The sequence below is a fragment of the Streptosporangium sp. NPDC049046 genome, from assembly GCF_040649155.1.
Taxonomy (GTDB): Bacteria; Actinomycetota; Actinomycetes; order Streptosporangiales; family Streptosporangiaceae; genus Streptosporangium.
In genome coordinates this window covers 1-113,880 of sequence record NZ_JBEZEZ010000025.1, presented here as the reverse complement: position 1 = coordinate 113,880, position 113,880 = coordinate 1, and the positions used below count along the sequence as shown (strand labels likewise).

Genomic DNA, 113,880 nt, shown 5'->3' with positions numbered 1-113,880 from the left:
CAGTATCCCTGCTCCCCCTGCCAGGAGAAGGGCACCGTCCATTGCTTGGGCACGTCGACCGTGCCGGCCGAGGTGAGCGTCAGTGAGGTCCACGGGTCGCGGACCCAGGCGTTGTTCGTCTGGGCGCTCTTGCGTGCGTACGCGTAGCGGATGGGACCCGGCCCCAGCGCGGTGATCGAGCCTTTCAGCGTGAAGGTGGCGGGCCGACGCAGCTCGCAGGACTCCTCCTCGCTGGTGAACTCGACCTGGGTCAGGTTCGGTGTCGCGAGGGGGCGGCAGGTCGTGGACCAGGAGGTCAGGCCGATCACGTCCGTACGCAGGTCGGGGAAGACGATTCCCACCTTTCCGCTCCCTGGACGCTGTCTGGGCAGCCGCGGGCCGTCCACGTACCGCGTGCCGCCGTGCTCCGAGATGTTCACGGTTTGCACGCCGGTCCCGGGCAGCGGGGTCGCGTTCTCGTCGACCCACTGGTAGCGCGTCTCCCCCTTGCCGCTGGTGATCATGGCGCGTGTCGGGGTCGAGAAGTCCGGACCACACGGGCCGTCGTAGTTCAACCGGCTCGCGCCGGCGATGTCCACGGGCGGAGTCGCGCAGGTCGTCTGGGTGATCACAGCCTGGCTGGGGTTGGGCGAAGGCTCGATGATGTTGATGTAGTAGCGCCTGGGCCAACCCGACGAAGTGCGCGGCAGGAAGCCGGTGACCTCACGGGCTCCGGGGCTGTCGAAGACGAGCGTCTGGATCTCGTGGCCGGGTACGGGGGAGCCGCCGTACGTGATGGCGTAGTACCACTGGTAGCGGACCGTCTGCGCGATCGGTGAGGTGATCACCCCTTTGATCGGGGTGGTGGCCTCCGATCCGCACAGCCCGGTGTAGTCGCCCACGGGCTCGACGGTCGCCTTCGCGTCCTGGCAGGTTCGGTCGATCGTGACCTGTACCGGTGTGCCGGTCTCGACCGGCTCGCCGCCGTTCCACACCAGGCCGACCATCTTGAGCTGCCTGGTCCCCGACTCGGTCAACGGAATCCGGAACTCGTACGTGCCCGGCCCGTTCTGCTCCTGCTGATGGACATGGTGCACGTATTCGTCGTTGATCCCGCTCAACGTGTAGGACACATAGGCCCGACCCGGACCGGTGTAGGTCAGTTGCACGGTTACCTTGAGATCGTTCTCCCTTCCATGGCACGGCCCGGCGTAGGTGGGCTTGTCGACCTGGACGCTCTGGACGACCGCCTGGCCGTACTCGTGGTCCGCGTGGGCGGTCCCGGGTAACAGCGCGGCGAGCAGGCCGAGGACGAGCAGGGTCGTGACACGTTTCATGAGCACCTTCGTTTCACGATGGGCGCGATGGAATGCCGTGGACGGCGGTGGCCGATGCCCTGAGCGGCACCTCGCCGTCTCACGCTCATGCCACGGTGCCGAACGGTGATGGGAGACGGCTTGCATCCCACTGGTGGAGAAGCCGGCCCGGGATGCGCGGTTCAAGGCGGCCCGGCGCCGTCCGGGCGCACGGCTCGGCGGCCGGGACGTGCGCCTTGGAACCACTCCCCGGGGAGCCCTTTCAGGCCGGTGGCCGGTATGTGACCCGGTGGGCACCTCATGAGTGACGGCACCGGTCAGGACCCGGCTGTGAGGTCCCATTCGCACACAAGTGAGCGGCAACCGGTGGTTGAGATCTTCGGTCTGATCTCAGGTGTTCCCGATGGAGGACCCATGCGTTTACGAAGATCGTTCCTGACCGCCGCGATCACGCTGCTCACCCTGGTCTGCGTGCCCGCCCTACCGGCACAGGCGTACCCGGTGCAGGGTGACCTGCCCTGGTCGGTGCTGCTGTGCAAGTTCGCCGATCATCCGGATACGGAGCCCAGGCCCCCGCAGTTCTTCCGGGAGCTGTTCACCGACGCGGGCAAGGGACTCGGCGGGTTCGCCGACTATCTCGCCGATCAGTCGCACGGGCGCACGAGTGTGTCCGGGTCGGTGGTGAAGGGCTGGTACACGATGCCCGTCACGGTCGCGCAGGCCAAGGCCAAGGACCGGTGGCAGCGGACCGAGGACTGCGTCCGGACGGCCGCAGCCGCGGGCTACACCGTCCCGTCCAACCACCGGGTCGCCGTCATGGTCAACTACGCGTGGGACTCGGGCTCCGCGGGAGGGGGCCGGATACTGCTGGACCCGCTCGCCTGGAACCTCGGCTTCACCACCCACGAGATACTGCACGGCTACGACAGGGACCACTCCTTCTCCGACGACCCCACCTACCGCAACGCCGACTGGGCACAGTTCGGCGAGTACGACGACCAGTGGGACGTCATGAGCGCCATGCACATCCACACGTACGAGACGCAGAGGTTCGGCACCAGCGCGGTCGGCTTCAACGGTCCCAACCGGGACGAGATGGGCTGGCTGGAACCCCACCGGATCGTCACGCTCGGCGCGGACGGCGTGGCCGACCGGACGGTGCGCCTCGCCCCCCTGGACCAGCCCGGCTCGACGGGCACGCTGTTGGTGCGCGTCCCGTTCAACGTCGCCGACCCGTTCAACTACTACACGGTGGAGTTCCGCAAGAAGACCGGCCAGAGCAAGGGAATCCCCGGCGACATCGTGCTCCTGCACGAGGTCAGGGAGGGCAGGTCGTATTTGCTGAGGGACCGCATAACGCGTGATCCCGTGACGTCGCTGAACACCAACGGGGTCAGCGTCTCCATCGACTCCGTGGGCCAGGACGAGGCGGTCGTCACGGTCAGCACCGGCATCACGCAGAAGTGCCTGGCAGGCTACGTCCACCGCAAGGCGACGCCCAACGATCTGGTGTGCGTGACACCGGCCGTCTACGAGGAGACCCAGGCCGACACCGCGGACGCGCCGAACTGGGAGGAGAACGGCAAATGCCTCCTCCAGCGTACGCGGCGGCTGGCCACGCCCTCCGACACCGTGTGCGTGAGCTCCGCCGCGCGCCGGCAGGTGATCGCCGACAACGCCGCCGCCTCCTCGCGGGCCAACCCGGCCAGGTTGGTCCTGGGCCCCAACGCCTGCAAACCGGGCTACGTCTGGCGGGGGGCCGACAGCTTCGATCAGGTCTGCGTCACCCAGGAGATCCGCGACCAGGTGATCGCCGACAACATGATGGGGGCCGGTCGCTGGACGAACGGTCCGGACGGGCCGCGCTCCTGCATCCAGGGCTACGTCTGGCGTGAGGCGTTCGCCGGTGACAACATCTGCGTGACCGTCGACCGGCGCGAACGCGCCCTGCACGACACGCACACCTCCTGGCAGCGGGTCCTGCGCCCGGCGGGTTAGCGCGGCAGGCAGCCGGGCTCGGTGCGAGGCCGGACAAGCGGCGAACCGGCCGGGCCCGGTTCGGGAGGCGGGGCGGGCGTCAGGTGCGCGTCCCCGCCTCGGTGGTGTCGGGAAGGGCGAACCGCTGGGCGAACGCGGACATCTCCTCGCGTTGCCGTTCCGGTTCGGTGGCGGTGGCACTCACGACGATGCGGGTCACGCCTTGCGCGGCGAACGCCTCGACCTGTTCGGCGGTCATGTCGATCGCCCCTGATCGCGTGTACTCCAGCGTTTCCGGGCTGCGGCCCGCCTCGGCGGCGGCGGCCCGGGCGAGGTCCATCTGGAGGGCGCGTTCGTCCGGGGCGAGCGCGCCACCCGGGAAGTAGCCGTCGCCGCGTCGTCCGGCGCGGCGTGCGGCCGCCCGGCTCGATCCGCCGACGTGGATCGGCAGGTGGGTGACCCCGTACGGCTTCGGAAACTGGCACAGCTTGTCGAAGGAGAAAAACTCCCCGTCGAAGTCGACCCCCTCTTCGCCACCGGCCCAGAGCAGCCGCATCACGTCGATCGCCTCGTCGGCGCGACGCCCACGGGTGCCGAAGTCGACGCCCGTCGCCCTGGCCTCACCGGGCAGGGTGCCGAGCCCCACGGTCAGCAGCCGCATCCGCCCCTTGGACAGCACGTCGATGGTCGCCAGGCGCTTGGCGAGGATCACCGGATGGTGGTACGGCAGCAGCAGCACACCCGTCCCGAGCAGGATCCTTCGCGTGGCCGCGGCGACGAAGCTCAGGCAATCGAGCGGATCGAAGTACGGTAGCGACGGCGGGAGCTCGAAGTGCCCGACCGCCGCGCCGGGGTACAGCGCGATGTGCTCGGGCAGATACAGCGCCTCGAAGCCGCAGTCCTCGGCGTGCCGGGCGTAGGCCACGATCGTGTCGGGGTCGACGCCGTGGTAGGGCGTGCTGTAGCTGACTGCGAACTTCATCGTCGTTCCTTCGGTCGGCCGGTCGGTGCGATGGACGGGCGGTCGTAGATCGGCATGGGCCGGTACCGAGGCGGCGTCATGGCCTCACCATGCGTCGACGACGTCCCCACCCGTCTGTCGCGGCCACACTAGAACCCTGTCACCGGCGTCAAGGCAAGGCGGAGCGAGCATGGATGCACCACCGCTCCACCTGACCGACCGGCCACATCGATCGAAGCCGCCACCGGCCTGCCGATCACCACGGCTCGCGCCGATCTGCTCCTGGAGGAACGACCGTGACCGTGGTCGAGCAGTTCACCGCCACGCAGGCCCGTTTCGGGGTCGGCGGGATTCTCGCCTCACTGCCGTGTCAGTACGTCAGCCACCCGTGGGCGATCACGGCGGCTGAGGCGCCCGCAGGTGCTCGACCGAGACGGCCGGAGCATTGGCGAACACGACAGAAGAGCGCATACTGGCCACCACCTCGCCGGCCGGAGTGAACGAGGAAGGCAACTTCGATCCAACCTCCGGCGAGGCCCTTGTCAACGTCTGTCCACTCCGGCGATCTCGCACCCGGTTACGTGCAGAACTTCTGGATAGGCGCTTAGTTCTACACTCGGTACGGCCGGTCCACCGGCCTCGTTCCATCTGGCATGACACGAAAAAGCGGAAGGGAACATGAAAGAAAAAGAGGAGCGCGCCGCGCGGGTTTACGAAAGAACCAGCACCCTCGCGACGGGAAACGTGTTGGCGCAGGGTGCGAGCGGGTTCTTCGGCGGCGGAGCGAACCTGGTCGTCGACGTGATCGCGATTCCGTTCTACATCGACCTGTGGAACGACGTACGGAGCATCTACGGCAGGGGCCACATCACCGGGGAGGCCGCCAAGGAATACCTGAAGCCGAACATTCCCTTCCTCGCCCAGGACCTACTCTGGGACAAGCTCGTCGGCTCCATTCCCATCGTGGGGATTCCGTTCAACATCGCCTTCGCCAAGGCCCTGACGTGGCGCCTCGGCGCATGGTTCGGCATGCTCTCGGCAATCGGCGGGGACAGCACTCCCAACGAGAAGATCACCGCGTCCACGATGGAACTCACGCGCAGAATCTTCCCCTCGCTGGGAGACACCTTCAGCTTCAAGGCCCCCGACAGAGACGTCTTCGTCTCCTTCGTCGCCTCCGTGGACGGCTTGACGCATCAGGAGGCCCAGAATCGGGCCGAGGAGGCACTCCGGGTGCTCCGCGGCGAAAAAGACACCCCGTCGTACTGAACAAGAAAGCCGGGGGTTACCCCTGACTTTCCCGGCTGAGGGCTCAAGGTCTGTGCGGACCGCGCGTCACGCACTCGAACCTCTCGTCAACCTCGCGCGCCTGCACATCCGCGACGGCGACGGTGACGCCACACTGTGATTCATCACCGGCTCGTACGAGGCCGTCACCGGTCGCGCCGACACCGTGCTCTCACGCCTCGCGGTCCTCAGCCGAGGTTTTCGAGCGCGGCGGCGGCACGGCCGCGCTCGTCCTCGTCGCCGGTCTCGGCGGCGATCGCCAGCGCCAGCCGGTGTCGCTGCGCCGCCTCGCCGTCACGGCCCACGGTGTGCAACGCCTCACCGATCGCGTTGAGGACACTCGCCTCGCCGTACCTGTGTCTGGTCGACCGGAAGATCTCGAGCGCCTGCTCCAGGTGCCACAGGGACTCGTCGAATTTCGCCTGACGGCACAGGGCGGTCCCGAGGTTGCTCAGCGCGGTCGCTTCCCCGTCACGGTGCTCGATCTCGCGGAACAGGCTCAGCGCCTCGCGCAGTTTCGCGACGGCAAGCGTGTCTTCGCCCAGCGAACTGTGGATCTGGCCGAGGTTGGACAGGGCGATGGCCTGCCCGGCACGCTCACCGAGCGCGGCGAAGATGTCGTGCGCGGCCAGGAAGTGCCGCGCCGCCTCGGCGTGCTCGCCGATCGACTCCTTGAGATTGCCCAGGTTGGTCAGCGCCGCCGCCTGGCCGAAGGGATCGTCGATCTCGCGGTAGAGCGCGACGGCCTCGCGGTGCCGGGCGGCGGAGGAGGCGAACTCGCCGAGGCGTTCCTCGATGATGCCCAGATTGGACAGCGAGCGGGCCTGGCCGTGGCGGTTGCCGCTGCTCCGGCACAGCTCCAGCGCCTCGCTCAGTTCCTCGACGGCCGAAGCGTACCGGCCGAGCAGCCGCAGGATGACCCCGGCGTTGGTCCGCAGATGCGCCTCGCCCTCCGCGTCTCCCATCCTCCGCGCGGCGTCGACGGCGCACTCGTAGATCGACAGGGCCTCGGTGCCGTGCCCCGCTTCCAGGTAGCGGTGTAACGCGGCGGCAAGGGTGACCGCCCGCTCGGGCCGCCCTTGCCTGACCGCGAACTGGCAGATCGTGCCGAACGACGCCAGCTCGCTGTCCAACCACGACAGTGCCGCGCCCGGCGAGAGAGTGACGCCGCTGGGTTTGAGGGCGAGCCCGGCGTGCCGCCAGCTCCCGCTCCACCCGGGGTAGAGGGTGTCGCTCGCCTCGACGGCGGTCCCGCAGTAGTGCTCCAGCAGCCTGTCCACGGCCGCCTGCCGTTCGGCCTCGCCGTCCAGGGCGAGGCTGATCTCGGCGGCGTACGCACGCAGAAGGTCGTGAAACCCGTAGCGCCCCAAGGTGTCGCATCGCAGCAGGTGCGCCGAGGTGAGCCGGTGCAGGAGCCGGGCCGCGTCGATCTCGTCGACCTCCACCAGTGCCGCCGCGCAGGCCAGTGTGGAGTGCGGCGCCGGGTTCAGGCTCAGCAACCGGAACAGGCGCTGCGCCTCGGCGTCGAGCAGCCGGTACGAGCAGCCGAAGACGTGCCGGATCGCCGCCCCGCCCCAGTCGAGCAGATCCAGCGGTCCGGCCAGGTGCAGCCGCGTCACCACGCCGGCCAGCGGCAGGTGCGCCTGCGCCCCGGCGTACTCGGCGGCCAGGCGCAGCGCCAGTGGCAGGCGGGCGCAGATGGTGGCGAGCGAGTCGACGCTGTCGGGATCGGTGCCCGCCCGCTCGCCCACCAGCCGGCGCAGCAGGTGGACGGCGTCGGTGCGGGGCAGCAGGTCCAGTTCGATGCGGTGCGCGCCGTGCAGGGCGACCAGGTTGGCCAGCCTGTCCCGGCTGGTGATCACCATGAGGGTGTCGTGCGTACCGGGCAGCAGCGGCCGTACCTGCTCGGTCGAGGCCGCGTTGTCGAGCAGCACAAGCAACCTGCGGCCGTCGGTCTCGGTGCGCCAGCGCGCGGCCCGCGACTGGGTGTCGGCCGGAATGTCCTGAGCGGACACGCCGACGGCGGCCAGCATGCGGCCCAGCGCCTCGTGCGGGGGTAACGCATGTTCGGCGTCGTCGCCGCGCAGGTCGAGGTGGATGCGCCCGTCGGGGAACAGTTCGCGGTTGCGGTGAACCCAGTGGACGGCGAGAGCCGTCTTGCCCACGCCCGCGGTGCCGCAGACGACCACGACCCCCGGCGGGCGGCGGGCGCTCGCGGCGTCAAGCAGGGCCAGCTCGTCGACGCGTCCGGTGAAGTCCGGCACCGGCGCCGGGAGCTGACGCGGAATCCTTGGCACACCACGGCTTTCCTGCTCCTCAAGCAGATGCCGGTGCGCCCGTTGGAGCTCCCCGCTCGGCTCCACGCCCAGTTCCTGGGCCAGCACGAGGCGAGTGGTCTCGTACCGCTCGAAGGCGATCGCCCGCTGGCCCGTCGCCTGGTACGCGCGAATCAGTGTGGCCTGCACCGCCTCGTCAAGCGGGCTCACCGCGCCCTGCACCGCCAGCGCGGCGATGACCTCGGCGGCGTTGCCCGCCCGCAGCATCAGGTCCCAGTAGGACAGCTGCGCGCGGCGGCGCTCGGCCTTGAGGCCCCACACCTTGGGGTCGCTTTCGAGCGCCGGCACGTCGCACAGGGGGTCGTCGTCCTCCCACAGCCGCAGCGCCTCGCGGAAGAGCGCGGCTGCTCGCGCCGGGTCGCCGTCGCTTTCCGCCTGCTGCGCGGCTGCCACCGTACGCCGGAAGCGCAGCAGGTCGAGGGCGTCCTCCGGCAGGCGCAGCAGGTAGCCGTCGCCGACGGTGGAGAGCACGCCGCCCTGGCCGCGCGGGCTGTGCCGTGGGTCGAGCAGGCGGCGCAGGTGTTTGGTGTGGGTGTGCAACACGTTGACCGCGCTTGACGGCGGCCGTTCGCCCCACAGCGACTCGATCAGCTCCCGGCGCGTGGTCAGCCGCCCGGCGTTGAGCGCCAGAACCCCCAGCATCAGACGGCGGGCGGGCGGCCCGGCATCGACCTCGCGATCGTCGTGCCACACCCGCAGGCGGCCGAGCACCTGGACGACCAGCACCGCCACAGTGTAGAGGCGATGTTCATCAAACTTCCAGAGCCTGTCCAGAGGCCGGGGTTTCCCTTCGTCCAACGTTCTTCCACGAAGGGAGTAACCCGTGGCCAGATGGAAAGCGGGGATCGCGAGCGTCGCTCTAGCGCTGTTGTCCCTGCTTGTCCCCACTCCTCCGGCGACAGCGGCACCGGACAAGCCCGCACCGGAGCCCACCGTCGTACAGGAGTGCGGCGCCGACCTCAAACAGCACGCGGCGAAGATCGCCGCGACCGAGAAGTCCGAGACCGCCACCTGTATCCGCAAGCAGGCGAGGAAAACCGGCCCGGCCACGACCGACGCCGGCGTCGCCGCCGCCGATATTTGCGGCGGGCGCGCCACGCTGTCCCGGACAGCCGCATGCGTGATAGAGGATGGTCTCCTGCTCATTTTCACGGTGCCCAACGGGGTCGTCATCGGCTCGATACAGTTCACCGTCTCCAGCTTGACGACCCTTGACTACAGCTCGCTGCGGTGGAGCCAGTCGTGGCACTACCAGGCCAACTCCGTCTCCGGCCCGGCGATCCCTGTGGTGCTCGACACCTTCGTCTACGCCGAGCCGCAATGCCTCGCCAGCTGCACGGTGTCCAGCAGCGGACTGGTCGGCGGGTCAGCGCTCCCGGGCCGCGTCCACTCGACCACCACGTACTTCAACAGCCCGCTCAGCGGCTACAAGTGGGGGGCACACGGTGGGATGAGGTACTGGTTCGCCAACGCGGGATGGGTCAACCCGACGACAAACCCCTCGATCACGGCGCCGGCCGTGCACCGCTGCGACGACGCGCTGACCGGTTACCCCTCGGGCTGCGTCTACGACTCGGTCGTCCCGATGCACGACGTCCTGTCGTATCGCTACCCGTCGTATGCTCGCCACCTCCAGCTCGCCATCAACCATTTCAAGATGACGAACCTCCTGACCAGGACCCAGAACGAGACCCTCATGGCCAACAACTACAACAGGGCATGCCCGCCGGGGCGCCCTGACCCTCCGCTTCCGGGAGTCTGGTCCTGTGACGAATACCCCTTCAAGTCCACCTACAACGGTGCGTACTCCCAGCCGTACGGCCGAAACATCTTCATCTTCAACCTGAACACCGCGTATGAGTTCAACTGTCGCGCGACGTGGCTGTCGATGCGCGTCTCCACCGACTCCGGCGGCTACAGCGCCTGCATGATTCCCCTGGCGGAGAACACTCTCGGCGGAGCCGACCTGGGCGCCTTCTACTACAAGTCCCGGGTCCTGGACGGGGACCAGTTCCAGGTCCGCGTCATCTGATCAGGATCGGACAACTTGCCTGGCAACACACCGCTCCACCGGTTGCGGGAGCGCGACTTGCCAGGCAAGTCACACGACCATGCCGACCACCGCAGCCGTGCGGCGGGTGGCGAGGAGCACAGGGTGGCCGTACTGACGTGTGGAGACAGGTCGGCGGGTCTAGAGGCTCCGCGGGTCGCGCACCCGCAGGCCGAAGGCCGACAAGCCCTGCTCGTGGTGCTCGATCAGGTCGAGGCGGCGGTAGAAGGCGTGGTTCGCGGGGCCTGCCGGGGTGGACTCGTGATCGGTGGTGAGGACGAAGTAGCGGCAGTGCGCGTAACGGTCCTTGAGGTGCTCCAGCAGTCGGCGGCCGACGCCCTTGCCGTGGTGTCGGGCGTTGACCAGCAACTCCTGCACGTAGCAGACGATCTCGTCGTCGGATACCGTCCGCGCCAGGCCGAGCAGCTTGCCCGACTCGTCCCTGGCGGTGATGACCAGGTGCGAGTTGGCCAGGCTCCGGCATACCCGGGTGACGTCGTGCGTCCACGGGCCCCAGCCGACCGAGTCGTAGAGCTCGAACATCTCGGCCTCGTCGAACGACGTCTCCTGAGCGATGATCACCACTTATGGGGCTCCCTGATGTGCTCGGAATGAAGTGACGCGCCTGAGCTTATTCGGCCCTTGAGCGGCCACCAATCGGCCGGTGGCGCCAGGTCTCCGCTGAAGATCGGTCACGTGTGGAAAACGGGGCCGGCGGGTCTGGCGCACTCCGCGACGCCGGATCTCGGCGATGGAAACGTCACCCCAGAAACCGCCGCGCGCCACGCAGCCTGGTCCGAAGTCGCCGCTGAGTCATCTCGCACTCCAAGCGCACATCCAGCGGGCCGGGCACGTTGGTGTCCGCTTTCAGGCCTGAAGGCAATCGGTCCGCGTCGAGCCCATCGCGTCGGGCGATGAGCAGCCCCAGTTCGTACCGGCTGATCGCATCGGTGCCGGCGACGTGGTGGACGCCGTGATACTCGGACACGGCGAGTTCGAGGAGCGCCGCGGCGAGATCGGCGACATGCACGGGACATCGCACGTCGTCGGTGAACAGCACTCCGCTCGCCCTGCCGGTGGCGAGCGAACGCACCAGCGCCTCGTGCGGAGAACCGCCGTCGCCGATGATCAGGGACGTCCGGGCTATCACCGAGGTCGGCGCGATCGCGCTCACCGCCGTCTCGGCGGCGGCCTTGGCCGCACCGTACGGGGAGATCGGGTCGGGCAGGCACGTCTCGTCATAGCGAATCGCGGCACCGGAGAAGACCGTGTCGCTGGACACATGGACCAGGCGCCCGCCTGCCGCAGCGGCGGCGAGAGCCACGTTCACGGCTCCGGTCGCCGTGGTCGCCCAGTCCGACTGCAGGTACGCGGCGTTGACGACCACCTCCGGCCGGAACGCGCCGATCAGCGCGTCGACGTCGTCTCGTCGGCGTACATCGAGCGGCGACCACTCGACACCCGTGGCCTCTCCCGGTCGGGTCAAGTAGGTCGCGGCCACCTCATGTCCGGCCACCAGACACTGCCGGACGAGTTCGCCGCCGAGAAACCCACTGCCGCCGACGACAAGGAATCTCATTGGCCGGTCCGAGCCGGATGCGCTGGAGGAAGTGCTCACCGGCTCATCATGCATTCATTCTCGGTGTCGTGTCCGCGGAGTCGAGGACCGGATCCCCGTGTGTCCCGCTTGAGCTTGACACGCAGCACCGCGGCGGAGGTTCAGGCGATCAGCAGGCGAAGGCCGAGCTCTGCCGCGTCGAGATCGACGAGGTCTCGGTTGCGTTCGGCCCACCGGCCGGACGCGAGGTCGTCACGGAGACTGCGTACCGCGCGCTGCTCGACGTCCGGCCCGACTCTGGTCCAGACCGACCCTCCGCGACGGACGTTCTCGTCGAGGTATGCCTCCGGCCGACGCCAGTGGGCTTCGAGGAAGCCGTCGGCGCAGTCCCACGGGATGAGCACCGGTTCCATCCGGGCTCCGATCGCATCGGCCTGCTCGGTCACCGAAGGCCGGCCGACCAGGAGGTCCGCGACCTCGGGCAGGTAGTCGCGAGTGAGCCAGAACCGATGACGCCATCCGGTGTCAGTGGTGTCGTGCGTGAACACCACCACGCGGCGAGCGACCCGCCGCATCTCGCACAGGCCGGCGATCGGGTCCGGCCAGTGATGGATGGAGGAAACCGTCATCGCGGCGTCGAAGGACTCGTCGTCGAACGGCAGGTTCTCGGCGGATCCGATCAGGCACGGCGCCGCGTCCGGAGGACGCTGCGAACGCATGAGTGCCGACGGTTCCACCGCGAGGACGTGGCGGTCGGTGGGCTCGTAGGAGCCGGTGCCCGCCCCGACGTTCAGTACGGTCCGGGCGTCGCCGAGCGCGGCCCAGATCTGCGCGGCGATGCGCGGTTCGGTGCGCCGTGTCACGGTGTAGGTGCTTCCGATGGTGTCGTACAACTGCGTGCTGGACATAGACACCGCCTTTCCGGCTGTCGTCATCGTCGTACCGGCACCGTGCCCGCGGCCTGGGTGGCGTGGCGCCGTACGGGATGTCGCTTGATCGCTGTTTCAGTATCGCTCCTGCTGACCTGCCTCTGAAGGACAGGCCGTATCGGGCTGCTCGTAGCCTCGGCCCGGAGCGGTGGGCGTCGCGGAAATACGGGGTCACAGGCCGGAGATGACGCGCGGCATCCGGCGAGGGGGGCGGTCACGGGGTGCCCGTGCTTGGTGTAGGTGACCTCGGGGAAACGTGATGTCGGCCCGTCGAGCAGCGGGGACTTCCTGCCGCGCAGGAACCGGTCGAAGAAGGCGAGCGGGTAGGCGCGCTGGAAGGCCAGCGCCCGCTTCTCGGTGATCGTCCCGACGGATTCCACCAGTTCCTCTACCGGCAGCCCGGCCTTGCGGATGAGCCGGACGTCGTCGCCGAAGGAGTTGTGCGCAGCGCCCCTGACGGTCAGGTGGAGCCGCCATCCGCGCAGGTTCTTCCAGAACGTCCGCAGCGCAGGGTTGCTGACCATCCCTCCCTTGCCGGGCGTGTCGACCACCAAGTACGGCCGGTCCAGCCCGGCGTTGGCGACGGGGCCGAGCACCGCGCCGTCGAGGCTGAGCCCGGCCTTGATACGCCTGTCGGCGTACATGGCCGAGGAGGTGGTGGCGCCACCGAGGGAGTGGCCGAACATCGCGATGCGCTTCAGATCCAGCACCCCCCTCAGCCCCGCGGGCAGGGCGCCGGGCAACTGGTCGAGCACGAACCTGGTGTCGTCGGCGCGTACCTTGGCCGCCTTGACGAAGTCGGTGATCTCGCCCTTCGGGTTCGTGACGACCCGGCCGCCGGGAAACTCGACCACGGCCGCGTCGTAGGTGTGGTCGATCGTCACGACCGCGTAGCCACGGCTGGCCAGCTCCTGCGCCACCCCGGTGCCGAAGGAGCGTGAGGCATTGGCACCGGGCGAGTACAGCACCACGGGCAGCCGCCCGAGCCGCCGGTCGGCCGGAGCGCCCTGATGGCCGTCGGTGTCACCCAGGACCAGTTTGCCCGGCGGCAGCCCCATGTCGCGCAGGTAGCGGTCGGCCGCCGCCTTCGGCATCCAGGGCACGAGCGGGTATCCGGCCGTCTTGCGCGCCGGGTACCAGATGCTGATCATCAGTTCGCGTTTGCGGTCGGTCACCCATGGGTCGGTCCTGGACTGGTCGACCAGGTGCAGCGCGACTGTGCCGATCTTGTGTGGGCCCGTGGGAGAGGGCGGTTCGAACCGCGCCGGGGCTGTGGTCGCGCCCGCCGGGGACGCGACCGTTACCAGGAGCGCGGCAGCGGCGATCACGAGAGGTGTTGTCTTCATGCCTCCACGCTGTCGCCAGGACCGAACGGTGGCATCGCCCTGCCGGACGAAGCCCACATCAGCCCAGGACGCTACGCCAGACAGGCGTTCCTCCTTGCGGACGATGTCGCGCAGGTGACCTGCGCGGATACTGTCGGCTGATGAGAGAGAGCCTGGTGGTGCACAGGCTGCGCCACGGCCACTGGGTGGCCGTGGACGTGGTGGTCGCGCTCCTGCTGGCCGCCGCCTTCGCGGCGGCGGCGCAGCTGCGGACCGGCGTGATCGCGGCGGTCGTCGCGGCCGCCCTGGCCGCGCTGCCCGTCGCGACGCGGCGACGGTGGCCGCTGCCCTCGCTGGTCGTCTCGCTCGCCGCCGCCGCCGCTGCGCTGCTCATGGGCGTGGAGGCGGCTTACCTGCCGGTCGCCGTGGTGCTCTACTCGGTCGGCGTGCAGGAGCCGCGCGGACCGGCCATCGCCGGCCTGTCCGCGTCGCTGGGCTGTGTGGCCGCCGCCCTGCTCGCCGCCGCCTGGCCGTCCTGGACGCAGGCGCTCGGCGACGCCGGGTTCGGGCTGACCGTGATCGGCTTGTCCTGGACGGCGGGCCTGGCCGTCGGTGAACAGCGTCTGCACGCGGCCCGTACGGCGGAGCGGGCAGCCCTTGAGGAACGGCTGCGCATCGCCAGGGATCTGCATGACGTCGTCGCGCACAGCATGAGCCTGATCACGATGAAGGCCGGGGTCGCCGGGCTCGTCGCCGAGACCCGTCCGCAGGAGGCGCGCGAGGCGCTGCGGCTGATCGAGACCATCGGCCGGGAGGGGATGCTGGAGATGCGCGCCATGCTCGGCATGCTGCGCTCGGAGTCCGGCCTCCAGGGCACCGCGCCCGTGCCACGGCTGCAGGACCTGCACGCCCTGGCCGCGCACGCGGGGGTCGAGGTGGACCTGCGCGTCGAGGCCGGGGACTTGCCCGATGGGGTGGCGCTGGCCGTGTACCGGATCGTCCAGGAGGCGCTGACCAACGTGGGCAAGCATGCCGGGACCGGCTGCCGGGTGCGGGTCACGGTACCTGAGGCCGGGGTGGTGGAGGTGGAGGTGACCGACGACGGCCGGTGCCCACCGGGTGACGGAGGTGGGCACGGGTTGCGCGGCATGCGCGAGCGCTGCCTCATGTACGGTGGGCGGCTCATCGCAGGCCCGGTCCCGGGCGGCGGCTTCCGCGTGCTGGCTCACCTCCCCTACGCCTCGCAGGAGGCGCTGTGATCAGGGTGGCGATCGCGGACGATCAGCCGCTGCTGCGTGCCACGCTCACGATGCTCGTCGGCACAGCGGCAGACCTGGTCGCCGTCGGCGAGGCGGGCACCGGCGCGCAGGCCGTCGAGCTGGCCGCGCGCACCCGGCCCGACGTCGTCCTCATGGACGTGCGCATGCCGGACATGGACGGACTGGAGGCCACCCGCCATATCCTGTCCGACCCGTCATGGGCCGGGGCCCGGGTCGTCATCCTGACCACCTTCGACCTGGACGAGTATGTCTACGCGGCACTGCGTGCCGGGGCGAGCGGGTTCCTGCTCAAGGACATCCCGCCGGCCGACCTACTGGCCGCGATCCGCGTGGTCGCCTCCGGCGAGGCGCTGCTCGCACCAACGGTCACGCGGCGGCTCATCTCCGAGTTCACCCGCAGGGCCGCCGCCGACGCCCTGAGCGCGCGCGAGCTGACGGCGGTGACCGGCCGCGAGCGCGAGGTGCTGACGCTCGTCGCCCGCGGTCTGACCAATCCCCAGATCGCCGCCCACCTGCGCCTCAGCATCTCCACCGTCAAGACCCACGTGCGCAGCCTGCTGTCGAAGCTGGATGTGCACGACCGTGCCCAGCTCGTCATCATCGCCTACGAGAGCGGCCTCGTCAGTGCCGCCAAGGCGTGATGCCCTTGGCAGGAGGAGGAATTGCCGGCAGGTCCATGCCGTCCAGCGCGGTCCGCGCATCACCGTCCGGGTCGGCGGCCGTATCTCGCATAACACGATCGCGGCGCTGTCCAGGTCCTTGAGCGTGCGCAGCCGCTTTCCGTAGAAGTACCGCCTGTCCGCTGAGCAGCCGGTGTTTTATCGTGAACCGATGCTCACGGTTGGTGTTGACCTGGCGACGGAAGCGAAAGAGACGGCGGTGGCCTGGCTTGATTGGTCTGCCGACGGGGCCCGTGTCCGCAGGCTTGAGACTGTGGCCGACGATGATCTGATCGTCGAAGCGATCAAAGGCGCGGACAAGGCCGGTATCGACTGTCCGCTCGGCTGGCCGGACAAGTTCGTTGATTTCATCACGGCTCACCGCACGGGACATGTCGCCGTGCCCGAGGGCAGCACGGACGTCGCCTGGCGCAGGCAGTTCACCATGCGGGTCACCGACTACGAGGTGAAGGAAGTCCTCGACTTCTATCCTCTGAGTGTTTCCGCGAATCTCATCGGCAGCACGGCCCTGCGTTGCGCGGCCCTGCTCGCCGAGCTTGCCCGGCAGGGGCAGCCGGTCGACCGTAGCGGCACCGGTGTCGTGGCGGAGGTCTACCCCGCGGCCTCGCTCAGATGCTGGGGCCTGCCCCACGGCCGCTATAAAAGCCCGGCGAACCGTGGCGGACTCGCGGGGTTGGTCGATGAACTCCAGGAAGCGGCGCCATGGCTGGACCTGGGGGAACACGAACAGATCTGCCGGACGTCCGACCACGCGACGGACGCCGTCATCGCCGCGCTCACCGCCCGCGCCGCGGCTCAGGGTCTCGCGACCGTTCCGGCACAGGACCAAGCTCACTCGGCGCGCTCCGAGGGATGGATCGCGCTCCCCACCGGACCTCTGAGTGAGCTGTGCCCGGCCGGCTGAGGAGAACGTGTAGCCGGGCACCCTGGTCGTCCTGAACGAGGCGCCCACCCCCGATGTCGTCTCACCTCCTCGGGATCGGGATCGGGATCGGGGACGGCAGGGCGAGCCGGGTGGATCCGCGTGTCCTGGACGATCCGGCCGGGTTGTTCGCGGGACAGCCGCGAGTCGCCGGGCGGTTCGTTAAATCCGTGGCCGGGACGCTTGAACGTGGATACGGTCGCCGGGTGCCTGATGCGATTTTCGCGCACCCTCGTCTCGCACCCGTCTATGACGCCTTCGACGGCGACCGCGACGACCTGGCCGCTTACCTCGACCTCGCCGACGAGTTGGGGGCGGACCGCGTACTCGACGTCGGCTGCGGGACGGGATCCCTCGCGGTCCTGCTCGCCGCAACCGGCCGTACCGTTGTGGGGGTCGATCCGGCGGAGGCGTCGCTTGAGGTCGCGAAGTCGAAGGACGCGACCGCAACGGTCACCTGGGTTCATGGCGATGTCAGGACGGTGCCGCCGTTCGGCGCCGATCTCGCGGTGATGACGGGAAACGTGGCGCAGGTGTTCCTCACCGACGACGACTGGGCTGAGACTCTGCGGGGCGTCCACGCCGTTCTTCGTCGAGGCGGATATCTCGTGTTCGAGACCAGGAGACCCGAGTATCGGGCCTGGGAGGAGTGGGCCGCCGACGATGATCACCTGATCCTCGACATCCCCGGGAAAGGACAGGTGGAGCGGCGCCGTGAGGTCACCGAAGTAAGCCTGCCGTTCGTCTCCTTCCGCTACACCTACAGGTTTCCGGTGGACGGTGCGACGGTCGTCTCCGACTCGACCCTGCGGTTCCGCAGCCGCGAGGAGGTCGAATCGAGCTTGGTCACCCACGGCTACCGGGTGCTCGATGTGCGAGAGGCCCCTGATCGCCCGGGGCGCGAGTTCGTGTTCATCGCCCAGCCCACGACCTGAGAACACGGGGCGGTTCAGCCGCGCCCATGGCCTGACCGGTGAGCCTCCGGACAGCCGGCCTATCCCGACGCCAACGACGAACAGGGCATCAGCTCGCGGAACGCACTTTCAGGACGGTGGGGGTACCCGCACCATCAAGCGTCGACCGCGAGGAGGTACGTCGAAACGCGTACGCGCGTCGGGCTTTCAGGCCGACGACGGGGCGAGGGGCGGACTCGTAGCGTGACCGGGTCCGAGCTTCCCATCCGTTAGGTGAGCCTGCTGATGCGACATCGACTTTCTCTTGCCGTCCTTACCGCGTACGTCTGGATCGCCATGGTGGCGTTCGGGGGTATCGCGGTAGAGACGATCGTCATCTACCCCAACGTGTTCCACGACGTGCCGGCCTCCCTGGCCGAGTCGGTGGAGTTCTTCGTGGTGAGCGGTCCCGCCGACTTCTTCCCACCGATGGGCGCGGTGACCGTGATCGCCTCCGTGGCGACCCTGATCCTGGTGTGGCCCATCCGGGACACGCGGTTGTGGGCCGGCGGCAGCCTGCTGTCACTGCTGCTGGGCGAGTTCCTGTTCTCGGTCCTGTACTTCTGGCCGCGCAACGACATCATGTTCGAGCAGGGCGCCGCCGTTCATTCCGTGGAGGTGCTGCGCCAGACCGCGTTCGAGTTCGAGACCGGTCACTGGGGGCGGCTCGGGATGAGCGCGGTGACGGCCACGCTGGCCTTCGCCGGCCTGTGGCGACTGCTCCGCGCCGGCGCCCTCGCGCGAGATGACGTGTGAGGCGGCTCCTCGGCCTGCCCGCGGCGGTGATCCGAGGGCCGGCGCCGCTGGGCGTGCCGCGCGTGGTCGCGCACGACAGCCTGCGCGACGACCCCGGGGTCCTCGAGTGATCGCCGGTCGCGGCCCGTGCCGCGTGCGGCAAGGAGGCAGTGGAAGGGTTGCTTGATCTGGGCGGCGGCGCTCGCGGTGGATCGGCTCAGGTCGCTCCTGGCGCGGCGAGCAGTGGATTCTCTCCCCTGACGGATGCCCGTTCAGTGGCAGTGCGGTTGGTGATGATCACCGGATGAGGCGCCGAGGTCGTCGTCGTATCCGGCCTTGATCCGTGACCACTGGGCGGTCGGGCGGCCGTCCAGCAGAAACTGGTCGCCTCGGGTGTCCCAACGCTGAGGCCAGCCCTCCGGCGAGTCCTCCCAGAACTCCTGCCGACCGTAGACGGTCAGATCCAGCAGTCCGTACGACGGTGCCATCAGTTCGTTGCCGCGGCCGGTGGTCCAGTAGGTCTCGTAGACCTTGTCGTCGTCGCGGAGATAGGTGACCAGGATGCCGAAGTGCCGGTCCGCGACCAACCGGTCCACGGCGTCCTGCGGCACCGAGTACCAGGGAATCGTCCAGCCCATGAAGTCGCGATAGCGCGAGCTCTCCTCGTACGGCCCCTGGCAGAAGGTCGCGTAGCCGACGTCCCGCGAGTGCAGGTAGGACAACTCGTTGATGTGGGACGTGGAGAAGGTGCAGCCCATGCACTGCCCCGCCGCGGGCTTACCGGTGTGCCACATCTGGAAGTAGGCGATCAATTGGGACCGGCCGCCGAAGATGTCGATCAACGGCACCGGACCGTCGGCTCCGATCAGCGGAGTCCGCGGATCGACTTCGACCATCGGCAGCCGACGGCGTTCGGCGGCGAGTGCGTCTCCGGCCCTGGTGTGGGCCTTCTCCTTGGCCCGGAGTTCGTCGATCTGTTTCTGCCAGGTCCGCCGATCGGCGATCGGCGGCCGTGGAAGGGGGCGTCCGGCTGCTGGTGTCTCTGTCATGTGAACCTGTTTAGCCCGGTTGGAGAGGGCGGAACAACACCTTCGACCGATCGTCGTCAAATTCTGATCTTGGGAATGGCCGCCGGTTTCGCCCGTGACGTCGATGGTCTTCCGGTGGCGCCGACGACGCCGTCCGGGCGCGTGGGTGGTTCGTCGGTACGGTCCGCCACGGCTGCGGGACGCCGTCGTGGTCCGGCAGCGGCGACCGGTCGAACGCGGGTGACCGTGTCGCCGCTGTCGCCGCTGCCGCCGCGCTCTCAGCCGACGCCCTGGTCGAGTCCCCAGCGACGCCGCAGGGCGTTGTCCGCCGCGCCGAAGCACATGTCCACCACGATGCCGATGACCAGAATCACGATCATCGTGGCGAGGAGGCCGGGGGCGTCGGAGAGTTCCCTGGCGTTGTCGAGCTGCTCGCCGATCGACGCCTGATGGGCGATGATCACGAGCAGCTCGCCGGCCATCAGGGAGCGCCACGCGAACGCCCAGCCCTGCTTGAGTCCCGACAGGAACGACGGCAGTGACGCGGGCAGGATGACGTGCCGGTAGAGCGCGAGGCGCCGCAGGCCGAGGATGTGCCCGGCGCGGAGCAGGATCGGCGGGGTGTAGTCCACGCCGGCGATCAGCCCGTTCGCGATCGACGGTGCCGCCCCGAGGACGACCACGAACAGGATCGCGCTCTCGCTGAGCTTGAAGAACAGGATCGCGAGCGGGAACCACGCGATGGAGGGCATGGTCTGCAGGCCGGTGATGAGGGAGCCGAGCGCGGCCCGCAGCGGCTTGACCCGTGACACGGCCGCGCCGACCACGAGCCCGACCAGCACCGCGACCGCGAACCCGGTGACCGCTCGGCGCATCGTCACGGCCACGGCCTGGTAGAACTCGGCCTCACCGAGGCGGTTCCACAGATCCGCCAGGACGGTAAAGGGGCCGGGCAGGACGTACTCCGGGCGCCAGCCGCTGAGCACGACCAGTTCCCAGACGGCGAGGACGAGGGCGATCGCCGAGAGCATCGGCCAGGTTCTGGCCCAGATCCTGGAGGCGAGGCTCTGTCGTTCCCGGTGGGACAGTTCCAGCGCGTCCAGGCCGGCGATGTGCTGGGAGAGATCAGCAGTCATTGGTCACCCGCTACTTCTCGATCCCGGTGCCGGCGGGCCGCTGCGCCGCCGGCTGGGCGTGGCGCAACACCTCCTGGCGCAACCGGTCGGTGATGGTGGAGGCGAGTTCGGCCACTTCGGCGGAGTCGGTACGGCGGGGCCGCGGCAGCGTCACGGGGAAGTCCTCGATCACCGTGCCGGGCCTGCTGCTCAGCAGGACGACCCGGTCGCCGAGCCGTACGGCCTCGCGCACGTTGTGGGTGACGAACAGGACAGCCAGTTCCCGCTCCCGCCAGATCCGCTCCAGCTCGTCGTGGAGCAGGTCGCGGGTCATGGCGTCGAGGGCGCCGAAGGGCTCGTCCATGAGGAGTACGTCGGCCTCCTGGGCGAGGGCCCTGGCGAGCGCGACCCGCTGGCGCATGCCGCCGGAGAGCTCGTGCGGGCGCTTGTGGCCGAAGTCGGCGAGGTGGACGATCTCCAGGAGTTCCTTCGCCCGCGCCTGGCGCTCCTTCTTCGTGGTCTTGCCCGAACTCGTCACCCGGAGCGCCAGCTCGATGTTCCCCGAGACCGTGAGCCAGGGGAACAGGGCGGGCTCCTGGAACATCATCGCGATTCGGGCTTCCCTGGTGTCGATCTCCCCGGCGGTGGGACGGTCGAGACCCGCGACGAGATTGAGCAGCGTGCTCTTGCCGCAGCCGGACGCTCCCAGCAGGCAGACGAACTCGCCCCTGTCCACCGAGAGCGTCACCTGGTCCAGGGCCAGGAGCTCTCTGCCGTACACCTTGGAAACCGCGTCCAGCCGGACCGCGGGCTCGTGCCCGTCGGTCCGGCCGGGGCGCAGCTCCTGGATCGGAGCTGTCACTTCGCCTCCCTGACCAGCGGCTCGCCGGATGGTGACCGGGGGTGCCGCCTCGACTCTTCTGTTCTGTGGTGCTCGCTCTGGCCGGTCACTTGTCGCTCACGGCAGGCTGGTTCTTGGTCTTCAGGACCTCGTTGAGGATCGTGAGGTCGTAGATGCCGTTCAGGTCCACCGGGTCGAGCAGGCCGACCTTCTGGGCGTGGTCGGCGCTGCCGACGAGGGAGGACGCGATCGGGTCGTTGGTGAAGGTGATGTTGCCGAAGGCGCTGTCCAGGACCTCCTGGGCGATCGGCTTGCCGCTCAGCTCCTTCAGCTCCGCGTTGATCGACTCCTTGGCGCCCGCCGGGTCGGACTTGATGAACTCGTTGGCCTCGACGTGCGCCTCGACGAGCTTCTTCACCAGGTCGGGGTGCTCCTTGAGGAACTGCTGCCGCACGATCAGGTGCGTGATCACGAACTGCTTGTTCGGCCAGAGTTCGGTCTCGTCGAGGAGGATCTTGCCCTTGCTCTCCTGGACCAGACGGCTCGCGAAGGGCTCGGGCACCCAGGCGCCGTCGATGTCGCCGGTGGCGAAGGTCTGCAGGGTCTGGGCGTTCTCCTGGGGGAGGATGGAGACCTCGCCGCCGCCCTTGGTGTCGGTCTTGATCCCCTTCTCCTGGAGCCAGTAGCGCAGCGCGACGTCCTGGGTGTTGCCGAGCTGAGGTGTGGCGATCTTCTTGCCCTTGAGGTCTTCGACGCCGTTGATCTCGGGCTTGACCACGAGGAACACGCCGCCGGACGCCGCGCCTGCGACGATCTTGATCGCCTCGCCCTTGGACTTCGACCAGGCGTTGATGGCCGGGTTCGGCCCGATGTAGGTGGCGTCGATGGCGTCGGAGAAGATCGCCTCGGTCGCGGCCGGGCCGGCGTTGAAGGTCGAGATCTTCAGCGTCGCGTCGTTGCCGAGCGCCTTGGCGAACAGCCCCTTCTGCACCCCGACCAGGGCCGTGGAGTGCGTGATGTTGGGGAAGAAGCCGAGGCGGACCTCTGTCTTCGCCGTGGCACTGTCACTGCCGGAGGACCCCCCGCCTCCTCCGCAGGCCGCCGCGAGGGCTGTCACCGTGACCGCAGCCAGTGCCACTGCCGTCCCCCGGAGCCTGCGAGCCTTCATGGATTACTCCTTAATTCCTACTTAATAAGTCGGTTAAGTGCATAACATTGCAAACGAGCCCTCCTGTCAAGCGTTGTGATCGCACGGGCACGAGCCGTTACCGGTTTGTGTTCCTGGACGCCTCGGCGTCGTTCCGTATGTCCGCTTATTGGGTTCTATGTCGCATTAGGGCGTCGATGTGTCTGGCGGGGAGGTCTCGACGGGACGATGATCCTGGTCAAATTCTGATCTTGGAGATGGTCGCCGTACGGGGCCGGTTCGTCGATCAGCCGACCCGGGCGGCGATGATCCGCGCGCACGCCAGGGACTCGGTATGCGTGGTGTCCACCTCCACGTCATAGATCACGCCGTCGTGAACCACCTCCGCCTGCGACGCGGCCATCCCCTGGACCCGATCACCGCGTGCGATCTCACGGCCCGCGGCGACCGCACCCTCACACCTCACACCGACCCACAGCACGTCCATCTCGCCCAGAAGCCTCTGCCACCGCTGCTGGGTGGCGGCTCCACCGAGGAAGACGTCATCGACGATGACCCTGGCGCCGGCGTGGGCCATGGCCACGACACCCCGCATCCAGGCCGTCTGCAGCTCCATGAAGTCCGCCCCGACGCTCACCCCGCCGTCCGCGGTGATCTCGAGCCCTTCGGTCGACGCCCGCATCCTCGCGGGCATCGCGTCGATGAACGAATCAACGCCGAACGCCGGCCACGGATCCGGAAGAACGGCCTGCAGGCACCGTACGATCCCGGACTTCCCCGAGCTGGAACCACCGTTGATGATGATCATCTGAGTCGCCACCCGGCCACAGTAGAGCCTCTCCCGCACGACACGAAGCGAATTTCGCGGCCCCTTGGAGGCTCGGAACGCGGTCGAAGATCGTGGTGAGTGCCGCAGCCTTCGACGGATGCGCCGCCGCTCCCGTCGAAGTCGGAGGATTCGAGGCTCGGTGCCGGAGATGTCCTTCTGTAGGCTGCCGCGATGAACCGTACACACCGTGCCATCGGTGCCGTCGTGGGCTCGGCGGTGGGCGACGCGCTGGGCGCTCCCTTCGAATTCGGTCCTGCCGGGGCGTTCTCCGCCCGGTTTCCCGTTCCAGACGGCGTTCCAGGCAGTGCTCCCGGCGACGTTCCAGGCGGCGTTCCCGGCAACACTCCCGGCGACGTTCCCGGCAGGGAGAACGAGATGTGCGGGGGCGGCGGCTGGGACGTCGGGGAGGCGACCGACGACACGCAGATGGCCCTGCACCTGGCCGAGTCGCTGCTGGAGCGCGAAGGGCTGGACCTGCCGGATGTCTTCGCCAGGTTTCAGCGCTGGGCGGCCTCCGATCCCAAGGACATCGGGCTGCAGACCGAGGATGTCCTGACCAACGGCATGCCCTGGGACCGCGCGGCCGCGACCCACTTCCAGATCAACCACCGCGCCGCGGGAAACGGCTCGCTGATGCGGGCCACCACCTCGGCGGTCTACTTCGCCCGGCACGGGCAGGCCGCCACCATGGACGCCGCCCGCCGCATCGCCGCGCTCACCCACGGCGACCCCGCGGCGTGGGAGGGAACGGCCATCTTCCACGATCTGCTGCGCGTGGCGCTGGAGGGCGGCGACCCCGTCGCCGCGCTGCCGGACAGCCTCGCCCTCGTCGATCCCGACCAGCGCGAGCGATACTCCGTCGTTCTCGCGTCACACTGGCACCCCGACGACGCCACCGAGCCCAACGGCGCCGTCTGGCCCTGCCTCGGCTCGGCGCTCTGGGCACTGCGTACCACCTCCGGCTACGCGGACGCGGTACGCGCCGCGATCGACCTGGGCGGTGACACCGACACCGTCGCCGCGGTCACCGGCGGTCTCGCGGGTGCCGTCTACGGAGCCGACGCGATCCCCGTACGCTGGACCGAACCCCTGCACGTCCCGCTGCCCGGGGCCGGTGAGCGGGTGCTGCGCCTGCCCGAGCTGGTCGATCTCGCACAGCGTCTGGTGAGATGAGGTCACGGCTTCGGGGAGCAGGCGCGTCGCCGCTGTCCGGGACGTTCTCCTGACGGGCGGAATCCTCGTCACGGGAGGGCGGTCGCGTTGGCGAAGCGGTGGGACAGTTCGCGGAGATGCCGGGCGAGTTCCGGGGGAGATTCGACCTCGAAGTCGACGCCGAGCATGCCTACGGTGAACGCGACGAGATCGAACGAGTCCGTGGCGATTTCCAGCAGGCAGGTGTGGTCGTCGACGGGGGTCACGATTCCGCTGACGCGCCCGGCGATGTCCGCCGCGGAGGCGTGCATCCGCAGCCGGGCGCGGAGCGGCCACATCTCGAAGCCCATCTTTCTGCACAGGTAGGTCGTGACGTCGCCGTCGGGTGGTTCTCGGTGGGTGAACCGAGGGCCGTTGGGCGTTCGCAGCGAGATCCGGTCGACCCGGAAGGTGCGCCAGTCGGCCCGTTCGACGTCCCAGCCGACCAGATACCACTTCCGTCCCCAGCAGACGAGGCGATGTGGCTCGACGCCGCGGCGGGACTCGGCCCCGTGATGGCTGACGTAGTCGAAACGCAGCCCCTCGGAAGCATGGATCGCGGCCGAGATCGCGGTGAGCACCGCCGCCTTCACCGGCGGGCCGCTCTCGGGAGACATCGCGACCACCGCGCTTCTCAGCGCGATGACCTGGTGTCGCAACCGGGACGGCAGCATCTGCTCGATCTTGGTCAGGGCACGCAGCGAAGCCTCTTCGACCTCTGCCACGCTGTGCAGGCCGACCGTGACCGCGACCGCCTCCTCGTCGTCCAGCAACAGCGGGGGTAGCGAGGAACCGGCTCCGAGCCGGTAACCGCCGACCGGGCCCATCGAGGCGCGAATCGAGTAGCCCAGCTCACGAAGCCTGTCGACATCGCGCCGTACCGTCCTGGTGGTGACTCCCAGCCGCTCGGCGAGTTCCGTACCGGACCAGTCGCGGTGCGTCTGCAGCAACGACAGTAGTCGCAGCAGTCGAGCGGGTGTTTCCAACATTCCTCCACTATCGCCCCTGTATAGGAACGGAGCTGTCCTACACGGGGCACAGGGTGGGCGGCATGAGCACAGAAACGCCCTTCCGTATCGACATTCCGCAGACCGAACTCGACGACCTGCGAGACCGCCTCGCCCGTACCCGCTGGCCGGACGAACTTCCCGGCGTCGGCTGGTCCTACGGCGTGAACAAGGACTACCTCGTCGAACTGGTCGAGCACTGGCGTACCGGCTACGACTGGCGGGAGCACGAGGCCCGCCTCAACAAGGTCCCGCAGTTCACCACGACGATCGACGGGCAGAACATCCATTTCCTGCACGTACGCTCGCCCGAGCCCGACGCCACTCCGCTGATCATCACCCACGGGTGGCCGAGCACGGTGTACGACTTCCTGGACCTCATCGGGCCGTTGACCGACCCGCGGTCACACGGCGGGGACCCGGCGGACGCCTTCCACGTCGTCATCCCGTCGCTGCCGGGCTTCGCGTTCTCCGGGCCGACGCGGGAGACCGGCTGGGGGGTCACCCGCGTCGCGCGGGCCTGGGCCGAGCTGATGCGACGCCTGGGATACCGGCGCTACGGCGCCCAGGGCGGCGACTGGGGCAGCGTCGTCTCCCCGGAGATCGGCCGGGTGGACTCCGAGCGCGTCATCGGCATCCACGTGAACGCGCTGGCCAACGCCGCGACCCCGGCCGATCCCGGCATGCTGGACACGCTCTCGGAGGCGGAGAGGGAACAGGCCGAGCAGAACGAGATGTGGTGGTACGGCCGCTCCGGCTACGCCACGCAGATGGGTACTCGGCCGCAGACCCTGGCGTACGCGCTCAACGACTCCCCGGCGGGTCAGCTCGCCTGGAACCTGGAGTGGTTCGTGGACTGGGACCCCGCCGGAACCGAGCAGACCTCCGTCGACCGTGACACCATCCTGACCAATGTCACGATCTTCTGGCTGACCGCGACCGCCGGATCAGCGGCCCGGCTCTACCTGGAAGCCGGGGAGACGTGGGGCCGGTCTCCCGAGCGTTCACCGGTCCCGACGGGTGTGGCGAACTTTCCCGGCGATCGGGCGATCCGCGGGCTGGCGGAGCGGTCGAACACGATCACCCACTGGTCCCATCACCCCCGAGGTGGCCACTTCGCCTCGCTGCAGGCCCCGGACCTGCTGATCTCCGACATTCGGCACTTCTTCCGGATCGTACGACCGCGGTAACCGAGCGCGACGGCGGAACGGCGCGGACCGGTCATTCCCTCATGGGGAAACCGTCTGCTCCCGCCCTCACCCGGTGAGAAGGTGACGAGCGGGAAGAAGAACAGCATGGCTGCCACGAGTGTCGACCATCCGCTCTTCGCCCGCTGTTATGCCCGCATCAGCCGGGTCGTGGAGAAGCGAGGGCTGGCCGGACATCGCCAGGCGCTGCTGGAGGGCCTGTCCGGTCAGGTGATCGAGGTGGGTGCGGGAAACGGGCTGAACTTCGCCCACTACCCGTCCACCGTCACGCGCGTGCTCGCGATCGAGCCGGAGCCGCGGCTGCGTCACCTGGCCCGTGCCGCGGCTGTACGGGCACCGGTCCCTGTCGAGGGCCGCGAGGGCCTGGCCGAGCACCTTCCGGCCGCCGATGGCACTTTCGACGCCGCGGTGGCCTCACTGGTGCTGTGCTCGCTGCCCGACCCGCACGCGGCGCTGAGCCAGATGCGCCGGGTGCTGGCTCCGGGTGGGCAGCTGCGGTTCCTGGAGCACGTACGCGCCGACTCGGCAGGGATGAGGTGGGTGCAGGACCTGCTGGACGCCACCGTCTGGCCGCGCCTGGCCGGTGGCTGTCACACCGGTCGCGACAGCGCGCTGGTGATCCAGCAGGCCGGGTTCACCATCACCGCTCTGGAGCGCTTCTTGCTGCCCGCGGTGCGTACACCGATGTCCTTCCTCATCCGGGGAACGGCCTACCCGACCGCATGAGTGCCTGGTAATCCGACGACGGGCGGCACATCGAGTCGGAGGCCGGGCATTTTCCCGGACCACGGAGTGGCTTCCCCAAGGATCGTCGTGCTGTCACGATACGGTCCGCTATCAACAAGGAGGACGGCACGATGAAGTATCTGATGCTGATCTACGGCAACGAGGAGATCTGGAACGCTCTCGCGCCGGAGGACATGGCGAGTCTGATCGCCAAGGTCGACGGGTTCAACGAGACGCTGCGTGAGTCGGGGGAGCTCCTTGAGTCCGAAGGGCTGATGCCCAGGCCGCGGTCGGTTCGGTGGGTGGGTGGTGACGCGGTCGTCACCGACGGCCCGTACGTCGAGGCGAAGGAGTTCGTCGGCTCCTACTTCGTGGTCGAGGTGGACGACGAGGAGCGGGCGATGGAGATCGCGCGGGCCTATCCGGGGACGTTGTACGGCGGTGGCCTGGAAGTGTGGCCGCTGATGGGACGTGACTGGGCGAGTGGCGAGGTCTGACGAGCCTTTCGAGCCGGTCAAGCCGGTCAAGCCGGATGAGCCGGTTCAGCCGATCGAAGCGGACGAGGCGGTCGAAGCGGTCAAGCCGGCTGGGCTGATCGAGCCGGTTGAAGCGGACGAGGCGGCTGAGTCGGTTGGGGCGGCTGAGCCGGTCGACTCGGTCGAGCCGGTCGACTCGGTTGAGTCGGTCGAGGAGCTGCTGAGGTCGTCGGCGTCCCGGGTGCTCGGTTCGCTGGTGCGTCGGTACGGGGACTTCGACCGTTGCGAGGATGCCGTGCAGGAGGCGCTGATCACCGCGGCGGACGCCTGGTCGCGTGACGGTGTCCCGGCCCGCCCGCTGGGCTGGCTCAACAAGGTCGCGGCGAATCGGTACATCGACCGGGTCCGGGCCGACAGCGCCCGGGAGCGCCGGGAGAAAGCCGCTCTCGACGCCACGCCGCGCGACGCGCTGGTCGCGCCGCCGCCGGACGCCGAGGTGGTCCGTGACGACCTGCTGGAGCTGCTGTTCCTGTGCTGTCACCCGGCGCTGACCGTCTCGTCGCAGCTGGCGCTCACGCTGCGGGCGGTCGCCGGGCTGACCACCGGCGAGATAGCGGCGGCCTTCCTGGTGCCGGAGAAGACGATGGGGCAGCGCGTCTCGCGGGCCAAGCAGCGCCTGCGGGAGGCCGGGGCGCGGTTCGAGCTGCCCCCGGATCCCGAGCACGGGCCTCGGCTGCGGGTCGTGCTGCACGTGCTGTACCTGATGTTCAACGAGGGCTACAGCGCCAGCTCCGGCTCGGACCTGCGCCGGCCCGACCTCACCGGACAGGCCGTCCACCTGGTACGGCGGCTGTACGCGCGGCTGCCCGACTCCGGCGAGGTCGCGGGCCTGCTGGCGTTGATGCTGCTCACCGAGGCGCGCGGCGCGGCGCGTACGGGCCCAGACGGGGTGCTCGTGCCGCTGGAGGAGCAGGACCGGTCCCGCTGGGACGCCGAGGCGATCGCGGAGGGGACCGAGATCCTCACCCGTACGCTCGCGACCCGCCGGCTCGGCCCGTACCAGGTCCAGGCCGCGATCGCGGCGATACACGACGAGGCGCCGTCGGCCGAGGCGACGGACTGGAAGCAGATCCTGGAGCTGTACGAGATCCTGGAGCGCCTGCAGCCCAACCCCGTCACCACCCTCAACCGGGCGGTCGCGCTGGGGATGGCACGCGGACCGCGTGCCGGGCTGGCGCTGCTGGACGAGCTGGAATCCGGGATGCTCGCCGGTCATCACCGGCTGCTCGCCGTCCGCGCCTACCTGCTCGACCGGGCGGGGGAGACCGCCGCCGCGTCCTCGGCGTATCGGGAGGCCGCGCGTCTGGCCGGTAGTCGTCCTGAACAGCGGTTCCTCCTGCTGCGTGCCGCCCGCTGCGCGCGCTGAGCCGACCGGACGCGAGGTCGTGTCGTCCGTTGTGAGAGTCGGACCGGACGCGAGATCGCGTCGTCCGGTGGCGTGAACCGGTGACCGGCCTGAGTAGCGATCGCGCCGCCCGCCGCGCGAGCCGGGCCGACCGGCCGCGAGATCGCGTCGTCCGCTGTGAGAGCCGAGCCGAGGCCGCGCAAAAAATATTCGCGCGGGCAGGTAGAAATCCGGTTCGCGGCTCCGATCCTCCACCGAGCGGGCCCCGGAAGGGGGGCCGCCGGAACAGGAGCGAAGCGATATGACAAAGGTGACGGCACAGATGTCGGTGTCCCTCGACGGCTACTACGCCGGTCCGCGACACACCGGCGAGCGGTCGGGCTGGTTGCAGTCTGAGGAAGCCGCGGGCTTCTTCCGGGTCACCCGGTGGGTGATCGACGCCATGGCCTGGCGTGAGCGGCAGGGCTTCGCGGGCGGTGAGAAGGACGTCAACTCCGACATCATCGCCGAGTCGTTCGAGGCCGCGGGGGCCTACGTCATGGGACGGAACATGGCGGACGGAGGCGAGGTGCCCTGGGGCGACGAGCCGCCGTTCCGCGCGCCGGTGTTCGTCGTGACCCACCGCCCCCGCGAGACCCTGGTGCGTCAGGGCGGGACGAGCTTCACGTACGTGACCGACGGCGTCGCCAGTGCCGTGGAGCAGGCACGCGCCGTCGCGGGGGGTAAGAACGTGGCGATCGCCGGAGGCGGCACCCTGCTGCGCCAGGTGTTCCAGGCCGGTCTGCTGGACGAACTGGAGCTGCACATCGTCCCGGTGGTGCTCGGCAGGGGGATGAGCCTGTTCGGCGCCGACATCGGCGCGGGCCTGGGCGCGGGTCCGGGGGCCGACCTGGACGCGGGGCTGGGCGCGGGCGCGAGGCCGGGTGCCGACCTCGGCCTCGGCCTCGCGGATAAGGAGGCGATCGAGCTCATTCCCACCAGGGTGATCCACACCCCCGAGACCACGCACATCCGCTACACGGTCAACGGGCGGTCCGCCCTCGTTCTCGACGACCGAGGCAGCGGGAGTTCAGATCTCCTGAGCTGAGACGGACTCTTCGCCGGCTTCCCTTGGCGCGGTGGATCCCTCGGTCGCTCCGGCGACCGAGGAGACCCTCACCCCTTCTCCGCCGCGCCGAAGGGGTTGTCGATGGCGTACCTCCAGTACCCGTCCTGTCCCCGTCGGGCGACGTCGGTGGCGGTGCCCTGGAGGTGCACGGGCCGGCCCCCGCGGTCCGTGCCGTCGATCACCCAGTCGACGATCAGCAGGGCGAGGTCGCCCGTGGTGTGGACGTGTCGCGGACGGACGGTGATCGGCAGTCCCAGATCCATGAAACGGCCGTTGGCGGCGTTGATCTGCTCTCCGGTCAGCGGCGCGCCGGATTCCGAGACGAACACGGCGTCGCTCTCGTAGATCTCCGCCACCGCCTCGGCGTCACCGGCGTTGAACCGCTCGGCGAAGACGGTGGGCACATCCTCCGGACGTTCGGCAAGCTGTCGCATCATCGCTCCGTTTCGGTAGAAACAACTCGGACGCGGCAACGCTAGGAGGCGCCTTCGTGGCTCACCAAACGGTTGGTTGTTCGGGCCTGCCCGACCATCCCCATGCGAACGTCACAGAACCCACCCCGTCATGTCCGGTGGAGATCACCCTGGCGGCCCTGCACGGACGCTGGACGACCCTGATCATCCGTGAACTGCTGCGGGGCGACCGTACGTTCAGCGAGCTTCGCCAGGCGCTGCCCGCGCTGTCGGACAAGGTGCTGTCCGACCGGCTCGCGCACCTGGCCGAGGCCGGTGTGCTGGATCGCCACCGCCGCCCCGACTGGCCGCCCCGGGTGCGCTACAGCCTCACCTCCCGCGGGCGCGATCTCGGCCCCGTCCTCCAGGCACTGTGGGACTGGGGTGTGCCGCACCGGCCGTCGGACACATGAATCACTCGGCGGGCACCCGTCTCCGGTGGCGGGTGCGTGTCACCGTGAACCGCCGCCACGGTGCCGGACGTTCGCAGCGGTTTGTGTCGGTCGCCGTCGCTACAGTCGCCGCACCGTTGACCTTCCGCCGAGGAGACCACATGACCGAGCCCGATGTGACACCCGATGTGATGATGGCCAGGATCGGCCATGCCGCCGATCTGGGCAGGCGGGGTGAGCGGGAGGCCGCTCGGAAGTTGTTCTCCGAGCTGTGGGAGGAGATGGGGGAGACGGGTGACCCTCTGCACCGGTGCGCTCTCGCTCACTGGATGGCCGATGTGCAGGACGAGGTGAAGGAGGAGTTGCTCTGGGACCTGCGCGCCCTGGAGGCGGCCGACCTGGTCACCGACGAGCGGGCCCGGCAGGTGGGTGTCGCCGGTTCGGTGAGCGGCTTCTACCCATCCCTGCACCTCAACCTGGGTGACGCCTACCGCAGGCTCGGCGATCTCGACCGGGCACGCGACCACCTCGAACGCGGACGCGCCGCCGTCGGCGCACTTGATGACGACGGGTACGGACAGATGATCAGGCAGGGCCTGGACCGGCTCGCCGGACGCCTCACAGCCGACTAGATGTCCGTTTTGCGATAGGAGGCCCGGCCGGGTCGCGATGATCGTACGGTCGGACGTATGAGCATCGAAGATCGAAAGATCGGCGGCGGGGAGGACGGGGAGAAGCACACCCGCCGGGCCGGGCTCCGGGCGTGGGGACGGAGACGAACGCGGGGGCGGGACGCGCCGGACGGAGCATCCGGGGAGCCCTCGGGTTCCTGGGGTTCCTCGGGGTCTTCAAGGTCCTCAGAGTCTTCGGGGTCCTCGGGGCTTTCAGGGTCCTCGGGGCTTTCAGGGTCCTCGGGAACGCGGTCGCGGGGGTGGGTTCTCGCGTCGGTCGCCGTGCTGGTGGCGGTGCTGCTCGCGTTCCCCGCCGTCGTGCCCAACGGCGTGGGCAATCTCGGCAGCCTGCTGGAGACCTTCCTGCCGTGGGCGGGCCTGGCCGTTCCCGCGCTGCTCTGTCTGGCGCTGCTGCGCCGCTCGGTCCTCGCGACGGTGTCCCTGGTGCTGCCCGCGGCGGTGTGGGGCGTGGTCTTCGGCGGGCGGGTGCTGCCCGCCGACCGGGAGGCGGCGGGTGACCTGACCGTGCTCCAGCACAACGTGGGCGAGGAGAATCCCGACCACGAGGGGACGGCGCTCGCCCTGGCGGGGGCCGGGGCCGACCTCATCGCCCTGGAGGAGTTGACGCCTGTCGTCCGGCCCTTCTACGAGGACGTTCTCGCCTCCGGCCACCCTCACCGTGCGGTCGTGGGCACCGTCGGCCTGTGGTCCAGGTTCCCGCTGGCGGACGCGCGGCCGGTGGACATCAGGCCCGCGGACGTCGGACCCGACTGGAACCGCGGGATGCGGGTCACCGCGCGGACGCCACAGGGGGACGTGGCCGTGTACGTCGCGCATCTTCCCTCGATCCGTATCCGGCCGTCGGACGGTTTCGGGTCCGGCCGCAGGGACGAGAGCGCCGCCGCGCTGGGTGCGGCCGTCGCCTCGGAGACGCTGGACAGGGTCGTTCTGCTGGGCGACCTCAACGGCACCCTCGACGACCGTGGCCTGGCCCCGCTCACCTCGCGGCTGGTCTCGGCGCGGAGGGGGTTCGGTTTCAGCTGGCCCGCGGCCCTCCCCCTCGCCGGGATCGACCACGTCATGACCCGTACGGCGGTCCCCGTCGCCGCCTGGACCCTGCCCGCCACCGGCAGCGACCACCTGCCGCTCCTGGCCCGCGTCGACCTCTGACACCCGGCCGCGGAGCCCTTCCGAAAGGCCGGGGGATCCGGGCTTCGTTATGCTCGGGCGGTGAGCTCCCCGAGAACGCTCGTACTGTGGGACATCGACCACACGCTGATCGACGCCGGCGGTGTCACCGCCGACACCTACGACCACGCGCTGCACGCCACCACCGGCCGCAGGATGGAACACCCGGTGAGCGTGGCGGGGCGGACCGAGCGGGCGATCATCTCCGAGATCCTCCAGGCGCACGGCGTCGAGGTGTCGGACGAGCTCCTCGACTCCTTCTACGTCGCCCTCGCCGAGGCGTTCGTCGTGCGCGAGGCCGTCATGCGGGAGCGTGGCCGGGCCCTGTCGGGGGCACGCGAGGTGCTCGCGGCGCTGGCGGAACGCGAGGACGTGGTGCAGTCGGTGCTCACCGGCAACACCGAGGCGGTCTCGATCGGCAAGCTCACCGTCTTCGGACTGGACGGTTTCGTGGACTTCGAGGTGGGCGCGTACGGCACCGACCACGAGGACCGCGCCGCGCTGGTGGCCGGCGCGCAGCGACGCGCCGCCGACAAGTACGGGGACTTCTTCACCGTGCGCAACACCGTGCTGATCGGTGACACGCCGAACGACGTCCGCGCGGGTCATGAGGGTGGAGCGAGGGTGATCGCGGTCGCCACCGGCTTCAACGACGTGAACGTCCTGAGCGAGGCGGGGCCTGAGCTGGTGCTGGAGGACCTCGCCGACACCGACGCCGTCGTACGGGCCGTGCTGGGCGTGTCGGACCGGACGGGCGGATCAGCGGGGTGAGCCGGTGGGCACCGTCTGGGTGTCGATCTCGGCCTCGACGAGGCGGACCAGCTCGGGAAGGACCGTGCCCAAAGGGCCGTCGACGGTGAGTGCCGCGTAGCCGTCGCCCCTGGTCGGGCCCTGATTGACGATCGCGACGGAGATGCCGAGCTTCGCGGCGTGCAGCACGAACCGGCGGCCCGACATCACCGTGAGGGACGACCCGAGGACCAGGAGCAGCCGTGCCCCCTCCACGAGGGCGAAGCACGCGCGAACCCGCTCCGCCGGAACGGTCTCCCCGAAGAAGACGACGTCGGGCTTGAGCATCCCTCCGTCGCACGCCCGGCATCCGACCACCTGGAAACCGTCGATCTCCTCGTCGGGCAGTTCGACGTCGCCGTCCGGGTTGATCGCGGTGGGCAGGGCGCCGAAGCGCGGGTTCGCCTCGGTCAGGCGGTGGTCCAGCTCCTCGCGGGGGCTGGAGTGGCCGCATTCCAGGCAGACCACCTCCCGCAGGTTGCCGTGCAGTTCGATGACGGACCGGGCGCCGCCCGCCTGGTGCAGGCCGTCGACGTTCTGCGTCACGATGCCGGAGACCAGGCCCCGCCGCTGGAGGGACGCGACCGCGCGGTGGCCGTTGTTCGGAGCGGCCCGGGTCATCGCCCGCCACCCGAGGTAGCTGCGGGCCCAGTAGCGCCGCCTGGCCACCGGGTCGCCGGTGAACGTCTGGTAGGTCATGGGGGTGTGCCGGTTCAGGGTCCCGCCAGGTCCCCGGTAGTCGGGGATCCCCGACTCCGTCGAGATGCCGGCCCCGCTCAGCACCAGGACGCCGCCCCCGGTCAGCAGTCTCGCCAGTGTGCTCGTACCCTCGCTCACCCCTCCATGCTGCCCCATCCGTACGGGTGGAGCGGCCTCGGGGCCCGCCCGCGGGCCTGGCCGGAAGTTCCGCCGTGTCCGGTCATGCCCGCCGCGTCTTCCCGGGTGATCTCGTCCAGGCGGCCGGCGAGGGCGGGACCGCCTCAAGCTCGCTGCGTCTCAAGGTCGCCGGCAGAAGTCACCACGGGTGTGGTGGTAATGTCGGCGAGATGAATCGGGAGCGGCGAGACCGTCTGCGGGACGCGGCCATCGAGGTGCTCGCGGAGAGCGGGGGGCGCGGCCTCACCCACCGGGCCGTCGACGCCGCCGCGGCCACCCCGCCGGGCACCGCGAAAAACTACTTCCCGACCAGAGACTCCATGCTGCGGGCGATCGCCGAGCGCTGCGTCGAGTTGTACCACCAGGTGCCGGGAGGGGAGCCTGTCGATCGGGACGGGCTGGTGGCCATGTTCCGCGGGCTTCTGGAGAACGTCGCGGGTCCCGGCCGTTCTCGCCTGCTCGCCTACCTGGAACTCCAGGCGGAGGCGGCGCGCAGGCCGTGGCTGGCGACCATACTCGACGCGATCGCGGCCACCGACTTCACCGACTTCGAGCGGGCCCAGCGCGCCGCCGGGTTGCCCGTCACCCCGCGTCGCGCCGCCGCCGTCACGCTGGCCCTGCACGCCGCCGTCTCGCACCTGCTGGCGGACGGTCACGACACCCTGGCCGCCGCCGGGTTGAACGATCTCGATCGGTTCGTCCGCGATCTCCTGGACACGGTCTACGGACGGGAGTCGGAGCCGCCGGAGGCGACGTAGGCGGCGTTGAGTCGCTCGAACGCGCCCGGGCCTTCGTGCGGCTTCGGCGGGGCGTCGAGGTGGCGGACGCGGAGCTCGTCCATGAGTTCCTCGACGAACGCCGGCCCCTCGTCGCGCATGAGCTGCTGGCGGCTGCGCAGCTCGGCGCTGCCGGAGGTCCAGTCGAGGCCCCAGTTGCCGAGGGCGTAGATGATCGGCAGGGTCTGGATGCCGGATTCGGTGAGGCTGAAGCGCGCGCGCTGCCCGCGGCCCGCGGCGCCGCGGGTGAGGATCCCCGCGTCGATGAGCCGCTTGAGACGGTCGGCGAGGATGTTCGAGGCGATGCCCTCGATCGACCCGGTGAGCAGCGCGCGGAAGTATCGGCGGTCGCCGAAGATGATGTCGCGCAGCACGAGCAACGACCAGCGATCTCCGAGCAACTCGACGCCTGCGTTGATCGGACAGCCGGACCGTGGTTCCACGACTCCTCCTTGACGGTTGTTTCGTTGCCAATATAGTAGTTGCAAAATGCAAGCACTATGGGAAGGAGGAGCTGATGGGTCGCTTCCTCTATTGGATGAACGTGTCCCTCGACCTGCGGATCGAGCAGGTTCCCGGGGACAACGGCGCCGGCGAGTGGCTGCGCATCGGCGAGGAGCTGCACCGCGAGTTCAACGCGCGGGCGCGGGAGCTCGCGGTGATGGTCCAGGGCCGGGTCATGTACGAGACGATGGAGGAGTTCTGGCCGCGGGCGCGCGAGGACGCGTCGCTGCCGGACTTCCTGCGTGAATACGGCGAGATCTGGACGGCGGCCCCCAAGGTGCTCGTCTCCCGTACCCGCCACAGCGCCGATCACGACACCCGGATCATCGGTGGGGACGACGCGATCGAGCAGCTCGCCGCCCTCCGTGACCAGACCGACGGCACCATCGGTGTGGGCGGCGCGGCGCTCGCCACGCAGCTGCTCCGGGCGGGGCTGCTCGACGAGTTGCTGCTCTTCACCCATCCGGCGATCCTCGGCTTCGGCAGGCCGCTGTTCGACGACTACGACCTGCCGATCGATCTCGACCTGCTGGAGCAGCGATCGTTCGACCAGGGCGTCACGATGCATCACTACGCCATCCGGGACGCGAAGGAGACGGGCTCGTGCTGAAGCAGGTCGCGGAGGGGGTGTGGGTCCACGAGAGCGAGTTCGTGCAGACCAACACCGTTGTGGTGCGGGGCAGGGCCGGTGTGCTGCTCATCGACCCCGGCGTGACCGGCTCCGAGCTCGACTGCCTCGCGAACGACCTTCGCGAGGCGGGCCGGCCCGTGGTGGCGGGGTTTTCCACGCATCCGGACTGGGACCACCTGCTCTGGCACGCCGGGCTCGGCGAGGCGCCCCGTTACGGCACGGCGCGCTGCGCGGCCACGATCCGGGAGCAGCTGTCGGAGGCGGGTGCGAAGGACCGCATCGCCGACCACCTGCTCGAGACGGAGATCGCCGGGCAGGTGCCGATGGACCTGCTCGGCCTCATCACCGGACTGCCCGCGGAAACCACGCGGATCCCCTGGGACGGCCCCGAGATCCGGATCATCGAGCACCGGGCGCACGCCCCGGGCCACGCGGCGCTGCTGATCGAGGAACGCGGGGTTCTCGTCGCCGGCGACATGCTGTCCGACGTCCTGGTCCCGATGCTCGACATGGAGGGCACCGCCGACCCGATCGAGGAATACCTCACCGCGCTGGACCTGATCGAGGGCGTGGCGGACGGCGTAGACGTCGTCGTCCCCGGCCACGGGTCCGTCGGCGGATCCGACCAGGTGCGGGCGCGGATCGACCTGGATCGGGCGTACGTACTCGCGCTGCGGGACGGCCACGTCTCCACCGACCCACGGGTCGGTCCGTCGGCGAAGCCCGGCTGGGAGTGGGTGAGCGACGTGCACGAAGGACAACTCGAACGCCTCGCCCGACGAGGCGAGCGCGAAGGAACGCCCCGCTAGCGACCGGTGTGCGGCACGACGCCAAGGTGGCGAACTTCGCGTCAGTCGCGCACGTCGCGACCGCAAACACGATCGGGGCGAGCTCCAACTGCTGCTGTATCCGTATTCGCACCGGACGCGAGCGGACGGCACCCCGGACGCGTGAACAGCGCCGGATGCCGTCTGCAGGTCACCGCCACCGGGGATCTCGACATTCGCGGAACACGTCGTTCTCTTCGTCGGCTCACCTCTTTCTCGGTGTTGCCGGGAATCGACGACGAATAGCCGGTCGAGGCGCGTCAGCGGAAGTCGTCGGCGTGGTCGGCGGCCCACTGCCGGAACGGGGTGCCCGGCCTCCCGGTGAGTTCCTCCACGGTGGAGGTGACCGACTCGGGGAACATCGCCATCTGGGCGTGCCCGTCGATCAGTCCCTTCGCCGCCGCGGGCGGCCAGCCCCGGCCGACCAGCTCGCGCAGCGCCTCCTCGGGCGGGAGTTCCTCCCAGCGGACCGCCCGGCCGACGGCCTCGCCGATGGCGGTCACCTGCTCGATCTGGGTGAGGGTCTCGGGGCCGCTCAGCACGTACCTCGCTCCGGCGTGGCCCGTGCCGGTGAGCACGCTCACCCCGGCGGCGGCGATGTCCCGCTCGTGGATGAGTGCCCTGGTGGCCCCTCCGTACACCCAGCGGACGGTGCCGGTGTCGCGGATCTGCGAGGCCCACATCAGGGTGTTGGCGGCGAACCCGCCGGGCCGCAGGAACGTCCACTCGGGCCCGGACCGCTCGATCAGCCGCTCGATGCGGGCATGGGAGCCGAGGATCGAGTTCGGGTCCGGCTCGGGCGTGCCCGGTGCGGGGTCGGGGACACCGCGTGCGGAGAGGTAGACGACGTGGCGGGCGTGCTTGGCGATCTTCTCGATGGTCGAGGGTGCCGCGTGGTCGGCCGAGAGGGTGGGCCAGACGAGGAACACCGACTCGACCCCGTCCAGGGCGTCGTCCAGCGTGGCGGGGTCGGCCAGATCACCGCGTACGACCTCGGCGCCCTTCGGGAGGGCGGCGGAGGTGGGGTCACGGGTGAGCGCGCGTACGGGGAGGCCCGCGTCGAGGAGTTGGGTGACGGTCTGCCCGCCGACCTTGCCGGTCGCTCCGGTGACCAGAATCATGCGGATCTCCTTCGTGGGTGAGGATGTCCCGACCAGCTTGCGACCTCATCTTTGGTTGAGGTCAAGCGGTAGGGGGTGCATGAGCGCGTTGCCGCTCTGGCCGAGGTCGGGCGGGGGAAGGCGTGTGAGGGTGTCGCGTCTTCGGCTGCGGTCAGCGGAAAGTCCTGGCCGTGGTCGGGCGGAAAGTTCTGGTCGTGGTCGGGTGGAAAGACGTGGCCGTGGCCGGGCGGGAGGTCTTGGCCGTGGTCAGGCGGGGAGGAGGCGCAGGAGGGCGTTGCGCGGTCCCGTCAGGGGGTGGTTCGAGAAGCGGGCCATATGCCGCGACATCGTCACGAGACGCTGAGCGGGCTTTCTGCGCCTGGCGTCGTACGCGCGCAACGCGGTCTCGACGTCGTCCGCGGTGCGGAGGCAGTCGGTGAGAGCCACGGCGTCCAGCAGGGCCTGGCACGCGCCCTGCCCGAGGGCCGGTGACATGGCGTGCGCCGCGTCGCCGACCAGGGCGACGTTGCCCGTCACGAAGGATCTCAGGTGCGAGGACAGCTCGTGGATCTCGTGCCGCAGAACGGTCTTCTCGTCGGCTTCGGCGAGGATCTTCGGGATCGGGTCGTGCCAGCCGGTGAAGCGGGCACGCAACTCGTCAAGGGTCTCCCGGTGGCCCTCCGGTGTCGCCACGGCGGCGTACCAGTTGGTGGACCCGGGTTCCTGGGGAGTGATGCCGAACACCTGGCCGGGCCCCCAGGTCTCACCGCGTAGGTCCGGCTCGAACCCCACGACGCCCCGCCAGGCCACGATCCCGGTGTAGCGCGGCCGGACGGCGGTGCCGAAATACGCCGTGCGGACCGTGCTGCGCAACCCGTCGGCCCCCACCACCAGGTCGTACTCTCCGCGTAGCGCCTCCGGATCGGTGATCTCCGTGCCGGTCGTGATCGAGGCGTCTCCCGCGGCGTCGAGCAGCATGTCCATCAGGGAGATCCTGGACAGCATCAGGACCGGCGCGCCGCCCTTGCGCTCGATGCGCTCCAGCGGGAGGTCGGCGATCCTGCGGCCGCCCGGCGTGCGGATCTGGGCCCGCCGATAGGGGACCGTACGGCGACGGAGCTCCTCGTCCAGTCCCAGCCGCGCGAGCGCGGCCTGCGCGTCGGGCCGCACCCCGAGGGCCGTGCCCTGAGAGTTGATCTTCGGCCAGCGTTCGAGCACGCGCACCTCCCACCCGATGCCGCGCAGCCCGATGGCGGTCGTCAGGCCGCTGATCCCGGCCCCCACGATGGCGGCTCTTCCCCTCATGCCCTGCTCCCCTCTAATCACCACAGCGGTGGTGCCACGTCTGTGGTACCACCGCTGTGGTGAATCAGGCAAGTGGGGGCGAGCGGAGTGAGGCGTCGGGATCGACCGCGGCCGGTTCCCGGTTCACCGGCCGCGGTCGGTCTCTCGTCGTGATCACCGCTTTCCCGCTGTGATCATCCGCTCCTCGTGGTCATCGCTCCGGTCGCGGTCGACCTCTTGTCGCGATCATCCTCTTGTCGTGGCCACCGCCTCCCCGGCGGGCTCGTCGCCCTCGAGGACCACGGCACCGCTGAACTGCGCCGAGTACAGGCGGTGGTAGGCGCCCCGCGCGGCGAGCAGCTCGTCGTGGGTGCCCTGCTCGACGATGCGGCCCGCGTCCATCACCAGGATGAGGTCCGCGTCGCGGATGGTGGACAGCCGGTGGGCGATGACGAAGCTGGTGCGGTCCGAACGGAGCGCGGCCATCGCGTGCTGCACCAGGACCTCGGTGCGGGTGTCGACCGAGCTGGTGGCCTCGTCCAGGATGAGCAGCGACGGGTCGGCGAGGAAGGCGCGGGCGATGGTGATCAGCTGCTTCTCCCCGGCGCTGACGTTGCCCCCCTCGTCGTCGATCACGGTGTCGTAGCCGTCGGGCAGGGAACGGACGAACCGGTCGACGAACGTGGCCCGTGCGGCGGCCTGGATCTGCTCCTCGGTGGCGAGCGGATTGCCGTAGGCGATGTTCTCGCGGATGGTCCCGCCGAACAGCCAGGCGTCCTGGAGCACCATGCCGACGTGCGAGCGCAGGTCGTCGCGGCGCATCGCGGTGACGTCCACGCCGTCGAGGGTGATCCGTCCGGAGTTCAACTCGTAGAAGCGCATGACGAGGTTGACCAGGGTGGTCTTGCCCGCGCCGGTCGGACCGACGATCGCGACCGTGTGCCCGGGGTCGGCCACCAGGGACAGATCCTCGATGAGCGGCTGCTCGGGGTCGTAGCTGAAGGACACGTGCTCGAACTCGACGCGGCCCCGCCTGACGGTGGGAGGCACCGGGGCTGCGGGATCCGGTGCCTGCTCCTCGGCGTCGAGCAGCTCGAAGACCCGCTCGGCCGAGGCGACCCCCGACTGCATCAGGTTCGCCATCGAGGCCACCTGGGTCAGCGGCTGGGTGAACTGCCGCGAGTACTGGATGAACGCCTGCACGTCACCCAGGCTCATCGACCCGGTGGCGACCCGCAGGCCGCCGACGACGGCGATGGCGACGTAGTTGAGGTTCCCGATGAACATCGTCATCGGCATGATGATCCCCGACACGAACTGGGCGCCGAAGCCGGCCTTGAACAGCTCCTCGTTCCGCTGCCTGAACACCTCCTCGACCTCGGGACGGCGTCCGAACACCTTCACCAGCTCGTGACCGGTGAACGCCTCCTCGATGTGGGCGTTCAGACTGCCGGTGTGGGCCCACTGCGCGACGAAGTGCTTCTGCGAGCGCTTCGCGATCAGCGCGGTGACGAACATCGTCAGCGGGATGGTGATCAGGGCGATCAGCGCGAGCAGCGGCGAGATCACGAACATCATCGTCAGCACGCCGATCACGGTCAGCAGTGAGACCAGTAGCTGGCTCATCGTCTGCTGCAGGCTCTGGGAGACGTTGTCGATGTCGTTGGTGACCCGGCTGAGCAGCTCGCCGCGCGGCTGGCCGTCGAAGAACCGCAGCGGGAGCCGGTTCAGCTTCTCCTCGACCTCCTCGCGCAGCCGGAACACGGTGCGCTGCACCACGTCGTTGAGCAGGTAACCCTGGAGCCAGCCGAAGGCCGACGCGGCGAGATAGACCCCCAGGACCCACAGCAGGACCGTGCCCAGCGCGCCGAAGTCGATGCCCCGGCCGGGTACGAAGTCCATTCCCGAGAGCAGGCCGGCGAAGTTGTCGTTGCCCGCGGCGCGGGCGGCGGCGATCGCCTGTTCAGGGGTCGTCCCGGCGGGCAGCTGCCTGCCGATCACCCCGGTGAAGATCAGGTCGGTCGCGTGGCCGAGGATCTTCGGTCCGAGGACGTTCAGCACCACGCTGGTCACGGCGAGGGCGATCACGACCAGCAGCTTCGGGCGGTCGGGGGCCAGGCGCCGTAAGAGCCGGCGCGCCGACGGCCCGAAGGTCATCGATTTCTCCGCGGGCATCCCGGCGGCCCCCCCGAAGGGGCCGCGCCCGAAGCCTCCGACGGGCATCGGGGGACGCGGTCGCGTGGTCGTCATGGGCCGGTCGCTGCTCATGCTGCGGCCTCCGAGGCCAGTTGGGATTCGACGATCTCCAGGTACGTGGGGCAGGACTCGATCAGCTCGTCATGAGTCCCCAGGCCGACGACGACACCGTCGTCCAGCACGATGATCTGGTCGGCGTCGGCGATGGTGGAGATCCGCTGGCCGACGATGACGACGGTGGCATCGGCGGTGTGCGGGCGCAGGGCCGCGCGCAGTCGCGCGTCGGTGGCGAGGTCGAGAGCCGAGAACGAGTCGTCGAACAGATAGATCTCGGGCTTGCTGACCAGCGCCCTCGCGATGGCGAGCCGCTGCCGCTGCCCGCCCGACACGTTCGTGCCGCCCTGCGCGATGGGTGCCTCCAGGCCCTCCGGCATCGCCTCGACGAAGTCACGGGCCTGGGCGACCTCCAGCGCCTCCCACAGCTCCGCGTCGCTCGCGTCCGGGTCGCCGTAGCGCAGGTTGCTCGCGACGGTGCCGCTGAACAGGTACGGCTTCTGCGGCACCAGGCCGATGCGCGTCCAGAGCATCTGGGGGTCCAGGTCGCGGATGTCGACGCCGTCGACCGACACCGTGCCGGAGGTGGCGTCGAACAGCCGGGGGATCAGCGAGATCAGCGTCGTCTTGCCGGAGCCCGTACTGCCGATGACGGCGGTGGTCTGTCCCGCGCTCGCGCGGAAGGAGACGCCGGACAGCACCGGTGCCGCCGCGCCCGGATATCGGAACTCGACGTCACGCATCTCCAGCTCGGCGCGCCCGCTCACCTGCCGTACGGGGTCGTCGGGCGGTGTCACCGACGAGTCGGTGTCGAGCACCTCGACGATGCGCTCGGCGCAGACCGCGGCGCGCGGGATCATCATCGAGATGAAGGTGGCCATCATCATCGACATGAGAATCTGCATCAGGTACATGAGGAACGCGGTGAGGGCGCCGACCTGCATCTCCCCGCTGTCCACCCGCGCGGCGCCGAACCAGAGGACCGCGATGCTGGAGATGTTGAGGATCAGCATGATGGTGGGGAAGATGAGCGCGGTCAGCCGCCCGACGCGCAGCGACGTCTCGGTCAGCGCGGTGTTGGCGTCGGCGAACCTGCGGGTCTCCTCGCGCTCGCGAACGAAGGCGCGCACCACGCGGATGCCGGTGAGCTGCTCGCGCAGCACCCGGTTGACCTGGTCGATGCGATCCTGCATCGCGCGGAACTGGGGGACCATGCGGACGCTGATCAGGCCGATCGACACCAGCATCGCGGGGACGCAGACCAGCATGAGCCAGGACAGGCCGAGGTCCTGACGCAGGGCCATGACGATGCCGCCGACGCCCATGATCGGCGCGGCGATCAGCATCGTGCAGGTCATCACGACGAGCATCTGGACCTGCTGCACGTCGTTGGTACCGCGGGTGATCAGCGAGGGGGCTCCGAACTTGGAGACCTCCCTCGCCGAGAACCCCCCCACCCGGTGGAAGACGGCCGCGCGCACGTCACGCCCGAATCCCGTGGCCGTGAGGGAGCCGTAGTAGACCGCCGCGATCGAGCAGGCGATCTGCACGAGGGAGACGAGCAGCATCCAGCCCCCGGCGGACAGGATGTAGCCGGTGTCGCCGGTGGCGACGCCCCGGTCGATGATGTCGGCGTTCAGGCTGGGCAGGTACAGCAAGGCGATGGTGCCGACGAGTTGCAGCACCACCACGGCTGTCAGCGCCCACGAGTAGGGGCGCAGGTATGTGCGGAGCAGCCGGGTCAGCATGAGGGCTCCTCGCGTGGGGTGGCCGGGCGAGGAGCGTCGTGCCGGGGATCCGGCCGTCGTCGGCCGGTCGCGCTCGTCGCCCCGGTAACCGGGATCATGAGGGATCTCCTTCAGGGGAATGGTGGGAATCAGCCTGCGAGGTGAAGCTCGGTTGAGGTCAAGCCGAGGAGGACGTCGAGGCAGGAGGAAAGGGTCGAGGTAGGACGGAAGGACGGGAGGTCGCGTTCCCGGCTCGTCGGAGCCGCCAGGGCCGGGGCCGCCGAGGTCGGGGCGGTTGGGGGCGGGTGCCGGGAGCGTCGGAGTGCCGGGGGCGCCGTGGGCAGGGTCGGGGAAGCGGCTCCGGTGGGTGGGCGGGAGGTCGGGAAGAGGTTCCGGGGGAAGGCGGGAGGTCAGGGAAGCGGTTCTGGGGGAGCGGCTGTGAGGCGTACTCCGTCGAGCAGCATGGAGACGACCTCCGAGGCGGCCAGCGGATCGCTCTCGACGAGCCGGGGATGGGTGCACGCGATGACCAGCAACTGCAGCCGGCGGGCGGCCTCGCCCGGTTCGCAGCGCAGCCGTTCCCTGGCGGGTTCGATCAGGCCGGTGAGCGCCTCCCTGATCAGCGCGCTCTCCTCGGAGAGATCTCGGTGTTCGTGACCGGCCTCGATGGCCTTCATCCCTATCGCGTCCACCAGGCGGAAGATTCGCGCGGTGCGCCGCTGCAGGATCTCGACCGCCTCGACGAGCCGAACGTCCAGGGGGGCCGTACGGTCGATCGTCTTCAGCTCGCCCAGTAGCGAGGAGGAGTCGAAGGCGCTCGCGATCGCCACGCTCACGAGCTCGTCCTTGGTGGCGAAGACCCGGAAGATCGTTCCCTCCGCCACCCCCGCCGCCTGCGCGATCCGCCGGGTGCTCACGTCCGGCCCCTCGGCGAGCACGAGCGACAGGGTGGAGGCGATGAGAGCCGCGCGCCGCTCGTCGGGGGGGAGGGGGGTGGCACGCTGGGAGGTCGATGTCACGTCGGCATCCTAGCGAATGAATGAGTGAGTCGCTCACTCATTTAAAGCGGTCCGGCTGTGAGGCCCCGGCACGACTCGCTCCAGGTGGTCCGGCCGTGAGGTGTCGGCTTGTGCGTTCGGGGTGGCGGGGCTTCGGTGTGGCTCGTTCGAGGTGGTCCGGCTGTGAGGTGTCGGCGTGTGCTCGTTCGGGGTGGCGGGGTGGCGGGGTGTCGGTGCGACGTGCGGAAGGTGCGGTGGGGGCTTCGGTGCGGTGCGGACGCCGGGGCCTGTGGGGGTGCCGGTTCGGGGATGCGGAAGGTGTGAAGTGGGGCCCGTGTGAAAGAAGTGATCTTTTCTGCAGAAGTTGGCCGTATTTTTCCGGCAAATGTAGGAAAAAGCAGCTAGAAAGCCCGTCTTTCACCCGATGCGCTGGTCGTCGCCTGCGTTCTAACGTCGTCTGGCAGACATCCTGACATCCCCGCGACAGCCGTCTGCCTGTCGGCCAGGAGAACACCCGATGCCCCGTGCCCTCGCCCACCGCCCGTGGGTGCCCGCCACCACCGAGGATCGCGTCCAGTCCGTCCTGAAGGCCGTGACGGACCAGACGGCGTCCTCGGTCCAGAGTGAGATCGAGCGGCTGGTGGCCGAGAACCACCGCATCCACGACGTGGAGTCGATCAACCTCAACCCGGCGACGAACATCATGAACCCGAGGGCCGAGGCCCTGCTCTCGGCCAACCTCGGGTCGCGGGCGTCGCTGGGGTACCCGGGCGACAAGTACGAGATGGGCCTGGAGGCGATCGAACAGATCGAGATCGTCGCCGCCGAGCTGGCCGCGGAGGTCTTCGGCGCGGGCTACGCCGAGGTGCGCGTCGGCTCCGGAGCACTCGCGAACCTCTACACGTTCATGGCCGTCTGCGAACCCGGCGACACGATCATCGCCCCGCCGGCGAGCATCGGCGGTCACGTCACCCACCACCAGCCCGGCGCGGCCGGCCTGTACGGGCTGAAGACCGTTCCCGCCCCCGTCACGTCCGACGGCTACACGGTGGACGTCGACGCCCTGCGCGAGCTCGCCGTACGGGTACGGCCGAAGCTGATCACCATCGGCGGCAGCCTCAACCTGTTCCACCACCCCGTGGCGCGCATCCGCGAGATCGCCGACTCGGTCGGTGCCCGCGTGCTCTTCGACGCCGCCCACCTGTGCGGGATGATCGCGGGAAAGACCTGGCCGCAGCCGCTCGAAGAGGGCGCCCACCTGATCACCATGAGCACGTACAAGAGCCTGGGCGGTCCCGCGGGCGGGCTCATCGTGACCGACGACGCCGAGCTGGCCCAGCGGCTCGACGCGATCGCCTACCCCGGGCTCACCGCGAACTTCGACGCGGGAAAGACCGCGGCGCTCGCCATGACGATGCTCGACTGGAAGGCCGCGGGCCCCGCCTACGCGCAGGCGATGGTCGCGACCGCGCGAAGGCTCGCCGACGAACTGATCGCCCTCGGGGTCCCGGTCTTCGCCGCCGAGCGCGGGTGCACCCGTTCCCACCAGTTCGCCGTCCTCGCCCACCGCTACGGCGGTGGTCAGCGGGCCGCCCGGCGGCTGCGCGAGGCGAACCTCCTCGCCTGCGGCATCGGCCTGCCGTTGGAAGCGGTCGAGGGGGACGTGAACGGCCTGCGCATCGGTACGCCGGAGATCGTCAGGCTCGGGATGACCGAGGCGGACATGCCGGAGCTGGCGTCGTTCATCGCCCGGGGCCTGGACGAGAACGTCGACCCGGGAACCGTGGCGCCGGAGGTCACCCAGTGGCGGAGCCGCTTCTCGGGAGTGCGCTTCACGGTGGACGACCCCGCCTGAGGAGGGCTTGACCGGCCGTCCGGGGCCTTTCCGTAACGGCCGGGAACACCGCCGTCCGGGAGGCTCGGCTCACTTGATCATCAGGGCTCTTTTCCCGCCCGTACCCCGGCCCGCGTGTTAACGGGACGGAAGCCGGGGTAGGGCGGGCCGTGCGCCCGTCACCGCGCGCCTTCCCCCGTGGGAGGTCCGATCCGCGCCGGTGGCCGGTTCGTGTCCGGGGCGTGGCCTTACCGGCCCGGCATGAGAGGAGAGCACGGTGGCCGAAGAGTCGGATCTGATCCTCGACCTGGTGTGGCAGGAGTTCCACGAGGTCGTGAACATGACATCGGAGGAGCTGAGGGCCTTCCTGCTCGCGTCGGCCTCGGCCTCACAGGACGCGGCCGCCGTGAGCCCCGAGGCGGCCATGCCGCCGCTCGGGCGCCAGGTGCTCCAGGTTCTCGGCAAGCGGAAGGCCGACCTGACCACCGACGACATCGAGACGATGCGCAAGGCCGTCGACCGCGTCGAGGACACGCTGGCCGAGGGTACGGTCGACGAGGACGACGACGACCGGCGACGGGCGCTGCTGGAGGTGGGCCACAACCCGCTCAGACCGTCACGACTGGGAGGCTGACGCATCGGCAGGAAGCCGGAGGCTGGCAAGGCGGGAGGAAGCCGGAGGCTGACAAAGCAACAGGAAGCCTCCGAACCCTCCTTGATCGAAATGGAGACGCCGTGAACGCGCCGACGACCGCAAGGGTGGAGCTGTTCGCCCATCCGGCACTCTTCTACCGGGGCTTCCGGCAGTATCTGGACGGTACGGTGCCCTTCGTCCCCGAGGGCGTCGAGGCCGGAGAGCCGGTCGCGGTCGCCGTGCCGGGACAGAACCTGAAACTCATCCGGGCGGAGCTGGGCGAGGCGGCCGACGAGGTGCACTTCCTCGACATGGAGGAGGTCGGCCGTAACCCCGGGCGCATCATCCCCGCCGTCCTCTGGGCCTTCGCCGACCTCCACCCGGGCCGCCGGGTCCGCATCGTCGGCGAACCGGTCTGGCCGGACCGGCCGCGGACGGAGCACGACGCGTGCCTGTTGCACGAGGCGCTGATCAACCTCGCCTTCTCGGGGCGGGACGCCGTCATCCTGTGCCCGTACGACCTGGACGGGCTGGACGCCGAGATCATCGAGCTCGCCGAGGCGGCCCATCCCGTTCTCGTGGACGGCTCGGGACCGCGTACCAGCACCGGTTACGCGCCGGAACGCGTCATCCGCAAGTGCGGCGGGCCGTTGCCGGAACCGGAGGACGCCGACGTTCTCCCCTTCGGCGGCGAGGACCTGTGGCGGGTGCGCGCCTTCGCCGTCCGGTACGCCGAGCGGGCGGGCCTGTCGGGGGTGCGCCTGGAGGATCTGCGGCTGATCGCCAGTGAGCTGGCCGCCAACAGCATCGAACACGGGGGCGGCTCCGGGATCCTGCGGATCTGGACGGAAGACCGCCGGATCGTCCTCGACGTCAGCGACGCGGGCCACATCGTCGACCCCCTCGCGGGACGCCGCCCGGCCGACTCCCGGCAGCGGGGCTCGCGGGGACTGCTCGTGACCAACCTCCTCGGAGACCTGGTCCGCGTGCACACAGGGGAGGGCGGGACCACCGTCCGCGTCTGTTTCGACACCCCCTGAGCCGCCTGTTTCGACGTCCCCTGAATCGGCGTCCGCGCCTGTTCCGGCATGCCTTGAACCGGTGTCCGCGCGTGTCCGGCATTCCGAAACCGCCGTCCGCGAGCAGTCGCCTCCCTGGAACCGGCCGGAACCGGCCTCGCGCGGTCCCGCTGCCCGTCGCTCCCGTGAACGTTCAGTGGCCGCCGAACCAGCCGGGAACGTCGAGGCGGAAGACCTCCTCCGGGGTCACGGCGCGCAGGTCGGACTCCAGGGCACGCAGCCGGTCCTCGCCGATGGTCCTCGCCCAGCTCGCGCGCAGGTCCTCGAAGATGCGCGCCGACCGGACGAGGCTGTCGACGCCCCGCTCTGTGAGCCGTACGATCTTGCGGCGGGCGTCGCCGGGGTCGGAGCCGCGCTCGACGTAACCCAGCTGCTCCAGGGTGTCGACCGTCTTGCCCGCCGCCTGCTTGGAGACGCCGAGCCGTCGGCCGAGTTCCACCGCGGTGGTGCCCTCGGGGCCGATCGCCTGCAGAACGAAGCCGTGCATCGGTCGCATGTCGGGATGCCCCTGGCGGGCGAGCTCCGCGTGGAGTTCGTCGATGAGCACCCGGAAGCCGAGAAAGAGCCGGAGGGGGAGCTCGAAGCCCGGAGGGTCGGTCGCCACGTTCTCCTCCTGGCCTCGACGTTTCGACAATGGTGTTGTCGAGCTTAGGGACTGCCGCCGTACCTTGTCATCCTCGGCTCATCCGCAGCGCGCTCACCTGCGGTGCGGCGGGAGGGCTTTCACGGTGCGCGTCCGTCGGGGCGGCGCCGGTCCTGGAGCCACTTGTCGGTCTGGCGGGTCGCGTTGGGCGCGCTGGGAGTGCCGGGAGAGCGTCGGGTGGCACGGGTCTCGGTCACGGTGAAGTCGGACACCACGTGCCGGTTGTGCATCAGGAAGCCGACGACGCCCGCGATCGCCTGCACGCTGTCGCTCGCGCGGGCACGTCCCGTCAGGAGGTAGACCAGCGGGGTGGACGGCTGGTCGAGGGCGAAATGACGATCGTGATGATGCGCGTCCTGGAGCGTTTTGATCGGGAGCGGCCGTGAGGTGGTGAACCACGCGGCGACCTCCCAGAAGGGGTGCGAGGTGTCGGGATCGATGGACTCCTCGTAGCAGGTCGTGCAACCCCGGCGAGCGTCCTGCCCGTGGGGGCACGCCCAGGCGGCGAGGTCATGCGGCATGCTGCGCTCGGACATGAGCCGACCGTACCTTCCCGTACCGAGAGACCGACGCTTCCACCGTTCCCACGCGCCGGGACACCATGTTCTCACCGGCGTTTTCACCGGTTCTCGGTGAGGATCATCACTTCTTCTCCGCCGCCGGAAACGGCCGAAGACGCCGCACCGTCCTCAGGGCAGGGCTTCGCACCCGGAGACGCGCGAGGAGGCCATCGCCGTGGGGCACCGCCCTCACGGGCAGGGCTTCGCACGCAACATCGTGGAACATCCCGGCCGCCTCCGCCGACCGGTACGGAACCGGTGGCTCCACCGGTCGCCGCCCGCTCGATCCGCTGCTCGTCCTCGGTGGACCTCCTGGCGGCAGGAGTACCTCAGGGCTACGGAATAGCTGAGTATTTCGCTGTTTCCGCAGCTCATCGAGGGGAAAGAATGATCTTGGCGGCGTTTCGCCGGTTCCGGGTCGGGCAGCGGATCGCTCTGGGTATCGAACGGGGGACGCATGGCGCGTGAGTTCGACGCGTCCGCTCACTACGGGCGGCGCATCGCCGACGTCCACGACGACGGCATCGCGGTGAAGGATCAACTCCCCGGCAGGGCTCCGGCGCTGCCCGCCGTGCGGGGCCCGATCACCTCCATGCTCTTCGAGAGGCTGGTACGACCACCACACCGCTTCGGCCTCCTCTCGCTCCCACTCCTGTCGTTCCCCGCCCGGTTCGCGGGCCCCGTCCTCATGGACGAGGACGTGCAACTGGCGCTCTTCGTCTGTTACGAGCTGCACTACCGGGGCTTCGCGGGGGTGGACGACCGGTGGGAGTGGAGCCCTTCCCTCCTGGAGGTGCGGGAGATCCTGGAGGCGCGGTTAGAGGAAGGACTGGCGCGGGCGATACCGTACCCACCCGCCTCGCGGCCCGAGCAGACCCGCCAGGCCCTCGCCGAACTCGTGGGCACGGCCGTCGACGGGCCCGACCTCGCGGGGTTCCTCCAGGGGCAGGCCGACCTGGAGCAGTTCCGCGAGTTCGTCGCGCACCGGTCGATCCACCACCTCAGGGAGGCCGACCCGCACACCTGGGCGATCCCCGGGCTGGACGGCCGCCCCAAGGCGGCGCTGCCGGCGATCCAGGCGGACGAGTACGGCGGGGGGAGCGCGAGGCGGACGCGCTCGGAGCTGTTTCGGGTCACCATGCGCGGCCTGGGCCTGGACGACTCCTACGGCGCCTACCTCGACCGGGTTCCGGCGATCACGCTGGCGATCTCCAACACCACGTCACTGTTCGGTCTGCACCGACGTCATCTCGGGGCGCTGCTCGGTCACCTGGCGGCGTTCGAGACGATCTCCTCGATCTCCAACCGTCGTTACTCCACGGGACTGGGCAGGCTGGGCGGCGACGAGGCCGCGAGGCGTTTCTACGACGAGCACGCACGCGCCGACGCCGTCCACGAGCAGGCCGCCGCGCACGACATGTGCGGCGAGTTCGTGACGCGGCACCCCACCCGGGTCGGTGACGTCCTGTACGGAGCGGCCTGCGCCCTCACCCTGGACCGGCTCTTCGCCGAGCACGTCATGAGCCGCTGGCGTCGCGGCGCCTCGTCGCTGCGAGAGGCCGGCGCGGCGGCGAAGTTGTGAGCACTCCTGTCGCGAGAGGTGGGTGTGGCGCCGAGGTCGTGACCACTCCCGCCGTGAGAGGCGGGTGCCGCGCCGAGGACGTGAGCGCTCCTGTCGCGAAAGGCGGGCGCGGCACCGAGGTCGTGACCGCCCCTGCTCAGCCGCCCGAGCCGCGCATGGCCTGGCGGATCACGTCGCGGGTCCGGTCCACGATCGCGAGAGGCGGCCCGAACAGCAGGTTCATCATCATCGACTCCGTACCGGGGTGCGGATGGGTCGGTGCCAGAGCCTCGGCCGCCTTCACCCCGGCCGCCATGGCCCGGCGCTCGGCCACGCTCGTGCGGGCGCGCAGCTGGGCGAACTCGTGGCTCTCCTCGGCGTGGGCGTGGGCGAGCACCGCCGCACGCAACACCTGGAGACGCGCGGAGAACTCGGGGTGCCCGGGACCCAGCTCCTCCAGGTCGACGAGTAACTGCTTCGCCTCCCTCTCCTCCGCGAGACGCTCGTCGACCACCTCGCCCCCGTCCTTGATCTTGAGACGCGCGTAGGGGTGCACGATCTCCTCTTCGGCGGTCTCGTGCACGGCGAGCATCCGTACGAGACGCCGGAAGGCATCGGCCCGCCGCGCCCCGGTGGGGGCCTCCTCGACCTCGTCGAACAGATTTCTGATCATCGCGTGCTGGCGCACCAGCAGGTCCACGACATCGTTCTCGCTCATCAGCTCGGGCATGGTCCGGCGGTCGTTCATGGGTCCCCCTTCGACTACCAGGTCGATTACCCGCACCCGGGCACCGAAACCCGGGGGACCGGCACCGCGAAGGCGGCGGCACGCGCAGGCGTACGCGGGGAACCTCGCCTCGCCACCCGGCGGGGTGAGCCGCCGTCAGACGGTGATCCACTCGGTGACGACCGTCGCGTCGCCGAGACGGCAGCGGAGGCTGAACGGCCCGGCGGGAACGTCGTCGTAGATGAACCTGCCCAGGTCGTCGGCCGTCAGCGTGACCGGACGACCTCCGAGGACCTCGACCTCAAGGGGACGCGGCGGCATCAGCTGGCCCACCACCCGGCCGCCGGCGGCGGTCACGGTGATCTCCAGGTCGACGGTGAGCCCCACGCCCTGGAAGGTGAGCATGCGCGGCTGCCGCTCCCCCCGCACCCGCGAGGATCCGCTCAGGGAGTCGAAGACCAGCTCGGCCAGCTCGGCGTCGAGCGTGCGCAGCGTGTACGCCTCGACCGCGATCTGCAGGAGCTGTGAGGGAACGGGGTCGAACAGCTCGATGGCTCGGCGCAGCTCCGCCTCCAGCTCGTCGTCACTCATCGGAAACCCCGTCCGCCCGGGAGGTCCACCCGGAAACCTCGCCTGCCGAGGAGGTCCACTCGGAAGGCACACCTGACAAGGTCCGCTCGGAAGGCACGCCCGAAGAGATTCCCCCGGAAAGCACACCTGAGGAGGTCCACGCGGACATCCCGTCCGCTCGGGAGGTTCACTGGAAACCCCTCCTGCCCAGAAGGACGCGCAGCCGTCGCAGGCAGCGCTGCCTGATCGGCCCGACGCTCCCGACGGCGATGCCGAGCGTCGCCGACACCTCCTGGTAGCTGAACGGCGGAGAGGCCGTGAGCAGCCGCAGCAACCGCTGGCAGCTCTCACCGAGCTCCTGGAAGGCCTGCCAGGCCGCCCGTGCCCGCTCCCGCTCCCGGGCGGCGTCCTCGGAGTCGATCAGCGCCTGCTCCGGCGTACGGTCGTCGGCGACGCGATCGAACATCTCCCGGTCGTCGCTCGGGGAGACCCGCCGGGCGGCCCTGATCACCTTGACGCACTCGTTGCGCGCCGTGCTGGCCAGCCACGCGCCGACCTTGTCCGGTTCGCGGATCCGGGTGAGATTCTGGGCGAGCCGGAACCAGGTCGTCTGGTAGACCTCCTGCGCGTCCGCGTCCCTCAGCCCGTGAGCGCGCACGACGGACCACACGAGCGGGCTGAGGCCCTCCACCAGGGATTTCCACGCGGCGGCGTCGTCTGAGTCCACCGCGGCGCGGAAGAGGATGCCGATCGAGTCTCGATCCACGGTGACGTCCCCTTGCTTTCTGGACTGTCATCGTACGTCGCAGGACCGATCCGCCCGCACTGGTTTTCAGGGCGTGGCCGGGACACTTTGTACGCTCCGTGGCGTCCAGGTGGCGGGGATGAGGGCCGGGGTGGTGATGCCGGACAGCCTGCCGACGGGGATTTCCTGCAGAAGCCTTCCCGCGGCCTCCCGGGAGCCGACCCCCGGGTTCCGCGCCATGTAATTGGCGATCATTGCGACCACGAGGGGAGCAGAGAAGGAGGTGCCGCTCCACTCCGCCAGGCCGTCGAACTCGACGCGCTCGCGGATGGCGTTCGGCGACGACGCCATCTTCTCGGTGAGCTCGCCCCGGTGCGGGGGGAACTGGCAGGTGCAGTCGTACAGGTGGCCGTACCTGCAGGCGGGGAAGGTGGAGTGCTGGTAGTCGTACGCCGCGGGAGTGGGGTCCACCGCGGTGAAGGCGCTCACCAGACGCTCACCGGGCGCGTACGTCGTCACCCACGGCCCGTGGTTGCTGAAGCAGGCGCGGGCCGTGCCGTCCTTCCTCAGGGCGCCCACCGACACGACGGCACCCGCGTAGTCGGGGTGGTCGGCGTAGGCGGCGGGCCAGAACCTCACGTCGTTGCCGTTGTTGCCCGCGGCCGCCACGAGCAGCGTCTCGGGGTGACCCAGCAGCGCGTCCATGAAGCGTTCGAGCCCGAGGAGCGCTTCCGCCCCGGTGCTCGGCGTCCCCGCCGACAGGTTGACGATGTCGGGCCACCTCTCCTCGGGCAGCATCCCCCCGAGCAGCTTGTCACCCAGCTCCTTCTCGCTGATCGCGCCCGCGTTGACGAGCGTCGCGTGCACCGTGACGTCGGTGTTGGGTGCGACGGCGCTGACCAGCCCGGCGATGAAGGTGCCGTGCCCGACGTACTGCTTGAGGATGCCCTCGTCGTCGAGCTCGATCTCCTTGCCCTCGCCCACGACGCGGTGCATCCACGGGTGCGAGCGGTAGTTCTCCACCAGCCCGGTGTCGACCACCAGGACCGACACCGGCGCGCCCCCCTCGCCGGCGAGTTCGGCCACCGCCGGGTTGGGCGACTCGCACCGGGAGATCGGCACCGGCTCGTCGCCGGGGCAGCAGTTCACCGCGATGGAGACGATGTGGTTCCTGGACACCATGGGGCGCCTGTTCTCGCGCTCCAGGTCCTCGACGGCCCTCAGCGCGTCCGACACGTCCCGGTCGGCGAAGCGCTCACTCCTGTCGGGCTCCCCGACCCGGATCCTGAGCACGCCGCCGGGACTCTCCTCCCGCTCCACCCGCACGCCCGCGTCCCGGTCGCCGCGATCCCTGGCGAACGCTCTCCTCACCGTCGAGGCGACCTCGTCGGCGTCCTCCACGCGGGCGAGGACGTAGCCCTTCTCGTAGAGGAACATGGGCTGTGACCCCTCGAAACCCGCCGCGAGCACCACCTCTCCCATGGCGTCCTGGATCTGGTCGAACTGTTCCTGGAACCTGTCTGGTGCCATACTCGCCATCCTGTTTCGCAGATGTCCTGACGTCGCCATGGGTTAAGAGCCACCGGATGCCTCACTGATACACCTTCCGAGCGATCGGCTCGATACGAACCGGGGGAGTCACCCGGCACGGACGAGCGAATTGCCCGGTAAGGAGAGGGGAGTCCGGAGCTGGACGGGGGGTGTTCTCGGGGAGGGCTCCGCGGCATGGACGCCCTGAACACACCACGTCTAACATCGATCCGTGACCGGGGGAAGCTCGCGGATCCCGCGGCCCGCGGGAGACCCTCTCGATCTGCTGCCCCTGGTGTTCGCCCGCCCGGCGGACGCGCTGGCCGGAGCGCGGGCCGTGCTCTCCGACTCCCCCTCCCCGCACGACGCCTCCGTCGCCCACCAGGTGATCGGCATCTGGCAACGCGACTTCGGCGACCTCACGGCGGCGATCGGCCACCTGAGGAAGGCCCGTGCCCTCGCCGCCAGGTCGGGCTCCGCCAACCGCGAGGCGGACGTGCTCGCCACCCTGGGAGCCGCCCTCATCCACGCGGGCCGCACCCGGCAGGGGCTGGCGGCGCTGGAGACGGCCGTCGAGAGGGGCAGCGGGATCACCGGCGCCCGCGTGCTTTTTCGCCGGGGCTACGTCTGGTGGGTGCTCGGCGGGCACCGCGAGGCGCTCGACGACCTGCGCAGGGCCATTCCCGCCCTGCGCAGGGCACAGGACACGATCTGGACCGCGCGGGCGCTCACGCTCAGGGCGACCGTCCACCTCGCGATGGGATCCGTCGAGCGGGCCGAGGCCGACTTCGTCGCCGCCGAGCGGTTGTGGGAGACCACCGACCAGGAGCACGACAAGGCCGACGCGGTGGAGAGCCGGGGGCTGGCGGCGTTCAGGTCCGGCGACCTGCCGGCGGCGCTGCGTCTCTTCGACGAGGCCGCGCGCCGCTACGAGGCCCTCGGCACGCCGATGTTCGTCCTGCACATCCGCCGGTGCGGGGTGCTGCTGGCGGCGGGGCTCGCCCGCGAGGCGCTGGAGGAGGCCGACACCGCCACCGAAGAGCTGAACCGGATGGGAGGTCAGACGACCCGCAGCGCCGAACTCCTCCTCATCGCCGCGCGGGCCGCGATCGCGGCGGGCGAGCCGCACGCGGCGATCGCCCGCGCGAGCGCGGCCATCCGGCTGTTCTCCAGCCAGCGCCGCGACTGGTGGCAGGCCCACGCCAGGCTCGTGCTCGTCCAGGCCAGGTTCGCGGCGGGAAAGGTCTCCGGCCGCTCGGTGCGCGACGCCGCCGAGGTCGCCCTGCGGCTGGCGGAGCTGCGTTCCCCCGAGGCGGTCCAGGCCTCGCTGCTCGCCGGACGCACCGCCCTCGCGCTCGGCTGGGAGGCCGACGCCGAACGGCACCTCGCCGCCGCCGCCAGGACCAGGGCGCGCGGCCCCGCCTTCGCCCGGGTGGACGGCTGGGTGGCCCAGGCGCTCAGAGCCGCCGCGGCGGGACGTACGCGCGGCGTGCTGGACGCCTGCCGCCGAGGGCTCGACCTGCTGGACGAGCACAGGATGACCCTGGGCGCCTCGGAACTGCGGGCGCGGGCGACCGCGCAGGGGGCGGAGCTGGCCGTACTCGCGCAGCGGGCGACCCTCGCGCGGGGCGGCCCCCGCCGCTTCCTCGACTGGAGCGAACGCTGGCGCGCCACCGTGCTCGCGGTCCCGCCCACCCGTCCCCCCGACGATCCCGAGCTGCTGCGCGACGTGACGGCCTTCCGGGAGATCAGCAGCCGGATCGACACGGCGAGGCCGGGCGGCGTGCCGGCCCCCGCGCTGGAACGCGAACAGCGGAGGCTGGAAAAGGAGATCCGCGCCCGGACGCTCCGCACCCGCAGCGCGGGCGGCTTCGACGGGCACCGCTTCGACGCGGGCCCGCTGCTCGACGGGCTCGGCGACGGATGGCTGATCGAGATCGTCGCCGTCGACGGCGAGCTGCACGTCCTGCTCTGCGGCAGGGGCCGGGTGCGCAGGTTCGCCGCGGGGCGGCTCGCCGACGCGGCGATCGACGCCGACCACGCCCGCGCCGGTCTCAGACGGATCGCGTACGGGGGCTCGGAGGACAGGCTGCCCGTCCTCGAAGCGGGCGGACGCCGCCTCCAGGAGTCGCTGCTCGGCCCCGCCGTACGCCACCTCGGGGACGGCCCCGTGGTCGTCGTCCCGCCGGGCAGGCTGCACGGCGTCCCCTGGGCGCTGCTGCCGGCGCTGGGCGAGCGGGTGCTGAGCGTCTCGCCCTCCGCGAACGCCTGGCTCCGCGCCCGGCGGATCGAACCGTCGCCGTCCAGGGAGCGGGTCGTGCTGGTGAGGGGGCCGGGGCTCGCGACGGGCGGCGCCGAGGTCCCGCTGCTGGCCGCGCGCTACGGGGAGGCGACCGTGCTGGAGGAGGGCACCGCGCTCGCCCCCGCCGTACTCGCGGCGCTCGACGGCAGCAGGCTCGCCCACATCGCCGCGCACGGCACCTTCCGCTCCGACAGCCCGATGTTCTCCTCCCTGAGGATGGACGACGGCCCGCTCACCGTGCACGACTTCGAACGGCTGCACAGCGCCCCGTACCGGATCGTCCTGTCCAGCTGCGACTCCGGCAGGCTGCAGCCGGTCGGCGCGAACGAGCTGCTCGGCCTCGCCACGGCGCTGCTGCCGCTGGGCACGGCCGGGATCGTGGCGAGCTCGGTGCCCGTCGACGACGAGGCCGTGGTTCCGCTGATGCTCGCCCTGCACGAAGGGCTGCGGCGCGGCCTGAGCATGGCCGAGGCCCTGCGCGACGCGCGGCTCGCGATGCCCGGCGACGCGCTCAACCGGGCGACCGGCTGGTCCTTCTCCGCCATCGGCGCGGCCTGAAGGCCCCGGCCGGGCGGGCTCCGGACCCTCACCCGACAGGCGCGTCTCGGCGTCCGGTCGCCCGGTCGGGCTTTCACCGGACGGGTACGTCTCGGCGCCCGGTCGGCCGGGTCGCCCGGCGTGCTCGGTCTTCGCGTCAGCCAACGGTGAAGAGCCTTCCCAGGTCGGCGCGGTCGCTGCTGCCGAGCCGCGCGTAGGCGTCGCACAGGTGGTTGGCCACCGTACGGATCGACACGGTGAGCTGCTCGGCGATCTGCCGGTTGGTCAGACCCGCCGCGGCGAGGCTCACGATCTGCCGCTGGCGTGCGGTCAGCTTCGGCAGCGCGAGGTTGACCAGGGCGGAGCTGCGCGCCCCCTGGCACGTTCCCGCCAGCGCGGCTGCCCGGTTCCTGGAGGACTGTGAGGCGCGCCGGTCGTCGTGGACGAGGGCCGCGTGCGCGAACGCCTCCGCCGCGTACAGTGCCAGGCCGAGATCGGCGAGACCCCGCGCCACCTTGTCCAGCGCCTCCCCGTCGCGCCCGGCGAGCGCGCGGGCGTGCCGGGCCAGCAGGGGGGCGAGGTCTCCCTCGGCGCGGTCGGCGAGGTCTGCGAGCCGGTCGACGACCAGTTCGGGCGTGCCGAGTCGAGCCACGTCGTGCAGGGCGAACATGTCGTCTTCGAGTGGGTCGTCCCCGGCGGCGCGCAGCGCGGACCGCAGGGCACCGTCGAGGTCTCCCTCGGCGGCGAGCGTCCAGGTCCGTGCCCGCTCGGTGGCGAGCCACATACGTGTCCGCACGTCTCCGCCGATGCCCGTCCGCGGGTCTTCACCCATGCGCGTCCGCAGGTCTTCGCTCGTGCGCGTCCGCGCGTCTTTGCTTGTGCGCCTCCGCGCGTCTCCTCTGGGGGCCGGACCGCGCGACAGGGCCTGCCGCGCCGTCGTCAGGTCGCCGATGTAGGCGGAGGCGTGTGCGAGTTCGGCCAGGCAGGCGCGGTGGTGGGGGGAGCGGCGCAGCCCTTCGCGGCTCCAGGCGATGGCCTCGCGGGTCTCCCCGCGCAGCCGGGCGACGCGGGCCCGCCGCGCGCAGAACTCCGGCATCGCGGGCTCGTCCCAGCCGGTGTCGTCCTCGGCCATCCGCTCGCCGGCGCCCCGGGGGATCCCGGAGAGCCTTCCCGAGTACGCGCGTACGGCGAGTTCCTCGCACTCGGCCTCCAGCGTCGTGGCCGGGGTGGGGAGGAGCCGTCGCGTGCCGGACGGGTCGCCCGCCCCGCGGCGTTCCGCGGCGGCTCGGAGCACCGGGCCGTGCAGCGGGTGGACGAGCCGTATCGAGAGCCGGTCGTCCATGGTGACCAGCCCTCTCGCCCGTAGGCGTTCGAGGACGCCGCAGGTCACCCCGGCGCCGGGTGTGACGAGTTTCAGCGGCCTGCCCGATGCGATGAGCTCAAGCACCTCCCGTTCGTCCCCGCCGACGTCGCGGATGGTCTCCTCCACCAACTCCCTGGCGCGCGCCGTCATCGGAGGAACTCCGCGCCAGGTCCACGTGCCAGACACGTGGCTCAGATCCCCTCCAGCGTGGACGGCGACGACCAGCTCGCGTAGAAGTCGCAGGTCGCCACGGCTCGCCCGGTGCAGGCGCCTGACGGTGAGGGCGTCCACGTAGCCGCCCACCGCACGGGAGAGCAGTTCCCCGCACTCGCTCTCCGTCAGGGGGGCGAGTGTCATGCGCGGCAGGAGGCCCTCCTCCCAGAGCCGGGAGACGTCCCGCGGTACGGGTTCCCCCTCCCTGACCGTGACGAGCAGGCGGGTACGCCCTTTGAGCGCGAGGCGGAGAACGAGCGCGGCCGAGGATTCGTCGAGGAGGTGGGCGTCGTCCACGACGAGCACACGCACCCCGTCCAGCGCCTCGACGGGGTCCGGCGGGCAGAGAAGTCCCGCGAGACGCGGGGAGGGTTTCGTGAGGTGCGGCGCCGCCCTATGAGAGGCGGAGAACTCCGTGAGACGCGAGGGGTGGGAAAGGAGAGACGCGAAGGCGGCGAGCGGGGTGTTCCGGGTGTCGTGCGTTCCGGTGATCCGTACGTGGAGAGGAGCGCGAACGGAGGCGTGGGCGTGAACAGGAGGGTGGACGGGGGCGGCCACAGTGTCGCTCACGGGGGTGCTCACGGGGTTGCTTATGGGGGCGGTCACAGCCTCGGGGACGGCCTCGGCGGTGAGACGGCTCCTGCCGCTCCCCGCCGCGCCGGTCACGACGACGCCCCGGCGGCCGGCCGCCAGGTTTCGCCGTACGAGATCGAGTTCCTCAGTCCTGGCCGTGAACGGCCAGGGGGACCGTGGGTTTCTCACAGCTGTATGAGCCGGGTTCCCCGTCCGTGATACACGTCGAATTGAGTACCCCCTACTCATGCGCGTCAGGGGTTCCGTCTTCAGTCTCGTGGCATGTGGACACGGTTTCCTTGATCTCCTCCTCACGTCCGGGGGCCGGGGCCTCCACGCCACGGGAACGCCGATGAGGGCGGGCGCCGGCGAGCGCGTCCGGCACTGCTCGCTTCCCGCGTACCCTGCCCCCGCGGCGCCGGAAGGGCTCCACGGGAGGCGACGCGCGGCCCTGCTCTCGGGGCGGCGGGTGTGGCTGAACGGTACGGTCCTGCACTACTGCTTCCTGGACGGGAGACACGACGGCGGGCGTTCCGGCGGCGAGCAGCGTGACGCCGTGCGCCGAGGTTTCCAGGAGTGGAAGGACCTCGGCATCGGGCTGGAGTTCGCCGAGGTCGCCGACCGTAGCGAGGCGGAGCTGCGGATCGGGTTCCGGTGGGACGCCGGATCGTGGTCGGCGGTGGGACGCGAGGCGCTCCGCGTCGGCACCGCCTCCCGCACGACGAACTTCGGCTGGGACCTCACCGGGGCGTCGGGCCGGGGCACCGTGCTGCACCAGATCGGCCACGTCATCGGCATGGTCCACGAGCACCAGAGCCCGTACTCGGGCATCCTGTGGGACGAGGAGGCCGTCTACGAGGACTTCGCGGGACCGCCGAACCTCTGGCCCAGGTCGCGGACGTTCCACAACGTCATCCGCAGGCTCGACGAGAGCGAGGCGAACGGCCCGGTGTGGGATCCGCTGTCCGTGATGGGATACCGGTTCGGCCCGGGGCTCATCCTGGAGCCGCCGTGCTACCGGGCGGGGGTCGCGCCACCGGGCACCGTCTCCGCACTCGACGCCGCGTTCGCCCGCCGCTGGTATCCGCCCCCGGGCGCCGAGCCGCCGCCCGAACTGCCGCCGTTCCGCTCCGCCCCGCTCGGCGCCGGGGCGGGAGAACAGCGCGACTTCACGATCGTCCCCCGCGCGACCCGTGACTACGCCGTCGGTGTCTTCGGCGAGTGCGACACGGTGCTGGTGCTGTTCGAGGAGGTCGGCGGTGACCTGCGCTACCTGGCGGGTGACGATGACGGAGGCCGTCCGCGCAACGCGTCCCTGCGCGTCCACCTGCGCAGGGACCGCCGCTACGTCCTTCGCGTCCGCATCCACTCCTGCTGGGGCCCCGGCCAGGCGGCCGTCATGTGCTGGTGAGCGCCAGGCGAGGAGAGAGCGGAAGCCGCGCGTGCGCGGTCAGCCGTGCTCCATGACACCCTGCCCCCGTGGACCGGTGCCGCAGGAGTCGTGCGCGCGCGGTCAGCCGCTCACCGGCGCCGCTTCCGGGGATTCGGCGCTCGGGGCGAGCCAGATCGAGCGCCAGTCGCTCAGCTCGTGGAAGCGGCGCAGCTCGGCGAGGCCGCTGAGCCAGCCCATCCACCCGGCGTACGGGGGTTTCCTCTCGTTGAAGCTGCTCTGCATGAAGGTGAGGCGCGTCGCGCCGCCCGAGCCCTCCAGCTCCCAGGTGACAAGACCGAGACCCGGCCACTCCAGGGTGAGATTGCGGCCCGGCTCCAGCTCGACGATCTTCGCGGGCTGTCCGTCGGCCTCGAAGCCGCCCATCGCGAACCGCCCGCCGACGTACGGCTCGATGTCGATCCTGTAGCCGAACCACGTGCTGAACTTCTCCGAGTCGACGAGCGAGTCGAACACCGCCTCCGGCGAGTCGTCGACGACGAGCCGCTCCCGCATGACCGGGGAGGTGAAGTCGGTCTTCGGCGTGAGGTCGCGACCCTCCAGGTGGTCGACCAGGTTCGCGATCGACAGGCACCAGAACGTCTGCAGCATCCCCAGGACGCCGCTTTCCGCCAGCGCGGTCTCCCAGTCGAAGTGGGTCTGCGTCAGCGACACGACGGTCGACTCCGCGCTCTCCTCCTCCAGGGTGATCTCGACGGTCGTCTCCTCGCCGCCGAGCAGCCAGGAGAAGCGCAGCGTGTGGTCGTCGACGTGCAGCGGGCGCTGGTGGGGCGCGTCTCCTTCCGGGGTGTGACGCCCCCAGAACTCGTACCGGTGCGGCAGCTCGACCTCGGCGTGCTCGGCCAGCCAGACGCGCAGCTCGCCCGGGTCGGTCAGGGCGTGGTGGACTTCCTTGAGCGGTGCGGCCACCCGCGCGCTCAGCTTCATCGGATCACTCACGGGGTTCTCCCTTGGGGTAGCAGGCGACGGCGAGCTTGAAGGCGTCCCCCTCGGCGCCGCCGTAACGGGTGAAAAGGTCTTGCAGTGTCGTCTGGAGCTCGTTCAGGAACTCCTGACGCCGCTCGGGAAGCACGCGGATCTCGCCGGACACGCCGACGGACGGCAGCTCGGACGCGGTCCTGTCGAGCGCGCCGATGTCGGCCTGGACCTCCTCCATGAGGTCCAGCAGGTAGCCCAGACCCAGCTCGTTCCCGGTCGGGCGCAGGCCGATCCGGCCGACGAGCCGGGGCGAGAGCCAGTAGGAGCGGGCGCTCGCCTGGTAGACGCCCTCGTGGATGCCGCGCACCCTGCGCTCGGTCACCTGGGTCACCAGACCCGCCTCGACCAGGCGTTTGACGTGGTAGTAGACCCGCTGCGGGGTCTGGTCGAGCAGGGCCGCGACCTCGGTGCACGAGCGCGGCTCGGCGAGCTGCCGCAGCACCTCGATGCGCTGCGGCTTGAGCAGGGCCTCGGCCTGCTCGATCTGTTCCAGGTACAGGACGTCTCTCATGACACAACAAATTTTGTACGTAAAAACAGTTTTTGGCAATAGCTCGCGAGACGTCTTCCGCGAACCGGTGCGGCATCCTCCGCGAACCGGTGCGGCATCCTCCGCGAACCGGTGCCGTCCTCGCGTGCCGGGTCGCCGAACGGGTCGGCTCGTCCTCGGTGAGCGCGGGACCGTACGGCGCGTCCACCGGCCGATCATCCATCCATCCGCCGGTGGCCAAAGGCCGGCCTCACCCGAAGCACCTCTGTCCTCTCAGGGCAGAGGGTCGAGCTTTTCGGTCCGGCGCTCGCCCAACCCCCGCCCTTCGCCCGGGACCAGGGCGGAAACGCCGACGGAGGAGATCAGCCCTCGGCGCGGTGCGTTCTTTCGCGCGTTGTCGTTATCGGTGGATAAACCCCGGAGTTGGATTTCGTGCACCACCACCCTCTCTCCGTGCCGTGACAGGGCGATCGCCATCCAATTCGGTGTGATTCACGCACCGAGAAGGGCGGAGAAATGGTGTACACCGCTACCGTACGGGCGCCTTCCGCTCGGTGGACGCCGCCTCGGTCGCGGGGACCGCGGACGCCGGACACCCCGTGAGCGTGCGTGTTCGGGGCGCGAGCGGCCCGTACGTGCGCGTTCGGGATGCGAGCGGCCCGTAGGACGATGTCGCGGACGCCCAGGTCCGCACACTTTGAAATGCCTCGCCCGATCGCCGACTTGGTGACCGAAAATGCATGACAAATGGTTTGTTCTGCCCTGTCATTAAGCGGCCATTGGGCATTGAATCGTTGATTCTCGTGGAAATTTTCCGCCAACCGCGATCTCATATTCCAGCCAGTTCTTTCGGGATCATTTCTGGGAAGAGGAGAGTCATATGGCCAATTCGCGAAGAATCACGGCACTCGCGGCCGCGCTCGCGACGGCGGTCAGCCTCGGGGCCGTCGGCGCGCAGGCGTCGGCGGCGGTCGCGCACCCCTCGACAGTGGCCGCACAGCCCGCTGCGGAGGTCGCCGCTCCGCCGCAGGGGCTCCGGATCACCCGCTTCCTCGGCGAGCAGCGCCTGCCGCACAAGATGCGCTTCCGTGGAACCACCGTCGGCGGCCTTTCCGGTCTCGACCGTGACCCGCGCACCGGCACCTGGTACTTCGTCTCCGACGACCGGGGGCGCTACAACCCGGCGCGCTTTTACACCGGCCGTCTTGACATCCACCCGGTCACCGGAGCGTTCACCCGGGTGAACCTCACCGGGGTCACCACCCTGCGGCGCCCCGGCGGGAGCCCCTACCCGGCCGCCGGCCGGCCCAGGTCCGCAGATCCCGAGGCGATCCGTTACGACCGGTGGAGCCGCAAGCTGCTGTGGGCCAACGAGGGCGACCGGCCCGACGCGGAAAATCCCAACATCCCGGTGACCGACATGTCCGTCCGCTGGAGCGGCGCCGACGGCCGCTACCTCGGGGAGCTGGCGATTCCCCGCAACCTGAAGATGACCTCCACCGAGAACGGCCCCCGGCGCGACCTCGGGTTCGAGGGGCTCACCTTCACCGAGCGGGGCATCGCGGCCATCACGGAGGGGCCGAGGTACGAGGACGGCCCGCTGCCGGCCGTCGACAAGGGCGCCACGGCCCGCATCACCGTGTGGGGCCGCGACGGCCGGCCGCGCGGCCAGTACGCCTACCCGATCGACAAGCTCCCGGCGGCACCGGTCCCGGCGAACGGCAAGTCGGACAGCGGGGTCTCGGAGATCCTGGCGATCGACGAGAACCGCTACCTCGCCCTTGAGCGCTCCTGGATCGAGGGTGTCAACTACAAGGCCAAGCTGTACGAGATCGACCTGCGCGGTGCCACGAACGTGCTGACCCGCGACAGCCTGGTCGGCGGACAGCCGTACCGCCCCGTTTCGAAGCGTCTCGTCTCCGACCTCAGCACGGTGCGGCCGCCGGTGCAGAACCTGGAGAGCCTCGCCTGGGGGCCGCGCCTGCGCAACGGCGAGTGCACGCTGGTGATCGGTTCCGACGACAACTTCGACAGCAACGAGGTCACCAAGTTCCTCGCCTTCGCGGCCCGGGGTTGCTGAAAGCGCCACCTTGAAGCCGCCCGGAAAGTGCGGCACTGAAACGGTTCAGCCCGTCGACACCACGTGCGAACGGTGGTGTCGGCGGGCTGAACGCGTGAAACGGTGAGGTGGCCGCGCACGGTTTCGGACTCGGCGCGGATGCGTACGCCGCCCGATACCACTGCCGTGTGGGTGGTGGAAGCCGGGACGGCATTACGTCGGTCCCAAACTTCGAAAAACGCCCGCATCAAACCCCGCGATGATTCGCGGGGATTCACCGGGATTTACAAGATCGCGCTTTCTTGAGCCTGCTGAGCAGGGCATTCTCCGGCTTCGGGGCCTCGGAGCCCGCTGCCTCCCTGTCGCCGTCTCCGGTGACCAAAAATATGTAAATTCTTGGATTCGTCCGTTCTTTCGATACACCCCTTGGTGTAGCTGGGGGTTGTTGGTCATATGTCCGTTTCTTTAGTTTTTGCCGATCCGATCCGTGTCGGGTGCCAGAACCTTGTTCACGTAATGACAAATTTAACGATTTACCTATACGATCGCCGTTCGTGGTTGGAGTGGATCTTTCAGGAACCCGATTGGGCAACGACCTGTTCTTTGTCATGCATGACAACGCGACCGGCCGGATGCGGCTTCATGCCCGCCTGACCGATTTAGGACTGGCCGCAGCCATTCTGGGAGAACTGATGCTCGCCGGACGGATAACCGTGGGACTGGTGGCGGGACAGGTACAACTCGTCGTCCTCGACGAGGCGCCGCCCGGAGACCGGGTCGCCGGGACCGCCCTGGAGCACATCGTCGCCGAACCCTCGCATCGCTTCCGTACCTGGTTGCACTTCCTCGCCCGTACGGCACTCGCCGACGTGGCGGCCCGGATGGTCGACGACGGCCTGCTGCGCCCGCCCGGCAGACGCCCGTCGCGGAAGCGGGTGCCGGTCGACGTGAACGTCGCGGGATGGCCGGCGGGACGCGTCAACCTCGCGATCCAGCGCCGCGAGCCACTCAACGTCCAGGACAGTGTCCTGCTGGGACTGCTCGTCGCGACCGGCGGCAACCGGCTCGTCCTGTGGGAGCAGAACCCCGGCTACCTCTCCGACGCGATCGCCGCCCTCCCGGCGCCGCTCCAGGAACTGATCGCCCAGACCGAGGCTGCCGTAGGTGACGCCGTCATCAGCCGCCGCTGAACCCCCACCCCCCTCACCGCAAGGAATCCCCCCATGTCCGTGACAGAACGCAGGGTGAGCGCCGTTTCCGAGGCGCTCGCCCAGGACCGCCTCGGCGTACCCTCCGTGGTGTTCTTCGTCATCTCGGCGGCGGCGCCGCTGACCGTCATCGGCGGCTCGGTGACCGCCGCCTACGCCGCGACCGGCGTGATCGGCGTCCCGCTCGCCTTCATCCTGCTCGGAGCCATCCTGGGCCTGTTCGCCGTCGGGTACGTGACGATGGCCCGATACGTCGTCAACGCCGGGGCGTTCTACGCGTACACCGCGAAAGGACTCGGCCGGCCGCTGGGAGTGGCGACCGCCTGGGTCGCGCTGCTCGCCTACAACGCGCTCCAGGTCGGCCTCTACGGCATGATCGGCGCGGCGGGCGAACCGCTGATCGCCGACTGGTTCGGCAGCTCCCCGCCCTGGTGGGTCATCGGGCTGGTCGCCTGGGTGCTGACCGGGGTGCTCGGGCTGATGCGGGTCGACGTGAACGGAAAGGTGCTCTCGGTCCTGCTGCTGACGGAGATCGCCATCGTCGTGCTGTTCGACATCGCCGACCTGATCAACCCGGCGGCCTCCGGCTACAGCCTCGACGTCTTCAACCCGGCGAACCTCTTCGTCCCCGGCATCGGAGCGGTGGTCGCGATCTGCATCGCCTCCTTCGCGGGCTTCGAGTCGTCGGTGGTGTTCTCCGAGGAGACCAAGGACCCGAGGCGCACGGTGCCGATCGCGACCTACATCGCGCTCGCCGTCATCTCCGGCCTCTACGCCCTGTCGTCGTGGGCGATGACCGTGCCGGTCGGCTCGGACAAGATCGTCGAGGCCACCCGCGAGCAGAGTTCGAACCTCCTGTTCAACCTGGCCGGGCAGCACCTCGGGGCGACCATCGCCACCCTCGGCGGCCTCCTGTTCGTGACGAGCCTCTTCGCCGCGCTGATCGCCTTCCACAACACGATCTCCCGCTACATCTTCGCCCTCGGCAGGGAGCGGGTCCTGCCCGCGGCCTTCGGCCGCACCTCCCCGCGGACCGGTGCCCCGGTCAACGGCTCGGTGGCGCAGAGCATCATCGGACTGGCCACGATCGTCATCTACGCGTTCTTCGGCCTGGACCCGGTCATCCAGCTGTTCTTCACCGTCGGATCGTTCGGCGGCCTGGGACTGCTCATGATGCTGGCGGCCACCTCGGTCTCGGTATTCGCCTACTTCGCCAGGAATCCCGCCCCGGAGAACGCCTGGCGGACCCGGATCGCCCCGGTCATCTCCTCCGTCCTGCTGTTCGTCGTCATCGTGCTCGTCATGCTCAACTTCGACACCGTGCTCGGCGTGGCCTCCGACTCCCCGCTCCGCTGGATCATGCCCGCCATCTACTTCGTCGCCGCGGGATTCGGCGTCATGTGGGGGCTCGCCCTGCGGTCCAGCAAGCCGAACGTGTACGCCAACATCGGGCTCGGCGCCCAGGCGGCCGTGAAGGGCAACGAATGACCGAGATCATTCGCGTCCCGAACACGCCGGGAGCCGCGGAGACCATCGGCGCGATCATCGCCACCTCCTTCCACGAGCAGGAGATCTCCGCCTGGATGATCCCGTCGGACGACGACCGCCGCCGGGTGATGCCCCCCTTCTTCGCCATGACCAGCGAGAGCGCCCTCGCCCACGGCGAGGTCCTCGCGACGGCCGACATGTCCGCCGTCGCCGTGTGGTTCCACAAGGGGGTCGAGCCGCTCCCGGAGATCCCCGACCGGGCCGCCCGGGTCGAGTCGTTCGCCGGTCCCCACGCCGAGCGCATCGAACTGATGGGGGAGGAGATGGACAAACGCCACCCCCACGACCCGCACCACTATCTGGCGTTCCTCGCCGTGCTCCCCGGACACCAGAGGCGGAAGACCGGGACCCGGCTGCTCGAGGAGTACCACCGAGGGCTCGACGAGGAGGGGACACCGGCGTACCTGGAGGCGAGCAGCCTCGACAGCCGCAGGCTCTATCTGCGCCACGGCTACCAGGACCTCGGCGACCCGATCCTCATGCCCGGCGGCCCGCCGATGTATCCGATGTGGCGCCCGCCGAACCCCTGACCGTGGGACCCCCGCGGGTTTGAAACCGTGGTGGAGGGTATCGCCGCTGTTGATCGGGGTATCGCGGGGGTCCACCAACGGTACGGGGTCAGGGAGGGCTGAGTGGATCACCACGGTCAGGCACTGTGGGTACGGGCGACCCATCGGGGGCACTGCAGCGTGCTGGAGGTCGGCGGGCACCTGGACTTCATCACCGCGTCCACGCTCGCCCAACACGTCGGCGAGGTCTGGGCGATGAGCGACGGCCCCCGCCTCGTGCTGGAGCTGTCGCAGCTGGCCTTCTACGACTCCACCGCCCTGGGGGTGCTGGCTCAGACCCGGCAGCGCGTCCAGGACACCGCCACCGGCCGGCTCGTCCTGGTGGGCCTCCCCGACGGGCTGGCGCACCTGCTGCTGCGTACCGGCCTGCTGTCCCACTTCGAGGTGCGCGACGACATCGAACAGGCCGTCGCCGACCTGCTCCCCCAGGAGTGATTCACTCTTCGCTCCGCCGGGGCTCGAAGATCCGCACCGGTACGCGGCGCGGGGCACGGTCCGTGAAGGACAGAGGTCTCCACGGACGGTCACCGTGAAGACCCGCGTCCTGCACGGGCATATGGCGCGGGGTGCGCGGCGCGGGGGCGAGGTCAGGGGCCGGTGAGGCGGCGATCTCCACGGGTGGTCACCACGAACACCTGCCAGTTGTAGTAGGCGTAGTAGTTTCTGATGTCCTGCTTGATCTGGCGCGCGTGCAGCAGCACCGCGTTGACGTACGCCTGGGAGTGGTTGTAGGCGTACAGCGCGCGCCGGTAGTCGCGCGGTGCCCCCGACGCGCGAAGATAGTTCGCCGCGGCGAGCAGGGAGTCGCGGGTGTCCTGGATGTCACCGCCCATCCCGTAGGCGTCCCACGTTCTCGGCATGAACTGCATGGGGCCCTTGGCGCCCGTGTGGCTCGGTGACCGTACGCGGCCGAACTTGGTCTCGACGAACATCACCGCCGCCAGCACCTCCCACTCCACGCTGAACCGCTTCTCGGCGTACCGGAAGTGACCGAGCAGGAAGTCGGCGGGCTTGGGCGGCTGGACACGGAACTTCACCGCCCCGCTGATGGGCCGGACGAGGGAGCGCAGATCCCGGCCGGCCGTCACGTTGTCCTTCGCCTGCCCGGCCAGGGCCTTCGGCAACTTGGCGTAGGTGCGGGCGGCGACCTGCGGGTTGAGGACGAGGTAGCGGTAGATCCGCTGCTGGTGCAGGGCGAGCAGCACCACCGGCTCGGGGGGTTCTCCCTTGCCGGGATCGCCGTCGCGCCGCCAGGCGTCGATGGCGCGCCGGAGCTCCGCGGTGGTCGTGGTCAGGGAACGGGCCAGTCGCGCCGGGTCGGTGGGGATCGCCGCCTTCGGGGAGGGCGGAGTGGGCACCTGACCCGCGGGCGGCGTCTGCTGCGAGGACTCCTCCGCCGGTGACGCCGTCTCCTGGCCGGGAGCGGCCGGTGGGGCGGTGCTCCCCGAGGGGGCGCCCTGGGAGGCGGTGTTCGGGGAGGTCCCCTGGGAGGTGGAGCCCTGTGCGGCGGCATCCTGTGAGGCGGCGCTCTGCGAGGTGGCGCAGCCGGAGATCGCGAGGACCAGACCGACGAGAGAGGCGACCACCGGCTTCCCACGCGACCGGTCCGCGTGCTGATCGTTCACCGGCCCCAACGTACCCGAGCGACGACCTCCCGTCCTCCCGATGCGGCCCGCGACGGTCGGCGGACGCGGCCATCACGTCACGATCACCTTTCTGACCTGCGCCGGAGGACTTTGGTCCTGATCCGGTAAGCCGAACAGCCCTATTTTCACGAACCATGTCCGAATAATCCTGATATGTGAGGGAAGCAGCACATATGGCTTGTTGGGGGAGACATGGGGCCGGTGCTGGGAGGAATCTTGTTCGGATCAGTCTTAGCGATCATGACGTTGGTCGGCGTCGTCGCGGCAACCGTGATTGAAGATCGACTTTTGCCACCCGGACCGATCGAGCTGATCAAGCCGTCCGAGCCATCCGAGTCACCGGAGTCGCCCGAGCCGATCAAGCCGACCGAGCGGTCCGACGCTCCGGCTACTCCGGACAACACCGACCGGTAAGGCGACGAACCGCGCGTCTCGTCAGGTCGTTCCGCACGGCACCTCGACCCTTCCCCGTCTCGCCGAAGCAGGATGAAGCGAGAACCGGCCCGCGAAATCGAACGATCACTACTTGAACACGCATCCGGTTAGATCTGGGTTCTTTCCTGGCGTTATCCCGAGATGTGAGTGATCATTGGACCCACCCCGCACCGTGCCCCCTGTCCGTACCGTCTCCGCGGGAGTGGGCGCGGTCACCTTCCCCGATCTTCCGTGACATCGCGGACGCCGCGCAGGCGTCGCCCGCGATGACCGGATCCCGCCACGCCGACTCCGCCCCGCCCCGCCCCGAGGAGACGTCCCAGGAAATCCGAGGAAAAAAAGAGGAAAGAGGACCACCCCCCATGGCCCTTGCCGGTGTCTTCCTGCCCATCGCCCTCGCGATCATCATGTTCGGTCTCGGTCTGAGCCTCACGATCGCCGACTTCCGCCGTGTCGCCGCCTATCCCAAGGCCACCGTGGTCGCGCTCGTCTGCCAGGTCCTGCTGCTGCCGGTGATCTGCTTCGGCCTGGTGCTCGCCTTCGACCTGCCGCCCGCGCTCGCCGTGGGCATGATGCTTCTGGCCGCCTCTCCCGGCGGGACCACGGCGAATCTCTACAGTCACCTGTTCGGCGGCGACGTCGCGCTCAACGTCACGCTCACCGCGATCAACTCCGTGCTCGCCGTCGTCACGCTGCCGCTGGTCACCAACCTGTCGCTGAACTACTTCGCCGCCGACTCCGCCGCGCTGGGCCTGCAGTTCGACAAGACCGTCCAGGTGGTCGCGATCGTGCTCGTCCCCGTCGCGATCGGCATGGCGGTCCGGGCGTGGGTGCCGCGCTTCGCCGAGCGGATGAACACCCCCGTGAAGATCGCCTCCGCCGTCATCCTGGTCCTGGTGATCCTCGGCGCCCTGCTGCAGGAGCTGGACAACCTCGGCGACTACATCCGTTCGGTCGGCCTGATCACACTGCTGTTCAGCGTGATCAGCCTGGCCATCGGCTACTGGGTGCCGCGCCTGGCCAGGATCGAGCGCAGCCAGGCCGTCGCCTCCTGCATGGAGATCGGCATCCACAACGCCACGCTGTCCATCGCGGTCGCGCTCACGCTGCTGAACAACACCCAGATGGCGATCCCCGCCGCCACCTACGGCGTGCTGATGTTCTTCACCGCCGCCGCGGCCGGATTCCTCCTCAGGTCGTCCCGTACCACCCAGGTTCCGTACGACGAGGCACGCCCCTGACGCGGCCGGCTCGGTGAAGGCGGCGCCGGTTCGGTACGCCACCGGTGCGCCGGGGCGTAGGAGTGACGACCCGATCGACGGGAGCCGATCCGGCAGGAGGAGCGGGACGGCCGGACCACGTTGTGGGGCACCTACCTGGTGCTGAGCGGCATCGAGACCGGCCGCCTTACTTCCCCCGTCGCCGTGGGGTCAAGCTTGAGTAAACACCGTGGGCGCTGTTAGCTTCACTCCGGTGGATGACATGCCTGCACGGGTGAAGGCGATCGAGGGCTTCGCGACGGCTCTGCGAGAACTTCGCAAATCTGTCGGCAACCCACCTTTTCGGGAGATGTCCGGTCGGTCGGGGGCGATCTCACACACGACACTGCACGAAGCCACGAAAGGCAACCGGCTCCCGAGCTGGGAGACCACCGTCGAGTTCGTCAAGGCGTGCGGCGCGGACCCGGCCGCGTACCGCGAACGCTGGGAGAGGGCGAACCTGGCGGTCAGGTCGGTGAGCGCCGGAGATCCTGCGAACCGCGTCGGCCCCCCGGTGGCCGGTCCGCCCGGTGGGCTCGCGGTCCCCGCCCCGGAGGGCGGGGAAGCCGCGGCGACCCCTGAAACCGCGGCAGCCGCGGAAGATCGCTCCATGCGCATCGTCGTCGGGTCGTACGTTCCACCGGCGGCCGGTGAGACTCAGGCACCCGTACCCACGACGACTCCGCCGCCACCGCCCGGCGAGATCGTGGGCGACGCCCGGCAGGTCTCCCACACTCCCCGAGGCCGAGGGCGATTCCGGCTGCCCCGCCCGGCAGCGGCGGCGCTCGCGACGGCGGCCGTCGGTGTGGGGACGGCGGTTCTCATCGCGGTGGCCGTCAACCGTGACTCCGGGAACGACGATCGCGGCCCGGCCCCGTCGGGCAGCCCGTCGAGGGCATTGCTGGCGGCGACCGACTGCCCGGTGGTCCCGACCAACCCGCCGTACGATCCGCCCGCGAACGAGGGGGATTCCGCGGTGTTCATCGGGGACATCACGCTCCCCGACTGCACGAGCGTCGGCCCCGGCCGGACCAGGACCAAGGTGTGGCGGATCAAGAACGCCGGGACCGTGCCATGGAAGGGATACACGCTGCGCCGCCTCGACCTCCCGCAGCAGCCCGATCAATGCCAGACCATCTCCGACGTGCCGATCAAGGACACCCGACCCGGAGAGATCGTCGACATCCGGACCGAGATCACCACGCCGAGAAACCCGGGCCTGTGCTACGTGCGGTTCAAGATGATGGACGGTTCCGGACGGGTCGCGTTCCCCGGAGGCCGGCCGCTCAACTTCCAGATCATCGTCGACTGACGGAGACGATGGAGGTGAGCACCTCCCACCGGGGCCGATCCGTCGATCGACCGGCCTCCAAGCCCGCTGGCCGCATCGGGACGACGCCCTGGACGCCCAGGACCGAACGCCCGTTCCCCGCCGTGCGACGCACGGCGGGGAACGCGGGGGAGGTCTTCGAAAGAGGTCAAGAACCGAGAACGATCCCCCTGTAGTAGGACTTGAGGATCCTGGAGTGGCTCCAGCCCGCCTTGCTCTTGTCGCGGGAGCCGGTCTGTGACATCCAGTCACCGGTGACCCAGTGGCCGCACGCCGTCGTCGTCGCGCAGTACTGGGCCCTGAAGATCTTCCCGTTGCGCGTCAACCGGGTGCCCCACGTCGCGTCCACCGCGGCGTTCGTCGCCGCCGTCGCGGAGCCGGGCTTGTACACCTGGCTGGACGTGTGGTCGGAGACGTCGTAGCACTCGCCGCTCGGCGTCCTGCTCGCCGAGTTCAGCGCCCAGTACCAGCCGAAGTTCTTGACGGCGATCGCCCCGGCCCTGAGAGACTCCTTCGGCCAGTACGACGGCCACTCGTTGGGCAGGACGTTCTTGATGTAGGTCTTGAACGGCACCCGGTCCACGCGGTTGAGGGACTTGCGGTAGACGAGGATCGTCGTGGGCATCCTGCTGTGCGTGCCGTCGGTCTTGCAGTGGTTCGGCGACGAGGAGCCCATCAGCCGGTGCGAGGCGTTCTGGTTCTTGAGCGCGGGCTTGAGGTTGCCCTTCGCGCCGGGCTTGAAGTCCTGGTAGGTGCTACCGGCGTGGTTGCTGTTGTAGTGGACCCGGACGGTTTTGGAGGTGCGGTTCCAGACGGAGGCGGCGGCGTTCTTGATGCACTTGCCCTTGCCGTTTCCGGGTCCCTTGTAGTCGAAGCAGGAGGGTTGCTTGGTGCCGTAGTCACCGATGGATCCGGTGAAGTCGGAGACCGACCCCTGGTTGTTGCTGTTGAAGTAGTAACAGAACTCGCCGCTCTCGCAGACACCGTTACGGCCGGCGGCCGAGGCGGGCGGTGCGACGGCGAGCACCGTTCCGCCGAGCACCATCGCGGAGGCCACGGCGGCGAGTCGCGAGATCGGCCGTGCGGTTCGTGCGGACACGGTCGCCTTCCTCTTCTTCATCGTCGTCTTCATCGAAAATCGAGAGCCGTGCCGCGCTCAGCGGAGGTTGTAGCCCTGGGAGACCCAGAACGAGGTCGGGTTCGGGTTGCTCAGGACCGGGTCGCCGACGCTCTTGGCGGCGAGCTTCTGCCGTCCGGGACGCACCTCGACGTGGGTGTGCGCGGCCCCGCTGGACGAAACCCCGCGCCACGCCTCGTTGGCGATGAGCTGGCCGCGCGAGACCTGCTGGCCCACGCGCAGGGAGGAGCGCGGAGCGGAGTGCAGGTAGATGACCGTCCTGTTCGACGAGGCGTTGTAGATGGAGATCGTGGAGAGCCCCGAGCCGCCGTTGGCCCCGCGTGCGAGGTGGATGATCTGACCGTTCACCAGGGAGTGGACGTTCGTGCCGATGCCGCGGTAGAAGTCGATGCCCTCGTGCCGGCCGGGGGTGCTGGTGTAACCGTCGAAGGCGCAGCTGATGTATCCGCCGCTGGTCTTGTACAGCGCGGACGACAGGTTGACCCGCCCCGGTGACGACGACGACGGGCTGAACTGGTGCGAGGCGTTCTCGTTCTTGAGACCGGGCTTGAGGTTGCCCTTCGCGCCGGGCTTGAAGTCCTGGTAGACGCTGCCGCCGTAATTGCTGTTGAAATGGACCCGGACGGTTTTGGAGGTGCGGTTCCAGACGGAGGCGGCGGCGTTCTTGATGCACTTGCCCTTGCCGTTGCCGGGTCCCTTGTAGTCGAAGCAGGAGGGCTGCTTGGTGCCGTAGTCGTTGACGGATCCGGTGAAGTCGGAGACCGACCCCTGGTTGTTGCTGTTGAAGTAGTAGCAGAACTCGCCGGTCTCACAGACGCCGTTGCGGTCGGCGGCCGAGGCGGGCGGGGCGACGGCGACGGCCGTTCCGCCGAGCACCATCGCGGAGGCCACGGCGGCGAGGATCCTGTTACGCGTTCTCATGCTGTTCTTTCTCCTTGTGTCTGTGCGGCCTGGGGTGTCCTGTACGGCCTGAGGTGTCGGTACGGCCTGGTGGGGGCCTGAGATGTGGCCCGGGGGTGCGGCCTTGAGGTGTGTACGGGGTGGAATGCGTGTGGCTCGGGGAGCCCGGGGCTGTGTGCGGCTCCGGGGAGCCCGGGGCTGTGTGCGGCTCCGGGGGGCGTGCGGTCCGGGTGTCCGCGCGGTCGGGGTTTTGGATGGTCAGCGACGCCGGTACTCCTCCCAGGTGCGGATGGCCACCTTCGGGCCGTCGTCGGGACCACGGCCGGAGAGCCCGTTCAGGCCGAGGTAGTAGTCGCCGACCTGGTTCTGGGCCTGGCCGGAGAGGTCGGTGTCGTTGATGGCGACCGCGTGGATGTGCCACGGCCAGTCGGCCTGAGCGGGACTGCGCAGCCATGCCGCGAAGCCGACCCGTCGCAACGCGCGGACGGCCGCGGTACGGGTGGCGGAGCTCATCCCCTTGACCGAGATGTCCACGGCGCCCCCGCCGTCGTGGGTACCCGCGGACGTGGGGTCCCCGCCCCGGTTGTACGACCCCTGCAACAGCACGAGATCGCGGCCGAGCAGCCGATTCGCCTCGACCAGCATGCTCCGCGTGCGGGTGTTGACGACGCCCCCGCCGAACGACACCCGGCCCCCCGGCCCGACGACGTTGGTGACCTTGAAGCGGCCGGCCCCGAGCTTGGTGAGCGACGCCTTGCCCGGCAGGCCGTTGGCGGCGAGACCGGTGAAGCCGAGCGACCGCTGGAACTTCGCGAAGGCGGCGACCGTCGTGCTGCCGAAGTAACCGTCCACCCACTTGGAATCGAGCAGGCGCCGGTCGCGCAGCGCCCGCTCGACGAGGAGCACGCTCGCCTTCGCCCCCGGGGTCAGCGTGTCGTCAGGCCGTCGCGGGTCGATCTGGGCCGCCTTGAGGGTGGCTTCCATGTTCACGCTCGGAAGGACCCTCGCGTCGGCCGCCTGTGCCGCCGACACCCCGGACGCTCCCGTCAAGGGGGCGAACAGGGCGGCCACCACGAGGGCGGCGGCGGATGAGGGCAGCTTCATGGGTTCTCCTGGTTTCGGACACTGGAGGGGATTTCTGCGGCGGGATCCACAGTTTCGGATCGCTCGCGTTGTCCACAACGAGATCGTGTTGTCAGCCTGTTCGAAGGGCTTCCTTACAGGGCTGACAGGCGATCCGACGCGTGGCCCGCGACCGCGCGGGGCAGTATCCGAGCAGGACAACGTGGCCGTACAGCGGTCGCGCAGGGCAGTGACCAGGCAGGACAACACGGCCGTACAGCGGCCACGCGCTCGCCTCCCGTAAGGAATGCCATGACCGAAGTCCTCGTCACCGATACCGGTGAGCGATACCACGCCTCCGAGTGCTGGGCTCTGCGAGCCGGGCAGCAGGGCGGCGAAGCCCTGGGGTTCGACATCCACCGGATCAGGAGCGTGAGCGTCGCGGACGCCGAGGCGGAAGGAAAGACACCGTGCAAGGTATGCGTCACACGGTGAGACCGCCGGGTGTCCGGCAGCACTCTCGGCACTCGAACGTGACGATGGGAGAGGCCCGGGTAGCGACCACCGGGCCGGTCCACGACGGGCCGGTGACGCGTACGGGACCGATACAGCGGACGATCACCTGTCGCCGCCGCGAAGGGCGGAGGCCGTCACGCTCGTAAAGGGGAAGCTGTCACCGCCGCGAAGGCGGAAGAAGGGCGAAGGCGATAGAGAGGGCGGCTGCCCGCTTACGAGGTGATCCCCTGAAACCGGCGCCTACGCGTTGGTGCGTCGGCGGACCATTTCCATGTCCTTCTCCGGCAGCGCGTCGGCGACGAGCAGTCGCGGCAGCAGCTTCGGCTCCAGGGTCATCGCACGGAAGACGAGCGCGACGGTCACGTCGTGGTCGGGACGACGCACGATCTCGACCGGGTCGTCGGTGCGGATCTCACCGGGCTCGATCACGCGCAGGTAGGCGCCCGGCCGGACGGCCTGTGTGAACCGCTTGATCCAGCCTTCGCGCTCCAGCCACCCCTGGAACGTCGCGCACGGGATGCGCGGGCACGTCACCTCCAGGACGAGGTTCGGCCCGATCCGCCAACGCTCACCGATCAGGGCGCCGTTGACGTCCAGCCCCAAGGTCGTGAGGTTCTCCCCGAAGACCCCGTTCGAGAGCGACCTGCCGAACTCGGACTCCCACTCGTCGAGATCCTCGCGGGCGTAGGCGTAGACGGCCTGGTCGGAACCACCGTGATGCTTCACGTCATAGACCCGGTCACCGGCGAGGCCGACCGCGCCGGTGCCCTTGGGGCCGGGGGCGGTGACGGCGACCGGGCCGTCGACGGGCCGCTTGTCGATGCCCGTGGACTCCGACTCCTTCCACGGGTTGGGGCGAGGCCGGCCGATGTTGACGGAGAGCAGCTTCATGACGGCGATTTTTCCAGACGTTCGACACGAGTGGGATTGCCGCGTACGAGTTCGTCGTGGATGCGCCAACGGCCGGTGACGGCGGCGCGCTCCGCCGCCGAGTCGCCGTCCTCGATGCGCTGCCGCAGCAGCCGCATCGCGATGCGGCGGTTGAGGCCGAACTGCCGCTCGGTGTCGACCACGACGACGATCCCCGAGGGCCGGTGGGTCGCCCGCACCGCCGTGCTCGCCTTGTTGCGATGTTGACCGCCGGGGCCGCCGGTGCGGCAGGCGACGACGTCGACGTCCGCTTCCCTGAACGTCGTGCGCGGGGTGTCGACCTGGCACGGTTGTGCGATGACGTACCAGTTCTTCCGGCTCGTGCTGGTCCGGTACGGGCTGGGGGCCTGCCAGCACAGCGTCCCGGTCCACGAGGCGGCGAACGCCTCGGCGCCGGCTCCCGAGATCTCGATCAGGACCGACCGGTAGGTGTCCGGCCGCTCACCGGGAACGCTCTCGACCCGGCGGATCTCCACGTTCTGCCGGGTGGCGTCGGCCTCCAGGCGGCGCAGCAGCCGGGCCAGCGCCCAGGCGCACTCCTGCGGACCACGCCCGGCCGACAGGAGCAGGTGGACGCTCATCGCCGCCCCCGCTCGCGGCGCCGGTCCCGCTGGGAGGCGGGCCCGAGGTCGGGCGTCTTGTAGGTGACGAGCGGAACCGTGGTGGCCACGGGCGTGGCCAGGTCATGGTGAACGAGATCGGCGATCACCTGCTCGATGCGCTTGTAGGCCGTCGGCGCCTCCTCGAAGAGCAGCTGGCGGTCTCCGCACACCACCAGCGACCCCACCGGCGTACGGCGCAGCTCCTCGACCGTGTGCTTGGCCCGGCCCCGGCGCAGGGCGTCCGCCCGCGACATCTTGCGACCCGCGCCGTGCGCGACGGAATGACCGGCGTCCGGCCCGGCGTGGGCGGCCACGAGGTAGGAGGGGGTGCCCCGCGTACCGGCGATGAGCACGTCGCGGCCGTCACCCCGTGCCGCCCCCTTGCGGTGCAGGTAGATCCCGTCACGGACCTCGACCAGGTTGTGGCACTCGTCGACGAGCGGCTCGGTGGGCTCGGCCCCCAGGGCGTGGGCGACCCGGGCGGCCATCAACCGCCGGTTGAGCGACCCCCAGCGTACGGCGTCGTCGTGCATCGCCAGGTAGGCGCCGGGATCAGGCGCGGGACCCGCGCCGTGGACCTCGGTGTGCGCCCGCAGGATGCGCTCGCCCAACCCTCGGGAACCGCTGTGCACGATGAGAACCAGGTCGCCGGCGGCGAGCCCGAGCCGGCTCGCGTGGTCCGGCTCGAAGACGGTGTCGATCCGCGCCAGTTCGACGAAGTGATTGCCTCGGCCGACCGTCCCGAGACCCTCGACGTGACCGGCGGGAATCTCGCCCTTCAGCACGGCCCAGGCCGGGTCGTCGGCATCCCGCTCGGGATCCAGCGCGCGATCGAGATCGGGGAACCGGGCGGCGAGCTTCTCCGGCACGGCCCGCCTGAGCCTCATGGGGAACACGGCGATGCCGCACCCGATGTCGGAGCCCACCAGGAACGGATACAGCACGGTCGACGTCATGGCGGCCCCGATGGGCGCGCCCTTGCCGGGGTGCAGGTCCGGCATGGCGGCGACGTGCGTCATGCCGTCGAGGGCGGCCACCTGGTGGCACTGCGCGAGGGCGTCGGACTCGATCCAGCTCGCGGGGGAGGCGAACACGGCGACGGTGGCCGACCCGGTGGCCGCGTTGTCCCTGGTGTCCTTGGTGTTCATGGTGTCCCCGGCATCCGTGGTGTCCGTGGTGAGCGGCAGCGGGGACTCCTGCCGGGAGCGTTGCTGAGACAAAAAGAGGCTCGTTTCCCTCGGGAGGAGGTTGTCAGGATCCAGGAGGGGGGTTATCAGGATCCGGAGGGGCGGTCGGGATCACGGCGCGGGGGAGCGCCGTGGCATCTCGGAGCGCAGGGGTGCTGTCTCTCAGAGCGTCATGAACACCACGTTCCCGGACCCCCACCACACGAGGCAAACGATTTTCGGCCGCCCTTCTTCGGCCGGCCCAGGTGAGACCCGGCTTGTGGTTCTTACTCCCAGAGCAGGCGGCACCTCATCTGGACACGGTCCATGAATCGCGGAGCATCTCACCCCGGCGTCATGCCCGGCATGCCAGACATGTGAGGCCCTGGCGTCATGCCGGGCATGTGCGGGATGCAGGGCCTGTTCTGCTCCCCGAACCACCGGGCGAGGTATTGCCGCATCGTGCGGACCTCCGCCCACTGGTCGTCGCGCACCTCGCGGGCGAAGGCGGCGACCTCGGCGTGCCGCACCTCACCGTGGATGAGGAGCTGTTGCGACATCATGATCGCCATCATGTGGTGCCGGATCATGTACTGCAGGAACGTCCTGTCGAGCTGATCTCCAGAAAGCCCCGACAGGTCCGGCATCGTGGTCCCGCTCGGGCTCGGCGCGGGGCTCTGCCGGTACCACCGCTCCAGCCACCCTTTCATCCTGCCGACCTCGGCAGTCTGCGTGGTGACGATGGACTGCCCGAGCTGTCGCATCTCGGGCCTGTTGGAACGCTGTAGTTGCCGGGCAGCGATGATGGCGTCCTCGTGGTGCGGCACCATCTGCGACAGGTAGTCGTACTCGTTGGTAACGGGATGCATCTGCCCCATGCCCGGGCATGTCGGCTGCGGACCCGTAGGAGAAGGACTCGGGGACGGCATCGGTGGAGATGCCATGGCCGCCGCAGTGGACCCCGACCCCGTGGTGATGGCGGCGAGGAATGCCCCGGCGGCCATCACGGTCTTCATGGAGCGTCGCTTCATGCGTCCCCCTAAGGCCGATTCGACACCTGACCTCCACGGTAACCTCGCTGCCCTGACCGGCCGACGTGCAGGTCCGTCGGCCCTGAGTGTCCGTCCGGAGCCGCGCACCCTTCACGTGGGCCCCGACCGCAGGCCGAATCCCCTGGCGCCGCTCGGGTCGGCCTTCGCGACGGCCGGATGCTCGGCACTCGGCTTCGGATTTCCCGGAGACGAGCTCGTCCAGGCGGCGTCACGCAGAGTCGTCGGCGTACGCCCCCCGAAGGTGCTTCGCCCCGCGCATGGGGCACTCTTTGCGTTCGGCCCGCATGCTTCACCTGGCTTTGCCAGGACGACCGTTACCGACCACCCGCTCCAGGTAAGTCCTCTCCTGATGGCAGGAAACAGCCGCACCAGGCGGGAGGTCGAAATGATCACCTCGTTCGCACGCGCAGTCGTCACCGGCGCGTTCACCGTCGCTCTGAGCGTGCCCGTCGGCGGCGCGCTCGCCGCTTCCGCCTCACCGGTGGACCCACCGAGCCCGCAAACCCAGAAGGACCTCGAACAGTCGATGCGCGGTGAGGCGTTCGCCAACGCCTCCTACCGCCTGTACGCGGCCCAGGCCCAGCGGGAGAGGCTGCCGTCGGTGGCCCGCCTGTTCGAGCGCACCGCCAACGTCGAACTGGGCGAACACTTCAAGGAGGAGGCCCAGCTGAGCGGCCTGGTCGGCAGCGACGCCGAGAACCTGCGTGCCGCGGTGGCCGGGGAGACCTACGAGTCCCGGCAGATGTATCCCGGTTTCGCGCGGCAGGCCAAGGCAGGCGGCGACAACCGGGCGGCCGCCCGCTTCTCGGAGGCCGCCCGCGACGAAGGCAGGCACGCGCGGGCGTTCGAGGCCGCGCTGCGCGCCGTCGAGTCCGGCGAGGGTACGGTGCCGAAGCCGCCGAAGGCCGACAAGGTTCGGGTCCCGCAGGGACCGCCCGAGGTCCGCGCACAACAGACCAAGGCCGATCTGGACGCGGCCCTGCACGGTGAGGGGCTCGCGTACGCCAAATATCAGCAGTACGCCGAGCACGCCAAGGACCCGGCCGTGGCGAAACTGTTCCGCGGCACCTCCGACGTGGAGCTGCACGAGCACTTCGCCGCTGAGGCGAAGCTGGCCGGGCTGGTCGGCGACACGCGCGCCAACCTGACCAAGGCCATCGCCGGCGAACAGTACGAGTCCCGGACCATGTACCCGACCTTCGCCAAGCGAGCCGAGGCGGCGGGCGACAGCCAGGCGGCCGCCCGCTTCTCGAACAACGCCGAGGACGAGGCCGGACACGCCCGCGCCTTCCAGCGAGAGCTGGATCGGCTTCCCGAGCAGCCCGAGCAGCCTCCGGCGGCGGACTCACAGTGAGGAGATGACGGGCTCCGGCCGCTTGACGCCGGAGGCCACAGAAGTCATGGCCGCCGGCACCGCCCGCGGCCATCGGCGCTCCTCACCGGTCGCGATCCGGCACCCGGCGTCGCGCGAGACAGGAGACGGACATGTTCTTCGGCCTGCCGCTGCACCCGCTGGTCGTGCACGCCGCCGTCGTGTGCCTGCCGCTCGCGGCGCTCGGCACCATCTTGATGGCGTTCTGGCCCGCGGCGGCGCGGCGGTTGTGGCCAGCGGTGCTGTTCGTCGCCACCGTCGCGCTGATCGCCGTGCCGCTGTCGATCAGCAGCGGCGAGACGTTGGCGGACACGGTCGGGGAGAACGCGCTCATCGAGGCCCACGAGGAGCAGGGCGAGCAGGTGCTGCCGTTCGCCATCGTGCTCTGGCTGGCCGCGCTGGGCCTCTCCCTGGCGACCCGGTTCATGGGACACGGCAGGAACTCACCCCGCGAAGGCGCCGTCACGCGACCGCGGTGGTACACCGGTGCGATGATCGTCCTGGTGATCCTCGCCCTGGTCGGCGGTGTGGGAGGCACCGTCGCCATGGTCCGGGCGGGCCACAGCGGAGCCGAGAGCGTCTGGAGCAAGTGAGTTCCTGAGGTCCCCCGGTGGCCCGGACCTCGGCGCCGGGCCATCAGGCTCCCGAGTTCGGCAACCGGGGAAATCTCGGTCGCTTGTTTTCCACATCGACTTCCAGTGCTGTGGCATCGTCCCCGACGAAAAAGAGGAGGGCTTTCCTGCCGAGAGCCCGGCCGTACGGTCCGGCTCCGGTTTCCGCCGGAGACGAGGACGCTCAACCCCGGCTGTTCAGGGTCGCCAGGTCCAGGACGTGGTAGCCGTCCGCCGTCTTCCACTGGAGGTACCGGGCATTGGAGATCCTCACCTCATCCGTTTCCCGGCCCGGTAGGCGCACCGCGGTCCGTGTCCGTGCGTCGAGAAGCCATCCGGCCCCGCCCTCACGCCACGCCGCGAAGCGCCCGTGCCGCGAGATGCCGATGTTCCTGGCATTCGGGCTCAGGCCGGCGATGGTGCCGTCGTCGTACTCCAGGCTGTCCCGGTTCCTGCCCACCCGGGCGATGTACGAGGCCGGATCGGGAGCGCCGCGCCCGGCCCCGTCCAGGCCGTGGCGGGCCGGCGGCGAGCCGGTGAACTCCCCCGGATCCGACGAGTCCGCCACGACAGGGGACCTCGCGAGGAAGGTGTCGCCCTCCCAGACGATGTCGTACAGTCCGCGCAGCCAGAGCCGTGGAGTCCTGTCGCCGGGCCCCATGCGGTAGACGCCCACGTCTCCGGTGGCGCCGGTGACGCATCTGGAGAAGTAGAGCTCACCCCGATGGAACTGCAGGTCGACGGGGTATCGCCAGCCGGTCCCGCAGTGTCCCCCGGGAACGCCCCAGGTGTTCAGCATCTGCCGGGTCAGGCCGGTGCGCATGTCGGTGACCTCGAGAATCCATCCGCCCGGCTCGTCGTTTCCGAGGACCTTCACCACGCGGGTGCCGTGCGCCGCCGCGGCGACGGTGTACGACTCCCTGTTCTTGCGCTGCAGCAGCGTGCTGCGGCCGGTGGCGGGGTCGAGGATGTCGACGTGGTCGAGGTACGGGAGGTAGCGGGAGAACCTGCGGACGATGAGCCGCCCGTCGGGCAGGGCACCGACGACGGAGCGGGACATCGTGTCCTTGGTGGGGATCCACAGGATCCTGGCCCGCCGATAGACCCGCGCGAAAGGCGTTTCCGCCTTCAGAACGGGAGGGGGGACGGGCGGGGGCGTCTCCGGAAGGCCGACTCCGGAAGGGAGGATCGGAGCCTGCTCCTCGGTGGCCGACGGCGGTACGGCGGGCCCGCAGGCGCAGACTCCCATCAGCAGCACGACCGCCATCACGCGGAAACGGTGCTTCACCCGCGTCCGTTCCCCTTTCCGCCGGACCGGCGTGACATAAAACGACAAACACACCTTAAGAAGAACGAGTTCGGAAATTCCGCCGATGCCACTGAAACCTCGTCAGTGAGTTTCCGAACTCCGGTCCTCCTCGCACCGATGTTCCTTGTCGCCGAGCCGACGCTTATCCGATGTGGTGAAATATGCCGAATGGAGCGCGTGAGGCAACTGGTGGGCGAGATGCTGGTCTACTGTTTTGTGGCCGTTCTGCTGACCGGAGGGTTCCTGGCCTTCTTCTACGTGCCCAGCGGTCAGACGGTGATCTACAGCGGTCCTTACGAGCCCTTTCGGGGCATTCCCATGAGTGCCGCCTACGACTCGCTCCTGAACCTCAGCTTCGACGTGCGCGGTGGCCTGCTCGTCCGGCAACTGCACCATACCTCCTCGGTCCTGCTCGTCCTGGGAACAATCTTCTGGGTCCTGCTCGGCCGGCTCCGACACGCCTTCGCGGCACTGGGCCTGGGCCTGCTCGCCGGACTCTCCGGTTACGGAGCCGCTGACGACCTGCTGTCGGGCACCAGCCTCGGGAAACCGCCCATCCCCGTCTGGTACGGCCTGCACCTGCTGGTCGCGGTGGCGGTGGGCGCCGTGCTGGTGATCTCCTCACGGAAGGAAGCCGCCCGACAGCCCAGGACGCCGGCCTTCATAGCCCTGGGCATCGGCCTCACCGTTCTGGCGATCTTCTATCTCTAGAGGGGCGGGAACGCACGACGGCGGTCCCCGACGGTCCGGCGAACCCGGCCTCGTACCGGCTGACCGAAGGACACGTCGCCCCAGGAAGTGACCCGTGGTGTCCGAAGAAGGGGCCGCGGTCGAGGGGGTGGAGTTTCCGGTCCTCATCGATGTGCGGGCATCGAGCTCATGAAGGTACGGGCGAGGCGGTCGATCTCTTCGTCCTTGGAAGCCTCGTCCACGCGCTGATCCCGGTCGATCCGGCCGCGTGCGGCTTTCAACCGGCGCTCTTCCTCGCGCAGTTTGATCTCGTACTCGCCGGTCCTCTGCCGGGTGGTGAAGTTCAGTTCGGCCTCGTGGCAGGCCGAGCCCGCGCGCAGCTCCTGGGTGAGAAGGCGGTCGTACTCGGTCTTGCCGTTCAGCATCTTCGAGATGATCGGCATGCAGTCGAGCAGCACGAAGATGACGCGCAACAACCAGTGGGCGAAGTTGACCATGCCGCTCTGCGCTGCGACCGTGCCCAATGCCTCCCATCGTTCAAGCAGGCCGATGTGGGTGTAGGTCCGTTTCTTCTCCTCGACGCGCTCGGTGATCTTCTTGCTGATTACCGCCGCGCGTTCCGTTTCCGCACTGGCGCGATCGGCCGCGAGAGAACCGAGCTTCGCCCTGAGTTTCGCCACCTCCGTCTGTTGCCGGGGGATGTCATGGTTGGCGAGGAAGGTGTCGAGCTCGTTCTTTCGAATCTTGCACTCGGGTCCGTTGCCGGCCACGCCCGTGGTCCAGTTCGGGACCTTGCGGTCGCTGAAACATTCCAGGTCGTGGCGTTTCTCCAGCTTCCTATGCTCCTTGATGTCCGCTGCCAGCCGATCCTCCGCGGCCTTGAGGATGCTCTGCTGCCGCGTCATGTTGTCTTCGACGGCGAATGCCCGGTCGCCGCCGTCGAGGACGAAATCGGCGCAGTCGACACCTCTGGGATCCGGTCCCTTAAGGGGGTTGCACTGTTTGTACCGGCTCTCCGTCATGCTGATCACCTGGTCGCGTTCCGCCATGATCTGCCGGTCGAGCCGTTCCTGAAAGATCTTGAGGGTCAGCGGCTCGGCGATGAAGACGCCGATGGCGAGGGCGACGGCGAGCCGGACCAGCAGGTTGCCCCAGCGGGACCAGCCGTCGCTGTCACCGGCGAGGCTGGTGATCAGAAACCGGTCGATGTTGGCGATGTTCAGGCCCCACAGCGCCGCCACCGGCAACAGATACAACGGAGACGCCGAAAAAATCAGGGTCAGCGCGCCCAGCAGGGAGGCGCCCGCTATGAGCGCGGTGCTGGCCACGATTCCGCCGAGACTGGTGTAGCGGGAGCGTTCCTGAGGAACGCTCGCGAGGATTTTCTCGTCGACTCCGGTGAACCGCCGGAAGAACCTCCCGAGATCGGGCCTCTCCCGACGCCGGGGGTGTCGTCTGTGCTGCTGGGCCGCCTTGGGACCGTGGAGGATGTCAACCACGGACGTCCTCCTCCATGAAGAAGTCGTCGTCGTTGTCGCCTGCCGTCACCTCGGCCTGGGCCTCGTAAGCGGGCCTTTCGAGGTCTCTCACCTCCGCCTCCGGCTCGACCTCGTCGAAGGTGGCGAGCAGCTCCTTGCCGGTCGTCTCGTTGAACAGGCCCTGGGCGATCGCCGCCCGGACGACATCGGCCCGGGCACGGGCCTGAACGACCTGCAACTCGTGTTCCTGCTGGATTCCGCGCTGGGTGGCGCTGTACTCCCGGTCGCCCAGCGCGGCGTAACGTTCGGCGATCTGCTGTCCGCTGAGACCGGGAACGGTGACGTACAGGCCGTCGGCGGCGCCGGGACCGCTGTTGAGGAGGTCCCTGATCTTCTTGGCCTCGGTGATCTGCTGATCCCGGTCGAGGGCCGCCTCCTGCCGGGTGAAGTCGTTCGCGCTGTGGCCCTTGGTGTGCAGGTAATCCTGCTCGTCGAGCTCGTAGTCACGATCGAGCTTGCGTTTGACGTCACGGAGGCCGTGTTCGCCCCGGATGTTGTGCAGGCTGGTCTCGTAGTGTCGCCGCCCCTGGGCGATCTCGTCGGGGGCGTGCACGTTGAGGCCGGAGAACTCTGCCGTCATGCCGGGCAGCACACAGGGCACCACGGTCGTGTACGCCTTCACCTGGGCGTGCACGAGCGTCCACAACTCGTGAACCTCGTGCAGCCCGTGGCCGCGGCCGAGTTCGAAGAGCTTGTGGTAGGCCTGGACGTAGGTGACCAGGTGCTCGGTGACGTCGGTCAGACCGGCGCGCACCACCTCGATCGGCTCGTCGACCGTGCAGCGGAAGTGGATCGAGACGGTGAAGTCGTGGGCGCCGGAGGAGTTGATCGGCACCCGGATCGTGGTGGGGTGATCCTTGGTCACGTCCACGACGCTGACGCTGGCTGCGTGCAGCACGTGCGGTTCGTCGCCGTGCAACCGCCGGTCGCCCAGCACGAACGTGCCGTCGTACTCGAAGACGAGCCGCTGGTGCGGAAGCTGGCGGGGGAGGCTGGAGATCGGCCGCCGGGGTTTGCTCAGGAACCCTTGCCTGGCGACAGGATCAAGGGAGACCTGGCTGATCACGGGGTAAGTCATGGACGCTTTCCGATGGTGTCGAGGGACAGAACAGCCGGGCTCAGGAAGACCCGGAGCAGCGACAGGAGAATCTCCAGCCGGTTCTCGTCGGTGTCGCGGGAGATGGCATAACGCCGCAGGTCATGGGCGAGCAGTGGCCGTTCCTTCGCGGGGAGCGCCTCCACGAGCGCCGCGAACAGGGCGTGGACCCGGTCGCGGTCGTCGCCGTCGCGGTCGTCGAAGGCGCAGACGGCGTCGTACAGGGCGACCAGCGCGTCCTTGCGGTGAGGACGCTTGACGAGAACCGCGGACCAGAGCTTGGCGAGCGGGACGGCGGAGGCAGGGCAACTACGCAGATGAACGGTGACCGTGGGAGTCCCGACGCCGTCCGCGCGAGCCGACAGGACACTCAGGATCGCCCGGATCAGCGGATCGACCGCACGGCCGATCCGTCTGTCGTTGCCGATCTGGCGGGCCAGCCAGTCGAGCATCGGCAGGGCGTTGCCGGTGGCCTCGGTCAACGCCGCGAACAGACGGGCGAGCGCGATCTCCGCGTGCCGGACGGGCTTCTCACTGCCCCTGATCTGTATCCAGAGCATCCGGACCGCCTCCAGCGGGAACCGGATGCCCAGCTCACCGGACCAGGCGAGGGTGGCGGTGAACTTGGGTCTGGCGGCGGACGCCCTCGTCCACGAGCTGACGGTACGCAGCACCTCCGGACGGGTCGTCTCGTCCAGGCACAGCCACGAGATGGCCATCGCGGCGGTGGCCTGGCTGCGCATCACGCCTCTTCCACGGGCCCACGGGGTGAGAAAAGCACTCTCGACGTACGAGTAGTCCGAGACGGAGGCGAGAACCGCCACCCCCCTGGCGATCTCCGCCTGTGCGCTCGGGTCGCGGAGAGCCGCGCACTCATGGAGCCATTCGGTGACCGGCTCCCACAACCGCATGCCGTGCCGCCGGTACAGCTCCCGCATCACGTGCGTTCGATGACTCGGGACCCTGAACTCCAGCCTGCGCCCCGGCGACAGGCTGAAAAGGGAGCCCTCCGCCACCCGGAGCAGGCGGCGGCTCGGCATCGGATCGTCCGCGGAAACGGTGACCGCCCCCTCGGCGCCGATACCGGCGATCGACTCCAGCCGGGCGAGCAGCGACTCGAAGCCGGCTTCGGGAAGGCCGGCGGTGAAGGCCATGGCGGCCATCTCGAAAAGTTCCCCCCGAGTACGCGGGCCGTCGAACCAGGCGACCACATCGCGCCGCCCGGCCGACTCCAGCCTGTCGAGCGCGTCGTCCAGCGAAATCCCCGACGCCAGATCGCGCGCGAGTGTCACCACGTCGGCCATGGCGTGGTCGGCGGTGATCTGTGCGGCCGCCTCGTCGGCGACCTCGGGCGCCACCCGGTGAGCCAGCAGGACGTCACGGGCCGGCGGCGGGCGCCAGGCGATCCGGTCTCCCTCCGGCAGCGAGGTCGCCGTCGCCGTGATCACCAGGTAGGCCCCGGCGTCGCGCACCCGGCGCCTGATCTCCCGTACGTGGAAGTCGGCGATGTTTCCTTCGACGTCGTCCTTGGGCCAGTCGCACAGCAGGTAGCCGTGGGCTTTCCGGTATTCGCGGGCGGCCAGCTTCTCCAGCGTGTAGGCCGGGCTGAGTTCCACCACCTCGCGCCGTTCCGCGACGAAGTCCTGAAGCAGGTTGAGCGCCGCCGTCCGGCGGCCGGTGCCGGCAGTGCCGATCAGGGCCACCAGGTTGCATCTGCCCAGCTGTTCGGCGGCGGCCTCGTAGGTGGTGTGGCGCACGTGGCGGGTGCGGGTCTCCGCCATCTCGTCGGCGGACACGGGTCCCGAGGTGCGGCGGGACCTGGGGCGAGCACCCGAGATGCCGAATGAGGCGTCTCCCACGTTGCCGTGAATGTGGTTGATGACGGTCTGGAGCTGGGAGACCTGCGCGAAGCCCTCGTCCGTCGCCTCGGCCTGATCGGTCAGATCCACCGACGTGGCCGCCTCGCCGATCAGGACGCCGTCGGGCGGCGAATCAGTTTCGGATACCAAAGTTGATCTCCTCCCCGGAGATGGGAGCGGTGATCATGTTCACGGTCATCTGCTCGGCGTTGAACTGCTGCGCGAACTTCTTCGCGGTGGGGTCGGCCCGCACCAGCTTCTCCAGGGACTCCAGCAGGTCGTCCCGCGACTCCGGGGCGGCCGGTTGGCCCTGCTCGGACCGGAATTTCTTGATCTTCGCGAGCAGTCTGCGTGCTCCGCCCAGGCCGGTCTCGGTGCCGTAGGCGCCGAGACGCTCGATGGCACCCCCGGCGATGAGAGCCCACAGGGTGTCGGCGACCTCGGGAAGGTTGTCCATGTCGAGAGTTCCTCTCTGAGCCAGGTCTTCGGAAGGAATCCACATCCAGGCGATCTCGGTGCGTTCCTTGGTCGGTACTTCCAGCCGGGTGAACGCCTCCGGCCGGTAGGAGGTGTGGAGCTGTCGGACGACGTCCTCGTAGAGCCGATCGGTGAGGATCAGCACCAGGTCGGCGCGCGGGTTCACCTGCAGGGCGGTACGGGCGGCCTCCGCGTCGAGCAGCCGGGCGGTGGTCACCACGACCTGGCCGACGAAGCCCATCGCGCCGCGTTTCACGACGCCGTGGCCGATCGCGACGCGTATCCGCAGGCGGGCGTCGTCTCGGCGTTCGCGGTTGTGGTCGTGGAGCGCCTTGCGCACCCGGTGGACCAGGTCGTCGACGACCCGAAGCTCGCCCTCCCTCTCGGGGATGACGATGACCTCGCCGTCGCCGGCCTCCTGGCGGGCCCAGGTCTCGCGCCGCAGGCCGGCCTCTCGTGCGCCACGGTCCATGACCTGGGCCAGGCCCGACTGGATCGAGTCGTGCCGTAGGTCGTCGCCGCGGCCGTATCCCTCCGCGTCGACCGCCATGACCAGGCGGCGGCTGAAATCAGAATCGAACATCACGTCACCTTGTGGTTGCGAGAAAGATCCACCAGAGCGGTGGGGAGATCGCCGGGGATGAGTCTGGCGAAGGTCGCATCGCCTCAAGACGTACCAGTACGTTTTACCGGTAATTGGACAGACCGATTGGGTCGATGACGATCTTCCTGCGATGACCGGAGGCGATCAGTTCAAGCTCCTTGAAATGTCGGAAGGCCTTGAAGACGGCGTCTTTCCCGGCCCCGACAAGATTGGCGATCTCCTCGTGGGTGAGATCGACTCCCAGTTCCCGTTTGCCGCCCGCCCGGTCGATCCCATGTCGGCCGGAGAGTTCCACGAGCACGTTCGCGACCCGTACGGGCACGCTGAACTGGGCGAAGTCGGTTCTTCTGCGGTTGGCCCAGTCGAGCCGGTCGGCGATCATCCTGGCGAACGCGTTCCATGCCGCCGGATGACGGTCGAGGAAGTCGGTGAACACCTCCGCGCGGATGACGTGCACCCACATCGGACTGCACGCGGTGACCGCAGCCGATCTGGGCTCCCTGCGCAGAGCCGCCAGCTCGCCGACCACATCACCGCTGACCCGGATGCCCAATATGGCTGATCCACCCGATTTCAGGTATGCCGTCACCTTCACGCACGCGGTGATCCGCTGGCCCGGGACGGACCTCAGGAGATAGACCTCGGACCTCTCTCGGTCTCCGTGATAGATGAGCGGTTCGCCGGCCTGCCGCGGGGACGGCGGCGCGAGATCCAGGAGTTCCTTCCGCTCCTCCGGGCTGATTCTGTCCATGAGGGTGCCGACAGGCCACCTGGCGGGGATTTGATCATTTATCACGGATTAAGCGCCTTGAGTCATCGATGTGAAGCTACACCCTGGAATATGTGGTGGCCAGGTTAGATGGTTATCGGTGTAGATATTGGGCATATCGTGCGCCCTGTCGTAAAGGGCGGGCCGAAATTTCCGGGAAGCGGGACAGGATTCCTGTGATCGGCGTGACTTGGCGGAACGTCGGCACCGATTTGCGGCTTATGTGCTTCCAAGGTTGTTGTGGCTTTCTGAAGGCGAAGGCTCCTGCCTTCTCCGGGGTGCCGCCATCGCTCAGAACGCTTCGTCTTCGTGTGCGGGAAGCCGTCGGCAAGTCGGGGACCTCACAGACTCGACTGGTGATCGCGTCGGAAGGGCGCGCGAGACGCGCCCGTCGCGCGGTGGCCTCGGTCAGGGTGAACGTGCATCACGAGTAAAGCGTATCGTGAACTCAGTGCACAATAGATATCCCTGTGTCGATTCCGGAGCGGAAGGCCACGCGCGATGGGCCCCCTCGGACCCGAGCCGCTCGTCCCAAAGGGCGACTCGTCCAGGCGACGCCCAGGAGAGTCGTCGACGCACGACCCTCCGGGGGTACTTCGCCCCGCGCATGGAGCACGCTTCGCGTTCGGCCCGGATGCTTCACCTGGCTTTGCCAGGACGACCGTTATCGACCACCCGCTCCAGGTAAGTCCTCTCCTGATGGCAGGAGACAGCCGCATCAGGCGGAAGGTTGAAAAACGATCACCTCGGTGACCGGATCCGCGGACTCGGCTTCGACTCAGACCTGCCACTCGTCGTCGCGGAGCAACTCGATCGCACCGCCGTCGTGCCCGATCCCCGTGACGGTGACGTCGGGGCCGCCCACCATGAAGTCGACGTGCACACCGGAGACGTTGACCCCGGCCGCCTCAAGCCCGGCGGCGTCCCGCTCGCGCAGGTGCTCCGGCACGCCAGGAGGCAGGCCGGCACCCCAGGCCAGATGGCAGGTGGCGTTCTCGTCCAGCAGGGTCTCGAGAAAGGTGAGGCCCGATCGCCCGACCGGTGACGAGCCGTCGACCAGGGCCAGCTCGCCCAGACGGGCCGCGCCCGCGTCGGTCGCCTGGTGGGTGCGAACCACGTCGGCGCCGGCGCTCGCCCGCACCTCTGTCACCACCCCGCCGGTGAAGGTCAGTTCCAGGTCGCGAATGACGCTCCCGTTGAGCGCGAGTGGCCGCGTCGAACGGACGGTGCCCTCCACCCGGCGATGGTCAGGGGTGGTGAACACCTCCTCCGTGGGAAGGTTGGCCTGGAAGCGGTGCCCCCGTACGGATTCGAGGCGTGCCGCGGTCCAGTGCGCGTCCGGGAGCAGGCCGATGGTCAGGTCGGTGCCCGGCCCCTCGAACCGGACAGCGTCGAGCCGCATCCCGTTCAGCACCTCCGCGCGGCCCAGCAGCTCGGTGATCCGCTGCTCCCAGGCGGCGCGGGGATCGGGCCGGTCCAGGCGCAGTATCGGGCGCAGGTGCTGCCAGAGGAGGGTTTCGTCCGGCTCCCCGAAGACCGCGCGCGCCCATTCCGCGGTCGGGCAGGGGACGATCGTCCAGCGGACGAGGTTGCCGAGTTGCAGCCGCTGCCTCGACGTGAGGTGCGGCATGCGGTCCAGGCCCGCCCGTACCGGGTCCTGCCCGGCGAGGAGGTCCGGTGCCACGGCGCCGCGGATGTTGAGCAGGACGCCGCAGTGGCGGGCCAGCTCCTCGTTACGTGCGTCCAGCCAGGCCGGGACCTCGCTCAGCGTGGCCGCGTCCGCGTGCTGAACCCGGGATCGCTTCGCATAGGGGTCGAAATACCAGATATCGGCATAGCGGGCACCTCGGGCGTATGCCGCCTCGGCCAGGGCACGTGCGAGCGGGGCGTGCTCGATCTCGGCGTTGATCAGCACCCGGTCACCGGCGACGACCGGTACGGCGACGTCGAAGACGACGTCGGCGTATCCGGCCAGCTCAGCGGCGGGAATGGCCATGGCTGTCTCCTTGGGGTGAGGTCCTGCGAACCTTGCGAGAGTCGGAGAGGAACAGCAGAGGCGCCAGCTCATCCCCCTTTTCCCGCGACATGTTGGGATTATGAAATTTCCAACATGTCGTGGGAAAGGGGCGGCGGGCATCCCACTCGGCTCCTCGAATGTGGGCGCCCTTCGACCGGCGCTCCAGGGCATACCGGAGACGGGCCCGAATGATCAGCGGGTACGGTGGCCGTTTACCGCGCATCCCCTCTCTGCCGGACTCCTGTGAGACACGGACGCATGAGTCCTTTTTGCGAAGCAGGGCGAGACAGGACGACCGAGACGGTGTCGCCGTGGCGCGTCATCGCCTGAGCTGTCCGGCGTTCTACCGGAGGGACTGCGTCAGGTTGACCTTGTTTCCGTCGGGGTCGTGGACATGGGCCACCCGTTCTCCCCATGGCATGTCGTTCGACGGGCCGAGCACCCGTCCGCCGACCGATTCGACCCGGTCCAGCAGGCCGTCGACGTCGTCGACCTGCACACTCAGCAGGATCCGCTGCGGGGCGGACAGGTCGGCCGCCGCCTCGCTGACCAGCCCGAGCTCAGAGTCGCCCAGCTTCAGGCTCACGAAGAACACGGGTCCGTCGTCGGGGAAGCGGCTCACCTCCGTCGCCCCGAACAGGCGCTCGTAGAAGGCTCGCAGTCGATCCAGGTCGGGTGTGACGATGATGGGCTGGATGGTCGCCATGGTCATTCCTTTAGTTCGTGGTGAGTAGCCGTCCACGGGGATACGCCGTGGCGTCACGAAACTCATCGGTGTGCGGGAAACAATCGCGGCGACGGGAAAGACGCGGCCGGAGCGCCGAAAAGCGGGATCAGCCGGTCGGCGTCCAGGTATGTGGTGATGCCGCTGATCAGACCTCCGGACACGTCCAGAAGAACCAGCCCGAAGGGCATGTGAACGCCATCGGGACCGGGTCTGGTCTGCCAGAACGCCGGCGAGCCGTTCGCCGCGGCCGGGACGAGACGCGCGCCCGCGCAGGACGCGTTCGGGTCCAGCAGCGCCTGCTCGATCAGGTCGCGGCCGCGAAGCCACCAGGCGAAGGGAGGCATCGACATCGTCGCGTCCTCGTGCAGCAGGGCGACGAGCGCGGTGACGTCGTGACGCTCGAACGCGCTGCAATAGCGGGCGAGCAACTCGCGCTGGCCCGGGTCGGCCGGCCGGAACGGCTCACCGGGCATGGCGTCGACCGTCTTGAGCGTCGACCTCGCCCGCTGTAGCGCGCTGGTCACCGACGCGACGGTGGTCTCCAGGAGGTCCGCGACCTCCCTGCTCTTCCACCGCAACACGTCACGCAGGATCAGCACCGCCCTCTGCCGGGGCGGCAGGTGCTGCAACGCGGCGACGAACGCCAGCCGGATCGTCTCCCGCCGCACGGCCAGCTCTTCCGGATCGCCGTCCATCGGCAGCACGAGAGCGTCCGAAACCGGCTGGACCCAGACCCGCTCCGACACCGGCTCGCCGATGCTCGATCCGCCGTCCGCGGCCCGGCTGAGATCCATGGCCAGGGCCCGGCGTTGCGTGCTGCGCAGCATGTCGAGGCAGATGTTGGTGGCGATGCTGTAGAGCCAGGTGCGCAGCGACGCCCGTCGCTCGTCGTAGCGGTCGAACGCTCGCCAGGCACGCAGCAGCGTTTCCTGTACCGCGTCTTCGGCCTCGAAGCCGGAGCCGAGCATCCGATAGCAGTAACCGGTCAGCTCGACCCGGAACGGCTCCAGCCGGGAGCCTTCACCGGTCAGCGTTTCAGCCATTCCCCGACCGTATGCGCCGCCACCGACACATCACGCGGGGGGACCGATGACTTTCCGGCTCCGCGTTCGTACCCATACCGCGACCACGCCGTGAACGTACGCGCCGAACAAGCACGAGGAGACTTTGATGACCGAAGATCGACTTCGGGACGCACTGGTGACGGAACGCCGCGAACAGGCGGACCTGCTCGCGGCCCTGCGCCCCGAACAGTGGGATGCGCCCACGTTGTGTGACGGCTGGAGGGTCCGCGAGGTCGTCGCCCACACGACGATGCCCTTCCGTACCTCGCTCGGAAGGACCCTGGTGGAGCTGGCGAAGGCACGCGGAGACGTCAATCGCATGGCCGATCGGTGCGCCCGTCGCGACGCCGTCAGGTTGCCGCCCGAGAGACTGCTCGCCTCGCTGCGGGACAACGTCGCACATCCGTGGACACCTCCCGGCGGAGGCGTCCACGGGGCGCTCGCGCACGACGTCATCCACGGGCTCGACATCACGGTGGGTCTGGGACTCGACCGCCTGGTTCCCCTCGATCGGGTGGCCATGGTGCTGGCGGGGATGCGGCCGAAGAACATCGCGTTCTTCGGAACCGACCTCGCGGGGGTCGCGCTGCGGGCGACCGACCTCGACTGGAGCCACGGGACGGGAACACCGCTCCGGGGGCCGGCCCAGGACCTGCTGCTCGTCCTCTGCGGGCGACGTCTGCCGCCGGGCCGGCTCATGGGGGAGGCCGCGACGCGGTTCTCCCGATAGTTCCCGAAGCCGGTGACGGCGACCGGGGGACGCTCGACCTGCTCTTGGGGGCGGCGGGTAGGCCGGCGGCTTGGGATACTCAAGCGGGTGGGACGCCGTCGGCCGAACGGGTCGGCATGTCACCGCCCGAGCCGGGTAGCGCGCGTTCCCGACGACGTCCGTACGCCCGCTCACCGCCGCTCACCGCCGCTCACCGTCAGAGGAGCCGGATGATCCACCCGCATGTCGACTTATGATCTTTTCGTCTGATATTTGCACTATTGCCGGAAGAGCCGCCATGACCCACCCCCTCAGTCGACGGTCCGCCCTGCTGGGCGCCGCGACGGTGGCCGGTCTCGCCCTGTGGGACAGACCGGCCGAGGCGGTTGCCGGCGCCGCCGCGTTCGACGACGCGCGCAAGCGGTGGGTGAACCTGATGGCCGGCGGGTCGGACACCTCCGCTCATACCGACGCGACCTATATCGACAGGACGCGGGCACTCGAAGGCTCGGCCAACGCGGTGCTGCGCAAGCTGAACCCCGCCCCCGGCCGCCCGAGCCTGTGGCCAGACCTGCCGCTCTCGAACCCTCGAACGGGCAATTTCAACCGCTCCTACAACCGCATGCGCACCCTGGCGCTCGCCTGGGCCACACCCGGCACCGCCATGCACCACGACGGCCAGGTCGCCCGGACCGCCGTCCGAGCACTGGACTTCCTGTACGAGCACGCGTACCACGAAGGGCTCGACCGGCGCGGCAGCAACTGGTACTGGTGGGAGATCGGCGTCCCCCGCGCGCTCACCGACACCTGCGCACTGCTGTACGACGGCCTGCCCTCGGGCCGCCTCGATCGCTGGCTACGCCCCCTGCACCGCTGGTGCCCCGACCCGGAACGCCGCGTCAGCCACCCCGGCGTCGTCGAGACCGGCGCCAACCGCGCGGGCAAGGCGATGGCGGTGGCGATGCGCGGAGTCCTCACCCACGACGCCCGCCTCGTCAGACGGGCCGGAAACGCCGTCTCCGACCTGCTGCGGCCGACCAGAGGCCCGGGCGACGGCTTCTACCGCGACGGGTCGTTCATCCAGCACGACGTGTACCCCTACACCGGCAGCTACGGCGTGGACTACCTGGAGAGCGTGGCCAAACTGATCGCCATGCTCTCCAGGTCACCGTGGGAGATCACCGGAATCGGCAACATCTACGACCTGGTGGACCGCACGTTCGTGCCGTTCGTCTTCGACGGGCTGATGATGGACTGCGTACGCGGCCGGCAGATCTCGGTGCAGGGCCACCGCGACCACCACTCGGGACACAAGGCGGTCGAGGCCGTCCTCACCCTGCTGGAGACCGCACCCGAACGCCACGCCCGCCGCTGGCGACCGCTCGTCAAAGGCTGGCTCACCCGCAACCAGGCCGTCCCCTACGGCACGTACGCACCCCCGGCGAGCATCGCGAGGGCCACGGCCCTGCTCACCGACCCCGCGGTGCCGGTCGGTGAGCGCACGACGGGCACGTACGTCTTCGCCGACATGGACCGGGTCGTACACCGCCGCCCCACCTGGGCGTACGCGATCTCGATGAGCTCGCAGCGCATCGGCGCCGCCGAGGCCATCAACCGGGAGAACCTGCACGGCTGGTACACCGGCGACGGCATGACCTACCTCTACACCGGCGACCTCACCCACTGGAACGACGACCTGTGGCCCACGATCGACCCGTACCGCCTGCCGGGAACGACGGTCGACACCCGCAGACGCGCCGACCTCCCGCACGACCACCGCCGCCTGCCCCCGACCCCGTGGGCGGGCGGCGTGGCGCTGGATGGCGAGTACGGTGTGGCCGCGATGAAACTGATCGCCGGCGGCTCCTCACTACGGGCCAAGAAGGCGTGGTTCATGCTCGACGACGCGGTGATCGCCCTCGGCACCGGCATCACCGCCTCCGACGGCCGCCGCATCGAGACCATCGTGGAAAACCGCAACACCCACGACCGGCACCCGTCGCTGACCCAGGGCGATCGCTGGATCCACCTGCCAGGGGTGGCTGGCTACGCGCTCCTCGACGGCGCCAAGGCGAAGGTGATCCGCGCCGAGCGCACCGGCCGCTGGCGCGACATCGACAAGGGCGCCACCACCGGTGGCGACACCACCCCCGTCACCAGGCACTACACGACGATCGTCATCGACCACGGCGTCAACCCCCGCAAGGCCCGCTACGCCTACGCCGTGCTGCCCGACGCCTCCATCACGCAGATGGAGGCGTATGCGGGGCGGGTCGAGATCCTCGCCAATTCCGGAGCGGTGCAGGCCATCTCGCGCGACGGGGTGATCGCGGCCGTCTTCTGGCGTGGGGGGACCGTCGAGACCCAGGACGGGCCGCTCAGCGTGGACGGCCCCTGCACGCTGTTGGTCCGGCGGGTGGGGGAGCGGGTACGGCTCGCGGTGTCCGATCCGTCTCGGACTGTTGACGAGGTGAAGGTGACGTTGCCCTGGCGGGTGAAATCGGTGAGGGAGGGCGATCGTAGTGTGCGGAAGGCCAGGGGTGCGCTCAGGGTGGAGGTGGGGGGGAGTCGCGGGCATGCGCACACTGCGGAGGTGAGGGTCTGACTTTGAGGTGCTCGGAGTCGATGGGGCACGAGATTGACGAGCGAACTACGTACAGGGGCGCGACGAAGAGCACCTCGATCCAGCTTGTGGTTCTTGCCTCCAGAGCGGTCGGCACCCTGTCTGGGCATCGCGTCCGGAAAACGCGGAGCGGCCCCGGCCTTCCTCAAGCCTCAAGGCGAGCACAGACCCGGTGACGGGCCTGCAGTTCATACCTTCTTGACGACGATCGTGTCCGGGACGAGCTTCTCCAGGTCGTCTACGTCCGAGGTGAAGACGGTGACCTGTCCCTTCTGCTGCCGTGCGATAACGGCGAGGACCGCGTCGATCGCGTACTTGTGGCCGTGCAGCTTGGCGTCGGCCAGGAGCCGATGGGCCTGGCGGGCCTCGTCCTTCCCGATATGGGGGACGTTGAGCCGGGAAAGCACCCAATCCCAACGTTGCTCGGTGATCCTGCCGTCGTAGGCCTCAACCACCGTCATCGGAGACGTCACCACCTCCGCCTGCCCCCGGGCCGCAAGGTCGAGCCAGGCGATCATCTTCTTGTCGCCACGCACGGCCAGGGACAAGGCCTGACAGTCGAGCACGAAGATCCGTAGCGGCTGCCCGCGATCACCGCTTCGCTGGCTCACGCAGCCTCTCCTGCGTTGCGCTTTCCGCTCGCACGGCGACGCTCGTGCTCGGCGTCGAGGTCTTCCAACTCCTCGAGTGCTGCCGCACGCTCGTCATCGGTGACAGGCCCGTATTCTTCCTCCAGCCAGTTCACCAGCTCCAGCAACCGATCCCGGTCACGCTTGAAGCGCAACGCCTCGGCGACGTACGCCGACAGGCCTCGCTCGGCCGCATCCGCGCGGATCTCGTCAAGGAGCTCCTCGGGGATCGTCACCGTCACTTTCTTTGTTGCCATACTTAAGACCATACTTCAGGTGTCGACCTTCTTACCAGCTCATCCATTCCTGCGGGTGCCGGGCACCGGGTCGGGCAGCGTGTCGGCGGAGATCGTCATCGGCACATTCTGACCCATGCGGATCTGCCGCTGAGCCGGTGCTGCGGCTCACGTCGATCGTCACTGTCCGTACGCCGCTCAGCAGGCCATTGATCACAAGTTTGGCGAGCGCGCCACATGGCGACGATCTTGGCTCGGCTTACGCCACCAGCTCCTCGCTGAGGGTCCATAGACGCGCGGCCGCCTCGGGGTCGCGGGCCAGGGAGCTTGGCTCGATCTGCTTGCCGCGGAAGAAGTAGCCTCCGGTGACCTCGGCCGCCTCTGGGGCGCTGGCCAGATGGACCGGGGTGGCCGCGCCGGTCTGGACGGTACCCATGAAGGGCTTGGCGGCCGCGACGAGGAGCTTCGCGACGCCGCGGACCTCGCGGCCCAACTGGGTGCGGATGAGGCCCGGGTGCAGGCAGTTGGCGACCACGCCGGTGCCGGTCAGGCGCTTGGCCAGCTCGGCTGTGAACAGGATGTTCGCCAGTTTCGACAGCGGGTAGCTCGGCTCGCCGCGGGCCAGTTCGTCCCAGGGAATCTGCTTGGCCGAGCGATGCACATTGGACGAAACCGTGATCACGCGGGCCGGCGCGCTGCCTACCAGCCGTTCCCGCAGCAGGCTGGTCAGTAGGAACGGCGCCAGATGGTTGACGGCGAACATGGTCTCGTAGCCGTCGACCGTGAACTGCTGCTTGAGCATGATCACACCGGCGTTGTTGTCGAGTACGTCGAGCCGGTGGTACTTCTCCAGCACCTCGGCGGCCAGCCGGCGCACTTCGGCCAGGCTCGACATGTCGGCCGTCAGGAGGTCCACCTCGGCTCTGGGCGCCCGATGCCGGATCTCCTTGACGGCCGCTCGCCCTCGCTCGACGTCGCGCCCGACGACGACCACGGTGGCCCCCAGCTCGGCCAGCCGGGCCGCCGTCTCCCGGCCAATCCCGCTGGTCCCGCCGGTCACCAGACACACCTTGCCGGACATTGTGGTCATTGACCCTCCCGGATGTACTTGCCGCAGCGCCATTCTCTCCACGGCGACGCCTCGGGTACCAGGTGTGGCTCGACGCCGTCAGCAGACGTGCCCAAGACGCACGAGCGCGACGAGCAATCCCTCCGTCGAGCGAACGCGTCTTGAGGTTCCCCCCCCCCGCAGGACGGACACCTCGCCTGAGTCGACCTTGCGTCGGCTGGGAAGGAAGGGACTCGTGCCTGCACCTCACTCGCCTGAGTTTCGTGAGCGCGCCGTCACGCTGGCCCGACTCGGTGACAAACCGATCATCACTCTGGCCAAGGAACTGGGAATCAGCCGTTCCTGCCTGCAAAACTGGCTGGCCCAGGCCGACGCCGACCAGGAAGGGCAAACGTCGGGTCGGCTCACGACGGCCGAGAAAGCCGAAATCGCCGAGCTGCGACGAAAGAACAAACAGCTGGAACTGGAAAACGAGATCCTCAAACGCGCAGCCGCGTATTTCGCGCGTGAGAACGTTCTCCCAAAATAGCGTACTCGCTGGTCCGTGAACTCGCTGACGATGATATCCCTATCGCGGTGGCCTGCCGAGTGCTGAAGGTATCGCGCTCGGGATACCATGATTGGCTCGGCCACCTGTGCAAGGCCATCGCCGTCCTTCAAAACCACCGCGTCGCACAGGCCGCCTGAGGATGAAAAGGTTCAGTCTGAGAACTCACAGCAAAATGATCTATGTTGTATTTTGGTCTCTCGTTGTAGTCGCGGCAAGAAGAGCAGGAAGTAACTCGGCTGAAATCATGGGGTAGCGATGTCGAAAACGCACGAGGGACGAATGGCGGCTTCGGGTCGGTGGCTGGCTGCAGGGGGAAGCGCCGCCCTAGCGCTTGGGGTCGTGGCCGCCGCTTGGTCCGCCACGCAACCGTCCTGGTCTGATTACCCTGGTACAGCCAAAGAGGAGGTTGTCTCGGTCGACTCCTCGACGCGCGAGGCGCTCCTTGAGGCCGCTGACCGTTTCTTAGAGACAGATCCCGATCGTGTCGGAAACTATGCCTTGGCCAGTGACAGGCCGGACCTGAGTCCGCGTGTGTTCTGTCATGAGGAATTCGTGGAGGTACGCCGGAAGAGCTCTCAACTACTGCTTGGGGTCGTGGCCGCGTGTGAGGAACTCGCCCGCTCTGGGACCTTGCTCGTCGGCGGCACCGGTTACCGGACCTCGCTTCTTCTGACCGTCGAGTCAGTCAATGGAGGCTTCACCGTACGGCAGGTGGGGGAACCTCTGGACGGGAGCCTGAACACCCCTTCGGTGCGTGAGATGTTCTCTCCCGAAGGAGCGCCGCGGGCGTTGGAACTGGCCGCCACAGGTTCGGACATGCACGATGTGGTCAGAGAAGAGGCCCGCGAGACCTTCGGCGTGCCCTCAGGCGCCGATGTCACGTACATCACCGACCTGGAGCGCACTTCCAGCCCTCGTCCGTAGTCCGTGGGCTCATCCACGTGACGGCCTCTGGCCGGTTCATCTATATGACGGGCATGACCCGCGCAGAGATCACTCTGTAGAAGCTTTGGGACGGCTGCGGAATCGGGAGACTCTGGCGTGTTGGCGGTTCGCCGAGTTGGAGAGAACCTGCGGAAACGCCGTCAAGATCATTCCGTGTATATTCTGCGGCCACCGGCACAGGGCTGCCTACAGCTGCACTCGGCTGCCTAGATGTGCTGAGGTGTGATCATGAATAGCTCTAGGTCGGGGGCTGTCGACTTGCGATGATCACTCGAATTCACCGCCCGAGCCCAATACAACCACCAGCGGCTGATTAACAGCTGTCCTATTGTGAGGAGATGCGTACAGTTGGAGTTGATCTTGCAGCGGAGGCGGTCAGGACCTCGGTAGCGTGGCTCGACTGGTCCGCGAACGGTGCCCGTGTCAGCGAGATTGAGATTCGGGCAGATGATGACTTGATCATTGAGGCAGTCATGGGCGCGGACAAGGCCGGTATCGATTGTCCCCTCGGCTGGCCGGATAAATTTGTTGAATTCGTCACGGCACACCGCGCTGGACACGTCGATATACCCAGCGACATTGCGGGACATAGTTGGCGGAGGAATCTCGCCCTCCGGGTCACCGACCAAGTGGTCTATGACCTGACCGGCCTCACGCCCCTGAGCGTCTCTGCTGATCGCATCGGCCATACCGCCATGCGCTGCGCGGGCCTACTGGCCGAACTTGCACGGCAAGGCCAGTTGGTTGATCGCCGTGGCAGCGGCATCGTTGTGGAGGTCTACCCCGCGGCGTCGCTCAACCGGTGGGAACTGCCCTACCGCAACTACAAACGTTCTTCGAATCTCGGCGGACTCGGGCGTCTGGTGGATGAGCTACAGGCAGCGGCACCGTGGCTTGACCTCGGCGCATACGAGCAGACCTGCCGAGTCTCCGACGACGCCACAGACGCTGTTATCGCCGCCCTCACCGCCCGTGCGTCGTCCCAGGGTCTAGTGACCGTCCCCGATCAAGAGCATGCCGACTCCGCGCGCACCGAAGGCTGGATCGCCCTCCCCACCACACCTCTACACAAGCTCCAACTGTGAAACGCAACAGGCGGCCAAAGAGTGCATCTGCTCCTGAGGTTCGTCATGCCGACGGTACGTAACCGTTGGGGCCCTTCGGGTGCGGACTAACCTTGCAGGGTGAGCATCACCGCCGGCAGCTACAGGTTAGGGCCTGAGTCTGGTCGGCTCTTCTTCAATACGACCCGTACCTGACTGGGGCGGCAACAATGCTCGGGCAGATGGAAGATGAGGTGCCCACGACCGTGCCAGGCGATCCGGGCCGGATCGAGCACGATGACATCCTTCAGAACTCGGCGCCCGCTGAAACGGATGGTGTACCTGTCCTGGCAAACTCCTTGGTGTATCTCCGGTGGCCGAGCAGATAGGTACCGCATGAGGCAAGACGAGGTATCGACGTGGGACGGCGTCACTCTGCGGTCGAGCTACAGCGACTGGGTGATCGAGGGACGCGACAAGCTGGCCGACGCGGCGCGTGACGGTGACTGGTCTACGGTCTTCGACCTGCTCGGAGAACACCCTGATTGGATCAACGGCGGCAGAGTCGGCGGCGGTAGCGGATACGCCCCGCTTCACCAGGTCGCCTGGCACGGTGCTGACGCCGACATTGCTCACCAGCTGGTTGCAAGCGGCGCCTGGCGCATGCTGCGCACGACTCAAGGAGAGCAGGCGGTCGACATCGCTGCCCGCATGGGACACCATCATCTCCTGGTACCGCTTACGCCGGTTATCCGCCACCAACTGCCGATCGATACCATGGGGTCGATCCAACGCCACTTTCACACGCTGATTCACGAGCGTGTCGGTGATCTGATCACCGATCACCAGTTACGCCTCCCCGAGCTGGAAACACTCACCGAGCAGCGGAACCCAGCCTGCTGGTTTGCCGTCCCCGGCATGTATGGCGGTTTCAGCTATCGACTAGAGCGAGCCGAACTGACCGTGGGAAGTTGGATTCGCATCGTTGGGGGATCGGGTCGGCGGCACATTATCGACGAACACGGTGCACGGCTCGTCGCCAAGGGTTTCGTCTGATCAACAGAATCCGGAACCCACGGCAGGCTCCTGCGCCTTACCCCTGTCGACCAGACGAGTGACCGCACTCATCTGCGATGTGGCCAATTCTGGCGAACCCATGCTTTGAACTCAGTAAGCTGGCGAACTTCCTCGCGGAAATGCGTAGCAGGAGCATTCGCGAGAAGGGTTTCGAGCCCCTTGCATAGCTTACTTACAAGGCCAACCCTTTTCAATGTCATCTCAGACTCTATCATCGCTACATATTGACTCGCCCGTCTCTTTTTCTCGCGAATCGCGTACCCTATCGGTTGATTGAGCTTGGCCGTACTACCAGTAGGCAGAACCATTGGTTTGACACCAGATGGTTGACCTGGGGATCTTCGGAGTTCGTTGAGTACTTTTTGCAAACTATTCAGTCGGTTAATAAAAATCCTGGTATCTCGGATCGATATTCCTTGAAAGAGTTCAAATGCCCTTCCATGTAGCTCGCGGGCGCGGGCAAGGTCGGATGACTTGAGTGCCGCGACCGCTTCAATCAGAACCCCATCCAGTTCGCTCGCCACTTCAGATTCCTTGACGAAATCCCGAAAACGCTGCTCTTCTTTTCTTAGCCTTTGGTCCGCCCACGTCTTATCCACTTCAGCAAGACGATCCACCACTGTGCTCGCTTCATCAAAGAGGCGCATCCAAGTGTCCGTATCATTTCGCTGTCGTGCCGTGTTCAAGTCTGTGAGGACTTTTTCCATGAGCAATCGTGCTTGGACCTGCGCTGGATCTCGAACTTCAGGGGGTATTGGCTTCTCTTGTGCGATATCTTCCACTTGCTGTGGCGCTCTCGATCGCTCGGCAGGAGCGTTTAAGTGTTCGCCTTCCGATGAACTTAATGCATTTCCGAGCAGACGTTCACAGGAGTTGATTTGCTCCCGTTCGGTCGCGAAACCAGGATTTTTTGCGGGAGGAAGAAGTTTTCTTGCCCGGGCCAGGAGTTTCCTCGCTTCTGCGAGGTGGGACGCATCGATTTCTTCGCGGGCCTGATCGAGGATGTCCCTTATCATTAAGCGGATCTGGTCGCTAATCCCTCTTTCGACCTTCTTCGCAGCCGGCGCAGAGCAGGTGGCAGCATCGATCCAAGTCTTGTGTTCCTCTATCCTCCTGCTTTCGAAGGGTTCGAATTCCGGTCGTAAGGATTTGATCCAAGCCATTTGGTCAATAATAGTCTCAACGGTCTTTATGTCTCCATCTTTCCGAGCCTGGTCTACCTGGAGTAGGAGTTTCGCAAGTTTACGCCGCACAGTTTGGCGGGAGGCGGCATGCGGGATCCAGGTTGAGGTCGTTTGGGCAGAATTGTTTCCGTTGCGCCCTTCATCGAATCCGGGAAGTAGGATTGCACCATCCAAGAGGCGGCATTCACGGAGGTCGAACCACTGGATTTCATTCTCACGGACAGAGGTTTGGCGCCCGATCTTGACAATTCGCCGATGGCCATCGCTAACGCATTTTATGCGGAGTGCAAATCCTTCGCGCCGCAGGAAATTGCGGAACAGATATTTGCTTCCCATTGAGAATGCTTGAACTCGTAGTCGAGCATTTTTTTCAGATCTATCCGGTCGTCCTGGTTCGTCGTCTCTGAGTTGGACGAAGATTGTTGGGTTGGCGCTGCTGCCTTTCGGTTTGATCTCCAAGGAAGTGTAGCCGCGACCCTTTGGGGAGCCGTGGAACTTTGGCGTCCAACTGAAGCGAGTCTGCTGTTGCAACCATTTGGTTAGATCTCTGTTGATGAACAGATGGTCTGCTCCGCCCTCGCCGAGGTCGGCCCGCGTGCACACGACAGGCGGGTGGTGCGCGAAGTGGCATACACGGTCGCCATATATCTTCCCTGTGAGTTGCTTTCCGCATCCGCCAAGGTGGACGCCACACCAGAAGGTATCCCTCGCGTGCTCTTTCCGGTAGCGTACGGCGTCCGCTTTATCCAACGGCATGAACGCAGGAATGAGCGAATCGGCGCGGCCGATCACCCCGGTCTGCACACGTCTCTTGTCTTCAGGCATTGAAGCTCCCAGGTGGATGCCATGCTTTCCGGTGTTCACCGTCGCTCCGGGGCCGGAAGGAAAGCGCTGAGGGAAGTCGACGCTGAACGGTGGGAAGCACGGGCGAGTCGCGTCCCCAAATGGTTACAAGCCAATGGAGGATCAGCCTTCCTTCAAAGGTCTCCATATGGCGGAGGAAGAGTTGGATAGCGGTCGGCTGGGCGTCCGGTGGGTAACCGTGTTTGGCCAGCAGTCGCTTAGTCATGGTTCGCAGCTTGGCACGGACGTCGTCGCGGTAGAGACAGGCTAGCGACGAAGGAGTCGTTGGCCATCGATAGGGCATCGAAGAGCTCGGCGTGCTCACCGATGTAGCGGCCGACGATCGTGCCCGTGCCACGGCTCATAATCACGATTGAGTGGCCCATAGCTTCGATGGGGTGCCGCTCGGCGGCATGTCGACGGGGTCGACTTGCGCTTCGAGATCTACAAGATAGCGGGTCAAGGGGTATTCCGAAACTGTGGGTGCTGACTTGCGAGAAGTAGGTTGCATGATTATCCCCAGAGGCCGAATTGCGCGGTTACCGAGTGGCTGTTGCTGAGGGACAATGTCGCTGCCTGGAGAGCAGCGAAAGCTGGGTTAGATCACGGGACGGGCACCTGGTCGTGATTCAGAGGAATAGGTCCCGGTTTCGTTTCCTGCAGGACGGGGCGAAGTGGGAGTAGAGCAACGGCCAGCAAGCAGTGGGGCACCTACCCCCACGAGCAAGTTGGGCTGCCATCCACCGGACAGGCCCAGGCGAGGATCGGGTCGCAGCCGCCGGTGGCGACCTGGGTACCGTGTTCAAGTGACCATCGACAGGGCCGACTCGTCGACCTGGGGCCCGCGCGTGACCCAGCCGGTCTTGCGGGCCGTGATCGCCGCGTGCCACATCGCCGGGCGGATCACCCCGTACTGCAGCAGCAAGAACGGCGTGCCCAGCAGCCACGTCGCCACCCTCGCCCAAGTGCGCACCTGCGGCCGCCGAAAGGCGTACCGGCTGCCGATAATGTAGGTCAGGCCCATCCCAGTACAGCGCACCCTCCCACGGGAACGGGCTGCCCGTCAGCGGTCCGATGACGAGCATCCAGACCAGGGTGACCGGGTTGAGCGCGCTCATGACCATGGCGTAGATCCGCCAGACGGTCGGCAGCGCTCGCAGGTTCGACACTTCCCACAGGGCGTAGATCCAGTACGACCGGTACCAGCGGGTCCGCTGCCTGTAGGTGGTGCGGATCGTCTCGGGCATGTCGGTGTAAACCCACGCGTCGTCGACCGCGACCGTCTGGCCCCGCTGCAGGGCGTAGTGGGTCAGGCGCCGGTCGTCGCCGACCGTGCCGCTGCTGAGGTAGTCGTCGAGGTTGTCCAGGACCAGGTCGGTCCGGTACAGGGTGAGCGCGCCCGAGCAGGGGGTAACCACGCCCATCCGGGAGCGGGCCGCCCGCTGGGTATTGCCAGCCACCGCGAGGCGCGCAGTGTGACAGTTGCGATCCAGCATCAGTGAGGCCGATTGTGGGTGGTGCCCAAGGTTGGATGTCTAGCGTTGAAGGTATGGGGCGAAGGCATTGGTACATCGCTGCTGTGCTAGCCCTGTTGGTGGGGGCGGGCGTGGTGGCGTGGCGAACATGGTCGGACACGTCTGTTGGGCAGTTTGACCCCGTCAGCGCAGTGATTGCTTTGGGTAGTTTCGCAGTTACTGAGGTTAAATCTCCAGGGTTAGGCCAGTTCGAAGGGCAGACCGGTCTCGTTGAAGAAGCCGGTGATGAGGTCGGGCCGGTATTGCATGCGTTTCAGCCGGGTCTTGATGATCGTGTTGAGGGCGTCCAGGCCGACGACCGCCAGATTGCCCAGCCCGTTACGCAGGTTGGCCCAGATCCCCTCGGCCGGATTGAGCTCAGGGGCGTAAGCAGGCAGCCGATAGACCGTCAGCCAATCGCGGACAGCGATGTACGACTGCATCGCGGCGCTGATGTGAGTGTTCAAGTTGTCCCACACCAGCACGATCGGCGCGCCGAGCTGCTGGTGGGCGGCATCCAGTAGATCGGCGTAGTCACGTTCGGCGAAGCTGCGACGTTCGCCTTTGCGGCCTCGGTGCAGCCGGACCCGGTAGATCAACCGGCTCCGAGCACCGGGCTTGCAGCAGAGAAGGCCCGCGATCGACACCCGGCCCGAGCCCTTGCCGGACACGGTCACGACGGGCGTATGCCCTCGCCGCGACCAGGTACGCGCCCGAGGCGGTCTCAGGATCTGACCGGCTTCGTCTTGGAAGCAGATCCACGCGTCCTGAGCCGCCGCCGTCCTTTTATCCGCTGCCACTGCTCGGTCTTCCACCAGGTGATCACCACCTCGTCGCGCTCAGCGGCCCGGTGCACGCTCATCTGCGGCGACCAGCCCATCCGATGCAGCAACAGCGACACCCCGCGCAGGCTGTAGCGGATATGAAACAGCCGGACGATCACCTCGGCGACCCGGGCCAGTGTCCAGCGCTGATCTTCGATCCAGCCGTGGGCGGCCGGCCCGGCCTTCAGTTCGGCCTCCAGTCGCTCCCGCTGTTCCTCGGTCAGCCGGCACGGCCACCCGGCCGGCCCTTTGGAGGCCAGAGCCGCGGTTCCCCCGGCCTGCCAGGCGCGATACCAGCGGCTGGCCGACATCGGCGAGACCCGCAAGCGCCGGGCCACCTCAGCCTGCGACGTTCCCTGAGCGAACATCTCGGCCGCGCGCAGCCGCACGGCCTCACGTCGCGCTCTGTCTTTGGCGGTCAATCCACCGCCTTCCGGATACCTCATAACTCCGGCATACCGAACACGAGGTCATCCAAAGGCCATAGATCACCGCCGATGATCTAACTCCCGGACTTCAACCTCAGTAGCGTTGCAGCACTCGCCTTTGCGCTACGGGCGCAGTATCACACAGACACAGACGTTACCGCTGCAGCCGCACGACTGGCGATCGCTGTCAACGAGGTCGAATCCGAGGCTCGCCGTCAACTCCTTGGCGGACATAATCGATCGATTGACGTGGATTTCGTGCTGAGATCCTCTCTGACCCGCAACATCACTGGTGCCGCGACCAAGGGCAGTTTGGGCAGGATCGTCGACTATTTCTGCGGTTTTACACCTAGCCGATTGGTGATCACTGGAGACCCTGGATCAGGCAAGACCGTGCTAGTTATCGAACTCATTCTCGCCCTGCTGAAGGGCCGGGCGGACAACGCCCCGGTCCCGGTGCGATTATCGGCGGCCGCTTTGGACACCAGTCGCCCGCCCGAGACAGCCGTGCGCGAGTGGCTTATCGGTCACTTAATTCAGACCTATCAAGTGCCTAAGAGCTCTGCCCGTGCGCTAGTCGCCGCTCGGATGGTGCTGCCGGTGATAGACGGGCTGGACGAGATGGACACCGCCAAGGACCCTAGCTATGCCTCCCGCGGTGCCCAAACCGTTCGAGCGTGCAACGCTTATCTTGATGGCGCCGCTAAGGCGAGTATGGTGCTCACTTGCCGCAGCCGCCAGTATCAGGCTCTGGAGAAATCTCACGAATGGGTGCGTGAGGCCGCGCATGTGGAATTGCGGCCAGTCGGACTGCCCAAGGCCCGCGCGTTTCTGAGCGAGCGTGTTAGCGACGATTCTCGTTGGCAATCGGTACTGACCGCAATGCGGCGAGGAGGTAACCGTCCATTAGCAGCTGCGCTGTCCACCCCCTGGCGGCTCACGCTTGCAGCTATGGTCTACGATCAGCGTGACCCGGAGACCGGTGCCTACCTGCGGGATCCTGGCGAGCTCACCATGGCGACTTTGGACACCCAGCATAAGATTCGTGACCATCTCCTGTCGCTGCTCATTCCGGCTGTCACTACGGTCAACCGCAGCCCTTACTCAGCACACCACGTCCACCGCTGGCTGAGCAGTCTGGCCCGCTACCTCAACGCCAATACGCCTACTGAAAGCCGCCCCATCCGTATGGTGGGTGGCCGGCCTCTTTCTGCTTACGACCTAGCCCTTCACGAGCTATGGCCTCTGGCTGGGGTGCGTCTGCCACGCGCCCTCACCGCAATTTTCTCGGCCCTTCCATCATTCGCCCTCGGAATCTACGTATACTCAACGAGCTCGCCACGTCCCGAAATTACAAAAATTTCGGTATCAATCTGCTTTATGCTCATTCAGTTCTGCATTACATGGACCTTTTTCTGGCCGTCCACATACAAGATAAGGCTACCGTCGTTGCTCACGCCCACCGGCCGATTGAGAGTCACGCTAGGAATTGCACTCGGTTTAATAGGGGGTCTCGCTTCTGCGGTCCTGTATAAAGCCACTGGTGATGCTTTAAACTGGTTGACGCTCACGCTTGGAAGCGGCCTCGGGGGCGGACTCTCTGTCGGGCTCATAGCCGGGCTTATGGCCCGAGACTACTCACCTACCAGACCACATAAAGTAGCTGGTTCGAGCATCGTGGCCGGGCTCGCCTCCGGACTCGCGATAGGGTTGATGTTGCTGTTGATCATCCTACCGACGGGCAAGCACGAAGACCTCACGACCACATTGGCTGTCGGACTCTTCGCGGGACTCACCCTCGGCTTTCTTCGCGGGCTCGCTGGCTGGCGATATGTGGCTCTTCTGCTCTGCACTCGACGGTGGAATACTGAGTGGTTGCCGTGGCGCCTCGGTATATTCCTGGATAGGTGCTACAAGATGGGCCTAATCCGCATCGCGGGCAGCGCCTATCAGTTCCGCCATCGCGAACTGCAGGAGTACCTAGCCCGCCTCCCGGCAGCGTAGGCGACAGAGGATCGCGCGGCACGCTTAGTTAGACCTATCATCCCGGGCTGACCGCGGCACGCTCGGCTATTCGATTTACCAGCTACCCCTGCTACTCGACCTCGGCGTGCCGCCCAGGTCGTCCGCAACATCGTCAGCCATAGCGAAGTGACCATGACCATCTACGCCCAAGTCTCCCTCGACGATAAGCGCAACGCCCTCGGCAAACTTGGCGATCATCCTGGATGATCATCATGTGTCAGTCGAGATCATCTCGATCAGTGGAAACTTGTCGAGGTGATCTTGGTTGTAGCGCACAATCTTCCGCATGGATGAATCTTGGGACGGTGATCCACTTGAGACGAAACCCTTGGCTTGGCCTTCCGCTGGGGCCGATCTCCGCGCAGAAGATGATGATTGGTGGTTTGTTGCCTCCATAGATTGGCAGCAGGGCCAGTGGAACGGGTATGTCGAAGGCTTCCGTCAAACAGCCAAGCTGATCTTTGATCGAGTAAGCGCGACGGGTCATGGCCAGGACGCCTTGGTATTTCCCTTTCTGACAGTCTGGCGCCACTACGCAGAGATCCAGCTCAAGTCCCTGACCCTCTATCTACAGGCATACGTGGGCAAGCCTGCAGAAATGCACGGGACGCATCGCATCGATGAGCTCTGGCGCGTGGCACGCGGCCTCCTTCAAGAGGCTAACCATGTGGGTGAGGCAGACGAACTGGAAAACGTACAGTGCGTACTGCTACAGCTGCATGACCTTGACCCAACATCTCAGCACTTCCGCTATCCAGTGAACAGGCAAGGAGCAAAGACGCTCAACAATGTGAATCGAATTCATATACGGCTCTTCCATGAAGCCATGGAAGAGGTGGCATCTTTCTTAGACGCAGCAGAAACCGGGATCTGCGACATGCTCGACACCCGATCGGAGTATGAGTCCGAGATGGATCGCGAGTGACGTTGCTGTCACTGAAGATTAAAAAGCACCGGTCCATGATCGGCTTAGAGCGATTGTCCTATTCAGATGAGGTGGTCAGGGGCGGGGTCGAACCGCCGACCTTCCGCTTTTCAGCCAGGCGGACCAATCACCCTGGTCGGGTAGCGAAGACCGTGGTTAGAGGGCGGCGGACGGTAGCCAAAGTGAGTCCATGTGCGGGGACGTTGCTGTCAGGGCTGCTGTCACCACTCATGCAGGATCATGACCTTCGCCCGCTACTGTCACCCGAGTCGATCTACCGTCGAGCGGCGAAAAACGGAGAGGCCACCATGGCGCAGGCACCGCATGCGGAGACACACCTCCCTGCGGGAGCACTCCGCGTCGGGGCAATCCTGGCCGCTTCCGGACCGGTCATCCTGAAAACCTCCAGAATCAGCGCGGCCGAGTTGAACGTCGGGATCTGTTGGGGAACCGAATCTGTCGTCCCCTTCCTCATGACGATGAGCCCAGGGTGGCAACTGCTCTCGTGGGCCGAACTCCTGCTGCCGGTGGTCCTGGCCGGTCTCTTGCTACGCGCCTCGCCACGGACCACAAGGCTGGGAATCGCAGCGATCTGTGCCGTCATCGCGTTCCGGTTGTTCGCCGTCTCCCTTCCGTCCGGCACCCATCCCCTTACCGGCCAGCCCTTTCCTGTCGATGAGCCCTGGCCGTCGATCGTCTGCTACGCCGCCGCCATCGTCGCGTTGCTCCTGGCCGCACGTTCGCCCCTGCCTCCGGCACGGAAGGGAATCATGCTCTGGGCGGCGGCCACGGTGGCGGCCGCGTGGACGGTCGGCCGCCTCGCTCTCCCACGTGGTGAGTTCACCTCCTTCGGCTGGTTCGCCTACACACCCCCTGTGGAACTGCTATGGAAACAACCCGGGGCCTGGGCCTGCAAGGCCGACGTGGACGGCGTGCTGATCGTGATCATCGCCTTGACCGCGGCGGCCGGCGGCGGCATCGCGAGTCAGACACGGCGCCGTATCGCCCTGGGGATCGGTGCGCTCCTCGCCCTCGCCACCTTCGAGGGGTTCGTGGCGGTTCTCATCGTCGCGGACGGCGAACACCTCACCGACGCGACCATGATGATCCGGTGGCACCTGCTGGCCGCAGCGGCGCTCGTTATCGCGACCACTTTCCGAGACCGAACACCATCGACCGACCCTGAACCGCCTCACCCGCTATAGAGGGGGACCGGAGAACGGTGAAGACCCCTTCATTACGAGTTAGAACACGACCGTCCAGGACCGTCCACGGTCGTCTTCCGGGCCTGTTCGAGAGGGTTCTACGGGGTCCCTCGATCCACGACCGTCCAGGTCCGTCCAGACCTGTTGTTAGCGCTGGTGTTAGCAAGATCACCAATCGTCGGAGTCGTAGGTCTCGGGGTCGTGGGCGCTCTCCCAGATCGCTTCATCGGTCTTGGCGGCCTCGCGCTGGTGCTGGCGGTTCTGGTACTCGGGGGTGCCGGCGGTGTTGGCTCTGGTGCGCATGAACTTGCCTTGCTGCGCCCGGAGTGCTCGCTCCTCCTGGGTGACCTTCAGCGTCTTCCCCTCTTTCGTGGCCGCGGCTCGCTGGGCGTCGATTTCCCCTTGCTTTCGGCGGACCTCAAGTTCCTTGGCGCTCGGCTTCGCGGGATCGGACTTGGCGGGCTGGTGCCGCTTCTGAGACTTCCCCATACCCGTATCGTGAAGAGACCACAGCCCGGTGGCGAGCCTTCGTCAGGCGCTTGTAGCGCATCAGTGAGCGGGTTTGAACCGCTCGGTCATCTGCTCTTCCACAAGATCTCCATCGCCTGGAGCACGTCCGTAACCACATAGTCCGCCTCGTGCTCCTGGCCCGGCCACGTCCCCCGGTCGACCCAGACCGTACGAAGGTCGGCGGCCCGCCCCCCGCCGATGTCGGCGATCAGGTGATCGCCTACCATCCATCCCCCGTCGGCCAGAGCCATGCCGCACCGCTTTGCGGCAATCTCGAACAGGCCCACATCGGGCTTACGGGTGCCTTCGAGTCCAGAAAGCGCGTAGGCGTCGACGGCCTCAGCCAGTCCCGTCCGCTGGATCTTGCCGAGCTGGTTGTCCGCGGTTCCGTTGGTGACAATCGCCACCTTCCAGCCCGACACACGGAGTCGAGACAGACCACCCATCACTTCAGGTCGACAGTGAAGCTTTTTCATCCCCTTGGCGGCGGGTTGCTGGTCACAGCATGATCGCGGGCCTGGCGTTCGCCTGACGACGTAAGAAACCCCTGGTAGATGGATTGATCACCACAACCAGATCCGTCTCAACCAGGGGCTTCGGATGCTTTTCTATCGTGCTGCTGCCGATTTGTCGCGTTCAACGCTGAACTACGTCGCCGGGTTGATCCGCCGGCATCGCAAGGCGATCGGGTCGGCATGGCGGCTGCTCAACCCGGGGCAGCAGGCGTTGCTGGTGCTGGTCCACCTACGCAAGGGCGAGACGTTCACCGAGCTCGGGGCCGGTTTCGGGGTATCGACAGCGACCGCGGGGCGGTATGTGGAGGAGACGGTCGCGCTGCTGTCGGCACGCTCGCCCAAGCTCGGCCAGGCGCTGCGCAAAGCCAAGCGGGTCGGGCTGCACCACCTGGTCCTGGACGGCACACTGATCCATACCGACCGAATCAAGGCCGACAAGCCCTACTTCTCCGGCAAGCACCGCGTGCATGGGATGAACGTCCAGGTCATCGCCTCGCCGGACGGGACGATCCTGTGGACCTCTGGAGCGTTGCCCGGCAAAGCCCACGATCTGAGCGCCGCCCGCATCTGGGGCATCCTGCGCGCGCTGGAGCAGGCCGGGATCATCACCCTGGCCGAAAAGGCATATCAGGGAGCCGAGGGCCCGGTTCTCACCCCGTACAAGGGCAAGAACAAGCCCGAGTCCCAGAAGCAGGCAAACCGTGCCCACGCCAAGCTCCGCGGACCCGGCGAACGCGCGAACGCGCAGCTGAAGCGAGGTTGTCCCGTAGCTCGTAGAACTTGATGTGGCGGTCCCCGCCTCGCGGCCTACCTGATGGTAGGTCTCGAGCAACTACCACATCACTCCGAG

At 68.4% G+C, this 113,880-nt stretch carries 105 protein-coding genes, 1 tRNA gene and 2 pseudogenes (1 of these 108 only partly in view); 50 read left to right on the top strand and 58 right to left on the bottom strand.

The genetic code is table 11. From position 1 onward, the window contains the following. Positions 1–1,316, bottom strand: partial view of a hypothetical protein gene (locus AB0B96_RS30465; RefSeq protein WP_362904153.1) — the 5' portion only. Its footprint begins 79 nt before the window's first position; only the first 1,316 of its 1,395 coding nucleotides appear in the window; it begins with the start codon at positions 1,314–1,316; its stop codon lies off the left edge, out of view. A gap of 393 nt (positions 1,317–1,709) precedes the next feature. On the opposite strand from AB0B96_RS30465, the gene AB0B96_RS30460 reads away from it, so the two are divergent. Continuing rightward, positions 1,710–3,293: a hypothetical protein gene (locus AB0B96_RS30460; RefSeq protein ID WP_362904151.1), complete on the top strand. Its 1,584-nt coding sequence runs from the start codon at positions 1,710–1,712 to the stop codon at positions 3,291–3,293. Between the two features lie 79 nt (positions 3,294–3,372). On the opposite strand, the gene AB0B96_RS30455 is transcribed toward AB0B96_RS30460, so the two are convergent. Further along, positions 3,373–4,254 carry a TIGR03619 family F420-dependent LLM class oxidoreductase gene (locus tag AB0B96_RS30455; RefSeq protein ID WP_362904149.1) on the bottom strand — a complete coding sequence of 294 codons (882 nt, stop codon included), beginning with the start codon at positions 4,252–4,254 and terminating at the stop codon, positions 3,373–3,375. Positions 4,255–4,911: 657 nt separating this feature from the next. On the opposite strand from AB0B96_RS30455, the gene AB0B96_RS30450 reads away from it, so the two are divergent. Then, positions 4,912–5,502 (top strand): hypothetical protein, encoded by a 591-nt coding sequence (locus AB0B96_RS30450; protein ID WP_350945655.1) that lies wholly within the window; start codon positions 4,912–4,914, stop codon positions 5,500–5,502. Positions 5,503–5,708: 206 nt separating this feature from the next. Here the strand turns inward: AB0B96_RS30450 and AB0B96_RS30445 are convergent, their stop codons facing one another. After that, entirely contained in the window at positions 5,709–8,582 is a 2,874-nt protein-coding gene (locus AB0B96_RS30445) for a tetratricopeptide repeat protein (protein ID WP_362904146.1), read from the bottom strand. Positions 8,583–8,679: 97 nt separating this feature from the next. Here AB0B96_RS30445 and AB0B96_RS30440 point away from each other — a divergent pair, with 97 nt between their 5' ends. Then, positions 8,680–9,888 carry a hypothetical protein gene (locus tag AB0B96_RS30440; RefSeq protein ID WP_362904145.1) on the top strand — a complete coding sequence of 403 codons (1,209 nt, stop codon included), beginning with the start codon at positions 8,680–8,682 and terminating at the stop codon, positions 9,886–9,888. A 159-nt stretch (positions 9,889–10,047) separates the two neighbouring features. Here the strand turns inward: AB0B96_RS30440 and AB0B96_RS30435 are convergent, their stop codons facing one another. The 4 genes from AB0B96_RS30435 to AB0B96_RS30420 all read right to left on the bottom strand — a co-directional run bounded on the left by AB0B96_RS30435 (position 10,048) and on the right by AB0B96_RS30420 (position 13,739). Beyond that, positions 10,048–10,491 carry a GNAT family N-acetyltransferase gene (locus tag AB0B96_RS30435; RefSeq protein WP_362904143.1) on the bottom strand — a complete coding sequence of 148 codons (444 nt, stop codon included), beginning with the start codon at positions 10,489–10,491 and terminating at the stop codon, positions 10,048–10,050. 175 nt (positions 10,492–10,666) lie between these two features. Then, positions 10,667–11,485 (bottom strand): sugar nucleotide-binding protein, encoded by an 819-nt coding sequence (locus AB0B96_RS30430; protein WP_362904141.1) that lies wholly within the window; start codon positions 11,483–11,485, stop codon positions 10,667–10,669. A gap of 140 nt (positions 11,486–11,625) precedes the next feature. Further along, a complete protein-coding gene (locus AB0B96_RS30425) occupies positions 11,626–12,372 on the bottom strand; it encodes a class I SAM-dependent methyltransferase (protein WP_362904140.1) in 747 nt (248 codons plus the stop codon). A gap of 23 nt (positions 12,373–12,395) precedes the next feature. Then, positions 12,396–13,739, bottom strand: a complete 1,344-nt coding sequence (locus AB0B96_RS30420; RefSeq protein WP_362904138.1) for a lipase — start codon at positions 13,737–13,739, stop codon at positions 12,396–12,398. A 140-nt stretch (positions 13,740–13,879) separates the two neighbouring features. Here AB0B96_RS30420 and AB0B96_RS30415 point away from each other — a divergent pair, with 140 nt between their 5' ends. From AB0B96_RS30415 to AB0B96_RS30395, 5 genes are all read left to right on the top strand, one after another. Next, positions 13,880–14,977 (top strand): histidine kinase, encoded by a 1,098-nt coding sequence (locus tag AB0B96_RS30415; protein WP_362904137.1) that lies wholly within the window; start codon positions 13,880–13,882, stop codon positions 14,975–14,977. Next, positions 14,974–15,639 carry a response regulator transcription factor gene (locus AB0B96_RS30410; RefSeq protein ID WP_362904135.1) on the top strand — a complete coding sequence of 222 codons (666 nt, stop codon included), beginning with the start codon at positions 14,974–14,976 and terminating at the stop codon, positions 15,637–15,639. The genes AB0B96_RS30415 and AB0B96_RS30410 overlap by 4 nt, the downstream gene beginning before the upstream one ends. 190 nt (positions 15,640–15,829) lie before the next feature. Further along, positions 15,830–16,582 carry a DUF429 domain-containing protein gene (locus tag AB0B96_RS30405; RefSeq protein WP_362904133.1) on the top strand — a complete coding sequence of 251 codons (753 nt, stop codon included), beginning with the start codon at positions 15,830–15,832 and terminating at the stop codon, positions 16,580–16,582. Between the two features lie 224 nt (positions 16,583–16,806). Next, positions 16,807–17,535 carry a class I SAM-dependent methyltransferase gene (locus AB0B96_RS30400; RefSeq protein WP_362904131.1) on the top strand — a complete coding sequence of 243 codons (729 nt, stop codon included), beginning with the start codon at positions 16,807–16,809 and terminating at the stop codon, positions 17,533–17,535. A gap of 252 nt (positions 17,536–17,787) precedes the next feature. Continuing rightward, positions 17,788–18,309, top strand: coding sequence for a hypothetical protein (locus AB0B96_RS30395; protein WP_362904129.1), 522 nt, complete (start codon positions 17,788–17,790; stop codon positions 18,307–18,309). Between the two features lie 251 nt (positions 18,310–18,560). Here AB0B96_RS30395 and AB0B96_RS30390 read toward each other — a convergent pair whose 3' ends face one another. The 5 genes from AB0B96_RS30390 to cpt all read right to left on the bottom strand — a co-directional run bounded on the left by AB0B96_RS30390 (position 18,561) and on the right by cpt (position 23,239). After that, on the bottom strand, positions 18,561–19,337 hold the full coding sequence (locus AB0B96_RS30390; RefSeq protein ID WP_362904127.1) for a DUF899 family protein: 777 nt from the start codon (positions 19,335–19,337) through the stop codon (positions 18,561–18,563). Between the two features lie 257 nt (positions 19,338–19,594). Further along, positions 19,595–20,452 (bottom strand): ABC transporter permease, encoded by an 858-nt coding sequence (locus tag AB0B96_RS30385; RefSeq protein WP_350945636.1) that lies wholly within the window; start codon positions 20,450–20,452, stop codon positions 19,595–19,597. Positions 20,453–20,462: 10 nt separating this feature from the next. After that, on the bottom strand, positions 20,463–21,293 hold the full coding sequence (locus tag AB0B96_RS30380; RefSeq protein WP_350945635.1) for an ABC transporter ATP-binding protein: 831 nt from the start codon (positions 21,291–21,293) through the stop codon (positions 20,463–20,465). Positions 21,294–21,378: 85 nt separating this feature from the next. Next, positions 21,379–22,440 carry an ABC transporter substrate-binding protein gene (locus tag AB0B96_RS30375; protein WP_362904124.1) on the bottom strand — a complete coding sequence of 354 codons (1,062 nt, stop codon included), beginning with the start codon at positions 22,438–22,440 and terminating at the stop codon, positions 21,379–21,381. 265 nt (positions 22,441–22,705) lie between these two features. Further along, positions 22,706–23,239, bottom strand: a complete 534-nt coding sequence (gene cpt / locus AB0B96_RS30370) for a chloramphenicol phosphotransferase CPT (protein WP_362904122.1) — start codon at positions 23,237–23,239, stop codon at positions 22,706–22,708. A 180-nt stretch (positions 23,240–23,419) separates the two neighbouring features. On the opposite strand from cpt, the gene AB0B96_RS30365 reads away from it, so the two are divergent. Further along, complete coding sequence (locus AB0B96_RS30365) at positions 23,420–24,421, top strand: ADP-ribosylglycohydrolase family protein (RefSeq protein WP_362904120.1); 1,002 nt, start codon at positions 23,420–23,422, stop codon at positions 24,419–24,421. Between the two features lie 68 nt (positions 24,422–24,489). Here AB0B96_RS30365 and AB0B96_RS30360 read toward each other — a convergent pair whose 3' ends face one another. After that, positions 24,490–25,428, bottom strand: a complete 939-nt coding sequence (locus AB0B96_RS30360; RefSeq protein WP_362904118.1) for a YafY family protein — start codon at positions 25,426–25,428, stop codon at positions 24,490–24,492. A gap of 62 nt (positions 25,429–25,490) precedes the next feature. Here AB0B96_RS30360 and AB0B96_RS30355 point away from each other — a divergent pair, with 62 nt between their 5' ends. From AB0B96_RS30355 to AB0B96_RS30335, 5 genes are all read left to right on the top strand, one after another. Then, complete coding sequence (locus tag AB0B96_RS30355) at positions 25,491–26,636, top strand: epoxide hydrolase family protein (protein ID WP_362904116.1); 1,146 nt, start codon at positions 25,491–25,493, stop codon at positions 26,634–26,636. Between the two features lie 105 nt (positions 26,637–26,741). After that, positions 26,742–27,380, top strand: coding sequence for a class I SAM-dependent methyltransferase (locus AB0B96_RS30350; protein WP_362904114.1), 639 nt, complete (start codon positions 26,742–26,744; stop codon positions 27,378–27,380). Positions 27,381–27,511: 131 nt separating this feature from the next. Continuing rightward, on the top strand, positions 27,512–27,877 hold the full coding sequence (locus AB0B96_RS30345; protein ID WP_362904112.1) for a YciI family protein: 366 nt from the start codon (positions 27,512–27,514) through the stop codon (positions 27,875–27,877). Then, on the top strand, positions 27,864–29,282 hold the full coding sequence (locus tag AB0B96_RS30340) for a sigma-70 family RNA polymerase sigma factor (protein WP_362904110.1): 1,419 nt from the start codon (positions 27,864–27,866) through the stop codon (positions 29,280–29,282). The genes AB0B96_RS30345 and AB0B96_RS30340 overlap by 14 nt, the downstream gene beginning before the upstream one ends. A gap of 280 nt (positions 29,283–29,562) precedes the next feature. Continuing rightward, positions 29,563–30,348, top strand: a complete 786-nt coding sequence (locus AB0B96_RS30335) for a dihydrofolate reductase family protein (RefSeq protein ID WP_362904108.1) — start codon at positions 29,563–29,565, stop codon at positions 30,346–30,348. 68 nt (positions 30,349–30,416) lie between these two features. Here AB0B96_RS30335 and AB0B96_RS30330 read toward each other — a convergent pair whose 3' ends face one another. Continuing rightward, positions 30,417–30,806, bottom strand: coding sequence for an SgcJ/EcaC family oxidoreductase (locus AB0B96_RS30330; RefSeq protein ID WP_362904106.1), 390 nt, complete (start codon positions 30,804–30,806; stop codon positions 30,417–30,419). 134 nt (positions 30,807–30,940) lie between these two features. Between AB0B96_RS30330 and AB0B96_RS30325 the strand changes: the two genes are divergently transcribed. The 4 genes from AB0B96_RS30325 (at position 30,941) to AB0B96_RS30310 (ending at position 33,843) form a co-directional block, all read left to right on the top strand. Further along, a complete protein-coding gene (locus AB0B96_RS30325) occupies positions 30,941–31,234 on the top strand; it encodes a helix-turn-helix domain-containing protein (RefSeq protein WP_362904104.1) in 294 nt (97 codons plus the stop codon). A gap of 140 nt (positions 31,235–31,374) precedes the next feature. Beyond that, complete coding sequence (locus AB0B96_RS30320; protein ID WP_362904102.1) at positions 31,375–31,845, top strand: hypothetical protein; 471 nt, start codon at positions 31,375–31,377, stop codon at positions 31,843–31,845. Positions 31,846–32,166: 321 nt separating this feature from the next. Further along, on the top strand, positions 32,167–33,054 hold the full coding sequence (locus AB0B96_RS30315; protein WP_362904100.1) for an endonuclease/exonuclease/phosphatase family protein: 888 nt from the start codon (positions 32,167–32,169) through the stop codon (positions 33,052–33,054). Between the two features lie 60 nt (positions 33,055–33,114). Next, complete coding sequence (locus AB0B96_RS30310; protein ID WP_362904098.1) at positions 33,115–33,843, top strand: HAD hydrolase-like protein; 729 nt, start codon at positions 33,115–33,117, stop codon at positions 33,841–33,843. Here AB0B96_RS30310 and AB0B96_RS30305 read toward each other — a convergent pair. After that, entirely contained in the window at positions 33,832–34,698 is an 867-nt protein-coding gene (locus AB0B96_RS30305) for an NAD-dependent protein deacetylase (protein ID WP_362904096.1), read from the bottom strand. The genes AB0B96_RS30310 and AB0B96_RS30305 overlap by 12 nt on opposite strands. 209 nt (positions 34,699–34,907) lie before the next feature. On the opposite strand from AB0B96_RS30305, the gene AB0B96_RS30300 reads away from it, so the two are divergent. Next, positions 34,908–35,495, top strand: a complete 588-nt coding sequence (locus tag AB0B96_RS30300) for a hypothetical protein (protein ID WP_362904094.1) — start codon at positions 34,908–34,910, stop codon at positions 35,493–35,495. Here AB0B96_RS30300 and AB0B96_RS30295 read toward each other — a convergent pair. Next, positions 35,459–35,956 carry a helix-turn-helix domain-containing protein gene (locus tag AB0B96_RS30295; RefSeq protein WP_362904092.1) on the bottom strand — a complete coding sequence of 166 codons (498 nt, stop codon included), beginning with the start codon at positions 35,954–35,956 and terminating at the stop codon, positions 35,459–35,461. The genes AB0B96_RS30300 and AB0B96_RS30295 overlap by 37 nt on opposite strands. Before the next feature lie 74 nt (positions 35,957–36,030). Between AB0B96_RS30295 and AB0B96_RS30290 the strand changes: the two genes are divergently transcribed. After that, on the top strand, positions 36,031–36,627 hold the full coding sequence (locus AB0B96_RS30290) for a dihydrofolate reductase family protein (protein ID WP_350945612.1): 597 nt from the start codon (positions 36,031–36,033) through the stop codon (positions 36,625–36,627). After that, positions 36,621–37,457, top strand: coding sequence for an MBL fold metallo-hydrolase (locus AB0B96_RS30285; protein WP_362904090.1), 837 nt, complete (start codon positions 36,621–36,623; stop codon positions 37,455–37,457). The genes AB0B96_RS30290 and AB0B96_RS30285 overlap by 7 nt, the downstream gene beginning before the upstream one ends. Positions 37,458–37,735: 278 nt before the next feature. Here the strand turns inward: AB0B96_RS30285 and AB0B96_RS30280 are convergent, their stop codons facing one another. The 5 genes from AB0B96_RS30280 to AB0B96_RS30260 form a co-directional block, all read right to left on the bottom strand. After that, positions 37,736–38,596, bottom strand: coding sequence for an NAD(P)H-binding protein (locus AB0B96_RS30280; RefSeq protein WP_362904088.1), 861 nt, complete (start codon positions 38,594–38,596; stop codon positions 37,736–37,738). A 246-nt stretch (positions 38,597–38,842) separates the two neighbouring features. Continuing rightward, positions 38,843–39,880 carry an FAD-dependent monooxygenase gene (locus AB0B96_RS30275; RefSeq protein ID WP_362904086.1) on the bottom strand — a complete coding sequence of 346 codons (1,038 nt, stop codon included), beginning with the start codon at positions 39,878–39,880 and terminating at the stop codon, positions 38,843–38,845. Positions 39,881–40,105: 225 nt separating this feature from the next. Beyond that, positions 40,106–42,016, bottom strand: coding sequence for an ABC transporter ATP-binding protein (locus tag AB0B96_RS30270; protein WP_362904084.1), 1,911 nt, complete (start codon positions 42,014–42,016; stop codon positions 40,106–40,108). A 107-nt stretch (positions 42,017–42,123) separates the two neighbouring features. Then, complete coding sequence (locus tag AB0B96_RS30265) at positions 42,124–43,857, bottom strand: ABC transporter ATP-binding protein (protein WP_362904082.1); 1,734 nt, start codon at positions 43,855–43,857, stop codon at positions 42,124–42,126. A 389-nt stretch (positions 43,858–44,246) separates the two neighbouring features. Then, positions 44,247–44,855: a helix-turn-helix domain-containing protein gene (locus AB0B96_RS30260; RefSeq protein ID WP_362904080.1), complete on the bottom strand. Its 609-nt coding sequence runs from the start codon at positions 44,853–44,855 to the stop codon at positions 44,247–44,249. Between the two features lie 496 nt (positions 44,856–45,351). Between AB0B96_RS30260 and AB0B96_RS30255 the strand changes: the two genes are divergently transcribed. The 3 genes from AB0B96_RS30255 to AB0B96_RS30245 all read left to right on the top strand — a co-directional run bounded on the left by AB0B96_RS30255 (position 45,352) and on the right by AB0B96_RS30245 (position 48,342). Further along, positions 45,352–46,689: an aminotransferase class I/II-fold pyridoxal phosphate-dependent enzyme gene (locus tag AB0B96_RS30255; RefSeq protein WP_362904078.1), complete on the top strand. Its 1,338-nt coding sequence runs from the start codon at positions 45,352–45,354 to the stop codon at positions 46,687–46,689. Between the two features lie 256 nt (positions 46,690–46,945). Continuing rightward, complete coding sequence (locus AB0B96_RS30250; protein ID WP_350945604.1) at positions 46,946–47,302, top strand: DUF3140 domain-containing protein; 357 nt, start codon at positions 46,946–46,948, stop codon at positions 47,300–47,302. A gap of 101 nt (positions 47,303–47,403) precedes the next feature. After that, complete coding sequence (locus AB0B96_RS30245; RefSeq protein WP_362904076.1) at positions 47,404–48,342, top strand: sensor histidine kinase; 939 nt, start codon at positions 47,404–47,406, stop codon at positions 48,340–48,342. A gap of 172 nt (positions 48,343–48,514) precedes the next feature. Here AB0B96_RS30245 and AB0B96_RS30240 read toward each other — a convergent pair whose 3' ends face one another. Both AB0B96_RS30240 and AB0B96_RS30235 read right to left on the bottom strand, forming a co-directional pair. Beyond that, complete coding sequence (locus AB0B96_RS30240) at positions 48,515–48,985, bottom strand: MarR family transcriptional regulator (RefSeq protein ID WP_362904074.1); 471 nt, start codon at positions 48,983–48,985, stop codon at positions 48,515–48,517. A gap of 119 nt (positions 48,986–49,104) precedes the next feature. Further along, the gene (locus AB0B96_RS30235) at positions 49,105–49,560 is read right to left on the bottom strand and encodes a hypothetical protein (RefSeq protein WP_350945601.1); all 456 of its coding nucleotides are present in this window, start codon (positions 49,558–49,560) and stop codon (positions 49,105–49,107) included. 481 nt (positions 49,561–50,041) lie between these two features. Here AB0B96_RS30235 and AB0B96_RS30230 point away from each other — a divergent pair, with 481 nt between their 5' ends. Beyond that, positions 50,042–51,166, top strand: coding sequence for an iron-containing redox enzyme family protein (locus tag AB0B96_RS30230; protein ID WP_362904072.1), 1,125 nt, complete (start codon positions 50,042–50,044; stop codon positions 51,164–51,166). 136 nt (positions 51,167–51,302) lie between these two features. Here AB0B96_RS30230 and AB0B96_RS30225 read toward each other — a convergent pair whose 3' ends face one another. From AB0B96_RS30225 to AB0B96_RS30210, 4 genes are all read right to left on the bottom strand, one after another. Further along, positions 51,303–51,893, bottom strand: coding sequence for a hemerythrin domain-containing protein (locus tag AB0B96_RS30225; protein WP_362904070.1), 591 nt, complete (start codon positions 51,891–51,893; stop codon positions 51,303–51,305). A 135-nt stretch (positions 51,894–52,028) separates the two neighbouring features. After that, a complete protein-coding gene (locus AB0B96_RS30220) occupies positions 52,029–52,463 on the bottom strand; it encodes a hypothetical protein (protein ID WP_362904068.1) in 435 nt (144 codons plus the stop codon). 166 nt (positions 52,464–52,629) lie between these two features. Continuing rightward, entirely contained in the window at positions 52,630–53,208 is a 579-nt protein-coding gene (locus AB0B96_RS30215; RefSeq protein WP_362904066.1) for a sigma-70 family RNA polymerase sigma factor, read from the bottom strand. Between the two features lie 66 nt (positions 53,209–53,274). After that, on the bottom strand, positions 53,275–54,717 hold the full coding sequence (locus AB0B96_RS30210; protein WP_362904064.1) for a S8/S53 family peptidase: 1,443 nt from the start codon (positions 54,715–54,717) through the stop codon (positions 53,275–53,277). A gap of 232 nt (positions 54,718–54,949) precedes the next feature. Between AB0B96_RS30210 and AB0B96_RS30205 the strand changes: the two genes are divergently transcribed. Beyond that, positions 54,950–57,577, top strand: coding sequence for a CHAT domain-containing tetratricopeptide repeat protein (locus AB0B96_RS30205; RefSeq protein WP_362904062.1), 2,628 nt, complete (start codon positions 54,950–54,952; stop codon positions 57,575–57,577). Between the two features lie 136 nt (positions 57,578–57,713). On the opposite strand, the gene AB0B96_RS30200 is transcribed toward AB0B96_RS30205, so the two are convergent. Then, complete coding sequence (locus AB0B96_RS30200) at positions 57,714–59,894, bottom strand: LuxR C-terminal-related transcriptional regulator (RefSeq protein ID WP_362904060.1); 2,181 nt, start codon at positions 59,892–59,894, stop codon at positions 57,714–57,716. 163 nt (positions 59,895–60,057) lie between these two features. On the opposite strand from AB0B96_RS30200, the gene AB0B96_RS30195 reads away from it, so the two are divergent. Further along, positions 60,058–61,116 carry a M12 family metallopeptidase gene (locus AB0B96_RS30195; protein ID WP_362904058.1) on the top strand — a complete coding sequence of 353 codons (1,059 nt, stop codon included), beginning with the start codon at positions 60,058–60,060 and terminating at the stop codon, positions 61,114–61,116. A gap of 102 nt (positions 61,117–61,218) precedes the next feature. Here AB0B96_RS30195 and AB0B96_RS30190 read toward each other — a convergent pair whose 3' ends face one another. Together AB0B96_RS30190 and AB0B96_RS30185 are read right to left on the bottom strand one after the other, a co-directional pair. Then, positions 61,219–62,094 (bottom strand): SRPBCC domain-containing protein, encoded by an 876-nt coding sequence (locus AB0B96_RS30190; protein ID WP_362904056.1) that lies wholly within the window; start codon positions 62,092–62,094, stop codon positions 61,219–61,221. Continuing rightward, entirely contained in the window at positions 62,087–62,644 is a 558-nt protein-coding gene (locus tag AB0B96_RS30185) for a helix-turn-helix domain-containing protein (RefSeq protein ID WP_362904054.1), read from the bottom strand. Before AB0B96_RS30185 ends, AB0B96_RS30190 begins: the two co-directional genes overlap by 8 nt. An 859-nt stretch (positions 62,645–63,503) precedes the next feature. Here AB0B96_RS30185 and AB0B96_RS30180 point away from each other — a divergent pair. The 5 genes from AB0B96_RS30180 (at position 63,504) to AB0B96_RS30160 (ending at position 68,442) form a co-directional block, all read left to right on the top strand. Next, positions 63,504–64,703, top strand: coding sequence for an esterase-like activity of phytase family protein (locus AB0B96_RS30180; RefSeq protein ID WP_362904052.1), 1,200 nt, complete (start codon positions 63,504–63,506; stop codon positions 64,701–64,703). Between the two features lie 473 nt (positions 64,704–65,176). Next, complete coding sequence (locus tag AB0B96_RS30175) at positions 65,177–65,872, top strand: GPP34 family phosphoprotein (RefSeq protein WP_350945585.1); 696 nt, start codon at positions 65,177–65,179, stop codon at positions 65,870–65,872. A 33-nt stretch (positions 65,873–65,905) separates the two neighbouring features. Next, a complete protein-coding gene (locus tag AB0B96_RS30170; RefSeq protein WP_362904050.1) occupies positions 65,906–67,378 on the top strand; it encodes an APC family permease in 1,473 nt (490 codons plus the stop codon). Continuing rightward, a complete protein-coding gene (locus tag AB0B96_RS30165) occupies positions 67,375–67,968 on the top strand; it encodes a GNAT family N-acetyltransferase (protein ID WP_362904048.1) in 594 nt (197 codons plus the stop codon). Before AB0B96_RS30170 ends, AB0B96_RS30165 begins: the two co-directional genes overlap by 4 nt. 102 nt (positions 67,969–68,070) lie before the next feature. Beyond that, on the top strand, positions 68,071–68,442 hold the full coding sequence (locus tag AB0B96_RS30160; protein WP_362904046.1) for an STAS domain-containing protein: 372 nt from the start codon (positions 68,071–68,073) through the stop codon (positions 68,440–68,442). 152 nt (positions 68,443–68,594) lie between these two features. Here the strand turns inward: AB0B96_RS30160 and AB0B96_RS30155 are convergent, their stop codons facing one another. After that, positions 68,595–69,632, bottom strand: coding sequence for a transglycosylase SLT domain-containing protein (locus AB0B96_RS30155; protein ID WP_362904044.1), 1,038 nt, complete (start codon positions 69,630–69,632; stop codon positions 68,595–68,597). 261 nt (positions 69,633–69,893) lie between these two features. On the opposite strand from AB0B96_RS30155, the gene AB0B96_RS30150 reads away from it, so the two are divergent. From AB0B96_RS30150 to AB0B96_RS30140, 3 genes are all read left to right on the top strand, one after another. Next, positions 69,894–70,067: a hypothetical protein gene (locus AB0B96_RS30150; RefSeq protein ID WP_362904042.1), complete on the top strand. Its 174-nt coding sequence runs from the start codon at positions 69,894–69,896 to the stop codon at positions 70,065–70,067. A gap of 383 nt (positions 70,068–70,450) precedes the next feature. Beyond that, positions 70,451–71,329 carry a bile acid:sodium symporter family protein gene (locus AB0B96_RS30145; RefSeq protein WP_362904040.1) on the top strand — a complete coding sequence of 293 codons (879 nt, stop codon included), beginning with the start codon at positions 70,451–70,453 and terminating at the stop codon, positions 71,327–71,329. Positions 71,330–71,657: 328 nt separating this feature from the next. Then, positions 71,658–72,659 (top strand): NBR1-Ig-like domain-containing protein, encoded by a 1,002-nt coding sequence (locus AB0B96_RS30140; protein ID WP_362904038.1) that lies wholly within the window; start codon positions 71,658–71,660, stop codon positions 72,657–72,659. 166 nt (positions 72,660–72,825) lie between these two features. Here AB0B96_RS30140 and AB0B96_RS30135 read toward each other — a convergent pair whose 3' ends face one another. The 3 genes from AB0B96_RS30135 to AB0B96_RS30125 all read right to left on the bottom strand — a co-directional run bounded on the left by AB0B96_RS30135 (position 72,826) and on the right by AB0B96_RS30125 (position 75,819). Next, positions 72,826–73,776 (bottom strand): SpoIID/LytB domain-containing protein, encoded by a 951-nt coding sequence (locus AB0B96_RS30135; RefSeq protein WP_362904036.1) that lies wholly within the window; start codon positions 73,774–73,776, stop codon positions 72,826–72,828. Between the two features lie 57 nt (positions 73,777–73,833). Continuing rightward, positions 73,834–74,736 (bottom strand): peptidase inhibitor family I36 protein, encoded by a 903-nt coding sequence (locus tag AB0B96_RS30130; protein WP_362904034.1) that lies wholly within the window; start codon positions 74,734–74,736, stop codon positions 73,834–73,836. A 237-nt stretch (positions 74,737–74,973) separates the two neighbouring features. Beyond that, entirely contained in the window at positions 74,974–75,819 is an 846-nt protein-coding gene (locus AB0B96_RS30125) for a peptidoglycan-binding protein (protein WP_362904032.1), read from the bottom strand. A gap of 270 nt (positions 75,820–76,089) precedes the next feature. Between AB0B96_RS30125 and AB0B96_RS30120 the strand changes: the two genes are divergently transcribed. Next, on the top strand, positions 76,090–76,272 hold the full coding sequence (locus tag AB0B96_RS30120) for a hypothetical protein (RefSeq protein WP_362904030.1): 183 nt from the start codon (positions 76,090–76,092) through the stop codon (positions 76,270–76,272). A 261-nt stretch (positions 76,273–76,533) separates the two neighbouring features. Here AB0B96_RS30120 and AB0B96_RS30115 read toward each other — a convergent pair whose 3' ends face one another. The 4 genes from AB0B96_RS30115 to AB0B96_RS30100 form a co-directional block, all read right to left on the bottom strand. Next, a complete protein-coding gene (locus tag AB0B96_RS30115; RefSeq protein ID WP_362904028.1) occupies positions 76,534–77,184 on the bottom strand; it encodes an MOSC domain-containing protein in 651 nt (216 codons plus the stop codon). After that, positions 77,181–77,804 (bottom strand): peptide chain release factor H, encoded by a 624-nt coding sequence (prfH, locus tag AB0B96_RS30110; RefSeq protein WP_362904026.1) that lies wholly within the window; start codon positions 77,802–77,804, stop codon positions 77,181–77,183. The genes AB0B96_RS30115 and prfH overlap by 4 nt, the downstream gene beginning before the upstream one ends. Then, complete coding sequence (locus AB0B96_RS30105; RefSeq protein WP_362904024.1) at positions 77,801–79,045, bottom strand: RNA ligase RtcB family protein; 1,245 nt, start codon at positions 79,043–79,045, stop codon at positions 77,801–77,803. The genes prfH and AB0B96_RS30105 overlap by 4 nt, the downstream gene beginning before the upstream one ends. A 290-nt stretch (positions 79,046–79,335) precedes the next feature. Beyond that, positions 79,336–79,860, bottom strand: coding sequence for a DUF305 domain-containing protein (locus tag AB0B96_RS30100; RefSeq protein WP_362904022.1), 525 nt, complete (start codon positions 79,858–79,860; stop codon positions 79,336–79,338). A gap of 568 nt (positions 79,861–80,428) precedes the next feature. On the opposite strand from AB0B96_RS30100, the gene AB0B96_RS30095 reads away from it, so the two are divergent. Then, positions 80,429–81,397 (top strand): ferritin family protein, encoded by a 969-nt coding sequence (locus AB0B96_RS30095; protein WP_362904020.1) that lies wholly within the window; start codon positions 80,429–80,431, stop codon positions 81,395–81,397. Positions 81,398–81,528: 131 nt separating this feature from the next. Beyond that, entirely contained in the window at positions 81,529–82,008 is a 480-nt protein-coding gene (locus AB0B96_RS30090; RefSeq protein WP_362904018.1) for a DUF2231 domain-containing protein, read from the top strand. A 202-nt stretch (positions 82,009–82,210) separates the two neighbouring features. Here AB0B96_RS30090 and AB0B96_RS30085 read toward each other — a convergent pair whose 3' ends face one another. After that, on the bottom strand, positions 82,211–83,314 hold the full coding sequence (locus AB0B96_RS30085) for a hypothetical protein (RefSeq protein ID WP_362904016.1): 1,104 nt from the start codon (positions 83,312–83,314) through the stop codon (positions 82,211–82,213). A gap of 198 nt (positions 83,315–83,512) precedes the next feature. Here AB0B96_RS30085 and AB0B96_RS30080 point away from each other — a divergent pair, with 198 nt between their 5' ends. Next, positions 83,513–84,046, top strand: a complete 534-nt coding sequence (locus AB0B96_RS30080; protein WP_362904014.1) for a hypothetical protein — start codon at positions 83,513–83,515, stop codon at positions 84,044–84,046. Between the two features lie 143 nt (positions 84,047–84,189). Here the strand turns inward: AB0B96_RS30080 and AB0B96_RS30075 are convergent, their stop codons facing one another. The 8 genes from AB0B96_RS30075 to AB0B96_RS30040 form a co-directional block, all read right to left on the bottom strand. Continuing rightward, complete coding sequence (locus tag AB0B96_RS30075) at positions 84,190–85,524, bottom strand: DUF4407 domain-containing protein (protein ID WP_362904012.1); 1,335 nt, start codon at positions 85,522–85,524, stop codon at positions 84,190–84,192. Then, the gene (locus AB0B96_RS30070; protein WP_362904010.1) at positions 85,517–86,641 is read right to left on the bottom strand and encodes a hypothetical protein; all 1,125 of its coding nucleotides are present in this window, start codon (positions 86,639–86,641) and stop codon (positions 85,517–85,519) included. The genes AB0B96_RS30075 and AB0B96_RS30070 overlap by 8 nt, the downstream gene beginning before the upstream one ends. Further along, positions 86,638–88,668 carry a hypothetical protein gene (locus tag AB0B96_RS30065; protein ID WP_362904008.1) on the bottom strand — a complete coding sequence of 677 codons (2,031 nt, stop codon included), beginning with the start codon at positions 88,666–88,668 and terminating at the stop codon, positions 86,638–86,640. Before AB0B96_RS30065 ends, AB0B96_RS30070 begins: the two co-directional genes overlap by 4 nt. Further along, positions 88,652–89,578 carry a hypothetical protein gene (locus tag AB0B96_RS30060; RefSeq protein ID WP_362904007.1) on the bottom strand — a complete coding sequence of 309 codons (927 nt, stop codon included), beginning with the start codon at positions 89,576–89,578 and terminating at the stop codon, positions 88,652–88,654. Before AB0B96_RS30060 ends, AB0B96_RS30065 begins: the two co-directional genes overlap by 17 nt. A gap of 103 nt (positions 89,579–89,681) precedes the next feature. After that, positions 89,682–90,350: a Crp/Fnr family transcriptional regulator gene (locus AB0B96_RS30055; RefSeq protein WP_362904006.1), complete on the bottom strand. Its 669-nt coding sequence runs from the start codon at positions 90,348–90,350 to the stop codon at positions 89,682–89,684. Positions 90,351–91,146: 796 nt separating this feature from the next. Further along, the gene (locus AB0B96_RS30050; protein ID WP_362904004.1) at positions 91,147–92,364 is read right to left on the bottom strand and encodes an aminopeptidase; all 1,218 of its coding nucleotides are present in this window, start codon (positions 92,362–92,364) and stop codon (positions 91,147–91,149) included. 364 nt (positions 92,365–92,728) lie between these two features. Continuing rightward, the gene (locus AB0B96_RS30045; protein WP_362904002.1) at positions 92,729–93,091 is read right to left on the bottom strand and encodes a VOC family protein; all 363 of its coding nucleotides are present in this window, start codon (positions 93,089–93,091) and stop codon (positions 92,729–92,731) included. A gap of 62 nt (positions 93,092–93,153) precedes the next feature. Continuing rightward, a complete protein-coding gene (locus AB0B96_RS30040; RefSeq protein ID WP_362904000.1) occupies positions 93,154–94,155 on the bottom strand; it encodes a sigma-70 family RNA polymerase sigma factor in 1,002 nt (333 codons plus the stop codon). Between the two features lie 127 nt (positions 94,156–94,282). On the opposite strand from AB0B96_RS30040, the gene AB0B96_RS30035 reads away from it, so the two are divergent. After that, positions 94,283–94,906, top strand: coding sequence for a maleylpyruvate isomerase family mycothiol-dependent enzyme (locus AB0B96_RS30035; protein WP_362903998.1), 624 nt, complete (start codon positions 94,283–94,285; stop codon positions 94,904–94,906). A 277-nt stretch (positions 94,907–95,183) separates the two neighbouring features. Further along, positions 95,184–97,490, top strand: coding sequence for a polysaccharide lyase 8 family protein (locus AB0B96_RS30030; RefSeq protein WP_362903996.1), 2,307 nt, complete (start codon positions 95,184–95,186; stop codon positions 97,488–97,490). Between the two features lie 206 nt (positions 97,491–97,696). Here the strand turns inward: AB0B96_RS30030 and AB0B96_RS30025 are convergent, their stop codons facing one another. The 3 genes from AB0B96_RS30025 to AB0B96_RS30015 all read right to left on the bottom strand — a co-directional run bounded on the left by AB0B96_RS30025 (position 97,697) and on the right by AB0B96_RS30015 (position 99,463). After that, positions 97,697–98,119 carry a hypothetical protein gene (locus tag AB0B96_RS30025; protein ID WP_362903994.1) on the bottom strand — a complete coding sequence of 141 codons (423 nt, stop codon included), beginning with the start codon at positions 98,117–98,119 and terminating at the stop codon, positions 97,697–97,699. Continuing rightward, positions 98,116–98,394 carry a CopG family transcriptional regulator gene (locus AB0B96_RS30020; RefSeq protein ID WP_350945557.1) on the bottom strand — a complete coding sequence of 93 codons (279 nt, stop codon included), beginning with the start codon at positions 98,392–98,394 and terminating at the stop codon, positions 98,116–98,118. The genes AB0B96_RS30025 and AB0B96_RS30020 overlap by 4 nt, the downstream gene beginning before the upstream one ends. A 238-nt stretch (positions 98,395–98,632) precedes the next feature. Further along, entirely contained in the window at positions 98,633–99,463 is an 831-nt protein-coding gene (locus AB0B96_RS30015; protein ID WP_362903991.1) for an SDR family oxidoreductase, read from the bottom strand. A gap of 214 nt (positions 99,464–99,677) precedes the next feature. Here AB0B96_RS30015 and AB0B96_RS30010 point away from each other — a divergent pair, with 214 nt between their 5' ends. The 4 genes from AB0B96_RS30010 to AB0B96_RS29995 all read left to right on the top strand — a co-directional run bounded on the left by AB0B96_RS30010 (position 99,678) and on the right by AB0B96_RS29995 (position 103,036). Continuing rightward, a complete protein-coding gene (locus AB0B96_RS30010) occupies positions 99,678–99,971 on the top strand; it encodes a transposase (protein WP_362903989.1) in 294 nt (97 codons plus the stop codon). Positions 99,972–100,703: 732 nt separating this feature from the next. After that, positions 100,704–100,916 (top strand): hypothetical protein, encoded by a 213-nt coding sequence (locus tag AB0B96_RS30005; protein ID WP_362903987.1) that lies wholly within the window; start codon positions 100,704–100,706, stop codon positions 100,914–100,916. Between the two features lie 359 nt (positions 100,917–101,275). Beyond that, complete coding sequence (locus AB0B96_RS30000) at positions 101,276–102,022, top strand: DUF429 domain-containing protein (protein ID WP_362903985.1); 747 nt, start codon at positions 101,276–101,278, stop codon at positions 102,020–102,022. A gap of 354 nt (positions 102,023–102,376) precedes the next feature. Then, the gene (locus tag AB0B96_RS29995) at positions 102,377–103,036 is read left to right on the top strand and encodes a hypothetical protein (RefSeq protein ID WP_362903983.1); all 660 of its coding nucleotides are present in this window, start codon (positions 102,377–102,379) and stop codon (positions 103,034–103,036) included. Between the two features lie 68 nt (positions 103,037–103,104). On the opposite strand, the gene AB0B96_RS29990 is transcribed toward AB0B96_RS29995, so the two are convergent. Together AB0B96_RS29990 and AB0B96_RS29985 are read right to left on the bottom strand one after the other, a co-directional pair. Then, positions 103,105–105,066, bottom strand: a complete 1,962-nt coding sequence (locus AB0B96_RS29990; protein WP_362903981.1) for a hypothetical protein — start codon at positions 105,064–105,066, stop codon at positions 103,105–103,107. After that, positions 105,059–105,388: a type I restriction enzyme endonuclease domain-containing protein gene (locus AB0B96_RS29985; protein ID WP_362904175.1), complete on the bottom strand. Its 330-nt coding sequence runs from the start codon at positions 105,386–105,388 to the stop codon at positions 105,059–105,061. The genes AB0B96_RS29990 and AB0B96_RS29985 overlap by 8 nt, the downstream gene beginning before the upstream one ends. A 502-nt stretch (positions 105,389–105,890) precedes the next feature. On the opposite strand from AB0B96_RS29985, the gene AB0B96_RS29980 reads away from it, so the two are divergent. Next, positions 105,891–106,097, top strand: a complete 207-nt coding sequence (locus AB0B96_RS29980) for a hypothetical protein (protein WP_362904177.1) — start codon at positions 105,891–105,893, stop codon at positions 106,095–106,097. Between the two features lie 75 nt (positions 106,098–106,172). Here the strand turns inward: AB0B96_RS29980 and AB0B96_RS29975 are convergent. From AB0B96_RS29975 to AB0B96_RS29965, 3 genes and pseudogenes are all read right to left on the bottom strand, one after another. Then, positions 106,173–106,580 (bottom strand): annotated as a pseudogene (locus tag AB0B96_RS29975) (glycosyltransferase family 2 protein); the annotation flags it as partial. Between the two features lie 218 nt (positions 106,581–106,798). Beyond that, positions 106,799–107,398 carry a transposase gene (locus AB0B96_RS29970; RefSeq protein ID WP_362903979.1) on the bottom strand — a complete coding sequence of 200 codons (600 nt, stop codon included), beginning with the start codon at positions 107,396–107,398 and terminating at the stop codon, positions 106,799–106,801. Further along, positions 107,323–107,811, bottom strand: coding sequence for a winged helix-turn-helix domain-containing protein (locus AB0B96_RS29965; protein WP_362903977.1), 489 nt, complete (start codon positions 107,809–107,811; stop codon positions 107,323–107,325). Before AB0B96_RS29965 ends, AB0B96_RS29970 begins: the two co-directional genes overlap by 76 nt. A 288-nt stretch (positions 107,812–108,099) precedes the next feature. Here AB0B96_RS29965 and AB0B96_RS29960 point away from each other — a divergent pair, with 288 nt between their 5' ends. Next, a complete protein-coding gene (locus AB0B96_RS29960) occupies positions 108,100–109,854 on the top strand; it encodes an NACHT domain-containing protein (protein ID WP_362903975.1) in 1,755 nt (584 codons plus the stop codon). A gap of 307 nt (positions 109,855–110,161) precedes the next feature. Then, complete coding sequence (locus tag AB0B96_RS29955) at positions 110,162–110,800, top strand: hypothetical protein (RefSeq protein ID WP_362903973.1); 639 nt, start codon at positions 110,162–110,164, stop codon at positions 110,798–110,800. A 72-nt stretch (positions 110,801–110,872) separates the two neighbouring features. On the opposite strand, the gene AB0B96_RS29950 is transcribed toward AB0B96_RS29955, so the two are convergent. Next, positions 110,873–110,933, bottom strand: a tRNA-OTHER gene (locus AB0B96_RS29950). A gap of 346 nt (positions 110,934–111,279) precedes the next feature. Here AB0B96_RS29950 and AB0B96_RS29945 point away from each other — a divergent pair. Further along, positions 111,280–112,005: a hypothetical protein gene (locus AB0B96_RS29945; RefSeq protein WP_362903971.1), complete on the top strand. Its 726-nt coding sequence runs from the start codon at positions 111,280–111,282 to the stop codon at positions 112,003–112,005. 168 nt (positions 112,006–112,173) lie between these two features. Here the strand turns inward: AB0B96_RS29945 and AB0B96_RS29940 are convergent, their stop codons facing one another. Both AB0B96_RS29940 and AB0B96_RS29935 read right to left on the bottom strand, forming a co-directional pair. Further along, on the bottom strand, positions 112,174–112,494 hold the full coding sequence (locus AB0B96_RS29940) for a hypothetical protein (protein WP_362903969.1): 321 nt from the start codon (positions 112,492–112,494) through the stop codon (positions 112,174–112,176). Between the two features lie 86 nt (positions 112,495–112,580). Further along, complete coding sequence (locus AB0B96_RS29935; protein WP_362903967.1) at positions 112,581–112,991, bottom strand: HAD family hydrolase; 411 nt, start codon at positions 112,989–112,991, stop codon at positions 112,581–112,583. Positions 112,992–113,115: 124 nt separating this feature from the next. On the opposite strand from AB0B96_RS29935, the pseudogene AB0B96_RS29930 reads away from it, so the two are divergent. Further along, positions 113,116–113,784: pseudogene (locus AB0B96_RS29930) on the top strand (transposase family protein); the annotation flags it as partial. Positions 113,785–113,880: the final 96 nt, after the last annotated feature.

Excerpts from the sequence above, each read along its gene's own strand:
- AB0B96_RS30455 (WP_362904149.1), bottom strand. The coding sequence starts at position 4,254 with ATGAAGTTCGCAGTCAGCTACAGCACGCCCTACCACGGCGTCGACCCC.
- AB0B96_RS30355 (WP_362904116.1), top strand. The coding sequence starts at position 25,491 with ATGAGCACAGAAACGCCCTTCCGTATCGACATTCCGCAGACCGAACTC.
- AB0B96_RS30415 (WP_362904137.1), top strand. The coding sequence starts at position 13,880 with ATGAGAGAGAGCCTGGTGGTGCACAGGCTGCGCCACGGCCACTGGGTG.
- AB0B96_RS30170 (WP_362904050.1), top strand. The coding sequence starts at position 65,906 with ATGTCCGTGACAGAACGCAGGGTGAGCGCCGTTTCCGAGGCGCTCGCC.
- AB0B96_RS30195 (WP_362904058.1), top strand. The coding sequence starts at position 60,058 with ATGAGGGCGGGCGCCGGCGAGCGCGTCCGGCACTGCTCGCTTCCCGCG.
- AB0B96_RS29940 (WP_362903969.1), bottom strand. The coding sequence starts at position 112,494 with ATGGGGAAGTCTCAGAAGCGGCACCAGCCCGCCAAGTCCGATCCCGCG.
- AB0B96_RS30420 (WP_362904138.1), bottom strand. The coding sequence starts at position 13,739 with ATGAAGACAACACCTCTCGTGATCGCCGCTGCCGCGCTCCTGGTAACG.
- AB0B96_RS30235 (WP_350945601.1), bottom strand. The coding sequence starts at position 49,560 with ATGTCCGAGCGCAGCATGCCGCATGACCTCGCCGCCTGGGCGTGCCCC.
- AB0B96_RS30290 (WP_350945612.1), top strand. The coding sequence starts at position 36,031 with ATGGGTCGCTTCCTCTATTGGATGAACGTGTCCCTCGACCTGCGGATC.
- AB0B96_RS30225 (WP_362904070.1), bottom strand. The coding sequence starts at position 51,893 with ATGAACGACCGCCGGACCATGCCCGAGCTGATGAGCGAGAACGATGTC.
- AB0B96_RS30335 (WP_362904108.1), top strand. The coding sequence starts at position 29,563 with ATGACAAAGGTGACGGCACAGATGTCGGTGTCCCTCGACGGCTACTAC.
- AB0B96_RS30045 (WP_362904002.1), bottom strand. The coding sequence starts at position 93,091 with ATGGCGACCATCCAGCCCATCATCGTCACACCCGACCTGGATCGACTG.
- AB0B96_RS30320 (WP_362904102.1), top strand. The coding sequence starts at position 31,375 with ATGACCGAGCCCGATGTGACACCCGATGTGATGATGGCCAGGATCGGC.
- AB0B96_RS30095 (WP_362904020.1), top strand. The coding sequence starts at position 80,429 with ATGATCACCTCGTTCGCACGCGCAGTCGTCACCGGCGCGTTCACCGTC.
- AB0B96_RS30145 (WP_362904040.1), top strand. The coding sequence starts at position 70,451 with ATGGCCCTTGCCGGTGTCTTCCTGCCCATCGCCCTCGCGATCATCATG.
- AB0B96_RS30050 (WP_362904004.1), bottom strand. The coding sequence starts at position 92,364 with ATGGCCATTCCCGCCGCTGAGCTGGCCGGATACGCCGACGTCGTCTTC.
- prfH (WP_362904026.1), bottom strand. The coding sequence starts at position 77,804 with ATGAGCGTCCACCTGCTCCTGTCGGCCGGGCGTGGTCCGCAGGAGTGC.
- AB0B96_RS30425 (WP_362904140.1), bottom strand. The coding sequence starts at position 12,372 with ATGTCCAGCACGCAGTTGTACGACACCATCGGAAGCACCTACACCGTG.
- AB0B96_RS30120 (WP_362904030.1), top strand. The coding sequence starts at position 76,090 with ATGACCGAAGTCCTCGTCACCGATACCGGTGAGCGATACCACGCCTCC.
- AB0B96_RS30210 (WP_362904064.1), bottom strand. The coding sequence starts at position 54,717 with ATGGCACCAGACAGGTTCCAGGAACAGTTCGACCAGATCCAGGACGCC.
- AB0B96_RS30100 (WP_362904022.1), bottom strand. The coding sequence starts at position 79,860 with ATGCATCCCGTTACCAACGAGTACGACTACCTGTCGCAGATGGTGCCG.
- AB0B96_RS30280 (WP_362904088.1), bottom strand. The coding sequence starts at position 38,596 with ATGATTCTGGTCACCGGAGCGACCGGCAAGGTCGGCGGGCAGACCGTC.
- AB0B96_RS30460 (WP_362904151.1), top strand. The coding sequence starts at position 1,710 with ATGCGTTTACGAAGATCGTTCCTGACCGCCGCGATCACGCTGCTCACC.
- AB0B96_RS29945 (WP_362903971.1), top strand. The coding sequence starts at position 111,280 with ATGAGCCCAGGGTGGCAACTGCTCTCGTGGGCCGAACTCCTGCTGCCG.
- AB0B96_RS29935 (WP_362903967.1), bottom strand. The coding sequence starts at position 112,991 with ATGAAAAAGCTTCACTGTCGACCTGAAGTGATGGGTGGTCTGTCTCGA.
- AB0B96_RS30360 (WP_362904118.1), bottom strand. The coding sequence starts at position 25,428 with ATGTTGGAAACACCCGCTCGACTGCTGCGACTACTGTCGTTGCTGCAG.
- AB0B96_RS29985 (WP_362904175.1), bottom strand. The coding sequence starts at position 105,388 with ATGCCCTATCGATGGCCAACGACTCCTTCGTCGCTAGCCTGTCTCTAC.
- AB0B96_RS30150 (WP_362904042.1), top strand. The coding sequence starts at position 69,894 with ATGACGTTGGTCGGCGTCGTCGCGGCAACCGTGATTGAAGATCGACTT.
- AB0B96_RS30040 (WP_362904000.1), bottom strand. The coding sequence starts at position 94,155 with ATGGCTGAAACGCTGACCGGTGAAGGCTCCCGGCTGGAGCCGTTCCGG.
- AB0B96_RS30070 (WP_362904010.1), bottom strand. The coding sequence starts at position 86,641 with ATGACTTACCCCGTGATCAGCCAGGTCTCCCTTGATCCTGTCGCCAGG.
- AB0B96_RS30000 (WP_362903985.1), top strand. The coding sequence starts at position 101,276 with ATGCGTACAGTTGGAGTTGATCTTGCAGCGGAGGCGGTCAGGACCTCG.
- AB0B96_RS30275 (WP_362904086.1), bottom strand. The coding sequence starts at position 39,880 with ATGAGGGGAAGAGCCGCCATCGTGGGGGCCGGGATCAGCGGCCTGACG.
- AB0B96_RS30390 (WP_362904127.1), bottom strand. The coding sequence starts at position 19,337 with ATGACAGAGACACCAGCAGCCGGACGCCCCCTTCCACGGCCGCCGATC.
- AB0B96_RS30035 (WP_362903998.1), top strand. The coding sequence starts at position 94,283 with ATGACCGAAGATCGACTTCGGGACGCACTGGTGACGGAACGCCGCGAA.
- AB0B96_RS29995 (WP_362903983.1), top strand. The coding sequence starts at position 102,377 with ATGAGGCAAGACGAGGTATCGACGTGGGACGGCGTCACTCTGCGGTCG.
- AB0B96_RS30255 (WP_362904078.1), top strand. The coding sequence starts at position 45,352 with ATGCCCCGTGCCCTCGCCCACCGCCCGTGGGTGCCCGCCACCACCGAG.
- AB0B96_RS30020 (WP_350945557.1), bottom strand. The coding sequence starts at position 98,394 with ATGGCAACAAAGAAAGTGACGGTGACGATCCCCGAGGAGCTCCTTGAC.
- AB0B96_RS30015 (WP_362903991.1), bottom strand. The coding sequence starts at position 99,463 with ATGACCACAATGTCCGGCAAGGTGTGTCTGGTGACCGGCGGGACCAGC.
- AB0B96_RS30300 (WP_362904094.1), top strand. The coding sequence starts at position 34,908 with ATGAATCGGGAGCGGCGAGACCGTCTGCGGGACGCGGCCATCGAGGTG.
- AB0B96_RS30330 (WP_362904106.1), bottom strand. The coding sequence starts at position 30,806 with ATGATGCGACAGCTTGCCGAACGTCCGGAGGATGTGCCCACCGTCTTC.
- AB0B96_RS29955 (WP_362903973.1), top strand. The coding sequence starts at position 110,162 with ATGGATGAATCTTGGGACGGTGATCCACTTGAGACGAAACCCTTGGCT.
- AB0B96_RS30350 (WP_362904114.1), top strand. The coding sequence starts at position 26,742 with ATGGCTGCCACGAGTGTCGACCATCCGCTCTTCGCCCGCTGTTATGCC.
- AB0B96_RS30165 (WP_362904048.1), top strand. The coding sequence starts at position 67,375 with ATGACCGAGATCATTCGCGTCCCGAACACGCCGGGAGCCGCGGAGACC.
- AB0B96_RS30055 (WP_362904006.1), bottom strand. The coding sequence starts at position 90,350 with ATGGACAGAATCAGCCCGGAGGAGCGGAAGGAACTCCTGGATCTCGCG.
- AB0B96_RS30180 (WP_362904052.1), top strand. The coding sequence starts at position 63,504 with ATGGCCAATTCGCGAAGAATCACGGCACTCGCGGCCGCGCTCGCGACG.
- AB0B96_RS30185 (WP_362904054.1), bottom strand. The coding sequence starts at position 62,644 with ATGAGAGACGTCCTGTACCTGGAACAGATCGAGCAGGCCGAGGCCCTG.
- AB0B96_RS30430 (WP_362904141.1), bottom strand. The coding sequence starts at position 11,485 with ATGAGATTCCTTGTCGTCGGCGGCAGTGGGTTTCTCGGCGGCGAACTC.
- AB0B96_RS30230 (WP_362904072.1), top strand. The coding sequence starts at position 50,042 with ATGGCGCGTGAGTTCGACGCGTCCGCTCACTACGGGCGGCGCATCGCC.
- AB0B96_RS30140 (WP_362904038.1), top strand. The coding sequence starts at position 71,658 with ATGTCCGGTCGGTCGGGGGCGATCTCACACACGACACTGCACGAAGCC.
- AB0B96_RS30270 (WP_362904084.1), bottom strand. The coding sequence starts at position 42,016 with ATGACCTTCGGGCCGTCGGCGCGCCGGCTCTTACGGCGCCTGGCCCCC.
- AB0B96_RS30385 (WP_350945636.1), bottom strand. The coding sequence starts at position 20,452 with ATGACTGCTGATCTCTCCCAGCACATCGCCGGCCTGGACGCGCTGGAA.
- AB0B96_RS30030 (WP_362903996.1), top strand. The coding sequence starts at position 95,184 with ATGACCCACCCCCTCAGTCGACGGTCCGCCCTGCTGGGCGCCGCGACG.
- AB0B96_RS29990 (WP_362903981.1), bottom strand. The coding sequence starts at position 105,066 with ATGCCTGAAGACAAGAGACGTGTGCAGACCGGGGTGATCGGCCGCGCC.
- AB0B96_RS30130 (WP_362904034.1), bottom strand. The coding sequence starts at position 74,736 with ATGAGAACGCGTAACAGGATCCTCGCCGCCGTGGCCTCCGCGATGGTG.
- AB0B96_RS30125 (WP_362904032.1), bottom strand. The coding sequence starts at position 75,819 with ATGAAGCTGCCCTCATCCGCCGCCGCCCTCGTGGTGGCCGCCCTGTTC.
- AB0B96_RS30405 (WP_362904133.1), top strand. The coding sequence starts at position 15,830 with ATGCTCACGGTTGGTGTTGACCTGGCGACGGAAGCGAAAGAGACGGCG.
- AB0B96_RS30220 (WP_362904068.1), bottom strand. The coding sequence starts at position 52,463 with ATGAGTGACGACGAGCTGGAGGCGGAGCTGCGCCGAGCCATCGAGCTG.
- AB0B96_RS30090 (WP_362904018.1), top strand. The coding sequence starts at position 81,529 with ATGTTCTTCGGCCTGCCGCTGCACCCGCTGGTCGTGCACGCCGCCGTC.
- AB0B96_RS30265 (WP_362904082.1), bottom strand. The coding sequence starts at position 43,857 with ATGCTGACCCGGCTGCTCCGCACATACCTGCGCCCCTACTCGTGGGCG.
- AB0B96_RS30345 (WP_362904112.1), top strand. The coding sequence starts at position 27,512 with ATGAAGTATCTGATGCTGATCTACGGCAACGAGGAGATCTGGAACGCT.
- AB0B96_RS30115 (WP_362904028.1), bottom strand. The coding sequence starts at position 77,184 with ATGAAGCTGCTCTCCGTCAACATCGGCCGGCCTCGCCCCAACCCGTGG.
- AB0B96_RS30375 (WP_362904124.1), bottom strand. The coding sequence starts at position 22,440 with ATGAAGGCTCGCAGGCTCCGGGGGACGGCAGTGGCACTGGCTGCGGTC.
- AB0B96_RS30450 (WP_350945655.1), top strand. The coding sequence starts at position 4,912 with ATGAAAGAAAAAGAGGAGCGCGCCGCGCGGGTTTACGAAAGAACCAGC.
- AB0B96_RS30365 (WP_362904120.1), top strand. The coding sequence starts at position 23,420 with ATGAACCGTACACACCGTGCCATCGGTGCCGTCGTGGGCTCGGCGGTG.
- AB0B96_RS30060 (WP_362904007.1), bottom strand. The coding sequence starts at position 89,578 with ATGTTCGATTCTGATTTCAGCCGCCGCCTGGTCATGGCGGTCGACGCG.